Origin of the sequence: Xanthomonas euvesicatoria pv. euvesicatoria (assembly GCF_020880415.1) — a bacterium.
Lineage (GTDB): Bacteria > Pseudomonadota > Gammaproteobacteria > Xanthomonadales > Xanthomonadaceae > Xanthomonas > Xanthomonas euvesicatoria.
In genome coordinates this window covers 1-111,748 of the sequence record NZ_JAJIUJ010000053.1, presented here as the reverse complement: position 1 = coordinate 111,748, position 111,748 = coordinate 1, and the positions used below count along the sequence as shown (strand labels likewise).

Here is a 111,748-nt window from a genome sequence, read left to right as displayed (position 1 = left end):
GTGTTATCTGCAGGGCCATCTTCGGAAGCAGCATTGCTGCAGTCGTGGCAGGCTTTGCCTGCAACAGCACACCGGTGATGCAAACGCGTTGGCAAAGTAGAGCCTTGCAACGATCACTGCAGTATCCCGGCAACGCCGCTGGGGTCCGATATTGCCTGGAACCAAGGCCCTATACTCCGGCGATTGTCCATGTCCGGCGTGTTTGATTCTCGGCCCTGAGTTTGGTCAGTCCGGACTAGCGCCCCGACAAAGGCGGTGTCCGGGGCGGGTTTATGCGTCACAGCTGCTACCCGGCTAGCTCCGGATCAGAGTAGCGCGCTTGCAGGAGCGGAGGTGAGCCGCTAGAATACGCGGCTCGGTGTCCCTGGGTAGGGCGCTGAGTTACAGCGAAAAGAACGGCAGGATGCCGCTCGTGTTCGCCAGACCGGGAAGGTCGCGTTGCATGGAGCACTCAACAACTCTCACGTTGTTGACCGTGCTCTTGTTGCGCATTATACTTTTCCGTCTGGGCAGGCCGGGTTACCGGGCTGCCTCAGTTTTTGGGCGGAGGAAATGCCCTCGCCAGCAGGATGCGCGGCGATTTCATCAACGTCAGGAATATCGGGGCAGGTATCCCAGAGGCCTTGCCCGTCGCTCTTTTAACGAAGGAACTCACCGTCATGGCGGAGCAAAAGACCGGTCAGAAGGCGGATCAGAAGATCCGTATCCGGCTGAAGGCGTTCGATCATCGCTTGATTGACCGTTCGGCCAGCGAGATCGTCGAAACGGCTAAGCGGACTGGCGCGCAAGTGCGTGGCCCGATCCCGTTGCCGACCAAGATCGAACGTTACACTATCCTCGTATCCCCGCATGCTGACAAAGATGCGCGTGACCAATACGAAACCCGCACGCACAAGCGTGTGCTCGATATCATCGACCCGAACGACAAGACCGTGGACGCGCTGATGAAGCTCGAGCTCGCGGCTGGCGTCGACGTCCAGATCAAGTTGACCTGAGGACTACGACCATGACGAAGAAATATTCGTTGGGCTTCGTGGGCCGCAAGGCTGGTATGAGCCGCGTCTTCACTGAAGACGGCCGCTCGGTACCGGTCACGCTGATCGAAGCAACTCCGAACCGCATCGCGCAGATCAAGACCGTCGAAGTTGACGGCTACAGCGCCGTGCAGGTCACCGTTGGCGCCCGTCGTGCCGCGCTGGTCAACAAGCCGGCTGCAGGCCACTTCGCCAAGGCGAAGGTGGAAGCGGGTCGCGGCCTGTGGGAATTCCGTGTTGAAGATGCCCAGCTCGGCGATTTCGCCGTCGGTGGCGAAATCAAGGCGGACATCTTCGAGGTCGGCCAGAAGGTCGACGTCCAGGGCGTCACCAAGGGTAAGGGTTTCCAGGGCACCATCAAGCGCTACAACTTCCGTATGGGCGATGCAACCCACGGTAACTCGCTGTCGCATCGCGCGCCGGGTTCGCTGGGTCAGCGCCAGACCCCGGGTCGCGTTTTCCCGGGCAAGAAGATGTCGGGCCACATGGGCGCAGTGCAGCAAAGCACGCAGAACCTGGAAGTGGTCAAGGTCGACGTCGAGCGTGGTCTGATTGCTATCCGCGGCGCCGTGCCTGGCGCAGCTGGTGGCGATGTGATCGTCCGTCCGGCGAGCAAGGCATAAGGAGAGATGACGATGGAACTCGTTATCACGGGTAGCAACAACAAGGTCTCGGTCTCCGATGCCGTGTTCGGTCGCGAATTCAGCGAAGATCTGGTTCACCAGGTCGTTGTCGCTTATCGCAATGCCGGTCGCGCCGGTACCAAGGCACAGAAGACGCGTTCGGAAGTTGCGGGCACGACCAAGAAGTCGAAAAAGCAGAAGGGCGGCGGTGCGCGTCATGGCGCGCTGACGGCTCCGATCTTCGTCGGCGGTGGCGTGACCTTCGCGGCCAAGCCGCGCAGCTTCGAGCAGAAGGTCAACCGCAAGATGTACCGTGCGGCCATCTGCGCGATCTTCTCCGAGCTGAACCGTCAGGGTCGTCTGATGATCGTCGACGCGTTCGACCTCGAAGCGACCAAGACCAAGGGCTTGATCGAAAAGCTCAAGGGGCTGGAAGTGGGCAAGCGCCCGCTGATCGTTACCGAAGAGGCTTCCGAGCACCTGTATCTGTCCGCTCGCAATCTGCCGTATGTGCAGGTGCGTGACGTGCAGGGTCTGGATCCGGTCGCTCTGGTCGGGGCCGATACGGTCGTGATCACCGCCGATGCGGTCAAGAAGGTCGAGGAGTGGCTGGCATGAGCAGCAACGAAAAAATCTTCAGCGTGCTGCGTGCTCCGCGAGTCTCCGAAAAGACCGCGCGCCTGCAGGAAATCTCCAACCAGTATGTCTTCGAAGTTTCGAACGAAGCCACCAAGGCCGATGTAAAGGCCGCGGTTGAGCAGCTGTTCGACGTCAAGGTCAAGGCAGTCAACGTGGTCAACGTCAAGGGCAAGAGCAAGTCCTTCCGTAACCGTGCTGGCAACCGTGGCAATTGGCGGAAGGCGTACGTCCGCCTGGTTGATGGTCAGTCCATCGACGTAACGGCCAAGGCCTGAGGTCCATCCCATGCCATTGATGAAGTTCAAACCCACCTCTCCCGGCCGTCGTTCCGCCGTGCGCGTGGTTACTCCCGATCTGCACAAGGGCGCACCGCACGCGGCGCTGCTCGACTCGCAGAGCAAGTCCGGTGGTCGTAACCACCACGGCCGCATCACCGTGCGTCACGTCGGTGGTGGCCACAAGCAGCACTACCGCATCATCGACTTCAAGCGCAACAAGGAAGGCATTCCGGCGCGTGTGGAGCGGATCGAATACGATCCGAACCGTACCGCTCATATCGCCCTGCTGTGCTACGTCGACGGCGAGCGCCGCTACATCATCGCCCCCAAGGGCCTGAAGGCCGGCGACCAGGTCATTGCCGGTGCCAACGCACCGATCAAGACCGGCAATACGCTGCCGCTGCGCAACATCCCGGTCGGTACGACGGTTCACGGTATCGAGCTGAAGCCGGGTAAGGGCGCTCAGATCGCACGTGCCGCCGGTGCAGCCGTCCAGCTGGTCGCTCGCGAAGGCATCTATGCCACGCTGCGTCTGCGCTCGGGCGAAATGCGCAAGGTGCCGGTCGAGTGCCGCGCCACTATCGGCGAAGTCGGCAACGACGAGCACAACCTTGAGAAGCTGGGCAAGGCCGGCGCCAAGCGTTGGCGCGGTGTTCGTCCGACCGTTCGCGGTGCGGCCATGAACCCGGTCGATCACCCGCACGGTGGTGGTGAAGCGAAGGCTGGTCAGGGTAATCCGCATCCGGTCACCCCGTGGGGTGTTCCGACCAAGGGTTACAAGACGCGCAAGAACAAGCGCACCCAGCAGTTCATCGTCCGCGATCGTAGGGGCTAATCGACCATGGCACGTTCACTTAAGAAGGGCCCGTTCGTCGATCACCACCTTGCAAAGAAGGTGGAGTCCGCTGCGGGTAGCAAGAAGCCGATCAAGACCTGGTCGCGCCGTTCGATGATCCTGCCTGAAATGGTAGGCATCACCATCGCCGTGCATAACGGCAAGAACCACATTCCGGTGCTCGTCAACGAGAATATGGTCGGCCACAAGCTCGGCGAATTTGCCGTCACCCGGACCTTCAAGGGTCACGGTGGCGACAAGAAGTCGGGCAGGTAAGGAGAGATGACGATGGAAGCGAAAGCAATCCTGCGCACCGCGCGCATCTCCCCGCAGAAGGCCCGCCTGGTCGCTGACCAGGTGCGTGGTTTGTCCGCCGAACGTGCGGTCAATCTGCTGAAGTTCTCGGACAAGAAGGCTGCACACCTGATCAAAAAGGTGGTGGAGTCGGCGATCGCCAATGCCGAGAACAATCAGGGCGCGGATGTCGACGAGCTGAAGGTCAAGACCATCATGGTTGATGAAGGTCCCTCCCTGAAGCGTTTCATGGCGCGGGCGAAAGGCCGCGGTACCCGCATCCTCAAGCGCACCAGCCACATCACTGTGGTTGTGGGCGCCGCCAAGTAAGCGGAAAGGAAAAGACCATGGGTCATAAAGTTCATCCGACTGGAATCCGCCTGGGCATCGCCAAGGACTGGAATTCCAAGTGGTACGCAAACAAGGCCGAGTTCGCCTCCTATCTGGCAGCCGACCTGAAAGTGCGTGAAATGCTGCGCAAGAAGCTCGCGCAGGCAGGTGTCAGCAAGATCTTGATCGAGCGCCCTGCCAAAACCGCCCGCGTGACCATTCACACCGCCCGTCCGGGTGTGGTGATCGGCAAGCGTGGCGAGGACATCGAAAAGCTGCGCAAGGAAGTGAGCCAGCTGATGGGCGTTCCGGCGCACATCAACGTCACCGAAGTGCGCAAGCCGGAGCTGGATGCGCAGCTGGTCGCCGAGTCGATCGCGCAGCAGCTTGAGCGTCGCATCATGTTCCGCCGTGCAATGAAGCGCTCGGTCGGTAACGCGATGCGCCTGGGTGCCTTGGGCATCAAGGTCAATGTGGCTGGCCGCCTCAACGGTGCAGAAATTGCCCGTTCGGAGTGGTACCGCGAAGGCCGCGTGCCGCTGCACACGCTACGTGCCGACATTGATTACGGTTTTGCCGAGGCGTCCACGACGTACGGCATCATCGGCATCAAGGTCTGGATCTATAAGGGCGAAGTCTTCGACTTCTCTCAGGTTGGCCAGGAAAAGCAGGACGACAGCCCGCGCAACGATCGTAACGATCGCGGCGACCGTGGTGACCGCCCGTCGCGCCCGGCTCGTGAAGCGAGGTAACGGCAATGTTGCAACCCAAGCGAACCAAATATCGCAAGATGCACAAGGGCCGTAACGACGGCCTGGCATGGAGCGGAAACGCCGTCAGCTTCGGCGAGTACGGCCTCAAGGCCACGGCGCACGGTCAGCTGACCGCACGCCAGATCGAAGCAGCACGCCGCACGATCAGCCGCCACGTCAAGAAGGGCGGCAAGATGTGGATCCGTGTGTTCCCCGACAAGCCGATCACCAAGAAGCCGATCGAAGTCCGCATGGGCTCCGGTAAGGGCAACGTGGAGTACTGGGTCGCGCAGATTCAGCCGGGCCGCATGATCTATGAAATCGAGGGAATCCCCGAAGAGACCGCACGTGAGGCGTTTCGCCTTGCCGCTGCCAAGCTCTCGGTGACCACCACTTTCGTGACCCGGACGGTGCGCTGATGGATATCAAACAACTCCGCGAGAAGTCGGCTGACGAATTGAAGGCCCACCTGACCGATCTGCGTAAGGAGCAGTTCTCGCTCCGTATGCAGCAGGTCACCGGCCAGCTGCCGAAGACCCACGAAACCCGCCGGGTGCGCCGCGAGATTGCTCGCGTCAAGCACCTGCTCGGCAGCACCAAGTAAGGACGGCCGCGATGAGCGACAATAACGAAAAGCAAACGCTGCGCACGGTCGAAGGCCGTGTCGTCAGCAACAAGATGGACAAGACGGTCACCGTGTTGGTGGAGCGCCAGGTCAAGCATGCGCTGTACGGCAAGTACATCAAGCGCTCGACCAAGCTGCACGCACACGACGCCGACAATGCCTGCAACGAAGGCGACGTCGTGCGTGTGACCGAGATTGCTCCGATGTCCAAGACCAAGAACTGGCGGGTGGTGGAAATCGTCACCCGTTCGGCCGAATAAGGGAGATCTGAATCATGATCCAGATGCAGAGCTACCTCGATGTCGCCGACAATTCGGGTGCCAAGGAAGTGATGTGCATCAAGGTGCTGGGCGGCTCCAAGCGCCGTTACGCACACATTGGCGACATCATCAAGGTGACCGTCAAGGACGCCATTCCGCGTGGCAAGGTCAAGAAGGGCGAAGTCTACGACGCCGTCGTGGTGCGTACCCGCAAGGGTGTGCGCCGTCCCGACGGTTCGCTGATCCGCTTCGATGGCAACGCCGCTGTGCTGTTGAACAATAAGCAGGAGCCGATCGGGACCCGCATCTTCGGGCCGGTGACGCGCGAGCTGCGTTCCGAGAAGTTCATGAAGATCGTCTCGCTCGCTCCCGAAGTGCTGTGAGCGGAGGACATATACATGGCTAACCGTATCAAGAAGGGCGACCAGGTCGTCATTAACACCGGCAAGGACAAGGGTAAGCAGGGTGAAGTGGTGCGTGTGGAGGGCGATCGCGTGATCGTCTCCAACGCCAACGTCATCAAGCGCCACACCAAGCCGAACCCGCAGGCAGGCGTTGCCGGCGGCGTGGTCGAGCGTGAAGCGTCGATCCATATCTCCAACGTCAATATCGTCAACCCGGCAACGGGCAAGGGCGAGCGCGTTGGCTTCAAGGTGCTGGAGGATGGACGCAAACTGCGTGTGTTCCGCTCCAGCGGTGAGGCGCTCGACGCCTGAGGAATGAGATCATGAACACTCGTCTCGAAAAGTTTTACAAGGAAAACGTGGTGCCGGCCCTGATGAAGGAATTCGGCTACACCAATCCGATGGAAGTGCCGAAGCTGGTCAAGGTCACGCTCAACATGGGCGTGGGCGAAGCCGCTACCAACAAGAAGATCCTGGAAAATGCGGTCGCCGACATGGCCAAGATCTCCGGTCAAAAGCCGGTGGTCACCAAGTCGCGCGTTTCGGTCGCATCCTTCAAGATCCGTGACGGTTGGCCGATCGGCTGCAAGACCACCTTGCGTCGCGCCAAGATGTACGAGTTCCTGGATCGCCTGATCAACATCTCGTTGCCGCGCGTGCGCGACTTCCGTGGTGTGTCCGGTCGCTCCTTCGACGGTCGTGGCAACTTCAACATGGGTGTGAAGGAACAGATCATCTTCCCGGAAATCGACTTCGACGCCGTCGACGCGATTCGCGGTATGGATATCGCCATCACCACCACCGCCAAGACGGATGCGGAAGCGAAGGCGCTGCTGGCAGCGTTCAAGTTCCCGTTCCGTAACTGACCGTCGAGGACATCCGAAATGGCAAAGACCTCCATGATCCACCGCGACATCAAGCGTGCAAAGCTGGCGAAGAAATTCGCCGGCAAGCGTGATGCGCTGAAGAAGATCCTCTCCAGTCAGGATGCGTCCTACGAAGAGAAGATCGAAGCGTCGACCAAGTTGCAGAAGCTGCCGCGCGATTCGTCGCCGAGCCGCTATCGCAACCGTTGCGAGCTGTCCGGTCGTCCGCGCGGTGTCTACCGCAAGTTCGGTCTGGGTCGCAACATGCTGCGCAAGGCCACGATGAACGGCGACGTTCCGGGCCTGCGTAAGGCGAGCTGGTAACAGCATTCCGGCCGTTCGCGGCCGGATTTGAACAGGATGGTTCTGTTCAACAAGAGAGTCCGACGCAAGTCGGGCTCTTTTGTCGTATACTTCCGCTTCTGTCTTGCCCGTTCGGGCTTGGCATGGCGTCAAGGGTCCTGGCCCGTCCCCAGGAAAACACAAGATTTTCGCGAAAGCGGATATCGGTGCACTCAAAGGTACTCACATGAGCATGACTGATCCCATCGCCGACCTGCTGGTTCGCATCAAGAATGCGGCCGCGGTTGGTAAGCAGACGGTGAAATTGCCGTCGTCCAAGATTAAGGTTGCGATCGCCCAGGTCCTGAAGGACGAGGGTTACATCACCGACCTGCGCGTGACCCAGACCGAAAACAACAAGGCGGAACTGGAAATCGTGCTGAAGTATTTCGAAGGCCGCCCGGTCATCGAGACCCTGAAGCGTTTTTCGCGCTCGGGTCTGCGACAGTACCGCGGCAAGACCGAGCTGCCCAAGGTCCTCGGTGGCCTGGGTATCGCCATCATCTCCACGTCGAAGGGCATCATGACCGATGCGCAGGCTCGCGAAGCCGGCGTTGGTGGTGAAGTTCTGTGCTTCGTGGCCTAAGGGAAGGAATCGAACATGTCCCGTGTAGCCAAGAAGCCTGTCTCCCTCCCGAAGGGTGTTGAACTCAAGGTCCAGCCTGAGCTGGTCAGCGTCAAGGGCCCGAAGGGCACGTTGACCCTGCCCAAGCCGGCTGGTGTCGAAATCGCCATCGATGGCGACGTTGCCACGCTGTCGGCTAACGATCCGTCGCAGATCGCCCTCACCGGCACCGTGCGCGCCATCCTGGCCAACATGGTCAAGGGCGTCTCCGAGGGCTTCGAGCGCAAGCTCGAGCTGGTCGGCGTCGGTTACCGTGCTGCCATGCAGGGCAAGGACCTGAGCCTGGCGCTCGGTTTCTCGCACCCGCTGGTGTTCGTGGCGCCGGAAGGCATCACGCTGTCGACTCCTACCCAGACCGAAATTGTGGTCCAGGGCGCCGACAAGCAGCGCGTCGGCGAAGTTGCCGCCAAGATTCGCGGCTTCCGTCCGCCGGAGCCCTACAAGGGCAAGGGTGTGAAGTACGCCGATGAAGTCATCATTCGCAAGGAAGCCAAGAAGGCGTAAGGCAGGTCCCTCTGCGAGGAGCCCGGCCATCAATGGCCGGACTTTTCAATGTACAAGCCTGTTTTCCTTCAGCTTTCGTAGGATAAATATCATGAGCATCAACAAGAACATCGCCCGTCTGCGTCGCGCCAAGTCCACCCGTGCGCACATCCGTGAGCTCGGCGTTGCCCGTCTGTCGGTGCTGCGCACCGGTCAACATCTGTATGCGCAGGTCTTCACTGCCGACGGCTCCAAGGTGATCGCTGCTGCGAATACCCTGCAGGCCGACGTCAAGGATGGCTTGAAGAACGGCAAGAACAGCGATGCGGCCGCTAAGGTCGGCAAGCTGATCGCCGAGCGCGCCAAGGCTGCAGGCATCGAGAAGGTCGCATTCGACCGCTCGGGCTACCGCTACCACGGCCGCATCAAGGCGCTTGCCGACGCTGCGCGCGAAGGCGGCCTGCAGTTCTAAAGCACTGCTGCGGAGGTGGTCATCGACCACCTTCGCGATACCGCCGGCAGGGAGATGCCGGACCGTCCCGTTCTTTTGCAACGGTGCCGGGAACACCGCTTCACTTCACAACCATAAGCGGCTTCGAGCCGTACATACTCAATCAATCAAGGAATCAAGATGGCAGAAGAACGTGCACCGCGGGGTCGTGATCGCGACCGTAACCGCGAAGAGAAAGTCGACGATGGCATGATCGAAAAGCTGGTCGCGGTCAATCGCGTCAGCAAGACGGTCAAGGGCGGTCGCCAGTTCACCTTCACCGCGCTGACCGTGGTCGGCGATGGTCTGGGTAAGGTCGGTTTCGGTTACGGCAAGGCGCGCGAAGTGCCGGTTGCCATCCAGAAGTCGATGGAACAGGCGCGCAAGAATCTGGCCACTGTCGATCTGAACAACGGCACCTTGTGGCATGCCGTCAAGTCCGGCCATGGCGCAGCACGCGTCTACATGCAGCCGGCTTCGGAAGGTACGGGCGTCATCGCAGGCGGCGCCATGCGCGCTGTGCTGGAAGCGGTTGGCGTCAAGAACGTGCTGGCCAAGGCTGTCGGTTCGCGTAATCCGATCAACCTGGTCCGTGCGACCCTGAAGGGTCTGTCGGAAGTGCAGTCGCCGGCACGCGTTGCGGCCAAGCGCGGCAAGAAGGTGGAGGAGCTCAACCATGGCTAAGGACACCAACAAGACCGTGAAGGTGCGCCTGGTGCGTGGCCTGCGTGGAACCCAGTCGCGTCACCGCCTGTCGGTGCGTGCGTTGGGCCTGAATAAGCTGAACGATGTGCGTGAACTGAAGGACAGCCCGCAGGTGCGTGGCCTGATCAATACGGTTCATTACCTCGTCAAGGTTGAGGAGTAATCCCATGACTCTGCGTCTTAATGACCTCAAGCCGGCCGACGGCGCCCGTACCGAGCGCACCCGCGTCGGTCGTGGTATCGGTTCGGGCCTCGGCAAGACCGCTGGTCGCGGTCACAAGGGTTCGTTCGCTCGTAAGGGTGGCGGCAAGATCAAGGCCGGCTTCGAAGGCGGCCAGACCCCGATGCAGCGCCGTCTGCCGAAGATCGGTTTCCGCTCCAAGATGGCGCGCGATACCGCAGAAGTGTTGTCCTACCAGCTGGACAAGCTGGATGCCGGCGATGTCGACTTCGCAGCGCTGCGTGCGGCCAATCTGGTCCCGAGCCGCGCCAAGAAGGCGAAGGTCGTGCTGAAGGGCGAGCTGAGCAAGAAGTTCGTGCTGAAGGGCGTTGCGGCAACCGCAGGCGCCAAGGCGGCAATCGAAGCTGCCGGCGGCAGCGTAGAGGAGTAATCGGCAGATGGCGCAGGCTGGCATTGGTAACCTCGGTGGCGGGCTCGGCAAGTTCACGGAACTTCGCCAGCGGCTACTGTTCGTCCTCGGGGCATTGATCGTCTATCGCATCGGCTGCTATGTGCCGGTGCCGGGCGTGAATCCCGATGCCATGCTTTCGTTGATGCAGGCGCAGGGCGGCGGCATCGTGGACATGTTCAACATGTTCTCGGGCGGCGCCCTGCACCGTTTCAGTATTTTTGCGTTGAACGTGATGCCGTACATCTCGGCGTCGATCGTGATCCAGTTGGCCACGCATATCTTTCCCGCCCTCAAGGCGATGCAGAAGGAAGGCGAGTCGGGTCGACGCAAGATCACCCAATATTCGCGCATCGGTGCGGTGTTGCTGGCTGTGGTGCAGGGCGGCAGTATCGCGCTGGCACTGCAGAACCAGACCGCGCCCGGTGGCGCTCCGGTGGTGTATGCGCCGGGCATGGGCTTCGTGCTCACCGCGGTGATCGCATTAACCGCTGGCACCATCTTCCTGATGTGGGTAGGCGAGCAGGTCACCGAGCGCGGCATCGGTAACGGCGTATCGCTGATCATCTTTGCCGGCATCGTGGCTGGCCTGCCGTCGGCGGCCATCCAGACGGTCGAAGCCTTCCGCGAAGGCAATCTGAGCTTCATTTCGCTGCTGTTGATCGTCATCACGATCCTGGCGTTCACGCTGTTCGTCGTATTTGTCGAACGTGGGCAGCGCCGGATCACGGTCAACTACGCGCGCCGCCAGGGCGGTCGCAATGCGTACATGAACCAGACCTCGTTCCTGCCGCTCAAGCTCAACATGGCCGGCGTGATTCCGCCGATCTTTGCGTCCAGCATCCTCGCTTTCCCGGCGACGCTGTCGATGTGGTCGGGCCAGGCGGCGTCGGGTGGGGTGGGGTCTTGGCTGCAGAAGATCGCCAACGCGCTTGGGCCCGGTGAGCCGGTGCACATGCTGGTCTTCGCTGCGCTGATCATCGGTTTTGCGTTCTTCTACACTGCGCTGGTGTTCAACTCGCAGGAAACCGCCGACAACCTCAAGAAGTCGGGCGCGCTGATTCCGGGCATCCGTCCTGGCAAGGCCACCGCCGACTACGTCGATGGCGTGCTGACGCGCCTGACCGCGGCCGGTTCGCTGTACCTGGTGATCGTGTGCCTGTTGCCGGAAATCATGCGCACGCAGCTCGGCACCTCGTTCCACTTCGGCGGCACCTCGCTGTTGATCGCAGTGGTCGTAGTGATGGACTTCATTGCGCAGATTCAGGCGCATCTGATGTCGCACCAGTATGAGAGCTTGCTGAAGAAGGCCAACCTCAAGGGCGGCTCGCGCGGCGGTCTTGCGCGCGGTTAAGTGGTACACTAGATCTTCATTGCGTGAAGACGGCCTGGTTCCCGGGCCACGATCTTCCGATCAGAAGGGCGGCTCGCGCGACGTCTCGCGCGCGGGTGTGACGGGGTGGTCCTGTGCGGGAGTAGCACAGGCGATTCGGAGTAGTTTTCTGGATCAACACCGTCCGGCGCCGGAGCGAGGGCACACTCCCCACGCCGGGTCCATGGAACCTCTGGTTCCACGGGCTTCAAAGCAATCCGAGGCCTTGCTATAATTCCGAGTTCACTTTTGATCCATCCTGCCGGATGGCGCCTGGGCGCTGTCGGGCCATCACTCAGTTGGAGAATCGCGTCATGGCGCGTATTGCAGGCGTCAACCTGCCAGCCCAGAAGCACGTCTGGGTCGGGTTGCAAAGCATCTACGGCATCGGCCGTACCCGTTCGAAGAAGCTCTGCGAATCCGCAGGCGTTACCTCGACCACGAAGATTCGTGATCTGTCCGAACCCGAAATCGAGCGCCTGCGCGCCGAAGTCGGCAAGTATGTCGTCGAAGGCGACCTGCGCCGCGAAATCGGTATCGCGATCAAGCGACTGATGGACCTGGGCTGCTATCGCGGTCTGCGTCATCGCCGTGGTCTCCCGCTGCGTGGTCAGCGCACCCGTACCAACGCCCGCACCCGTAAGGGTCCGCGCAAGGCGATCAGGAAGTAAGGGATAGATCATGGCCAAGCCAGCAGAAAAGAAAACGAAGAAGAAGATCAAGCGCGTCATCACTGACGGCGTCGCTCACGTCCACGCTTCGTTCAACAACACCATCGTCACCATCACCGATCGCCAGGGCAACGCGCTGTCGTGGGCTACGTCCGGCGGCGCCGGTTTCCGTGGTTCGCGCAAGTCGACCCCGTTCGCTGCCCAGGTTGCCGCCGAGAAGGCTGGCCGCGCTGCGCTCGATTACGGCGTGAAGTCGCTGGAAGTGCGTATCAAGGGTCCGGGTCCGGGCCGTGAGTCGGCCGTGCGTTCGTTGAACAACGTGGGCTACAAGATCACCAACATCATCGACGTGACGCCAATCCCGCACAACGGGTGCCGTCCGCCGAAGAAGCGTCGCGTCTAAAGGGAGCGATAAGAAATGGCTCGTTATATCGGTCCTACCTGTAAGCTCGCGCGTCGCGAAGGCGCCGACCTTTCCCTCAAGAGCCCGGCGCGTGCGCTGGACTCCAAGTGCAAGCTTGAGCAGAAGCCCGGCCAGCACGGTGCGGCTCGCAAGGGCAAGCTCTCCGACTACGCCACCCAGCTGCGCGAAAAGCAGAAGGTCAAGCGTATCTACGGTCTGCTGGAACGTCAGTTCCGCAACTACTACAAGAAGGCCTCGACCAAGAAGGGCAACACCGGCGAGAACCTGCTGCAGTTGCTGGAAACCCGTCTGGACAACGTCTGCTACCGCATGGGCTTTGCCGTCACCCGTCCGGCCGCGCGCCAGCTGGTGTCGCACCGTGGCGTGCTGGTCAACGGCAAGTCGGTGAATCTGGCCTCGTACCAGATCAAGGCTGGCGATGCGATCACGCTGTCGGAAAAGGCACAGAAGCAGCTTCGCGTGCAGGAAGCCCTGACCGTGGCTGAGCAGCACGACATGACGCCGTCGTGGGTTGAAGTCGATTCGAAGAAGTTCAGCGGCGTGTTCAAGGCCGTTCCGGATCGCGCTGACCTGCCTTCGGATATCAACGAAGCGCTGATCGTCGAGTTGTATTCGAAGTAATTCACATTGGAGAACCTCCGGTACTGCCGGAGGTTCGCAGGAGACCCCGCAACATGACGGTTACCGCCAACCAGGTTCTGCGCCCCCGTGGTCCGCAGATCGAACGTCTTACCGACAACCGCGCCAAGGTCGTGATCGAACCCTTGGAGCGCGGTTACGGGCACACGCTGGGCAATGCCCTGCGTCGTGTGTTGTTGTCGTCGATCCCCGGTTTTGCGATCACCGAGGTCGAGATCGACGGCGTGCTGCATGAGTACACCACGGTGGAAGGTTTGCAGGAAGACGTGCTTGACGTCCTGCTGAACCTGAAAGACGTGGCGATTCGTATGCACAGTGGCGACAGCGCCACGCTGTCGTTGTCCAAGCAGGGTCCGGGTACGGTCACTGCGGCAGACATCAGGACCGATCACAACGTTGAGATCATCAACGGCGACCACGTGATCTGCCACCTGACCAAAGACACCGCATTGAACATGCGCCTGAAGATCGAGCGTGGCTTTGGCTACCAGCCGGCTGCTGCGCGTCGTCGCCCGGATGAAGAGACCCGCACCATCGGTCGTCTGATGCTGGATGCGTCGTTCTCGCCGGTGCGTCGCGTTGCCTACGCCGTGGAAGCTGCGCGCGTCGAACAGCGTACCGACCTCGACAAGCTGGTCATCGATATCGAAACCAACGGCACGATCGATGCCGAGGAAGCCGTGCGCACCGCCGCCGACATCCTCAGCGATCAGCTGTCGGTGTTCGGCGATTTCACCCACCGCGATCGCGGTGCGGCCAAGCCGGCTGCCAGCGGCGTGGATCCGGTGCTGCTGCGCCCGATCGACGACCTTGAGCTGACCGTGCGTTCGGCCAACTGCCTCAAGGCCGAGAGCATCTACTACATCGGCGATCTGATCCAGAAGACCGAAGTCGAGCTGCTCAAGACCCCGAATCTGGGCAAGAAGTCGCTGACAGAAATCAAGGAAGTGCTGGCACAGCGCGGCCTTGCGCTGGGCATGAAGCTGGAGAACTGGCCGCCGGCCGGTGTCGCCCAGCACGGCATGCTTGGTTAATGCATCAAGGCATGGGCGTCTTCGGGCGCCCATGTTTGTTTTCTACATCGACGGGTTAAAGCCTGCGATGACATCCGGTTCAAGGACGGCCGGCTCGGACCAACCGCAGTCCATTCAACAGCGCCAGGATGGCGACAACGTTTCTCAAGCAGTCTCAACATTCCCTAGGAAACCATACTCATGCGTCACCAGAAATCCGGCCGTAAGTTCAACCGCACCAGCGCGCATCGCGAAGCCATGTTCCGCAATATGGCCGCCTCGCTGTTCAAGCACGAGCTGATCAAGACCACCTTGCCGAAGGCCAAGGAACTGCGTCGCGTCGCCGAGCCGCTGATCACCATCGGCAAGGTCGATGGCGTTGCCAACCGCCGTCTGGCGTTCGCCCGCCTGCGCGACAAGGAAGCCGTGGGCAAGCTGTTCGTCGAACTGGGCCCGCGTTACGCGACCCGTCCCGGCGGCTACCTGCGCATCCTGAAGGCCGGCTTCCGTGCCGGCGACAATGCGCCGATGGCGTATGTCGAGCTGGTCGGCCGTCCGGTCGTCGCCGAAGAAGTGGCCGAGTAATCGGATCGCTGCTGCACAGATTCTCGAAGAAGCCCGGCTGACGCCGGGCTTTTTTGTTGGCTGCTCGAAACTGCGTGTCTGCCGACGGCTGTCGACTGCACGGGCACGCGTGCGTGCGCGTGGATGTGTGCGTTACGCAGCAAGCAGGGCGACGTCGCCAAAGCCTATGTGCCAGTGCAGCTGCTGCCGCTTGCTCGGCCAATTGCAATCTCCTTCCGCTTGGTCGACGACGGCTTGCGGGCTTTGGATTGCCGCTCGCGGGTGGGCGTGCGGTGGGCCCTGGTCTTTCGGACATCGCATGCGTGTCACCCCGTGTCGCGGCGGCGCCGCAGCGCACAAGCAGCAGACGCCGCGCGATTAGACCGCTCGCTCAGTCATGCGTGGTCACGGCCGTGGCGATGGCTGATAATCGACGACTTGACCCAAGGCAAGCAGTGACGATGAATCCATTTCGCTGGAGTTTCCGGGCGCAGTTTCTGCTGGGCTTTCTTGCATGCGCAGGATTGCTGGCTTACGCGATCTATGTGCAGTTGCATCTGGGTCTGGAGCCTTGCCCGCTGTGCATCTTCCAACGGATCGCCTTCGCGGCGCTGGCCATGTTTTTTCTGCTCGGCGCGCTGCATGGGCCGCGTGCCGCCGCCGGGCGCAAGGTCTATGGGGTCTTGAGTTTCATCGCCGCGGGCGTGGGCATGGGCATCGCTGCGCGGCATGTGTGGGTGCAGATCCGGCCCAAGGACATGATGTCTTCGTGCGGGCCGCCGTTGAGCTTTCTGAGCGAGACCATGGGGCCCTTCGAGGTGTTCCGCACCGTGCTGACCGGCACCGGCGATTGCGGCAATATCGATTGGCGCTTCCTCGGGTTGAGCATGCCCATGTGGAGCATGGTGTGGTTCGTGGGGTTGGCGTTGTGGGCGCTGTACGCGGGCTTCAAGGCGCGGCGTAGCTCGGTCCATCACTGACGCATGGCAGGTCTAGCGCCTCGCAAAGCCCTGCGGCAGCCTTGTAGGCGTGCAGTGGGATCGTGACGGGCAACGGCCGCTGTGCGTTGCTTAGGCGAGGCTGCTGCGCGGTTGGCGGTTGAAGGGCCGCCTGATCCGCTGCAGGCCGGGCGGCTTGATTCGTCGCAAGGCGCCCGCCCTGCGCTGCGCTTGCTCGACGCGTCTGCCTCCTGGCCTTGATACTGGACGCCGTTGCTGCCGCTTGCATGCGTCTGCGGCGTGTCGACCGCGAGCGCCAAGAACGACATCGAAGACGTGACTGATTCCTGGCTCTTTCCGCTGGCTAGCGCTGGTGGATCGCGGCATTGCTTCAATCGATAAGCCGATATTTACGTGTCTGCCAAACGATGCGCATCAGCCATGCAGGCGGTCCGCAGCGTGGCCAGCCGTGCTGCAGGCTTGGTCATCGGACTTCGGCAACGAATGGGCCGGTATTGTTCCGGTCCATTCGCTGCCTTGCACCGCGTCAGAAGTCCTGCTGCAGGCTCACATAGACGCCGCGGCGCGGCGCCCACTGCGGCGCGAAGACGCCGATACCGCCGCCATCGCGCAACTGGTAGCTGCGGTTGAGGACATTGACCGCGGCCAGTTGCACATGCAGCGGATGCGTATCGACGTCGAAGTCGTGGCCGACGCTGGCATTCAACTGGAAGTACGACGGAAGCGAGGCGCCGTTGGGCACGGTGTCGGTATCGGTGCGCAAGCCGCTGCCGAACAGATAGTTGAGGCCGACCTTGCTGCCTTCGCTGAAGGCGTAGTTGATGCCGCCGGACGAGGTCAGCTTCTGGTCGTGATCCAGGTGGATCCAGTTGTCGTAGGTGTAGGCCAGCGCATCCGGATCGAAGTTGTACAGGCTGGTCATGACCCGCTTGCCCATGGCTTTGCTGTAGGCGAGGTTGAAATATGCCGTCACTGGCCCGTTGGTGTAGTCGGCGCTGAATTCGGCGCCGCGGATGCGGCCATAGCGGTAATTGAAGGTGGAATAGATATAGGCGGCACCGAACTGGCCTTCGTCCTGCAGCCGGTCGGCCTTGCGGTAATAGGTGTCCAGGCCAAGCGTCAGATGGTCGGTGACCACTTGCGAGATGCCCAGGTCGTAGTAGTCGCTACGTTCGCTCAGTGGCGTGGTCGGACCGTCACCGGCCGACTGCTGGTTGGTGGTGCCGTCGTAGAGCGCGATGTCGCTGGTGGAGATCAGCTCGCTGGCCGGTGGGGTGAAATAACGCGCGTATCCGGCATGCACGGTGGTGCTGTCGGTGGCGCGCCAGATGACGCCCAGGCGCGGGCTGAGCTGACCTTCGGTCGTGCCGAAGGCCTTGTACTTGTCGCCGCGCAACCCGTAATTGACGGTCCAATCTTCGCCGATCTTCCACTCGTCCTGCAGGTAGAGCGCGTAGGTGCTGGCATGGAAACGGCTGCCGTCGGGAATGAACAGCGGCACGTTGCTGCTCTGGCTGCCGTCGTCGTTGGCGGGGAAGACCGACGAATTGTTGCTGGCGATGGCGTGTTCGAAATTGCCGTACACGCCGTAGCGCAGCGTATGCGAGCCGCCCCATGGCGTTGCGAAGTCCGCCTGCACGGTATTGGCGCGGTTGCTGCGGTCCACCCGCGAGGCGATGCCGTTGAAGATCAGGTCGCCGGCGACGTCGGGGGAGAAGGCGACGCTGCTGTAACGCTGGCCGGCGGAGAGCTGATAGTTGGTGTCGCCGAGCGTGCCTTGCAGGGCCAGGGTGCCGAAACGGGTGTTTTCGCGCTGGTTCTCGTCCAGGCGCGAGGAGTCGAAATCGGTGGTGCCCAGGTAATCGAAGGCCGGCGTCTGCCCCGGATTGTTGGGGATCTGGAAGCGGTTGTTCGCGTAGCCGACCAGCAGGCTGAGACGGGTGTTCTCGTTGACCAGGTAGGTCAGATCGGCGAAACCCTTGCCCTGATGGGTTTTGTCGTGGATGGGGTTGAGGCTGTCGACCGGGTTTTCAAGGCCATTCTTGTTCTGGTCGTAATCGCCGCTGACGAACCAGCTCCAACGCCCGCTGCTGCCCCACAGCGAGGCGTTGGGGTTGATGGTGCCGAATGAGCCGGCGGTGATGCCGACGCTGCCGCGATTGCCGAGTTCGGCACCGCTCTTGGTGGTGATGTCGACCACGGCTGCGGTGCGGTCGCCGAACTGCGCGGGCAACGCACCATCGAGCAGCTTGAGGTTCTTGATGATGCGCGGCTCCAGACTCTGGCCGAAACCGGAGATGGATTCGGGAATCATCACCCCGTTGATGCGGTACTGCAGGTTGGCGTGGTCGCCGCGGACGTGAATGCCGCCATAGGAATCCTGTACCACGCCCGGCGCCTGCAGCAGGACCTGATTGAGTGGAGTCGCCGCGCCGAGCGGCAGGCGATCGATATCGTCAGCGGTGATGGCAAATTGGCTGCTGCCGATGTCCGGCGACAGGGCATTGCGCGCCGCCTCGAGCTTGGCGATCACGTTGACCGTGTCCAGATCGGTCGTGCGTTCGGAGTCGGCATCGGCGGCAAACGCCGCACCGATGGGGGCGGCCAGCAGGGCGGCGGTGATGGCAGCAGACAGAAGACGAGGAGTCATGGCAGTTTCGCGAGGCGAGTGAGGGGGAGGGTGTTGTTATTTTGTAACGTTGAGCGCTTTGGCGAGCGCTAGCGTAGGTCGAAAGTCATGGCTCGACGGGCGATGTTGTTTGCTGTTCAGGTCGAAAGGGCCGGCGCGCGACCGCGCGTCGGACGGACGCGGCGGCAATTCGGTGCCATTGGCCTCCAGGCGCTTTGCGTAGCGTTCCGGCTCTGCGAACATCGCAGGCTGCCTAGGAGTCCTTTCATGAATCTTTCCGCTGCCACTTCCGCTACCGATTCGGCCGCCGCAGTGTGGGCGCCGGACAGCTGGCGCGGCAAACCTGCATTGCAGCTGCCGGTGTACCCGGATGAGAACGCGCTGCAGGCGGCCATGCACGAGCTGGGGCGGCTGCCGCCGCTGGTGACCTCGTGGGAAATCTTTGCGCTCAAGCGCCAGCTGGCCGAAGCGCAGGAAGGCAAGCGCTTCCTGCTGCAGGGTGGCGATTGCGCTGAAAATTTCAGCGATTGCGAATCGGGCACCATCTCCAACCGTTTGAAGGTGCTGCTGCAAATGAGCCTGGTGCTGGTGCACGGCCTGCATTTGCCAGTGGTGCGGGTGGGTCGCTTTGCCGGGCAATACGCCAAGCCGCGCTCGGCCGACACCGAAACGCGCGATGGCGTGACCTTGCCGAGCTATCGCGGCGATGTGATCAATGCGCCGGCCTTCACCGAGGCCGCGCGCGTGCCCGATCCGCGCCGCATGATCACCGCACATTCGCGCTCGGCAATGACGATGAACTTCGTGCGCGCGTTGATCGACGGCGGCTTCGCCGACCTGCATCACCCCGAATACTGGAATCTGGACTGGGTGGGCTATTCGCCGCTGGCGGCGGACTACCAGAAGATGGTTGCCTCGATCGGCGACGCCGTGCGCTTCATGGAAACGCTGTCCGGGGCAGAGGTGTACAACCTCAATCGCATCGATTTCTACACCTCGCACGAGGCGTTGTTGCTGCCGTACGAAGAAGGCCTGACCCGTCAGGTGCCGCGTCAGTGGGGCTGGTTCAATCTCAGCACGCACTACCCGTGGATCGGGATGCGGACGGCCGCGCTGGATGGCGCGCACGTGGAATACCTGCGTGGCGTGCGTAACCCGATCGCGATCAAGGTGGGGCCGTCGGTGCAGCCGGACCAGCTGCTGCGCCTGATCGATGTGCTCAATCCCGAGGACGAGCCCGGGCGTTTGAGCTTCATCCATCGCATGGGCGCGGCGCAGATCGCCGACAAGTTGCCGCCGTTGCTGGATGCGGTCAAGCGCGACGGGCGGCGGGTGCTGTGGGTGTGCGATGCGATGCATGGCAATACCGAAAGCACCGGAAATGGCTATAAGACGCGGCGTTTCGACAATATCCGCAACGAAGTGGAGACCTCCTTCGACCTGCACGCGGCCGCCGGCACGCGGCTGGGCGGCGTGCATCTGGAACTTACCGGCGAAGATGTCACCGAATGCACCGGCGGTGCGCGCGAGCTCACCGAGCGCGATCTGGAACGGGCGTATCGCTCCAGCGTGGATCCGCGGCTGAACTACGAACAGTCGCTGGAAATTGCGATGGCGATCGTGCGCAAGCAACAACAGGTGGCTTCGCAGCCGCTGGGCGGATGATCAACGTGTGCGCATGACGTGATGCTCATGCCGCGTGCGGCATGCTCTGGCAGCCATCCCTCTTTCCCCCCACAGGAGGAACGGTTTGACTGCCGATTGGAACGTCATCCGCGAATATGCAATTCCGCTCGGTGCCTCGCTGCTGGCGGGCATCGTCACCTGGTCGTTGATGCTGTGGCTGTTTCGCCGCATGCAGGGTCGCGACTACCGCCGTGCGCGCATCATTCGCGTGATCACGCTACCGGCGGCGTTTATCTTGCCGCTGTTGTTTCTGGGGGTTGCCACCGAAGCGACCCCGTTGGCCGGCAAGGCGCTGGCAGCGGTGCAGCATCTGCTGCACCTGGGAATCGTCGGCTGCGTCACCTGGTTGCTGGTACGCGCGGTGGCCGCCGGCGAGGCGGCGATCTTGCGCAGCAATCCGATCGAGGTGTCGGACAACCTCACCGCGCGGCGCATCCAGACCCAGACGCGGGTGCTGAGCCGCGTGCTGATGGGCACGGTGATCTTGCTCGGCATTTCGGTGGTGCTGCTGACCTTCCCGCAGGTACGCCAGATCGGCAAGACCTTGCTGGCGTCGGCCGGCATCATCGGGCTGGTGGCCGGTATCGCGGCCAAGCCGGTGTTCGGCAACCTGATCGCCGGTTTGCAGATTGCACTGACCCAGCCGATTCGCCTGGATGACGTAGTGATCGTGGAAGGCGAGTGGGGCCGCATCGAAGAGATCGGCAGCTCGTACGTGGTGGTGCGGATCTGGGACGAGCGCCGCATGGTGGTGCCGCTGACCTGGTGGATTGAAAACCCATTTCAGAACTGGACGCGCAGCAGTGCCGATCTGCTCGGCACCGCGTTCCTGTGGCTGGATTACCGCACGCCGATTGCAGCGGTACGTGCGGAACTGGAGCGTATCTGCCACAGCGAACCGCTATGGGACGGCCGCGTGTGCGTGACCCAGATTACCGACACCAGCGACAACACCATCCAGGTGCGACTGCTGGTGAGCGCGCGCAATTCCGGCGATGCCTTTGATCTGCGCTGCCTGGTGCGCGAACGCATGATCGATTTCCTGACCCGCGAGCATGCGTATGCCTTGCCGAGGCTGCGCGCCGAAATCGCAACGCAGGAAAGAACGCCATCACGCCCTGCCGAGCCGATTGCACAGGAGAGCGTGCGCTCGCCGGGCGCCGAAGACGGCGAGCCTGCGGCCAGCATCTAGCGCGCCAAGAAAACGACTGCATCGCTGCCAGGCGCGTGCGGCCGGTGCCCGGAACCGGCATGTATTCCGCGGGCAGGCGGTTCTTGCGCGCCGCCCACGCCCGCCTGGCGACGCTCGTTGCGTTTGTGGGACTGCTTTTATCGGGTGGTATTGCGCAACTGCCGGCATCGAATGTGTTCGGCAGGCAGTTGCACAAGCACCCGCCGGGGCATCCTTCTTGGGCGCCAGGTATAACGGCGGTCAATCATGCTGGTGCGAACCGGGCGCAGGCGCGACGGGTATCGTGCCTGACGTGGCCCCACCTGGCGCAGCCGGCGCACTCGGCGCATAGCCAGGCGTAAAGCGCGCATGGCTGCGTTGCTCGTATGCATACGCCAGCTCGATCAGGCGCGGCTCGCTCCAGGCGGTGCCCATGAACAACAGGCCCAGTGGCAAGCCCTGGGTCTGTCCCATCGGCACGCTCAGGCTTGGATAGCCGGCCACCGCCGCGGCACCATAGCCGGCGCCGGGGAAGGTATCGCCCTTGCCGAGTGTGGTGATCCACGCCGCGCCCGTCGTGGGCACGATCAAGGCATCCAGGCGATCTGCCTTCAAGGCTGCGTCGATGCCTTCCGGCCCCGCCAATCGCTTGGCGTTGGCGCGCGCGCTCAGATACCCCGCATCGTCGAGACCGGGCGCTGCCTGCGCCTGTTCGAACAATTCCTGCCCGAAGTACGGCATTTCGCGCTGCGCGTGCTTGCGATTGAACGCAATCAACTGCTCCAGGTTCGCCACAGGCGCGTGGTGGTTCTGCAGATACGCGTTCAAGCCGGCCTTGAATTCGACCAATAAGACCATCTGCTCTGCAGCATCCCACTTGCCATCGGTGACCAGGGCGGTCTCGACCACGGTGGCGCCAGCGTCACGCAGGGTGCGCACGGCGCGGTCGAGCGCCGCGGCGATTGCCGGATCCTCGCGCAGCGGGTTGCGCAACAGGCCCAGGCGCGCGCCACGCAGGCTGTCGGGTTTCAGGTAGGCGAGATAATCGACGCTGGTCGCCGGTGCCTTGGCGGTGGCGGGGTCCTGCGGGTCGGGTGCGGCGATGGCCTGCAGCACTGCAGCCGCATCGGCGACGCTGCGGGTCATCGGGCCGGCGGTGTCCTGACTGGCGGAAATTGGGATGATGCCGTCGCGACTGACCAGGCCAACGGTCGGCTTGAGCCCGACCAGGCCGTTGACCGATGCCGGACAGGTGATGCTGCCATCGGTTTCGGTCCCGATGCCGACGGTGGCCAGGCTGGCCGCGATGGCCGCACCGGTGCCGGCACTGGAGCCGCAGGGATTACGATCCAGCGCATATGGATTGCGCGTGAGCCCTCCGCGTCCGCTCCAGCCGGAACTGGATTGGGTGGAGCGGAAATTGGCCCATTCGCTGAGGTTGGTCTTGCCCAGGATCACCGCGCCGGCGGTGCGCAGGCGCTGCACCACAAACGCATCGCGAGCGGGGTGGAACTCGGCCAGGGCGAGGGAGCCGGCGCTGTTGACCATCGGCAGCGCGTCGATATTGTCCTTGAGCAGCACCGGGATGCCGTGCAGCGGCCCACGCACGTGGCCGGCTTTGCGTTCGGCATCCAGGGCGCGCGCGTCGGCTTCGGCCTGTGGATTGAGTTCGATCACCGCGTTGAGCCTGGGGCCGGCGCGATCGATGCCGGCAATACGCTGCAGATACGCGCGCGTCAGTTGCAGGCTGCTGCTCTGGCCGCTGGCCATGCGCGCCTGCAGGCCTGCCACGTCGGCCTCGCTCAGATCGAGAGGGTGGGCGGTGGACGCGTCGGCAGCGCTGGCCGCAGAACGCGACGGATCATCGGCATGCGCACAGCCGCAGAGCGCGGCAAGCAGCGCGAAGGACAAAAGGGTGGATCGCATGGATGGTCGTCCCCGGGGAGAAGTCGCAGGCTAACGGCGCTGCGTCGGGGTGACAACGTAAGGACGTGCTCGCCAACGGGCAGGCAGGCTCAGCGACGGCGGCGTCGCACCAGGTCGCGTGCCAGCACGCCGACCACCAGCAGGTTGATCGCCAGCACGCCCCAGGCGGTCCAGCCGGGATGACGCACGATGGCGTAGATATCGAAAGGCAGATAGATGGCCGCCGACAGGCAGCCCAGCACCGAGGCCCAGGCCTTGGCACGCCACAGACCCCAGGCTTCCACCACATGCAGCAGGCCATAGGCCAGCATGGCGGCAGCGGCCAGATGCACCGCGTCGGGGCTGATGGTCTTGAGCAACGACGGCAGTGCGCCGTGGTCGGGGTCCAGGTTGAAGCGGCGGATCAGGGTGATGACCGCGTTTTGCAGCGGGAGCGGGCCCAGAATTTCCAGGCCCGTCGCCGCCAACAGCGCAAGCGTCCCCTTGACCGCCTCAAGCAAGGCGATCACATGCAGTCCCGGATGCGCGCGCGGATCCGGGCTATAGGGTTTGTTACTCACGCGTCAGCTCAACAACTCAGCCCGAACGGCCAGCGCGCTTGCGGTCGCTTTCGGTCAGGAATTTCTTGCGCAGGCGGATTTCCTTGGGGGTGACTTCCACCAGCTCGTCGTCCTCGATGAAGTCCAGCGCCTGTTCCAGCGTGTACTTGATCGCCGGGGTCAGCTTGATCGCATCGTCCTTGCCCGAGGCGCGCATGTTGGTCAGCGGCTTGGTCTTGATCGCGTTGACGGTCAGGTCGTTGTCCTTGGAGTGGATACCCACCAGCTGGCCTTCGTACACGTTGTCGCCTTCGGCGGCGAACAGGCGGCCACGCTCTTCCAGCGGCCCCAAGGCATATGCCGGGGTCGCACCCGGTGCATTGGCAATCATCACGCCGTTCTGGCGCTTGGCGATGGCGCCCTGTTCCTTCGGACCGTAGTGGTCGAATACGTGGAACAGCAGGCCGGAGCCCTGGGTCAGGGTGCGGAATTCGTTCTGGAAGCCGATCAGGCCACGCGCCGGGATCATGTAATCCAGGCGCACGCGGCCCTTGCCGTCGGGCTCCATGTTCTTCAGCTGGCCCTTGCGGGTGCCCAGCTTTTCCATCACGCCGCCCTGGTGCTGTTCTTCGATGTCCACCACCAGCTGCTCGATCGGCTCCATCAACTTGCCGTCGATTTCCTTGATGATCACTTCCGGGCGCGATACGGCCAGCTCGTAGCCTTCACGACGCATGTTTTCGATCAGCACCGACAGGTGCAGCTCGCCACGGCCGGAGACCAGGAACTTGTCGGCGTCCGAGCCTTCCTCGACCTTCAGCGCCACGTTGTGCACCTTCTCGCGGTCCAGACGGTCGCGCAGCTGGCGGCTGGTCAGGAACTTGCCGCCGGACAGGTCCTTGTTGCCGGCGAACGGCGAGTTGTTGACCTGGAAGGTCATCGAGATGGTCGGTTCGTCCACGGTCAGCGCCGGCAGCGCTTCGGGATGATCGAGCGCGCACACGGTGTCGGAGATGGTCAGTTCCTGGATGCCGGAGATCGCCACGATGTCGCCGGCCTCGGCGGTGTCCTGCTCGATACGCTCCAGGCCCAGGAAGCCCAGCACCTGCAGCACCTTGCCCTGGCGCTTCTTGCCTTCGCGGTCGATCACGCTGACCGGCATGTTCTTCTTCAACGTGCCGCGCTGGATGCGGCCGATGCCGATCACGCCGACGAAGTTGTTGTAGTCCAGCTGGCTGATGCGCATCTGGAACGGGCCGTCCGGGTCCACGTCCGGGGCCGAGACGTGCTGCATGATCGCTTCGTACAGCGGGGTCATGTCGCCTTCGCGCACGTCCGAATCCAGGCTGGCGTAGCCGTTCAGTGCGGAGGTGTAGACGATCGGGAAATCCAGCTGCTCGTCGGTGGCGCCGAGCTTGTCGAACAGGTCGAACACCTGGTCGATCACCCAGTCCGGGCGCGCGCCGGGACGGTCGATCTTGTTGACCACCACGATCGGCTTGAAGCCCATCGCAAAGGCCTTCTGGGTCACGAAGCGGGTCTGCGGCATCGGGCCGTCCATCGCGTCGACCAGGATCAGCACCGAGTCCACCATCGACAGCACGCGCTCGACTTCGCCACCGAAGTCGGCGTGTCCGGGGGTGTCGACGATGTTGATGCGGTTGCCCTGCCAGGTGATGGCGGTGTTCTTGGCCAGGATCGTGATGCCACGTTCCTTTTCCTGGTCGTTACTGTCCATCACGCGTTCAGCCAACACGGTGCGTTCGGACAGGGTGCCGGACTGCTTCAGCAGGCAGTCGACGAGGGTGGTCTTGCCATGGTCGACGTGCGCGACGATGGCGATATTGCGGAGTTTTTCGATAGACATGCGGAAAGGGCCCCTGTCTGGCGCCAGTCTTGAGATGAGGTAAGCCCGACATTATAGCGGTTTCGTTGCGCTGCCGTTGCCGATTGCCCGGAGTCGATTCAGATCGCCCATTCAGCCAGCGTGACGGGCCGCGCGCCGGGCGGGCGGGAGCGTTGAACGATGGTCGTACCCATGCGGCCGGCCACGCACCCGGGTGTATCCTAGCGGGCTATTGATCACCCCAGAACCTGCAAGGATTTCTATGTCCCTGATCGCCACTTTCGACACCTCCCGCGGCCCGATCGTCGTCGAGCTGTACCCGGACAAGGCCCCGCTGACGGTTGCCAACTTCGTGAACCTGGCCAAGCGCGGCTTCTACAACGGCCTGAGCTTCCATCGCGTCATCGCCGACTTCATGATCCAGGGCGGTTGTCCGGAAGGTTCCGGCCGCGGCGGCCCGGGCTACCGTTTCGAAGACGAGACCAACAATGGCCTCGGCCACGAGCGCGGCGTGCTGTCCATGGCCAATGCCGGCCCGAACACCAACGGCAGCCAGTTCTTCATCACCCACACCGCCACCCCGTGGCTGGACGGCAAGCACACCGTGTTCGGCAAGGTCACCCAGGGCCTGGACGTGGTCGATAGCGTTGCCCAGGGCGACACCATCAATACGCTCACCATCGAAGGCGACACCGACGCCGTGCTGGCCGCCAAGGCCGACCGCGTTGCGGAGTGGAACAAGATCCTCGCCGCCTGATCGCATCCCGTCGAACGGCCGCCATGTGCGGCCGTTCGCTTGTCAACGCGCGCCGCCAGGCCCTGCGCCCCGCCAGCGTGCGACCCCACCAACGTTTTTTAGCAGAGGAAACACCCCATGAAAGCACCTGTTCGTGTTGCTGTGACCGGCGCTGCCGGCCAGATCGGCTATGCCCTGCTGTTCCGCATCGCTTCCGGCGAAATGCTGGGCAAGGACCAGCCGGTCATTCTGCAGTTGCTTGAACTGCCGATTGAGAAGGCCCAGGCCGCCCTCAAGGGCGTGATGATGGAACTGGAAGACTGCGCGTTTCCGCTGCTGGCCGGCATGGTCGGTACCGACGACGCCGAAGTGGCCTTCAAGGACGTTGATATCGCCCTGCTGGTCGGTTCGCGTCCGCGCGGCCCGGGCATGGAGCGCAAGGACCTGCTGCTGGCCAATGCGGAGATCTTCACCGCACAGGGCGCGGCCCTGAACAAGGTCGCCAAGCGCGACGTGAAGGTGCTGGTGGTCGGCAACCCGGCCAACACCAACGCCTACATCGCCATGAAGTCGGCGCCGGACCTGGACCCGAAGAATTTCACCGCCATGCTGCGCCTGGACCACAACCGCGCGCTGAGCCAGCTCTCGGCCAAGCTCGGCAAGCCGGTGGCCGGCATCGAGAAGCTGGCGGTGTGGGGTAACCACAGCCCGACCATGTACCCGGATTATCGTTTCGCCACCGCCGATGGCGCCTCCGTCGGTGATGCGATCAACGACCAGGAGTGGAACGCTTCCACCTTCATCCCGACCGTGGGCAAGCGCGGCGCAGCGATCATCGAAGCGCGTGGCCTGTCCTCGGCCGCCTCCGCCGCCAATGCCGCCATCGACCACATCCGTGACTGGGTGCTGGGCACCAACGGCAAGTGGGTGACGATGGGCGTGCCGTCGGACGGCTCCTACGGCATTCCGGAAGGCGTGATGTTCGGCTTCCCGGTCACCACCGAAAATGGCAAGTACACCATCGTCAAGGATCTGCCGATCGACGACTTCAGCCAGAAGTACATCGACAAGACCCTGGCCGAGCTGGAAGAAGAGCGCAGCGGCGTGGCGCATCTGCTGGGCTGAGTTATTCGGTCACTGCTGTTATGAAAACGCCGGGCATTGCCCGGCGTTTTTTTTATTGCGCCTCGCGTGGCAGAGACTGCGCGGTCAGGCCAGGCCTTCGGCCTTGAGTGCAGCCTGCACATCGGCATCGGCCAGCATGCGTTGCACGAACGCCTGCAGCGCATTCAATCCATCCAGATTCACCGCAACTTTCTGCGCCCACAGCAAGGTGACGAACAAATACGCATCGGCACCGGTGTGGCTGTCGCTGGCGAGCCAGGTGCGACCTTGCAGATGCGCATCGACGCGCTCGTACAGCGTGCGCAATTTGCTGCGCGCATCGTCCTGGCTGCGCGCAATCAGCGCCGGGTCCTGCAGATACGCGGTGCTGCCGAAGATCGGCTTGAAGGTGGGGTGCACGTCGGCATTGACGAAGGCGATCCACCGATTGATCTCGGCACGGCTGCGCGCGGTGCCATCGCCGGATAGGCCGGTGAGTGGTGCGATGTCGGCGATGTAATTGAGAATGGCTGCATTCTGGGTCAGTGCCCAATCGTCGACCATCAGCAATGGCACCGAGCCTGCTGGATTCAGACGCAGATACTCGGGAGATTTCATCGTTGCCGCATCGACCACACTCAGGTCGAACGGCAGCCCCGACCAACGCAACACGATGTGATCTGCCAGCGAACAAGCGCCGGGCTTGGTATACAGCTTCATGGACGATCTACGCGGGAATGAAGACCCAAGCTTAGCGGGCAGACGATGCCGTGTGAAGCGCGCAGCGGGAATTGGGCTTCAGCAGGGCGCCGCTCATTGGCCCATGGCTCGCTCGCGCTGGTGTCGCGCCGATATGAACGGCATCACCGAACTGGCAGCGCGCACGTGGCGGCTCCGGCCTGGTCAGGCTCTTCTTTGCAACCTGTCCGGGCGCAGGAAGCGAGTCGGTGCCTGATAAGGCTTGCTGCCGCGCCGGTCGATCGCCATGCGTGCAGCGTGTCCGTTGTATGCGACGCATGAGCGTCTTGAGATAGGCGCTTGAAACACGTCAAACGCAGCGGCACTGCATCTCGATGATCAACGATCCCAGCGACGTATGACGCTCAGAGATACCGCGACAGTCCGCGCTCAGGACGCGTTGCGCGGGCGCAGCGATTGCACGCGATAGAACGTGTGGTCGCCGATGGTGGCCACCTGATAGGCATTACGCCAGCTGGGGCTCGCAATTGCGCTTGCGGCAAAGTGGCTGGCGCCCGGCACGATCTCCTTGCGTTGGCCAACCGGCAATGCCCAGTTGCGCTGCGCCGCCAGTGCCACGCCCAATGCCTTGTTCCAGGCATCGTCGTTCTTCAGCTGCGTGCCTGGCGCGACGATCGTCGGCGCGAACTGCTTGCGTGCAGTGACCACCTGACACATCGAATCGCCCCACAAACCACTATCCAGGCGACGCAACGCAACTTCTGCAACGGCCTGTTGGCCACGCAAGGTCTGGTCGCGCGCTTCCAGATAGACGGTCGTGCTCAAACACAGCGAATCTGCGGCTGGCTGCGGCAACACATGCGACAGCCAGAGTATCCAAACAAGTTTCATAGAACTCCTTGCTCCGTATGGGCCGGTCCGCAGAGCATCCAATGTGGATGCACCAGTGCAGAGGGCTTGGCGTCATGGGGAGGCGACCTGCCACCGGTCGCCAAATGCTTCGGCGAAAGACCATCTGCCGAAGGCGCCCACCAAATGCGGTGGGTCAAAAAGTTGGCGCAAGGTAGGCGTCGATCACACAATCGCGGCTGAATGAGAGGGGTTGACGACTGCAACCGCCCGCAACGCATGGCGCTGCACACAAGCCTCGCGTGCATCGCAACATCGAATCTGCGTCGCATCGTTGCAGCGACTGTTGTGTTGCCTGAATTTTTTGCCACATCGCGCACGCTGCGGCATTGCGCGTTGGTTTGGGAAGATCGCCTGGCGGCCAAAAAAGCACCCTCCGCATAAGCGAATTTTTCTTACACGCGCTCGTCACGCGTTGTTGTGTTGTCCAGTTGAGTTACGCAATTGGTTTCGTACATCGACCACGGATGCGCGAGAAAAACGAGCGTTGCGGTGACGCCAGCGATGGCGGAAGTGCTACGTGTCCGAGATACATCGTCGTGCTGCAGTCTTGGCGATTTAGACATCATCTTGGATGCGTACAGATGCGCGGTCTCGACGCATCTTGCTGATAACGCCATCGGAAGCAGCACAGACGCCATCCGCTGCAGCGAAAGCTATCTGCCATTACGACGCGATTTCCGTCACTGCATGACGTTCGGAGGATGCGTGACCATGTTTCGACAGCTCGTCGATCATTCGATGCGCCAGGGATGCGCCCTAGTGCGTTGCGATGGGTTCCGAGGTCGCCTGCTTATGCGCGCAAGAGCACGAAGAAGCTCAAGTGCAGAAGTGCCAGGCACATAAGTTTCAAAACGAATGGACGCCAAGGCGAAGGAGGCGATGAGGCGCCAGGTGCTGCAGTCAGTGCAGCACGCACTGTCGGCAGCGCGCGCATGCAGCTTTCGAAATTCCTTGTCCAAGTGACAAAGCGTGCGGTGTATTCGCATCCCATAACCGCGTTGATGCTCTCGCGGTAACTGCGAATCGACAACGCAAGAAACAAGCATCGACCCGAGCGCGTTTCAGGTGCGCGAAGTGCCCGGCCGTCTACCAGGCAGGCGCGTGTCGAAATGTGCTGTCGTGCAGGCACGCAATATGGCAGGCGGCAGTGCGCGCGGTGACGATGCATCGGGCACATATCGCCGAGCCGCACGACAAGAAAAAGAACGGGCGTTGCAGACCGCCACATCCGCGTGCATGTCGGCGTCGGTCGCGCCGCATGCACGTCAGCGGTGCAGCCAGGACGCGAACACAACGACGGCGTCGTGGTGACGCCGTCTTCGAAAACCCGTTACAGGGTCGCGGCCAGCCGACTTGCCTGGTTGATCGCGCGCTTGGCATCCAGTTCGGCCGCCACGTCCGCGCCACCGATCAAATGCGGCTGCTGGCCATTGGCCTGCAGCGCAGCCAGCAACTCGCGACGCGGCTCCTGCCCGGCGCACACCACCACCGTACCGACATCCAGCAGCTGTTCGCTGCCTTCCACGCGAATGCGCAGGCCGGCATCGTCCACGCCCAGATATTCCACGCCGCCGAGCATCTTGACGCCCTTGGCCTTGAGCGTCGCGCGGTGGATCCAGCCGGTGGTCTTGCCCAGGCGTGCACCAGGCTTACCGGAGCTGCGCTGCAACAACCAGACCTGGCGGGCGGCGCGCTCGGGTTGCGGTTTGGTCAACGCACCGCGCGCTTCGAAGTTCGGGTCTACGCCCCATTCGGCCATCCAGCGCTGCGGATCCAGCGCAGGCGATTGGCCGGTGTGCACCAGAAACTCACCGACATCAAAGCCAATGCCGCCGGCACCGATGATCGCCACCTTGTCGGCGGCCACGTGGCGGCCCAGCACCACGTCGAGGTAGCTCACCACCATCGGATGATCGGCACCGGGGAAATCCACCTTGCGCGGCTCGATGCCGGTTGCCAGCACGACTTCGTCAAAGTCTTTCAGATCGGCCGCCTGTACCGGGGTGTTCAGACGCAGCTGCACGCCGGTCGCTTCGATGCGATGGCCGAAGTAACGCAACGTCTCGTTGAATTCTTCCTTGCCCGGAATGCGCCTGGCGACATTGAATTGCCCCCCGATCGCATCGCTAGCCTCGAACAAGGTCACCCGGTGCCCGCGTTCTGCCGCCACTGTCGCGCAGGCCAGACCGGCCGGGCCGGCCCCGACCACGGCGATGCGCTTGGGCGTGGCAGTCGGGGTGTAGTTGAGTTCGGTCTCGTGTGCGGCACGTGGGTTGACCAGGCAGCTGGCCAGCTTGTTGTCGAAAACATGATCCAGGCAGGCCTGATTACAGGCGATACACGTATTGATGGTGTGCGACTGCCCGGCGCGCGCTTTATTGGTCCACTGCGGGTCGGCCAGCAGCGGCCGCGCCAGCGACACCATATCTGCGGCACCGTCGGCCAGGATGCGCTCGGCCACCTCCGGCATGTTGATGCGGTTGGTGGCCACCACCGGAATGCGCAGATGCGGTTTGAGCTTGGCGGTGACCCCGACAAACGCGGCGCGCGGCACCGAGGTGGCGATGGTGGGAATGCGCGCTTCGTGCCAGCCGATACCGGAATTGATGATGGTCGCGCCGGCCGCTTCGATCGCCTGTGCCTGCGCCAGGATTTCCTGCCATTGGTTGCCGTCTTCGACCAGATCCACCAGCGACAGCCGATAGATGATGATGAAGTCCGGCCCGCAGGCCTCGCGGATGCGTCGCACGATCTCCACCGCAAAGCGCATGCGCTTGCTGGCATCGCCGCCCCACGCGTCGCTGCGCCGATTGGTGCGCGCGGCGGTGAATTCATTGATCAGATAGCCTTCCGAGCCCATGACCTCGACGCCGTCGTAGCCTGCCTCGCGCGCCAGCCGCGCGGCACGCGCATACGCGGCGATCTGCCGGTCGACCGCGCCGGCCGACAACGCACGCGGAGTGAACGGGTTGATCGGTGCCTTGAGCCTGGACGGCGCAACCGACAGCGGGTGGTACGCACAGCGCCCAGCGTGCAGCAGCTGCAGGCAGATCTTGGCGCCGTGTTCGTGGACTGCGCGGGTGACCTGGCGATGCGGGCGTACTTCCCACGGCCACGATAACTTGCCGCCGAATGGCTTGAGCCAGCCCACCACATTGGGCGAAAACCCACCGGTCACGATCAGGCCCACGCCACCGGCGGCGCGCTCGGCGAAATACGCCGCCAACCTGGGGAAGTCGCGCGCACGGTCTTCCAGGCCCGTGTGCATCGAGCCCATCAGGACCCGATTACGCAATTGCGTGAAGCCCAGATCGAGCGGAGTGAACAGGTGCGGGAAGGACAAGGCGGAGGGGCCGGTGGCGGGCGACATGATGTGGATACGCTTGCGTACGGATTGCGCACGATGCCGGCAAACCGGTCTGGCGGCAAGTCCTGGTGCATGCAGCGGCGCGCCGATGCTGCAGACGCCCGTTCGGCACCACGCCTGTGCTGCCGCCCGCACAGGCGCGCTTCGATGCGCAGGCGCCTTTCGCACCAGGGCATCGGGGCAGCGACCTTGGCCCGCCGGCCGCCTTACCAGCCGGCCAGCACCAGCTTGCCGATCGTGCTGCCGCTTTCCAGCCGACGATGCGCCTCGCGCAGCTGCTGCGCATTGATCGGCGACAGCGTCTCGGTATGCGTGGTGCGCAGTTCGCCGGCATCGATCAGGCTGGCTGCCCGGTTGAGGATACGGTGCTGCTCGACCATGTCCTCGGTCGCGTAGCGCGCGCGCGTGAACATCAGCTCCCAATGGATGCCGATGCACTTGGATTTGTAGGGGTCGCCGATCGGCAACGGTCCGCGCGGCTCCACGATCAGGCCCACATGGCCCTGCGGCGCCAGCACTTCGCCCAGTGGCTGCCAGTAGCGGTCGGTGTCGGCCAGATTGAGCGCCGCGTCCACCGTGTCCAGCCCCAGCGCCTACAGTTGCGGCTGCAGCGGTTGGTGATGATCGATCACGTGATGCGCACCCATTTGGCGAACCCACTCGATGCTCTCAGGACGCGATGCGGTGGCAATCACCGTGAATCCGGCATGCCGCGCCAGTTGGATCGCGATGGAGCCCACGCCACCAGCGCCGCCGATGATCAGCAGATGCCTGCCGCGATTGCGTGCACCGTCGAACGAAAAGGGCATGCGCTGGAACAGCAGCTCCCATGCCGTCAGAGTGGTCAGCGGCAACGCGGCCGCCTGCGCGAAGCTGAGCGAGGTCGGTTTGCATCCGGCAATGCGGGCGTCCACCAGCTGGTACTGCGCATTGCTGCCCGGCCGCCCGATATCGCCGGCGTAGTAGACCTCGTCGCCGACCGCAAAGGCGGTGACCTCCGGGCCAACCGCCTCGATCACCCCGGCGGCGTCGTAACCCAGGATCTTCGGCGCGTGCAGCGGTTGCGGCGTGGGCGCGCGCACCTTCGTATCGACCGGGTTCACCGAGATCGCTTCCACCCGCACCAATAAGTCATACCCCGACGGCGCCGCAGGTGTCGGAAGTTCCATATCAAGCAGCGATTCGGGATCGTCGATCGGAAGATGGCGGGTGAGGGCGACAGCTTTCATTGGAGCGCTCCAGAGCGGGAGGTTCAGGGTGCGTTGTGGAGCAAGTCGCCCGCAATCACCGACCCCACAATTCAGCTCGGACGGGGCCTGGCGTTCACCAATGTAGTTTTCGAGGCCGCCTGGAACGCTAAAAACCAGTCAGCCTGAAAGCGTATTCAAGTGACTTAATTGGGCTGCGGTTCATGCAGGTGCGTTATCCGATTTGGGCGCGCGGTCCTTTCCTTCATGAAGCTGTATACGTAGTATTGCTTGGCGTTGCGGGACCCGGTGATTGCTTTCACATGTTATATGACCGTTAACGCGATCTTCACCGAGGCCGGCTTAATCTGCGCCCCGATGGCTCTGGATGTGACGAGCATCTTTACCAAGCACAACGCCTCTATCGGTTTTATCTCCCAAAGAAGGAGCTGTATAAATGAACAAGAAAATTCTCACTGCCGCGTTGCTCGGCGGTCTGGCAGTTGCCCAGGCTGCTTCCGCGCAGGAGTTCGACGACCGTTGGTACCTGACCGGTAGCGCTGGCTTCAACTTCCAGGACAGCGATCGCCTGACCAATGATGCCCCGTTCGTCACCCTGGGTCTGGGCAAGTTCGTCAGCCCGAACTGGTCGATCGACGGTGAGCTGAACTATCAGAACCCGAACTTCGATGCCAACCAGGATCTGAACTGGAGCCAGTACGGCATCTCGTTCGACCTGCGTCGCCACTTCATCCAGGAAGGCCGCGGCTGGAACCCCTACCTGCTGTTCGGCCTGGGCTACCAGCGTTCGGAAGAAGAATTCGACGCGACCCCGAACCCGGTTTCGCCGGGCCAGCAGAAGGACGGCAACTTTGCCGCCAAGGCTGGTGTCGGTCTGCAGACCACCTTCGACAAGCGCGTCGCCGTGCGTGCCGAGTTGGCCTACCGCGCTGACTTCAACGACCAGAGCGTTGCCGCTCCGCGCGAAGACTGGTTCGGTGACGTGCTGGCTTCGGTCGGCGTCGTGATCCCGTTGGGACCGGCTCCGTCGACCGCTCCGCCGCCGGCTCCGGCTCCGGTTGCTCCGAGCTGCGCCGATCTGGATGACGACGGTGACGGCGTCAACAACTGCGACGACAAGTGCCCGAACTCGCAGCCTGGCCAGACCATCGGTCCGGACGGTTGCCCGGTTCCTGTCTCGATCGACCTGAAGGGCGTGAACTTCGACTTCAACAAGTCGACCCTGCGTCCGGATGCCGTCTCGATCCTGAGCGAAGCGACCGAAATCCTGAAGCGTTACCCCGACCTGAAGGTCGAGGTTGCCGGTCACACCGACTCGAAGGGTACCGACGCGTACAACCAGAAGCTGTCCGAGCGTCGTGCGACCACCGTGTACGACTACCTGACCAAGAACGGCGTCGATGCGTCGCGTCTGGTCGGCCCGATCGGCTACGGCGAGAGCCGTCCGATTGCTCCGAACACCAACCCGGATGGTTCGGACAATCCGGAAGGTCGTGCGAAGAACCGTCGTACCGAGCTGAACGTCCAGAACTAATTGGACCGCTAGCTTTGCTGCATACAAAACCCGGCCTTGCGCCGGGTTTTGTCTATGCAGGCCCTAGAAAAGCGCGCTCAGGCGCTGCCGATCCTGTCTGTGTTGCCATCCAGGCACGGTTCCTGTTGAAACAGCGTTCATCGCTGCCTACACTCGCCGCGTCAATACCACACTCATACTTGGAAGAACCCGATGCTGCGTACCGCTACGGCAGGACTGCTCTGTCTCGCTCTGATCCCCGCCGCCTACGCCGCTCCGAACTGCGCCGGCAGCATGGTGTCCCAGCCACTGCCGCTGCCCGCCACCGTGGTTGCACCGGCGGCTGCCGAGTTCTACACCCGCAGCGTGCAGCTGGGCATGCCCACTGGCGTGCTGGCACAGCCCTATAGCAGCGACCAGTCGGTGGATCGCGTGCTGCTGCGCCTGCGCGTGGAAGGCTGCCAGGATCTGGCCAAGGTCATTCCGCCTGGCGGCACCGTCAACCCGAACGACCCGGCGGCCTACAAGGCGACCACCGCGTTCGACAACACCCCGTGGCGCTTCGACATGAGCCAGAACGGCAAGCGCATGACGGCAGAAGAATTCGATGCCTGGATGAAGGCCCGCGGTGTGCGCGTGGTCAAGGCACGCCCGGCCGCTGGCGCGGCACCTGCCGCGGCAGCGCCCGCAGCACCTGCAGCCGACGCCAAGTCGGTCGAAAACAAGTAAGCCCTGCGGTCGGGACGGCATGCCCCGGCGACCTGCGCCGGCAACGTCCCGGCAGCGTCAGCGTGGTCCGGGAGCGGCCGGTGCAGTGCGCACGTCCGCTGCCGCATCCGCCAATGCCGCGCCACGCCATGGGCTGGCGCGTGTGCTGTCCAAGCTTGGTGTGTGTTCGCGCACCGAGGCAGCGCGCTGGATTGCCGATGGCCGCGTCAGCGTGTCGGCGCGTGTGGTGCGCGACCCCGAATTTCCGATCCGCGGCGATCAGCAATCGTCCATCACTGTCGATGGGCAGCCGCTCGCGGGGCCGGCGCGTTGCTATCTGATGCTCAACAAGCCGCGTGGCGTGGTCACCACCGTGCGCGACGAGCAGGGCAGGGACACTGTCTACCGTTGCTTCGATGGCGCCGGCCTACCGTGGATCGCGCCGGTGGGGCGCCTGGACAAGGCCAGCGAAGGCCTGCTGCTTTTCAGCAACGACCCCCAATGGGCGGCGACGGTGACCGACCCGGCGAGAGGGCCGGACAAGACGTACCACGTGCAGATCGATTGCCGCCCCAGTGCCGCGCAACTGACGCAGCTGCAGGCCGGTGTGGCAGATACCGATCCTGAGGGGGAGGGCGTGCTGTTGCGTGCCAAACAGGTCAGCGTGCTGCGCGAAGGCGAGCGCAATGCCTGGCTGGAAATCGTGCTGGACGAAGGCCGTAATCGGCAGATCCGCCGGCTGTTGGCCGCAGTCGATATCGGCGTACTGCGGCTGGTGCGGGTGGCGATCGGCCCGCTGGCGATGGGGGAGCTCGGCAAAGGCGCGTGGCGGATGCTGAGCGCCGAGGAAGTCAGGACGTTGGTGCCGGCGGCGCGCGCCAGCGCGCCAGACGCGCGCTGAGCAGGGCGCTCACCACTTCGTAAGCGCGTGCGTCGCCGGCGCCGTTGGCATCGTGGCGGCGACCCTTGGCGTGATTGCAGCCGGCACAGGCCAGCGCCAGATTGCGCGCATCGTTGGCATCGCCGCCCACCAGCGCGCACAGCGCCGCCGCCGCGCGACGACCGAACCAGGCCTGCGGCACCACGTGTTCCAGCGTGGTGTGGCCAAGCGGTTCGCCGTCGGCGCGCACTTGCAGATGCCGACGGCAATGCAGGCAGCGTGTCTCCCAATGGCCGTCGCGCAGCTGCGCCTGCGCATCGGTCTGCGCCGCCAGCAGCAGCCGTTGGCGCAGCACCGTGCGCATGCTCAGGCGTCGATGACCTTGAGTTCGCGCCCGATCTTGATGAACGCTTCGATCGCATGATCCAGGTGCTCGCGCGTATGCGCTGCGCTGATCTGGGTGCGAATGCGCGCCTGGCCTTTCGGAACCACCGGAAAGAAAAAGCCGATGGCGTAGATGCCTTCTTCCAGCAAGCGCTCGGCGAATTTTTGCGCCAGCGGTGCGTCGTACAGCATCACCGGGCTGATCGGATGCACGCCCGGCTTGACGTCGAAACCGGCGGCGGTCATGCGGGCGCGGAAATAGGTGGTGTTTTCGACCAGCTGCGTGCGCAGCTCGCCCGCGGCATCCAGCATGTCGAAGGCCTTGATGCCGGCAGCCACCACGTGCGGCGGCAATGAATTGGAGAACAGGTAGGGGCGCGAACGCTGGCGCAGCAACTCGATCACTTCGCGCTTTGCGGTGGTGAAGCCGCCGAGTGCGCCGCCCATGGCCTTGCCCAGGGTGCCGGTGAAAATATCGATCTGGTCCAGTACGCCCTTGACTTCGGCCGAGCCGCGGCCGGTGGCGCCGAGGAAGCCGGTGGCGTGGCATTCGTCGATATGCACCAGCGCGTTGTACTTGCGGGCCAGGGCAGTGATTTCGTCGAGCGGGGCGATGAAGCCGTCCATCGAGAACACGCCGTCGCTGGTGATCAGCTTGGTCTTGCAACCGGCGGCGTCGGCGGCCTGCAGCTGCGCCTCCAGATCGGCCATGTCGCAGTTGGCGTAGCGGAAGCGCTTGGCCTTGCACAGGCGCACACCATCGATGATGGAGGCATGGTTGAGCGCGTCGGAAATGATGGCGTCGTGCTCGCCCAGCAGCGGTTCGAACAGGCCGCCATTGGCATCGAAACAGGCCGCGTAGAGGATGGTGTCTTCGGTGCCGAAGAACTCGGCGATGCTGCGTTCCAGTTGCTTGTGCAGGTCCTGGGTGCCGCAGATGAAGCGTACCGAGGCCATGCCGAAGCCGTGGCTGTCCAGCGCGTCCTTGGCGGCCTGGATGATGTCCGGGTGGTCGGCCAGGCCCAGATAGTTGTTGGCACAGAAGTTCAGCACGCGGCGGCCATCGGCCAGGGTGATCTCGGCCGACTGCGGACCGGTGATGATGCGCTCGGACTTGAACAGGCCTTGGGCCTGGATGGCATCCAGTTCGGCGGCGTAATGGGCAGTCAGCGCGGCGGGAGCGGTGGTCATGGCGGTCGCAGTGGCAGAAAGAAGCGCAATTTTAACGATCACGGTGGCATACCACTACGTCATGCAAAATCGGCATAAGAGGCGGCGCTGATGTCATTTCACCGCCTGCGTGCCGCTGCGCAGCATGGCATGCTTGCTGTTCAGCTGTGCTCAACCGGCCAGGAGATCGTCGTGACATACCCCCGTTTCCGTTTTGCCTCCCTTCTTTGCGCCTTGCTGGTCCTGGCCGGGCCGGCTGGCGCGCGCGAGATCGGGCTGCTCAACGTGAGCTACGACCCCACCCGCGAGTTCTACCGTGACTACAACGCCGCCTTCGCCGCGCAGTGGAAACAGCAGCACCCGCAGGACACGGTGACCGTGGAAACCTCGCACGGCGGCTCTGGCAAGCAGGCGCGCGCGGTGATCGATGGCATCGAGGCCGACGTGGTGACCCTGGCGCTGGCCTACGACGTGGATGCCATCGCGCAGAAGGCCAAGCTGATCGATGCCGATTGGGAAAAGCGCCTGCCCGACAACAGTGCGCCCTATACCTCGACCATCGTGTTCCTGGTGCGCAAGGGCAACCCGAAGAACATCCACGACTGGCCGGACCTGCTGCGGTCTGGCGTAGCGGTGGTGACGCCGAACCCGAAGACCTCCGGAGGCGCGCGCTGGAACTATCTGGCCGCCTGGGCGTATGCCGACCACATCTTCAAGGGCGACCGCCAGCGCATCCTGCGCTACATGCAGGCGCTGTTCCGCAACGTGCCGGTGCTGGATACCGGCGCACGCGGTGCCACCACGACGTTCGTGCAGCGCGGCATCGGCGATGTGCTGCTGGCCTGGGAAAACGAAGCGCTGCTGGCGCGCGAGGAACTGGGCAAGGACAAGTTCGAGATCGTGGTGCCGAAGTTGTCGATCCTGGCCGAGCCGTCGGTGGCGCTGGTGGACAAGAACGTCGACAAGCATGGCACCCGCGAGGTGGCCGAAGCCTACCTGCGCGATCTGTATGCGCCTGAAGGGCAGAAGCTGGCAGCCAAGCATTTCTATCGCCCGCGGCATCCCGAATTTGCCGACCCGGCCGACATGGCGCGGTTTCCGGACATCAAGCTGGTGACCATCCAGCAGGCGTTCGGCTCATGGGAGAAGGCGCAGCAGGAGCACTTTGCCGACGGTGGCGTGTTCGACCAGATCCAGGCCAACAAGTAGGCGATGTCGATGTCGGTTGCACCCCACCCAGCGCCGTCATCGCGCCGACGCGTGATGCCGGGGCTGGGCCTGAGTCTGGGCATCACCCTGACCTGGCTTGGCCTGATCGTGCTGATCCCGCTGCTGGGCATCTTCATCAAGACCAGCGGTCTGGGCTGGGAGGGCCTGTGGCGGGTATGGAGCGAGCCGCGCGTGCTGTCGGCGCTGCGGGTGAGCTTCGGCACCGCGTTTGCGGCCGGTGCCTTCAACGCGGTGATGGGCACCTGGGTGGCCTGGGTCTTCGTGCGTTACAGGTTCCCGGGCAAGCGCTTTTTCGATGCGGTGATCGATCTGCCGTTCGCGTTGCCCACCGCGGTGGCCGGCATTGCGCTGACCGCGCTGTACGGCGGCAACGGGTGGGTGGGGCGCTGGCTGGAGGCGATCGGGATCAAGGTGGCTTACACGCAGCTGGGCATCGTGCTGGCGTTGGTCTTTGTGGGCCTGCCTTTCGTGGTGCGGGTGGTGCAGCCGGTACTGGCAGAGAGCGATCGTGAAATGGAGGCTGCCGCCGCCACGCTGGGTGCCTCGCGCTGGCAGACGGTATGGCGGGTGGTGCTGCCGGGGCTGTGGCCAGCGGTCCTGACCGGGTTTGCGCTGGCGTTTGCGCGCGGCGTGGGGGAGTACGGCTCGGTGATCTTCATTGCCGGCAACCTGCCCAATTCCACCGAGATCGCCCCGCTACTGATCACCATCCGGCTGGAAGAATTCGACTACGCCGGCGCCACTGCCATTGCCGCGGCCATGTTGTTGCTGTCGTTCGTGATCCTGCTGGTGGTCAATACGCTGCAGGCACGGCTGCTGCGCTATCAACGGAGGCCCGTATGAACGATGCCGTTTCATCGCTGCCTTCCATGTTGCCTACCCACGCCATGACCAAGCAGGCGCGCCGCATCAGCGATTCGGCCACCAATGAGCCGCGCTGGGTGCAATGGCTGATGATCCTGGGGGCCGTGCTCTTTCTGCTGGCGTTCTTGCTGCTGCCGCTGGTGCTGGTGTTCGCCGAGGCATTGCGTGGCGGTTGGGAAACCTTCCTGCGTGCGGTGGTCGACCCGGACGCGTTGTCGGCGATCAAGCTGACCTTGCTGGTGACGGCGATCGTGCTGCCGTTGAATCTGGTATTCGGCGTGGCCGCGGCGTGGGCCATCAGCAAGCATCAGTTCTGGGGCAAACGTCTGCTGGTCAGCCTGATCGACCTGCCGTTTTCGGTGTCGCCGGTGGTGGCAGGCTTGATCTTCGTACTGATCTTCGGCCGCAGCGGCTGGGCCTGGCCGCTGATCGACGAAGGCTGGCATGTGCAGCTGCCGGTGCTGGGCGAATTGGTGATTCAGCTGCCGCGGATCGTGTTCGCGTTGCCGGGCATCGTGCTGGCGACCACGTTCGTGACATTCCCCTTCATCGCGCGCGAACTGATGCCGCTGATGGAGCAGCAGGGCAGCGACGAGGAACTGGCGGCACTGAGCCTGGGCGCGAACGGCTGGCAGATGTTCTGGCGGGTGACGTTGCCCAATATCCGTTGGGGCCTGCTGTACGGCGTGCTGCTGTGCGCGGCGCGCGCGATGGGCGAATTCGGTGCGGTGTCGGTGGTGTCCGGGCATATCCGTGGACGCACCAATACGCTGCCGCTGCATGTGGAAATTCTCTACAACGAATATGCCTACAGCGCCGCATTTGCCTGCGCGTCGCTGCTGGCATTGACCGCGCTGCTGACGTTGGCGCTGAAGACGTATCTGGAATGGCGACACGGCGATTCGCTGGCCGCCAACCACCGCCATTGAGGTGACCATGGGCATCCGCATTCATCGCCTGCGCAAGCAGTTCGAGACCTTTACCGCGCTGGACGACATCAATCTGGAAGTGCGCCAGGGCGAGTTGCTGGCCTTGCTTGGGCCCTCCGGCTCGGGCAAGACCACGCTGCTGCGGATCATGGCCGGGCTGGAGCATGCCGATGGCGGCCAGGTGCTGTTCGGCGATGAAGATGCCACCCGCATGAGCGTGCAATCGCGCCGGGTCGGCTTCGTGTTCCAGCACTACGCATTGTTCAAGCATATGGACGTGTTCGAGAACATCGCGTTCGGCTTGCGCGTGCGCCGCGGCAACGCGCGTTGGGCCGAAGCACGCATCCGTGCGCGCGTGGAGGAACTGCTGGCGCTGGTGCAGCTGCAGGGCCTGGAACAGCGTTATCCCACACAGCTCTCCGGCGGCCAGCGGCAGCGCGTGGCGCTGGCGCGCGCGCTGGCGATCGAGCCGCGCGTGCTGTTGCTGGACGAGCCATTCGGGGCGCTGGATGCGCAGGTGCGCCGCGACCTGCGCCGTTGGCTGCGCGAGTTGCACGAACGTACCGGCCTGACCACGGTCTTCGTCACCCATGACCAGGAAGAAGCCCTGGAACTGGCCGACCGCGTGGCCATCCTCAACCGCGGCCGCATCGAGCAACTCGACACGCCGGCCATGATCTACGACAAGCCGGCCTCGCCATTCGTGTATTCGTTCGTGGGTGCGGTGAACCGTATCCCCGGGGTGCTGGCGCAGGGGCAGATCCAGGTGGCTGGGCACGCACTTCCCCTGCCCAATGCCTCGCTGGCTGCAGGGCCGGTGGAGGTGTATGTGCGGCCGGAAGATCTGGTGCCCGACGAGGCGGGCTGGCCGGCGACGGTAGCGTGGTCGCAGCGCAGCGGGCCGCGCCTGCGGCTGCGCGCAACGCTGGAACCGGCGGGCAACGAAGTGGAGGTGGAACTGCCGGCCTCTGCCGGTAGCTTTCAGCCAGGGCAGCAAGTGCGCTTGGCAGCACGGCAGTACGGGATATTTCCCGCGTAAGCGGGCGCCGGCTGAGATCGCAGGGCGCGGGAATGGATGTGCGAGGCGCGTTTCGCCTTTGCTGTGACCAATTCCGCTGCCCGATTTCAACCCGAACATCAAGATTCGGCGCAAGCGGTCGATGACATCGACACCTGATTCGCGCATGGGCTCTTGAGTGTGTGCGCTGGATCAAGCGAACGCGACTTTCATGTTGCGCTGCAATGACAGTTGGACTAATAAGTCCTTGCAGCCTCGCTTCGCGCCATCCCACCGTTCATCGCTCCAGGAGATGCCCATGAAGTCGTCCCCGCTCGCTTGTTGTCTTTCGTTACTCCTGTTGGGCGTTGCACCGCTTGCGCAGGCGCAGGACGAAGATGCGTCTACATCGCCGTTCAGCGGCACCTTCGCGGTGACCAGCGATTACCTGTTCCGCGGTATTTCGCAGACAAATGAAGAGCCTGCGTTTCAGGCCGGTTTGACCTACAAGACGCCATTCGGGTTGTACCTGGGGACCTGGTCGTCCAACGTCGATTTCGGCGCCGGCGACCCGGATTGGGAAGTGGATGGTTTCGTCGGCTACAACACCGACCTGGGCACCCACTGGAACTTCGACGTCATGATCAACCGTTACCAGTATCTGGGAGCGGGCGCATCCAACTACGCCGAGTTGATCACCAAGACCACGTTCCTGAAGACCTATAGCGTGACGGTCGCCTACACCGACGATCTGTACGGCAGCAAGACCGATGGCTATTACTACGCCTTCGATGCCAACTGGACGTTGCCGTACGACTTTACGCTCGGCGCGCACGCAGGGCACAGCGTCTACACCTCGTCGCTGAGTCAGGTGGACCACGACTACAACGATTTCGGCGTCAACGTCGGCAAGACGTTCGGCCCGCTGGGTTTGAGCGTGGGTTATTACGACACCAGCAAAGCCGCCGAATTCGGCTTCGGTCGTCAGAATTCGCAGAACCATCTGGTGGCAACGGCGACCGTCACCTGGCCGTGATGGCGACTGATTGAAGCGACTCTGACAACGTGCAGAGTCGTCGTCATGCGGGAAGCGTCGACGCACTGGGTTGTCTGCCTCTGCGTCCAAACCAGGTCAAGACTCGAGGCTTGGCTGGTTCGATTCTTGAATGACTGCAGCTTGTGGATCGATCACTTGCGGAGCTGCCGATCGGCGGCCGCCTGCAGGGTCCTTGCCGCCCACCATCGCGCAGCACGCGGCACGTGCGTCCGTGCAAGCTCCGTGGCGTTGTCCATGCCGCCAAGGGTCCCGCGACGGTGAGCGGGCAAGGACCAGTTGAGCTGGTCGGTGCGTCGAGTTCCAACGAGTCGGTCAGTAGACGGTCTGCCGCGGTGTGTTCGTTCTTCAATGAATCCACCAGCAAACTATCCGGTGCGGTGTCCTTGCCGATTGCGGGACCGTTGGCGGCATGGATGCCGCCATCGAGCCTACATGGACGTACTTGCGGCGTGTCCCGCGAGCGGCGAGGGCACCGCGCAATCGGCCCACTAGGCTTTTATCCAGACCCTAGCCGCCCCCGCGTTGCTTGAGACGCTTCGCCAGCTCCTGAAAATCGCTCGCAGCATTCGTCAGCAAGCGCATGTCTTAAAAACGCAAAAGGCGCCTCGCGGCGCCTTTCGCAGATCTGCAGTGTCAGCCGATCAATTCCAGCTCAGCACGACCTTGCCGGCCTTGCCTTCTTCCATCAGGTCGAAGCCTTTCTGGAAATCGTCGATCGGCAGCTGATGGGTCAGCACCTTGTGCAGCGGAAAACCCGACAGCACCAGCTGCGTCATCTTGTACCAGGTCTCGTACATCTTGCGGCCGTAGATGCCCTGCACGGTGAGGCCCTTGAAGATGATCTTGTCCCAGTCGCAACCGGCGCCACGCGGCATGATGCCGAGCATGGCGATCTTGCCGCCGTGGTACATGCAATCGAGCATGTCGTTGAACGCACGTGGGTTGCCGCTCATTTCCAGGCCCACGTCGAAGCCTTCCATGTGCAGGTCGGCCATGACGTCCTTGAGCGAGGTCTTGGAGACGTTGACCACGCGCGTGGCCCCCATGTCGGCAGCCAGCTTGAGGCGGAAATCGTTGACGTCGGTGACCACCACATTGCGCGCACCGATGTGCTTGCAGATGCCGGCGGCAATGATGCCGATCGGGCCGGCGCCGGTGATCAGCACGTCCTCGCCGATGACGTCGAATTCCAGCGCGCAGTGCGCGGCGTTGCCGTAGGGGTCGAAGAACGCGGCAAGCTCGGACGGAATCTGGTCCGGGATCAGCCACAGGTTGCTGGCCGGCATCACCATGTATTCGGCGAAAGCGCCGTTGACGTTGACACCGATCCCGACCGTGTTGGGGCACAGGTGCGGACGGCCGCCACGGCAGTTGCGGCAATGGCCGCACACGATGTGGCCTTCGGCCGACACCCGCTGGCCGACCTGATAGCCGGTCACGGCCGAACCGAGCTCGGCCACGCGGCCGACGAATTCATGACCGATGGTCAGGCCCGGCCTGATCGTGCGCTGGCTCCACTCGTCCCACAGGTAGATGTGCAGGTCGGTGCCGCAAATGGCGGTCTTTTCCAGCTTGATCAGCACCTCGTTGGGGCCGGGCGTCGGCACTGGCACCTGTTCCAGCCAGATGCCCTTGTTCGCTTCGCGCTTGACCAGCGCCTTCATCGTCTGCGCCATCTGGCGGAACCTGCTGAGTGAAAGTAAGCCGGCGATTATAGGCGTCGCGGCCTGTATGCCATGCGGCGGTGCGGGAATGGACGTGATGCCGCCCTGGATCCACGGTGGGGTGGGGCAGGGCCGGTCCGGCCCGTGCCCGTTGCGAAGAAGCTGGCACCTAGGCGCAGGATGAGAGCCACGCTCCAGACCTGCCGCCGCCTGCCAGGGCTAGCGCCTTGGCCAAACGGCAGGCGTGCGTCATCGGCGCCAGCACCGCTCCAATGCTTGTCAGCCGCGCCTAGAACTTCACATCCAGGCTCATGAAGTACTGCCGCGGTGCGCCGACCACCATGGTCTGGTTGTAGCCATCCGGATCGGAGGCGACATAGCCGTTGGTGCCGGTGCTGGCGAAGTAGCGCTTGTCGGTGAGATTGCTGATGTTGAGCGCCAGCGCCACATCGGCCACCCCGCCGACACGGCCGAAGTCGTAACGTGCCCCGGCATTGAACAGCCAGTAGGACGGCACCTGCGAATCGTTGAGGAAGGTGATGTAGCGCTTGTCCACGTACTTGCCGTCCAGATCCAGGCGCAGGTTGCCGATCTGGTAGCTGGCGCTGGAAGAGAACATCAACGCCGGGATGCCCACCACGTCCTTGCCGGAGGTGGCGACCACGCCGTTGTTGAGGTAATCGTCCTGGTAACGCGAGCGATTCCACGACAACGAGTTCAACCAGCTCACTCCTTCGGTCGGGCGCCACATCAGTGCCAGATCCGCGCCGGCGCTGTGCACCGCACCGACGTTGCTCAGGATCGAGGCGCAGGTCTGCACCGCGGTGCACGGCGAGGTGGTCAGCAGGCGGTTGGAGAACTTGGTGAAATAGGCGTCGGCCGAGAGCTGGAACTGCGCATCCTGCACGCGGTAACCCACCTGCACGGTCTGCGATTGTTCCGGTTCCAGCGTGGAGCGGCTGCGGTCGAACGCCGCCTGCGAGGTGGCGAACGGGGTGAAGCCGAACGCCGCGATGTTCTTGCTGTAGGACGCGTACAGGTCCTGGCGTTCGTCGAGCTTGTAGTTGATGCCCACCTGCGGCAGGAAATTATCTTCGGCGCGAATGCGGCCTTGCGCCAGTGCGGTGGTCGGCACCAGCGATTGTGCGCGCGTGGTGGTGCTGAGCGCCTTTGCGCCGTAGTTGAGGGTCAGACGGTCGTCGAGCAAGCGCACGGTGTCCTGTAGATACAGCATGCGGGTCTGGGTGGTGTAGCGCTGCAGGAAGTCGCGACGGAACGGGGTCTGTGCCTCGTATACGTTGTACAGCGAGGTGTAACCTTCGTTACCAAGCGCGAAGTAATTGCGGCCCTGCGTGGTGCGCGCGTTTTCTGCCCATGCGCCCACTTCCAGATCGTGGTTGCCCCATGACCACTTCAATGCGCTGGTACCGCCGAAGCGATCCAGGCCGTAGTCGGTGGTGCGCATCGACAGCGGCATCTGCGCGGAGGTGGGCACATACGGTGTCACCCATTGGCCTTCGCCACGAATGCCGTTGTAATAGCCGCTGGCATCGAGCGTGGCGCCGCCGAACACGAACGTGCCCGACAGGCCTGCCAGGTTGTCGCGACGCAGTTCGCCGCCAGCGTAATAGCTGGCGTCGAGCCAGCTGTAGTCGCTGGGCAGACCGGCCAGCGATTGCGGGTAGCCGTTGGCCACGCCGCTGGTGGCCCCGGTGTTCTGGTAGGCGCGCGCCATCTGCACGGCGGTGGCCCAATCCGGTTGCAGGTAATCGTAGTCCCAGCCGAGCGCGCGCTGGCTGGTCAACGACAGATCCATGTAGTCGTATTCCTTGCGCCGCGAGGTATCGACGAACAGGCTCAGGCGGTTGCCGTCGCCCCACTGGTACACCTTCTTGAGATTGGCCTGTTCGGATGTCTGATCGCCATAGCCCTTCCATTTGTCGGTGCTGGCATTGGCATACGACAGATACGCCGACAACCCATCGCGATCGCCGGTGTCGGCGCGCACAAAGGTGCGGCGCGTTGCATCGCTGCCCACCGTCTGCACCAACCGTGCGCCAGGCGTGGTCTGCGGGTCGGCCGAGTAGAACTGCATGGTGCCGCCGAGATTGGTGTTGGACGCAGTGCCTAGTGCACCGGCGCCTTGCGCAATTTCCACCGAACCGAGGTTTTCCGAAATGATGGCGCGCGTAATGTGCAGGCCATTGGTCACGCCATAGCTCATGTTGCCCAGTGGAATGCCGTCGAGCGTGTAACCCAGGCGGCTTTGGTCGAAGCCATGCAGGGTCACCTGCGTGGACCATTCGTAGGTGCCGAATGGATCGGCGGACTGGAACTGCACGCCAGGCAGTTTTTCCACTGCCTTGAATGCGCTGCTGCCGGGCGTCAGCTGCTCGATGTCCTGCTGGCTGATGCGTTGCACCTGGCGCGTGCTGCCTTGCGACACCACATTGATTGCATCCAGTTGCGTTGCATTGGCGGCGTCGGCCACAGGTGTCGCTGCCTCCGCTGCCGGAGCAACGGCAACCGGCTCAGCCGGCGACGCGGCCTGCGAAACGACGGGAAGCAGCGTTGCCAGGGCAAGCGCCAGCGGTGTGGCATGAAAGCGACGAGCGGAAGTCATGGGGGAGTCCTGTTCGGCCACGGCTGAGGGCGGACGCACGGTGCAAAGCCGGCGTTTCGCGACGCAGGGTGTCAACGGCTCATGAAACATTGATGACGATCGCTGTCGCAAAACTGTCGCGCTCGCCCGCTATACGTGTCGTGTCCAACCGCGCTGCGCGGTGAAAAAAGCACCATTTTTTGCAGGTTCTGCCGCCATGACCTCTTCCTCTTCCTCTTCGCGTCGCGATTTCCTCAAGCGCGTCGCTGCGCTCACTGCTGCCGGCGCCTTGCCGCCTTCGATCGGCCGTGCGCTCGCGCTGCCGGCCAACGCGCGGACCGGCACGTTGCGCGATCTCGAACATGTGGTGATCCTGATGCAGGAAAACCGCTCGTTCGATCATTATTTCGGCGCGCTACGTGGCGTGCGTGGCTTTGGCGATCCGCGCGCGCTGCAACTGCGCGATGGCCATCCGGTATGGAGTCAACCCACGTCCGATGGACGACGCTTGCTGCCGTTCGCGTTCGATTCGCAACATACCTGCGCGCCCTTGATCAAGAGCCTGGATCATTCCTGGAAGGCCGGTCACGGGCAGGAGCCGGCACGCTGGGCCGAATACGATGCGTGGGTGCCGTACAAGGGGGAATTGACGATGGGATACTTCCAGCGTCACGACATCCCGTACTACCACGCGCTGGCCGACGCGTTCACCATCTGCGACGGCTATTACTGCTCGCTGCACGGGCCGACCAATCCCAACCGCATGTATCTGTTCACCGGTACCAGCGGCCCAAGCGTGGGCAACGTCGGCGCGCAGGCGGTGACCAATGCCGACGATGGCAACTGGACCGCCGACATGGCGCGCGACAAGCCCGGCTACGCAGCACTGCAGTGGACCACGTACGCGCAGCGTTTGCAGGCTGCCGGCGTGGACTGGCGCGTGTATCAGGAATACGACAACTTCGGCTGCAACTCGCTGGCGTACTTCTCGCACTACCGCGATCTACGCACCGACGACGAACGGTACCGGCGTGCACGTGCGTGCGTGCCCGGGTCAACCGCGGACAATGCCGCCACCACCCAGGCCGAGCATCTGGTCGCCGCGATCGCTGCCGATGTGCAGGCCAATCGCCTGCCGCAGGTGTCGTGGGTCATCCCGCCCACCGCGTACTGCGAACATCCCGAAGCGCCGCCTGCCTATGGCGAGTCGCTGGTGGCGCGTCTGATCGATGCGCTCACCGCCAATCCCGAGGTGTGGGCCAAGACGGCACTGATCATCAATTACGACGAGAACGACGGCTTCTTCGATCACGTGCCCGCGCCGTTGCCGGCAGTGGACGCACGCATGGGGCGCAGCAATGTCGACACGCGTGGCGAGGTCTACGATGGCGTGCCGATCGGCCTGGGCATTCGCGTGCCGATGCTGGTGATCTCGCCGTGGACACGTGGTGGCTGGGTCAACTCGCAGGTGTTCGATCACACCTCGGTCCTGCGTCTGCTGGAACGCCGCTTCGGCGTGGCCGAGCCGAACATCAGCCCATGGCGGCGTGCGGTCAGCGGCGATCTCACCAGCGTGTTCGACTTCCGCAAACCGGACGATTCGGCGTTGAGCGCATTGCCGTCGGTTGACGACTATCGCGCACGTACCGCTGCCGTACGCGATAAACCGCTACCGTCTGTGCCTGCCGCCGCAGCGATGCCGCGGCAGGAACCGGGGCAACGGCCGGCGCGCGCATTGCCGTATGCCTTGCAGGTGCATGCACGCGTGCAAGAGGGCGCCCCCGTGCAGTTGCAGTTCGTCAACAGCGGCGCGGCGGCCGCGGCGTTCAACGTCTACAGCAGCGCGGCCAGTGGCGGCCCCTGGTATTACACGGTGCTGCCCGGCACGCAGCTGGAGGATGCGCCGGTCGGGGCCACGCACGCGGGTGCATACGCCTTGCGCGTGCACGCGCCGAATGGCTTCTTGCGCGAGTTCGCCGGGCAGGTGCCAAGTGCCTCTGCGCCATCGGCCGCGCCATGGGTGGAGGCGCGGCAGGAGGGCGACGCCTTGGTGCTGGAAATCGGCAATGCCGGGCAGCGCGCCTGCACCGTGCAGCTGCGTGCGCTGGACTACGCAGACCCAGATGCGCGCACCTTGCCGCTGGCCGCAGGTCAGCGCGAGACCATTCGCCTGGCGCTTGCCGCCAGCGATCACTGGTACGACCTGGTGGTGGAACAGCCGGGCAGCGCTTTCCGCCGCCGGCTGGCCGGGCATCTGGAAACCGGCAGGCCCAGCCGCAGCGACCCCGCGTTCGGCCGATGTGCGCAGACCTCGTGAAAGACGACGGGTTCGCTTTCTTGGTCTGATGCTACTCTGGGGAGGGCGCATGAGATGCATGTTTGGTCGAACTTATCAATCAGTGTCGAATCGACAATCGTCCCCGATCGCAAGCGCTGGTTTAGGCTCCGAAGTCATTCGGAATGGTGGAAAATTTTTCCTCCGCCGCCCATTGAGTTTATTGGATCGGGTGCATCATTTGGATGCTGGATCAATCAATGGAGAAGTTCATGATCAACACTTCCGTCAAGGCGATTAATAGCCATCATACCCACTCATCTTCCTCTGAGGAGCCGAAACGTCAGTCACGGCAAGCGGATGCAGGCGCCGATCCCACACGTATCCATCCCGCATTAGAAGGTCTGCCATCGATTCGGCAGGGTATGCAAGCAACACGGCGAGATGCAACCAAGACTTCATCTCTCGAGCATTCACGGCGTACGGAAGCTTTCAAAGCACAGCGTCAGGCCATTTCCATGCAGCCTGGTCCGTCTAATAATCCTCATCTTACTGCACTAGATAAACTTCAGGAGCGCGACTTCGAGCCGGCACTAGGAGGTGTAAAAATTCCGCTCACTCTTAATTCGCTTCCCGGTGGAGGCAAGCGAGTTCAAGTGGCTGGCACTTCATCGCGAGACGTCCACGTTGTTCCTGCGGGAATTCGATCTGAGCTGCAGGAAGCGATAACGGATAAGCAACTTCTTATTCAAACTCTAAGGCAGGATTTGCAAGAAGCCCGAAACCAGGGCAATCCAGCCTTGATCGCCCAGAATGAGCGGCTCTTGGAACAAGCGAATGCTGATTTGCGTTCTTTGCTGGGGCAAGTCGCGGTGTATGGAGAAGAAAGTCGTCGGATAAACAGGTGATTTAGAATTGACCGCGAGGATAGGCGCGGTGAGGGGAATACAGGCAGTGCCAGCGTGTTGCACTTGGGTCTTGAGTCGGCCGCTTGGTCGCCAAGGAGACCGGCGCCGATCCGTTCGATTCGCCCAAGGCCTTGCTGGATGCGGTCAAGGCCAAGCGCTACGCCGGGCTGGAGGACAAACGCCTGGGCTCGGTGCCGGTCAATTTCCTGTCGGACCTGGACATCACCGGCGGTAACTCCGGTTCGCCGGTGATGGACGCGCAAGGCAAGCTGGTCGGCCTGGCATTCGACGGAAATTGGGAGTCGGTGAGCAGCAACTGGATCTTCGATCCGGCAATGACCCGCATGATTGCCGTGGACAGCCGCTATCTGCGCTGGATCATGACCGAGGTCGCTCCGGCGCCACAGCTGTTGAAGGAGCTAGGCGTGCGCTGACGCGGCGCCGGTGCGGGGGCGGCAGGGGTTATCATGCGGTCCCGTTTTCGCTGCGGCGAGCGGGCCCCTCCCCCAAGGAACTCCCAGCGCATGCGCATCCTGCTTGCTCGTCACGGCGAGACGCCGTGGAACGCCGAAGGCCGTTACCAGGGCCAGATCGATATTCCGCTTTCGCCGGTTGGCGAAGGCCAGGCGCGCGCATTGGGCGAACGGCTGCACACGCTGCAGATCGACCGCGCGGTGGCATCGCCGTTGTCGCGTGCGCAGGCCACTGCCAAGGCCGCGCTGGGCGCGTCGCGTCAAGCGCTGCTGCAGACCGATGCCGACCTGCAGGAAATTGCGCACGGCGAGTGGGAGGGCCTGCTGGCCAGCGAGATCAACGACAAGGATCCCGCACGTCTGCGCGCCTGGCGCGAAGAGCCCGATACCGTGTTGATGCCGGGTGGCGAATCGCTGCGTCAGGTGCTCGATCGCAGTTGGCGCGGCCTGGTGCGTGCCACCGATGGGCTGGGCGCGCACGACACCTTGCTGGTGGTTGCGCACGATGCGGTCAATCGCGTGATCCTGTGCAAGATCCTGGGCCTGCCGTTGTCCAAGCTATGGAGCTTCCGCCAGGCCCCGACCACGCTGAACCTGCTCGAAGGCGATGACGTGGAGCATCTCGAAGTGGTGCGCCTCAACGACTGTGCGCATCACACACCGTTCTTTGGTGAGGCAAAGCATCGGGCGTTGTAAGGCGAGGCAAGGACGCTGGATCACCAATGACACGCCATGTCGTTGCAGGTGCCAAAATGCCGAACGTCGTTGATACACGCTTGCAGGTTTGGGTGAGTTGGTGGAACAGGCCTCGGTGCGGTTGCGTAGTCAACGCTCCGTGTCGGGGCTGCGTCTTGGGGTGATCGCTAAACGTCCTGGGATGCGCTGGTGACGGCGTTCGCCACCATGCGCGATCAACCGAGCTGCGTCGTACTAACCAAGCACGCGCGATACATCCAACACCGACGTGGCGTGCGTTGCGCAAGCGCAAATGGCGATAATGTGCCCCTCTCTGCGCAGCCCTCCCCATGAACGCAACCGACTCCCTCTCCGCCTGGCTCGCCTATATCGAGCAGCAGCATCCCAGTGCCATTGCGATGGGCCTGGAGCGCGTGCGCGCGGTTGCGGCGCGGTTGCAGCTTGCCGCGCCGGCCACGCATGTCATCGTCGTGGGCGGCACCAATGGCAAGGGCTCGACGGTGGCCTTCATCGAGGCGATCGGGCGTGCTGCCGGCTGGAAGGTGGGGGCCTACACCTCGCCGCATCTGCTGCGCTACAACGAGCGCGTGCGCATCGATGGCGAAGAGGCCAGCGACGCGCAGCTGGTCGACGCGTTTGCAGCGGTCGAAGCAGCACGCGGCGACACCGCGTTGACCTATTTCGAGTTCGGTACGCTGGCGGCGCTGTGGTTGTTTCAGCAGTCGGCGCTGGAGTTGGCGGTGCTGGAAATCGGCCTTGGCGGGCGCCTGGATGCGGTCAACATCGTCGATTCGGATGTGGCAGTGATCACCACGGTCGATCTCGACCACACCGACTGGCTGGGCGAGGACCGCGAGGCCATCGGCGCCGAGAAGGCCGGCATCATCCGCGCATGGAAGCCGGTGGTGCTGGGCGAGATCGACCCGCCGTCCAGTGTGCTGCGTCGCGCCTACCAGCTGGGTGCCAATGCCATCCGTGCCGGCAGCGATTATTTCTTCGAGCCGATCGACACACGGCACGCCGAGAGCCCGCAATCCGACGCGCCGCGCTGGCGCTGGCGCGATGTGGCAGTGACGTTGGAACTGCCGATGCCGGCACTGCGTGCGCCAGTGCAGCTGGCCAACGCCGCTGCCGCGATCGCCGCGTTGCAGGCATTGCCGGTGGAAGTGCCCGACGCGGCCTGGGCGCAGGGCATCGGCAACGCGCAAGTGGCTGGCCGACTGCAGCGGCTTGAGGTCAATGGCGTACAGGTACTGCTGGATGTCGGACACAACCCGCAGGCCGCACGCGCGCTGGCCGCCGCGCTCGGTACGCAGGCGCATGCCGGCCGCACCTATGCGATCTACGCCGCATTGGCCGACAAGGATGTGCTGGGCGTGGTGGAGGCAGTGGCTGGGCAGATCGACCACTGGGCGCTGGCGGGGCTGGAAGGCGCGCGCGGCCAATCGGCGCAAGCATTGCATGCCCGTCTGCAAGGCAGTGCCGCCGCGCACGCGCCGTGTCATCGCGATGTTGCCAGTGCAGTGCGCGCGGTCCTGGACAGGGCCAGCCCCGGCGACCGCGTGCTGGTGTTCGGCTCGTTTCACACCGTGGCCGACGCGCTCGACGCACTTCATTCAGCCCGCTGAGGTCGTCGGGGTGGCGCCGGCCTTATAATCGCCGCGGCACCCCGCCACGCCGCCTCTCGTCTCTTCCGTGGATACTGCTCTGAAACAGCGACTGATTGGCGCCATCGTTCTGGTGGCGCTTGCCGTGATCTTCCTGCCGATGCTGGTCAAGGGCCCCGCGCCGTCGAGCGGTGTGGCCGATGTACCGCTCGAGGCGCCCGCAGCGCCCGCCAATGGCGAGTTCGAAACCCGCGAATTGCCGCTGGTCACTCCGGGCAATGCGCCGGCCGGTGGGGCGCTAGGCATGGCCGGTGCGCCGGCGCCGGTGCAGAACAACCCCGATGCCGCCGATCTGGCCGCTCCGTCCAGCACGCCCTCGGCTCCGGAAGTGGCTGCCGGCAACTACGCAGTGAATTTTGGTGCATACGCCACCAGCGCCGACGCCGACGCGGTGATTGCGCGGCTCAAGCAGGCGCAATTGCCCGGCTTCAGCGAAAAGACCCAGATCAACGGCCGCCCCGCCTGGCGCGTGCGCGTGGGGCCGTATGCCGACCAGGCGCAGGCCGAATCGGCCCGGCTGCAGGCAGTGAAGGTACGCAGCGACGTCAACGCCCAGGTGGTGACGTTGGACGCCAACGCCGCCGCGCCGGCGCCTGTCGCCAGCGCACCGGCGCCTGCGCCTGCCGTCAAACCCGGTAGCAGCGTCGCCGCCGCCAGCACCACCGCACCGACAAAGACCGAAAGCCTGCCGCCGGAGCCCGCCAAACCGGTGGTCGCCGCGCCCAAGCCGGCCGAGGTGGCCAAGCCCGTGCCGGCCAAGCCTGAGGTCACCAAGCCCGCCCCCGCCAAGCCCGAGCTTGCCGCCAAGCCTGAGCCCGCCAAGCCGGTGGCCACCGCGCCGGCAGCGCCTGCGGCCAGTGCGGTCGGGTTTGCAGTGCAGCTGGGCGCGTTCGGTCGTGCCGAAGATGCCGATGCCTTGCGCGACCGCGTGCGCGCCGCCGGCTTCAGTGCCTTCGTCGAACAGGTGCGGACCGACAAGGGCGCGTTGAACCGCGTGCGCGTCGGCCCGGTCGCCAATCGCAGCGATGCCGAACAGTTGCGTGCCCAGGTGGCAGCCAAGGTCGGTATCTCCGGCATGGTGCGTCCGCATCCGTAACCGCCATGCCGGCCGCAAGCAAACGCGGCCGCCGCGCAGGTGGCAGCCGCTCGTACACTGCACTGCCGGCGGACCGTCACGTGTCTGCCAACTGCCTGCACTGCGCGCCTGCAGCTGCTGGATTTTCCAACGCCTCGCACCCATGGAGGGGAGGGCAATGACGACCGAGCCCCATTGCATTCACGGCGCGCGCGCCACGCGGAGAGGTTGCCCATGATCGACATGGTGCTGGGCGTCATCATTCTGGTGTCAGCCCTGTTGGGCTTGTTGCGCGGCTTTGTGGCCATCGTGGTGGGTACGTTGTCATGGTTGCTGGCCGGCTGGGCCACCTTCATGTTCGGCGGCGCGGCCGCGCGCTGGCTGGCCGATGGCAAGCATCCGTCTGCGACCGAATCGTTCGGCGGCTACGCCATGGTGTTCGTCGGTGTGCTGATCAGCGTGGCGGTGATTGGCATGGTGATCCGCGCGGGCGTGGATGCGATCAAGCTCGGCGGCACCGACCGCATGCTCGGGTTCGGCCTGGGCGTGGTGCGCGGTGCGTTTCTGGCCAGCGTGCTGGTGCTGCTGATGGGCTTCACCCCGCTGCCGCGCGAGCCGGCATGGCGCCAGTCGGTGCTGCTGCCCATGCTGCAGCCGGGCGCGGGCTGGATGCGGGCACAACTGCCGGCCTGGCGAATGCCATCGATGGAGATGCCATCAATGGAACTCGGCAACTTGCCCACGGAGTTGGGGAAGTTGCCTTCGGCAGGCGATAATACGGACCTGGGCAAGGCACTTGGCGGTTCCGGGCTGAGCGACACCATCACCCGTGCGCTTGGCAACCCCGGCAAGACGGCTGGCGACGGACGCGATCCGACGCAGGCGATGCCGGCCAACATCGATCCGGCGCAGGTTCGCGGCGGAGAAAGCGACCCGGCTCGGGTCGAATCCCAAGGCCAGGCACGGCCACCTTCACAGTAACGGCGCAAGCCGAAGCGGAGAACGCGCACCATGTGTGGCATCGTCGGTATTGTCGGCAACCAGAACGTCGCCGGGCAGCTATATGACGGCCTGACCGTCCTGCAGCATCGTGGGCAGGACGCCGCGGGCATCGCGACCGCAGATGGCACGCGCCTGCGCGTGCAGAAGGCCAACGGCCTGGTGCGCGACGTCTTCGACGAAAAGAAGATGGCGGTGCTGGAAGGGCGCGTCGGCATCGCCCATTGCCGCTACCCGACCGCAGGCTCGGAAGGCATGGACGAGGCGCAGCCGTTCTACGTCAACTCGCCCTACGGCATCGCGCTGGCGCACAACGGCAACCTGATCAACACCGAGGCCTTGCGCCAGCAGGTGTTCGAAGCCGACCGCCGCAACATCAATACCGATTCGGACAGCGAAGTGCTGTTGAACGTGTTCGCCTACGAGCTGGACGCGCAGCGCATGCTCACCCCCGAAGCGGCGATCCGCGCGGTGGCCGGCGTGCACCGCCGTTGCAAGGGCGGTTATGCGGTGGTCAGCGTGGTGCTGGGCCTGGGCCTGGTGGCGTTCCGCGACCCGCACGGCATCCGCCCGCTGGTGCTGGGCAAGCGCGAACACGCCGAAGGCACCGAATACATCGTGTCCTCCGAGTCGGCAGCGCTGGATATCCTCGGCTACCAGCGGATGCGCGATGTGCGCCCGGGCGAAGCGCTGGTGATCACCGCGCGCGGCGAGCTGTTCTCGGAAGTCTGCGCCGCGCCGACCAACAACGCGCCGTGCATTTTCGAGTACGTGTATTTCGCGCGCCCCGATTCGATGATCGACAACATCTCGGTGCACAAGGCGCGCATGCGCATGGGCCTGAAGCTGGGCGAAAAGATCCTGCGCCTGCGACCGGACCATGACATCGACACCATCATTCCGATCCCGGACACTTCGCGCGATGTGGCGCTGGAGATGTCCAATGTGCTCGGCGTGAAGTACCGCGAGGGCTTCGTCAAGAATCGCTACGTGGGCCGCACCTTCATCATGCCGGGGCAGGGCGAACGGCAGAAATCGGTGCGCCGCAAGCTCAATCCGATCCACCTGGAATTCCGTAACCGTGTGGTGCTGCTGGTGGACGATTCCATCGTGCGCGGCACCACCAGCCGGCAGATCGTGCAGATGGCGCGCGATGCCGGTGCGCGCAAGGTGTACCTGGCCTCGGCCGCGCCGCCGGTGCGTTACCCCAACATCTACGGCATCGACATGCCGGCGGCCGAAGAGCTCATCGCACATGGCCGCAGCGAGCTGGAAATCCAGGAGTTTCTGGGCTGCGACTGGCTGATCTACCAGGATCTGGAAGACCTGGAAGTGGCAGTGCGCGAGGGCAACCCGGACATCAAGCAGTTCGATTCCTCGTGCTTCAACGGCGAATACATCACCGGCATCGAGCCGGGGTATTTCGAACGTATCCAGCAGCTGCGTTCGGACGATGCCAAGAAGCGTCGCCGCGCCTGAGTCACCGAACCAGGGCGGCGGATTGGCCGCGCTGGTTGGCGTGTGGAGAGTGTCGGCGAGGGGCGGCAAACAAAACACCGCAGCTATCGACACGCTCGATGAAGCGCGCCTGCGCAACGGGCAGCTACCTGCGGCCGAACGTGTGCAAGCGCAGTGGGTTTCTGCAGCGCGCCAGTGCCCCGTGCGGCCAACGGCGTGAGCAGCGATCCGTTCGCAAGCGCGGATCTGTTCGACGCTGCGCGCCTGTGCCTGGACCAGGCCGACCCGCGACAGAAAGTCGCGCTGACCCAGCACTACGCGGCCGGCTTTCGCGAAGGCGTCTTGACGCTCGATCCGGCAGCGCCTGCGCCTGCGCCGATCCGTATGCCAGGCCGTCCGGCCACGCCAATGCTGGTGCATCCGCGCCACTTGCCGCGCCGTGGACTGGGCACGCCGGGAGGGCGCGCTGCGTTTATCCATGCCATTGCGCACATCGAACTCAACGCCATCGATCTGGCCTGGGATGCGGTGTATCGCTTTCGCGGGCTTCCCGCGGCGTTCTATGCCGATTGGGTCGCGGTCGCCGACGATGAATCGCGCCACTTCATGCTGCTGCGCGCACGATTGCAGGCGCACGACCACGACTACGGCGATTTCGCCGCGCACAACGGGCTGTGGGAAATGTGCGAGAAGACTGCACACGACGGCCTGGCGCGCATGGCCCTGGTGCCGCGCGTGCTCGAAGCGCGCGGCCTGGACGTGACACCGGCGATGATCGTCAAACTTCGTTCGCTCGGCGACGCTGCCACTGCCGAGGTGCTCGAAACCATCCTGCGCGAAGAGGTGGCGCACGTGGCCGCCGGCTCGCGTTGGTACCGGTGGTATTGCGAGCAGGCCGGTGTCGAGCCGCGCGCACGCTTCAAGGCGCTGCTGCGCGAATACGCTGGCGGGTATCTGCATGGGCCGTTCAATCTGCAGGCGCGCCTGCTTGCCGGTTTCGACGAGGACGAGCTGGCCGACCTGGTGGAGCAGGCTGGCTGAGCGTGCCTGCACGGGAGCCGCGAATCTGCGTTCGTGACCTGTACTGTGAATCTACCTGACGCATGCATGCGCGAACTCCAATGACGCCACACACGCCGCGTCACGCGCCACAGCTTGGAGCGCACCTTCACGTCATGGCCAATGAGGCGCGCATCGATGCACGTGATGCCATGCATGAGGATATGGCGGCATTCGCCATCTGCACCGACGCCGACGCGGCGCGGTGTCCACGACACAGGCGAGGATCGACGCAGCCAATCGCGTGGCGGACGCAATCAAGCCCATGTGCATCGATCCGTAGGGCGACGCAGGATCGCCGTATTGTCCGTGAAGACGGCTTGTGCTCGTTTGACACGCGGCTTCAGCACGCGCTCTTTCAGTACGACTGTGCGTTGGTTCCCATTCGAGAGCTGCTGGAATCGCATCCAGGGATTGGTAAACATCACAGAAACATAATTTTCCGTTGCAACAACTTGCATTCTGTGCAGTGCCACGCGCCCTAATGGCGTCCCGGGGACAGGGGGCCGGTGTTTCACATCCGTAACTTTCATGTCTTAGGAGAGAAAGACGATGAAGTCGAAGTCGATGTGCACCACGGTCGGTCTGATTGCCATGTGCCTGGCCGGCTCGGCCGCCGCTGCCGGCAAGCCGTTGTATCAAACCGGCCCTGCGCTGAGCCGCAGTGCCACCGCCACCGCTGCAGCCGAACCTTCGCTGCAACGCCTGTTGAGCGCCCCGTCCACTGCCAACGCGCAGGTGGTTCAGCTCGATGCCGGCGCGGTGACCGCCTCGGAAAAATTGCTGGAGCTACAGCTGGATGGCCAGACCATCACCGCCACCCAGGCCAAGGTCGATGCCCTGGAGGGTGGCGACAGCGTCTGGTACGGCAACCTCGGGCCGCGTGCCGGCACCCGCGCACGCACGCTCTCGGGCGTGGACCCGCTGAACTCGGCCATCTTGGTGCGCAGCGGCGACACCGTGACCGGCACGATTCGCTACGCCGGCAAGCTCTATCGCCTGCGTCCGCTGGCCGATGGCCGCCACGTGCTGGTGCAGGTGGATGAGCAGCGCATGCCGCAGGAGCATCCGGCCGAATACAGCCTGCTGCCGAAGTTCGACATGCCCGGCGACGGACGCGTGACTGCCGCTGCTGCCTCATCAGGTAGCCCGGCCACCATTCGCGTGCTCGTGGTGGCCACCAACAAGGCCGTGACCGCTTACGGCGGCAACATGCAGTCGCTGGTGCAACTTGCGGTGGCCGAAGCCAACCAGGGCTACATCAACAGCAACGTGGGTATCACCTTGCAGCTGGCGCGCTACGAGACCACCAGCTACACCGAGACCGGCAACTTCACGACCGACCTGCAGCGTTTCCGCGTGACCAACGACGGCTACATGGACAGCATCCACACCAGCCGCAACACCTACACGGCCGATGTGGGAGTCATCGTGCTGGACAACAGCAGCTACTGCGGCCTAGCGTCGGGTATTGGCTCTAACGCCGCGAGCGCATTTGCGTCGGTGTACTGGGATTGCGCCACCGGCTACTACAGCTTCGCTCATGAAATCGGGCATCTGCAAAGCGCACGCCACGACGCCACCAACGACCCGAGCACCTCGCCGTATGCGTATGGCCACGGCTACCGCTACGGCAACAGCTGGCGCACCATCATGGCCTACGACTGCACCAGCGGTTGCCCACGCCTGAACTACTGGTCCAACCCCAACATCAGCTACAACGGCGTGCCCATGGGCAATGCCAGCACCGCCGACAACCAACGCGTGCTGGTCAATACCAAGGCCACGATTGCGGCCTTCCGTTGAGCGGTTGTTGACCGATCCAAGCCCGGCCCGGCACCGCAAGTGCCGGGCGTTTTGGCTACACCCGCGCGCATGGATCGCGCAGACTAGGCGCACCGCCGGTGACTGCCGGCCTTGTCCTGTCGAGCGGAGCCCTCATGTCCACGTTCCTGCGTCATGCGCTTGTGTTCCTGGCCGCGCTGACGGTTGCCGGATGCAAGCAGCAACCGGCCGACCCTGTCGCCACGCAACCCAAACCTGCCGTGAGCGCACCGGCGCCACCCCCCGGCGACGACGCGCAGGCCCGCGCACTGCAGGCGCTCGAAAGCCGCTTGCAGGGCGACAAGGTGTACCCGGATAACTGCATCAGCATCATGGCCGAGGACGGCGATGCGCCTGCGCCGGACACGTTCGATTTTGCGGTGCGCGAACGCCATGGCGACGGCTGCCCCGGCGACCCGCAGACCAGCCCGGTACGCGACCGTTTCCGCGTACAGGCCGATGGCACGCTGCTGTGGTACGACGTGGTGAATGCCGATTTCGTCGACTACGCCGAGCGTGCGCGAAGCCTGCAGTGATGCGGTGCGGTCGTTGATTGGCACGCCCGACGATGCTGCGTGCCTCGATCGGCAAGCGCTGCCGATCCATCGTTGCCTCGCCGCGTGTCTGTGGCGTCAGGCGCGCTTTCGATCGTGCTGCGCGCCTTGAATGCAGCACCGCGTCGCTGCGCCTGCCATGGCCGGCGCGTGGATCTGCCGCGCTATAACGCCAACTGCTCCAGCGACACGCCATCGGCATCCACGCGCAGGACCGATCCTTGCTCGTACCAGTCGCCCAGCACGATGCGCGTGCAGGTGTTGCCGCCGGCTTGCAAGGTGTGGATGGCAGGGCGATGGGTGTGGCCGTGGATCAGCCGATCCAGCCCGTAACGCACGAAGGTGGCTTCCACTTCGGCCGGCGAGACATCGGTGACGGTTTCGAAGCGCGACTGGTCGCCCTGCTTGAGTTCTGCATGCCGCGCCTGGCTGGCAGCGCGCGCCTGCTGCGCGAACGCGACGCGTGCGGCCAGCGGCTGGGCCAGGAACTGCGCCTGGAACACCGGGTCGCGCGTCTGCGCGCGGAAGGCCTGGTAGGCCGTGTCGTCGGTGCACAGCAAATCGCCGTGCATCAGCAGCGTGGTGTGCCCGTACAGATCGATGACGGTGGGGTCGGGCAGGATCCGGAAGCCCGCGCGCTGCGCATAGGTTTCGCCTACCAGGAAGTCGCGGTTGCCTGCCATGAAGAACACCGGCACCCCGGAATCTGCCACTGCATGCAGGGCCACCGCCACTGCATCGGCGGCGGTGGATGGGGTGTCGTCGCCGATCCAGGCTTCGAACAGATCGCCCAGGATGTAGAGCGCGTCGCTGCCGGGAACCTGCGTGCGCAGGAACTCCAGAAACAACTCGGTGATTGCCGGCCGGGCCGGATCCAGATGCAGGTCGGAAATGAACAGGGTCGTCATTGCGCCATTGTACGGCGGTAGAGCGGGGCGGGAATCGGGAATCGGGAATCGGGAACCGCAGAAGCATTGCAGCTTCGCAGCGATTGGTGTGCCAACTTGCAACGACGCCGCAGGCTGGCGATCGCCATTCAGACATCCTGCGGGTCGCACGCGCCGTGCGACATGCGCGTGGGTGGGCAACCTGCCGTCAGTTCACCGCGTACCGTCAGCGCAAGATTCCCTCTCCCTGCGGGAGAGGGGTGGGGGGTGAGGGTACGGGGCGAAGCCACGCGCTGGAGTCGCAATTGCTGCGCTGGGGCTCTTTTCGGCGTTTGCGAAAACACCCATCGACGGCGAGTGCATGAGGCTTCGCACGTACCCTCATCGGCCGTTCTCCCTCATAAAGGAGGACAATGTCCCGAAGGGAGAAAGATGAGGCGAAGAGGCCTTGTTGCTGACTGGGCAGCGTCTTGGTACCTGTCCGTTTGCCGTTACGCTTACCTGTCAGCGAGCCGCCATCACGCAACCCCTAGCGCTTATCTCAACACCACCGGCAAGCCCCACAGCGACAGGCTGGCCAGCAGCACGCCGATCAGCGTGGCGGCCAGCACGTCGCTGGGATAATGCAGCCCCAACACCACCCGCGAGAGCGCCACGCCGGCCGAAAACGGCACCAGCAAGGGAGCCAGCCAGGGGTAATAGGCCAGCGCCACGATGCTGAAGGACACCGCGTGCAAGGTATGGCCGGAGGGAAAGCTGAACTCGTCCAGCGGTGCCACCCACGCGCGAATACGCACGTCCGCCGCATATGGCCGCGGACGCCGGGTCCAGCGTTTGAGCGCCTTGTATAGCGTCAATGCAAGCACGCCGGTGGCAGCCATGTGCGCCGATGCACGTACACCGTCCATGCCGTCGAGCACCACCAGCAACCCCATCAAGGCGTACCAGAACACGCCGTCGCCCAGGCGGCTGATAGTGGCGAAGACGCGCCGTACCGGGTGGCGTCGGCACCACAGATTGGCGCGTCGGCACCAGCGCGCTTCGTGACCGCGCAAGACCTCAAGCCGCGTTGACGACATAACGCCGCCGTGCAGCGCTGATTCCCAGCAACAAGGCTTCGAAGTCGCAGACCACATTGTCCGGATGCAATTTCTTCATCGCCTGCGCCGCCGCCGTGCCCATGCGCTGGCGCAGGGCGTCGTCTTCGGTGAGCGCGACGGCGGCCTGGATAAAGGCCTCGTCGGTGTCCACCGCCGCGCCGGTATGGCCGTTGCGCAGATATTCGCGGGCCGCGCCGTAATCGAAAGCGACCGTCGCCACGCCGCTGGCCATCGCTTCCAGCGTCACGTTGCCGAAGGTTTCGCTGCGGCTGGGAAACAGGAACAGATCGCCGCTGGCGAAGTGACGGGCCAATGCATCGCCACGCTGGACGCCGCAGAAGATGAAGTCCGGATTGTCGTGCGCAAGCTTCTCGCGCGCCGGGCCATCGCCCACCCAGACGAAGCGTGCCTTCGGGCGGATCTGCTGCAGTTTGCGAAAGGCGCGTACGGCCAACGGCAGATTCTTTTCGCTGGCGATGCGCCCCACATAGATGGCGGCAAAGCCTTCGCCTTCCATGCCCCAATCGGCGCGCAATGCGCAATCGCGACGGCTCGGATCGAATTGCTGGCTATCCACTGCCCGCGCCAGCAATTGCACACGCTCAAAGCCATCGTTGCGCAGGAACTGCTGCAGCTCGCGCGTGGGCACCGGGGTGGCATCGGCCTGGTTGTGGAAGCGCCGCATCCAGCGCAACGCGGTGCCCTGCAGCCAGGCAGCGCCGTAGTCGGGCAGGTATTCGTCGAAGCGGGTGTGGAAGCCGGTGGCGACCGGAATGCCGAGCCGGCGTGCTGCGCGCATTGCCGACCAGCCCAGGGGGCCTTCCGTGGCCACATAGATCGCGTCCGGCTGCGTGCTGCGCCAATGACGGACGAGGCGTTGCGTCGCCGGCAGGCCGAATTTCAATCCCGGGTAGGGCGGCAACGAGGCGCCACGCACCAGCAGCGCATCGGTCGGGGCGGTATCGGCGCTCTGGCGTGGCCGCACCACGTCCACCTGGTGTCCGCGCGTGCGCAGACCGGTTTCCAGACCATGCACGGTCAACGCAACACCGTTGACCTCGGGGGGATAGGTTTCGGTAACGATCGCGTAGCGCATGCCTGTTCTCCCGTTTTGACTAGCTTCCGGGAGTGCGATGGCATTGATGTTGCGCTAGTAAGACGTGGCGGTGACAGCTGTGACGGGAATGGAGAATCGGGAATCGGGAATCGCAAAGGCAGCGTGCTGCACCGGTTCGGCGCCATCAACACCAGTCAGAAACTTCTAAGAGCCCCGTGGTGGTCTATTCCCGATTCCCGATTCCCGCCTGAGGCCGCAGGCCTCAGGTCACAAACGGTTTGAACGCAATTCCCAGCCCGGCCATGCTGTCGACTTCGCCGATCAGGTCGGCGCGCAGCAGCGGGCGCGAGTCGATCCAGCTTTGCGACAGGATCAACGACAGCCGGGTGTCGTCGGCGGTGAGTTCCAGGGTCGGAATCGGGTCGGACTCATGCGCGCGGTGCAGCAACACCGCCAGTCGCAGCAGCGCAGCCTTGCGTCGGGTTGGCAGCAGCAGGCGGTCGGGCAGCGCATCGAAGGCGGTCTTGGGCACATTGCGCCGGTGCGTGCGTACCAGCGCCGCCAGCACCTGCTGTTCCTGTCGCGAAAAACCCGCGATATCCGAATGTTCCAGGATGTAGCTGCCGTGCACGTGGTACTGGCTGTGCGCGATGATCAGCCCCAGCTCGTGCAGGCGCGCGGCGCGGCGCAGCACCTGCGCATCGTCGCCATCCAGTTGCCAGGATTCGCAGACCTGGTCGAACAGGCGGCAGGCGGTCGCTTCCACGCGCTGCGCCTGTACTTCGTCGATGCCGTAGCGCTGCATCAGTGAGGTCACCGAACTGTCGCGCGGGTCGTTCTCGCCGCCGCGGCCAAGCATGTCGTACAGGATGCCTTCGCGCATCGCCGCCTTGCTGACCATCAGTTTCTCCAGCCCCAGCGCCTGGAACGCAGCCTCCAGCACCAGGATGCCACCGGCGATGATCGGCCGCCGTTCGGCCGCTAGGCCGGGCAGCTGGATGTCTTCGATGCGCTTGGCCTTGAGCAACTCATCGCGCAGCGCCGGCAATGCCTGCGCCGTGATCGCGCCCTTGGTCAGCTTCATCGCCGCGCACATCTCGCCGATGGCCTTGTGCGTGCCGGACGAGCCAATCGCCTCGTGCCAGCCCAGTGCCTTGTACTGGCCGGCAAATTGCTGGAACTCGGCGCCGATCTCGGTCAGCGCGTCCTTCCATTTCTTCTTGGATAATTTGCCGCCGGGGAAAAACCGTCGCGTGCTGGCAATGCATCCGGCCTGCAGACTTTCGCGTTCCAGCGTCTGAAACCCGCGGCCGATGATGAACTCGGTCGAGCCGCCGCCGATGTCGATCACCAGCCGGCGTTGGTCGGGCTTGGGCGGTTGCGCATGCGCAACGCCCAGATAGATCAGGCGCGCTTCCTCGCGCCCGCTGACCACTTCGATCGCATGGCCCAGCGCGGTTTCGGCCGGCATCAAAAACGCCTGTGGCGAACGCAGCTGACGCACCGTGTTGGTCGCCAGCGCCCGCACGCGCAGCGAAGGCACGTCGCGAATGCGCTGGCCGAACCGCGCCAGGCATTCCAGTGCGCGCTGTCGTGCTTCATTGGAGAGCCCACCTTTGCCATCCAGGCCATCGGCCATGCGCACGGTCTCGCGCAGGCGATCGACGACGCGCAGCTGACCCATCAGGTAGCGCGCAATGACCATGTGGAAACTGTTGGAGCCTAGGTCGATGGCGGCAAGAAAATCGCCATCGCGCAGGGGCGGAATCGTGGGGGAGGGCATTGGCATGGCCGCATGGTAGCCGATGGGCTGTTGGCCACGTGAGAGGCCATGCGTGCGCCCAGCGGCAGGCGCACCAGATCTGCATTCGCAAGCGCGGGAAGCGGGCGGTCAATCGCCGTGATGGGCATGCCGCATGCCTGCGCAAGCGGCTTGCCACCTGGCGTGCGGCAGTGCGCGCTCAGATCCGCTCGAGCAATGTCATCTGCGCCGAATGCGCCGGCTCGCCCGGGGCGGGCGTGCGCTTGTGGTACACGCCCTCGGCGTCCAGCTCCCAGGCGCTGACGTTGTCGTCCAGATAGTTCTGCAGCACTTCGCGATAGATGCGCTTGGCCAGGTCCGGTTCCAGGATCGGAAAGCAGGTCTCCACCCGCCGCAGCAGATTGCGTTCCAGCCAGTCGGCACTGGCGCAGTACAACTCGGCGGCCCCGTCGTTGCCGAACCAGTACACGCGGCTATGTTCCAGAAAGCGGCCCACGATCGAACGCACGCGGATGTTGTCGGACACGCCTGGCACCCCGGGGCGCAGCGTGCAGGCCCCGCGCACGATCAGATCGATCTGCACCCCTGCCTGCGAGGCCATGTACAACGCACGCACCACTTGTGGTTCGTTGAGGGCGTTCATCTTGGCGATGATGCGGCCCGGGCGACCCTTGCGGGCCAGCCGTGTCTCGCGATCGATCCGCTTCAACACGCCCGCATGCAGCGTAAACGGCGACTGCAGCAACTGGTCCAGCTTCATGCGCGGCGCAAGTCCGGACAACTGCTGGAACAGCATGTGCACGTCGTTGCCGATCTCGGCATCGGCGGTGATCAGGCTGATGTCGGTATACAGGCGCGCGGTGCCGCTGTGGTAATTGCCGGTGCCCAGGTGCACGTAGCGTTTGAGCTTGCGGCCCTCGCGGCGCACGATCAGCAGCATCTTGGCGTGGGTCTTGAAGCCGACCACGCCGTAGACCACCTGCACGCCGGCTTCCTGCAGCTTGTCGGCCAGGCCCAGGTTGGCTTCTTCATCGAAGCGCGCACGCAACTCCACCACCACCGTGACGTCCTTGCCGTTGCGCGCGGCCAGAATCAGCGCATCGACAATCAACGAATCCTTGCCGGTGCGGTACAGCGTCTGCTTGATCGCCAGCACGTTCGGGTCGACCGCGGCCTGGCGGATGACATCCAGCACCGCGGTAAACGCATCGAAGGGGTGATGCAGCAACACATCGCCTTTTTTGACGATCTCGAAGATGCCCTCGCTGTCGCGCAAGGTGCGCGGATTGAACGAGGGATACTTGAGTTCGGGGCGCTGCACCAGGTCATAGACCTGGGTGACGCGGCTCAGGTTGACCGGCCCGGTGATGCGGTACACCGCGTTCTCGTTCAGGCCGAAATTCTGCAACAAGGTGCGCAGGATCGGCGCCGGGCAATCGTGCGCGATCTCCAGCCGCACCGCCGGACGGTAGCCGCGCGTGACCAGTTCATCGCGCAGCGCCAGTGCCAGGTTTTCGACTTCTTCCTCGTCCACCACCAGTTCGGAATTGCGGGTGACGCGGAACTGGTATGAGCCCATTACCTGCATGCCCGGGAACAGCTCGTCGACGAATGCGGACAACACCGACGACAGGAACACGAAGCTCTGCGTGCCCTCCGGCGACAGGCTGGCCGGCAGCTGGATGATGCGCGGCAGCGAACGTGGTGCGCGCACGATGGCCAGATGCCCGGCGCGACCGAACGCGTCCTGGCCTTCCAGCACCACCACGATGTTCAAGGTCTTGTTGAGGATCTTCGGGAACGGGTGCGCCGGGTCCAGGCCCAGCGGCGACAGCACCGGCATGATCTCGTTGCGGAAATACGCACGCAGCCAGCGTTTCTGCCGCGCCGTCCATGCCGAGCGGCTGAGTACGGCAACGCCTGCGTCTTCCATCGCCGGCCGCAGCACCTCGTTCCACGCGTGGTATTGCTGCTCGACCAATTTGGCGGCGCGATCGTGCACGGCGTTGAGGATGGCGGTCGGGCTCAGCCCGTCCGGTGCTGGCGGCAGCCCGAACTCCTGTGCGTGCCGCACCGTGGCCGCGCGGATTTCGAAGAACTCGTCCAGGTTGGTGCACGAGATGCACAGGAAGCGCAGCCGTTCCAGCAATGGCACCTGCTCGTCGAGCGCCTGCGCCAGCACCCGGAAATTGAAGTCCAGTTGCGACAGCTCGCGGTTGATGTACAGCGCCGGATCACGCAACGGATCGGTGGCGATGTCGTCGCCGGGTGTGATGTCGTGCAGTTCTTTGGCGTGGCCCATGGAATCGATCGTCAAGACGGGTTGTGTAATTGCCTGGGGCGCGCAACGCAGGCAATGCGGCGCGTGGCAGACGCGTCCATCGCAGCGCGCTGCGGCGCGCACTGACTACATATCACGCCGAGCGTGACAGTGGCACCGATTGCTCGCGCTGCACGACGCGCGCAGGCACGAAATGACACGAGAATTCGCTGCCGCGTCCCACTTCGCTTTCGATGTCCAGGCGCGCCTGATGCAGCCCCAGGATGTGCTTGACGATCGACAGCCCCAGCCCGGTGCCGCCGCTCTCGCGCGAGCGGCTGCTGGACACACGGTAGAAGCGTTCGGTGATGCGCGGCAGGTGCGAGGCGGGAATGCCATAGCCGGTGTCGCGCACGGCCAGCGCCGCACCATCGCCTTCGCGCACGAAACGGATCGTCACCGTGCCGCCGCCGGGCGTGTAGCGCACCGCATTGGTCACCAGGTTGGAAAACGCACTGTGCAGCTCCTTGTTGGAGCCGAGCAGATCCACGCCGGCCTCGTCGATCACCTCCACGGTGTGGCGGCCCTGGCTGTGCGCCTCGGCCTCGCGGCGCAAGGTCGACAGCATCGGCGCCATCGCCACGTGTTCTTCGCCGAGTTCTTCCTGCGATTCCAGCCGCGACAGCGTCAGCAGGTCTTCGACCAGCTGCGCCATGCGCTGGGATTGCTTGCGCATTTCCGCCAGCATCGGACCCGAATCGGGGAAGTCTTCCGGGTCGAGCATGTCCAGATAACCGTGCACCACCGTCAGCGGGGTACGCAGTTCATGCGAGACGTTGGCCACGAAATCGCGGCGCACCTGTTCCAGCCGCAGCAGCTTGCTGACATCGCGCGCCACCAGCAGCCAGTAGTCGTCGGAGTAGGGGATCAGGCGCAGATTCAGGCGAAGATCCGGGTCTGCCGGCGAGGCGGCATCCAGCATCGGCTCGGCGTTGCGCCCGGCCGCCAGCCAATGCGCCAGCGGCAACGGCTGCAGCCGCTCCACGATCGACACGCCCATGTCGCCGGGATGGTGCAGGCCGAGCAAACCGCCGGCCGCCTTGTTGAACCACTGCACGCGCTGGCTGTTGCGATCCACGACCACCACTGCATCCGGCAGCGCCTGCGCCGCGGCGCGGTAGGTGCGCAACATTTCGATCAGGCGCCGCTTGCGCGCGCGCATTTCGTCCTGGCTGCGATACAGCAGCCGGTCCAGTTCGTTCCAGGCCCCGATCCCGGCCGCAGGCTCGGCACGCTGGCGTGCAGTCAGCCGCCGCAGCACCTGGCGCAGCCGCCAGTAATGCCAGGCCAGCACGCCCAGAGCGGTGAGCGTCAGCGCCATCCACACATGCCCGATCAGCACGCCGACGACGACGGCAGCGCCCAACAACAGCGCGAGAGTGCCGAGCGTCTTGAGCCAGGCGGAACGGATGTGTTGAGGCATGGAAGGCGTTACCACGAAGCGTCAGGTAGGCAGCCACCCGGCCGGACTGCGGCCGGGGCGGCTTTGCGGCACGTCAGGTCGCCGAGGAAAAACGATAGCCCGAGCCGCGCACGGTCTGCACCATGTTTTCCAGCCCGAACGGTTCCAGCGTCTTGCGCAGGCGGCGGATATGCACGTCGATGGTGCGCTCTTCCACATACACGCTGCCACCCCAGACATGGTCCAGCAGCTGGGTGCGTGTATACACGCGCTCGGGGTGTGTCATGAAAAAGTGCAGCAGACGATATTCGGTCGGGCCGATCGGCACCGGCGCATCGCCGGCGAACACCCGGTGCGCGGCGCCGTCGATGCGCAGCTTGCCGACCGCCACGCTACCGTCTTCGTCGTCTTCGCGGGTGCGCCGCATCACCGCGCGGATGCGCGCCAGCAGCTCGCGTGCCGAGAACGGCTTGACCACGTAATCGTCGACGCCGGCTTCCAGGCCGCCCACGCGGTCGTTTTCTTCGCCGCGCGCGGTGAGCATGATGATCGGAATCTCGCGGGTCAGCTGCTCCTTGCGCCAGCGCCTTGCCAGGTCCAGCCCGCTGGTGCCCGGCAACATCCAGTCCAGCAGGATCAGGTCCGGCACGCGGTCGGCGATGGCGGTCTGCGCCTCGCGGGCATCGCCGGCATGGATGGGCTCGAACTCGCCTTTGCGCAGCGCGAACGCCACCATATCGCGGATCGCGGGTTCGTCATCGACGATCAGAATGCGTTTCTGCACGCGGGGCTTACCGTCTGGCTTTGGTTGATCGCCAGTAGACTACGGTTTTGTGACTCTAATGTGACATCCGCGGCGGCGCCTGCGTGGCGAAACAGGGGCGTGAAGCGGACTGGGCAGTTCCGTTACCGGGAGGCGGCCGCGCGATGCCCTGTCGTCGTGAACAGCCGGCAATGCATCGGCGATCAGCGCGTGGACAAATCCGGGTCGCGGATCCCCTGGCGACGCAACTCCAGCACGGTTGGGGTGATCGCGGCGATGCGCGCATCCACGCGCGCCCGTGTCACATAGTCGAGATCTTTCTTCTTCAGTGCTTCCAGCTGGATCAGGGCCTGTTCGGCGCGGCCGTTCAAGAACGCCGCCTCCGCATACGCTTCGCTGGCGCGCAATGGGTCGCCGGACAGCTCGCAGGCCCGCGCGTAGCTCTGTTGCAGCAATGGGTCGTCGCTGCTCCGGTGCAACAACGGTTCCAGCACCTGGCGCGCGCGCTGGCCGGATTCCTTGCTGGCCTGCTCGTTGAGCGCAGTGGCATAGGTCAGCGCAACCGCGCGGTTGTTCGGCAATTGCTTGAGCAGCGCATCGAAGCGGGCATTGGCCGCCTCGCGCGGACCCACGCGCGCCTGCGCCTCGCTCAGGCCCAGCGCCAGCCACACATTGTCCGGATGCGCCTCGAGCAGGCTGGTCAGCTCGGCCATCGGCTCGCCCGGCCGCCCGCCGCTGTTGCGCAGCCGCGCCAGCGCCAGGCCATAGCGCTGCGGATCGCTCAAGCCTTGTTTGGCGCTGCGGCGCAGGTTTTCGTACTCGCGAATGGCCGCATCCGGCGTGGCTGCGCTGAGCACACGCAGGCGTTCCTTGGCCCAATCGAAACCCTGCTGGTCGCCGCCGCGGCTGAGCGCATCCACCGGCAACCGCAGCGCGTAAGGGAGCAGCGCGTTGCCATTGCGACTGAGCGGCTCCGACAGCGACGGGTCGGCCGGGTCTACGCGCTCCTGGCGCGTCCCGCCCGGCACCGAGGTGGTCAGCACCACGGTGTTCTTCTTCATCTGTTCGGCGCGCGACTTGGCCTCGCTGATGCGGGTGACGGTCACCGGATGGGTCTGCAGGAAATCCGGCGCGCTGTAGCCGCCCTCGTTGGCGCGCATCGCCACCGACATGCGCTCGAAGAAGCCGGCCATCGCATCCACGTCGTAGCCGCTGCGCGCCAACGTGCGGATGCCCAGCCGGTCGGCTTCGGATTCGTTGGAGCGGGTGTAGTCGATCTGGCGCTGCTGCATCAGCCCCATTGCGCTGGTGATGGTGGCCATGGTGGCGTCGCCCTTGGAATTGCCACCGGCCTGCTGCGCTGCCACCACCGCCGCCAGCATGCCGAGCAGGATCGGAATCTGGTCGCGCTGCGCTCGCTCCACTCCACGTAGCACGTGCTGCTGGGTGACGTGGGCGATTTCGTGCGACAGCACCGCCGCCACTTCGTCCTCGCGCTCGGCGGTCAACACCAGCCCGGCATTGACGGCGATGTAGCCGCCCAGCGTGGCGAATGCATTGATCTGGCGGTCGCGCAGCATGAAAAACGTAAACGGCTGCTGCGGTTGGTCGCTGTTGGCGCCCAGCCGGGTGCCCATGGTCTGCAGCCAGTCGGTGATCAGCGGGTCGTCCAGCACGTAGTCGTAGTTGCGCAACTCGGCCAGCGTCATCCTGCCGTATTCGGCCTGGCGGGCCGGGGTCAGCAACTCGCCGGCCGACGAACCGATATCGGGCAGGCGGCTTTCCTGCGCAGGTGCCACGCCCATGGCGACGGCCAGCGTAAGGGCAGTGGCGAGCGGTAGCAGGCGCAAGTGGAACTCCCAGGTGGTGCGCGGAGCATGCAGGCAGCCCGGCGCAGAGGCGTGAATCATCGGTTAACCCACAGTGTTGCGGTGACGACATGGAAATTCCAGTCGCCCGGTACCATGTGTCAGACCTCACACCAACCACGGAGTTTCCCGTGAGCCAAGACCATACCGATCAGGATGCGGCCTCCGGCCCGCAGATCACCCTGTATTCCTCTGCCATTTGCCCGTATTGCGTGGCGGCCAAGAACTTCCTCAAGAGCAAGGGCAAGACCTGGACCGAGGTGCGGATCGACCTGGACCCGGCCGAACGCGACAGGATGATCGCCCTGGCCAAGCGCACCAGCGTGCCGCAGATCTTCGTCGGCGACGTTCACGTGGGCGGCTACGACGACATGATGGCCATGCATCGTGCCGGCAAGCTCGAGCCGCTGCTGGCCGGCAGCGCGGGCGGCCAGGCATGAGTGGTCCCGACGACGGCAGCGCCGACCGCCTGCGCGAGTTCACGCAATTCCGCCAGCGCATGAACCAGCGCATCCTGGCCGAGCCGAACCAGGTGGTGCGGCGGTTCTTCGCGCTGGACACCCAGACCTACCAGGCCGGCGCGCTGGACGTGAAGACCAAGGAACTGCTCGGCCTGGTCGCCTCGATGGTGCTGCGCTGCGACGACTGCATCAGCTATCACGTGGCCCAGTGCAAGGAAGCCGGCGTGACCCGGGAAGAGTTCTTCGAAACCTTCTCGGTCGGCCTGGTGGTCGGCGGCTCCATTGTCATCCCGCATCTTCGCCGCGCGGTGGATTTCCTGGACCAGCTCGAAGGCGGTGCGCAGGCGCCGGCCCAGCACGCACACGACTGAACGGGTCACTGCGGCGCGCAAGCGTCGGTCGGGGTTCGTCAAAGCGAGTAACGCACGCGCCGCCCACCGAGGCGGCGCGTTGCGTTCGGGCGCCTGCACCCTTAGACCAAGGTCGGTTTGGGCGCCTTCACCGGCATCGGGCATAATTGCCCGTGAAACCTCCTTGCGCCGCTCTGCCGGTTATCGCGGCTGGCGCTCCCCCCTTCAAGTTCGGAAACCCAACGTTATGACGCAGACAATCACGGTCATCCGCGGCGACGGCATCGGCCCGGAGATCATGGATGCCACGCTGTTCGTGCTCGACGCGCTGCAGGCTGGCCTGACCTACGAGTACGCCGACGCCGGCCTGGTCGCCCTGGAAAAGCATGGCGATCTGCTGCCCGAGTCCACTCTGGCGTCGATCAGCAAGAACAAGGTGGCGTTGAAAAGCCCGCTGACCACGCCGGTCGGCGAGGGTTTCAGCTCGATCAACGTCGCCATGCGTCGCAAGTTCGACCTGTACGCCAACGTGCGTCCGGCCAAGTCGTTCCCGAACACCAAGTCGCGTTTCGCCGACGGCGTGGACCTGATCACCGTCCGCGAAAACACCGAAGGCGCGTACCTGAGCGAAGGCCAGACCGTGTCCGAGGATGGCGAGACCGCGTTCTCCGGCACCCGGATCACCCGCAAGGGCTCCGAGCGCATCGTGCGCTACGCCTTCGAGCTGGCCAAGAGCACCGGCCGCAAGAAGGTCACCGCCGTGCACAAGGCCAACATCATCAAGTCGACCTCGGGCCTGTTCCTGAAGGTGGCTCGCGATGTCGCCGCGCAGTATCCGGACATCGAATTCCAGGAAATGATCGTCGACAACACCTGCATGCAGCTGGTGATGCGTCCGGAGCAGTTCGACATCATCGTGACTACCAACCTGTTCGGCGACATCATCTCCGACCTGTGCGCCGGTCTGGTCGGCGGCCTGGGCCTGGCCCCGGGTGCCAACATCGGTCTGGACGCGGCGATCTTCGAAGCCGTGCACGGCTCGGCGCCGGATATCGCAGGGCAGGGCAAGGCCAACCCGTGCGCGCTGCTGCTGGGCGCAGCGCAGATGCTGGACCACATCGGTCAGCCGCAGAACGCCGAGCGCCTGCGCGAAGCCATCGTCGCTACCCTGGAAGCCAAGGATTCGTTGACCCCCGACCTGGGCGGCACCGGTAACACCATGGGCTTTGCCAAGGCCATCGCCAGCCGCCTCTGAGCGCACTGGCAAATTGCACAAAAAGAAAGGGCGCCTAGGCGCCCTTTCTGTTTGCTCGGGATTCCTCCTGAGCCGTCCTCGGTCATCGAGCGCAGGGGAAACGCTGTTGCGATTCCCCAATCCGATTCCCCGCTCAATTGCGCGACTGCAGCTTCGACAGCAGGCGCAGGAACTCGATGTACAGCCACACCAGCGTCACCATCAGGCCGAATGCGCCGTACCACTCCATGTGCTTGGGCGCACCGTGCTCGACGCCGCTCTCGATGAAGTCGAAGTCCAGCACCAGGTTCAGTGCTGCCACCACCACCACGAACAGGCTGAAGCCGATGCCGATCAGGCCCGAGTCGTGGATGAAAGGGATGCGCACACCGAACAAGCCCAGCACGATGGTCGCCAGATACACCAGTGCAATGCCGCCGGTGGCTGCGACCACGCCCAGCTTGAAGTTCTCGGTGGCCTTGATCATGCCGCTGCGATACGCGAACAGCAGCGCGAACAGGGTGCCAAAGGTGAGCAGGACGGCCTGGAACACGATGCCGTTGAAGCGCGCTTCGTACACCGCAGAGATCGAGCCGAGGAAGAAGCCTTCGATCAATGCATACAGCGGCGCCGTGATCGGTGCCCAGGTCGGCTTGAAGCTGGTGGCCAGCGCGAATACCAGGCCGCCAATCGCGCCGGCGATCATGTAGATGCGCGCGACGGGCAGCGGCATGCCATCGGCCCCGATCGATTGCGACCAGGCGAAGGCGGCCGTGATCACCGCCATCAGCAACAACGCGCCGGTCTTGTTGACCGTGCCGTTGAGGGTCATCGCCTGACCGTCGCGGGTGACGATCGAGCCGGAGCCGGAGTCGAGGAATGTGGATTCCCGAAGGGCAGGGTTACCGCTACGCATGCATGTTCTCCATGAAAATAGTGCTCACCCTACTGGCGAACGTTGGTGTGAGGATAGCTGATCGTTCAAGTTACACAGGGTGATTGACAGCGAGGCCAATCATTCCCAAAATAGCCGACATTTCGAGCCTTCGGGATTGAAAGGTCCCGCCGGGGTATAGCGCAGTCTGGTAGCGCGCCTGCTTTGGGAGCAGGATGTCGGGGGTTCGAATCCCTCTACCCCGACCATTCCGAGCTTTCGACGGCGTGGGAATGCGAAGTTCGGTCCGGGCGCCCGTAGCTCAACCGGATAGAGCACCGGCCTTCTAAGCCGGCGGTTACAGGTTCGAGTCCTGTCGGGCGCGCCATCGGCGGTACGGTAGGAAGCAGGTTTTCAGTGGTGGCTGTAGCTCAGCTGGTTAGAGTACTGGATTGTGATTCCAGATGTCGGGGGTTCGAGTCCCCTCAGCCACCCCACTGATGACAAGCGATTGCAGGAATGTTTGACCCGATGTGTCACGGGGTGTTGCAACGAAGCAAAAATGCACATACAATGTGCGACCAGTTTCAGGGCCGTTAGCTCAGTTGGTAGAGCAGTTGACTCTTAATCAATAGGTCCAAGGTTCGAATCCTTGACGGCCCACCAAACAAAAGCACTTAGGCGTCTGCCTAGGTGCTTTTCTTTTTCCCGGACTGAAAACAGAGGCGCGCTCGTTGGCCTGCTGTGAACGCATCGAGGCCGCGATAGGGTTGGCGTCGCCCGCGCAAGATCCGGCTGGATACCGATGGCTTTACAACGCCCTTGGGCAACGCTCGCTATCGAATGCCTTGGCTGGAGCGCGCTTGCCGCAGCCGCGGTCAGCGATCGAACCCCGGTGAGATCGTCGGCGATGCCAGAAGTAGCGCCGTGCGCCACTCCTGCACCACATCGTTGCCTGTGCTGAGCGCGTGCGCGAACTGCTCTGCGCGATCTGCAAGCAGTTGCAGGAAGCAGCCATGTCACTCACCAGCGCGTCCGTGCAACACCTGCAACAGGCCTCTAGCTTCGCTGCACGCGCGGAAATGCCAGCACGAAGCGCGCACCCTGGCCCGGCGCCGAGAAGACGTCTATAAAACCGCCGGCCTGGCGCACGGCGCTGTAGACCTGCGCCAATCCCAGGCCAGCGCCCTTATTGGCGTGCTTGGTGGTGAAGTACGCCTCGAATAACCGCGCCTGCACCACGCTGTCCATGCCGTGCCCGGTATCGGCAACCGCGATGGTCATGTAGTGCCCGGCCGGTTTGGCCAGTCGCGCCTGCTCCTCGGTGACGAAGGTTTCGCCAGTTTCCACACTGATGCAGTCGCCGCTGGTGCAGGCATCGCGCGCATTGATCACCAGGTTCAAGATGGCGCGCTCCACGGTGTGGCGGTCGACCATCGCGCAGCATCCGCCCTCTGCGGTGCGCAGCTGCAACCGCAGGTCTGCGCCGACCACCTGTTCCAGTAACGGGCTGAGCTGTTCTGCCAGTTCGGCCAGGTCCACCGCTTCGGGGCTGTAGGGGTACTGACGCGAGAAGCCGACCAGGCGCTGCGCCATCACCGAGCCATGTTGAAGCGCCGCGTCGGCCACGCTTAGCAACTTGGCGTCGTGCGCGTCGATCTGCGCGCGCTGCACGACCAGGTCGATCGCCGATGTGGCAGCCTGCAGCACGTTGTTCAAGTCGTGGACCACGCCGGCCAGCAGTTGTCCTACCGCTTCGCCTTTCTGCGCCTGCTCGGAGATCTTCTCGGCGGCGTTCTGCGCGGCGCGCGCGATGTCCAGGTCGCCTTCGATGCGCTCGTGCAAGTCGCGCAGGCTGTGCAGCTCGGTCGACAGCGAGGTTTCGCGCGCGCGCGCCAGCACCAGGGCACTGGTGGAAAACGCGCGTTCTGCCGACAGGGTGCTGTCCAGGGTGTGAAAGGCTGCCTCCAGCGCGCGGCGGTCGGAGACATTCCTGCTCACCGCCAGGATGGCCTCGACCTTGCCCAGCTCGTCGAACAATGGGCTGGTAACGACCTGCCAGGTCTGGCGTACGCCGGCCAGGTTCACGCAGCTGGCCTCGAATTCCCGGGTTGCGCCTTTGGCCGCCTCGGCCATGGCCGCATCCACCATGGCCGCCGCCTCGGGTGGCCACAGCTCGCGCCAGGGGCGGGCAACAACCTGATCCGCAGAACTGGCCCCAAGTCCGACCAGTCCGTTGCGGTTGACCGACGTGATTCGCCCATCCAGGTCGATCTCTTTGATGCAATCGCGCGACAGTGCCACGATCTGGCGATATCGGTCTGTCATTGCAATTGCTGCCCCCGGAATGGAATTAACGGAATTTTCACAAATCCGGTTGCTGCAATGTGCCGGTAGCGAACACGGGCTTTGTCTGGATTCAGGCGGGGCTAGCCGCTGCCGCCCCCTGCATTGCGTGAAGCCTCAAGTCATCGCGCCAAGCAGCCCATGCCCATTGCAGTCATCACGCGCCCAGGCCTCGCAGCGCTTTTTCTTTACCGGCATCCCTGCAACAATAGCCGGGCATCTACGGCATTGCGAAAGTGGCGGAATTGGTAGACGCACCAGATTTAGGTTCTGACGCCGCAAGGCGTGGGGGTTCGAGTCCCCCCTTTCGCACCAACGCCGCGCGGCCGTGTGGGTTCCGGCCGCTGCATTTCCTGCAAACCGGTCGCTTCTGTCCGTGAGGCAGCTGCACGCATGCCGCTGGCAGCGGCCGCCGTTATCGGCGAAACTACAAGGCTCGGCGGCATTCTCGCCATCCGTCAACCCGCATCTTCCATCTCGTGCCGACGCTGTGCGCTGTCGGTGGCAGGAGTCAACATGCAAGCATCGATCGAATCCACCGGCAATCTGGAACGCCGCCTGACCTTCACCCTGCCGCAGGAGCGCCTGGAGACGCACGTCGGTGGCCGCCTGCGCGAGCTTGCGCGGACCACGCGCATCAAGGGCTTCCGTCCCGGCAAGGTGCCGACCAAGGTGATCGAGCAGCGCTTCGGTCAGCAGGTGCGTGCCGAGGCGATGGAAGGCCTGCTGCGCGAGACCTTCGATTCGGCCGTGCGCGAGCATTCGCTGCGCCTGGCCGGCAATCCGCGTATCGATCAGGGCGAGACCGATTTCGACTTCGTCGCCACCTTCGAAGTGGTGCCGGATTTCGGCGACATCGACGTGACCAAGCTGTCGGTGGTGCGCGCGACCGCTGAAGTGACCGATGCCGACATCGACCAGATGATCGAAAACCTGCGCCTGCAGCGCCGCACCTGGAATCCGGTTGAGCGCGGTGCGCAGGTCGGCGACCTGGTGGCGCTGGAGACCTGGTCGCAGGCCGGCGACGAGCGTCTGCCCGCCGAAGGCGTGGAGACCGGCAGCAGCGTGCTGGGTTCGGGCGTGATGTTCGACCAGATCGAAAAGGGTCTGGAAGGCCTCACCAAGGGTGAAGAAAAGACCCTGACCGTCGATTTCCCCGCCGAATGGCGCGTGCCGCAGCTGGCCGGCAAGACCGTGCAGGTGCACGTCAAGGCGGTCGAAGTCTCCGAGCCGGTGTTGCCGGCAGTGGACAAGGAGTTCATCAAGAGCTTTGGCGTGAAGAGTGGCGATGCCGAGCAGTTCCGCGCCGATATCCGTACCAACCTGGAGCGCGAGCTCAAGGGTGCGCTGATGAACCGCCTGCGCCGCGAAGTGGGCGAACAGCTGATTGCCGCCTACGCGCATGTCGAAATGCCGCCGCGCCTGGTCGAGAACGAAGCGCGTTCGATGCTGGCCCAGCAGGTCGAGCAGGTCCGCCGCAGCGGTCGCGATCCGGGTCAGGTGCCGGCCGACGCGCACCAAGGATTCATGGATGCCGCCGCCAAGCGCGTGCTGGTCGGCCTGCTCGTGGGCGAGGTGGCGCGCCGCAACGAATTGCGCCTGGAGTCCAAGCGCGTCAGCGAAACGCTGCGTCTGATCGCTTCGACCTACGAAGAGCCGGAACAGGTCATTGAGATGTACCGCAACGACCCCCAACTGATGAACGGGCTGCAGAGCCGCGTGATGGAAGAGCAGGTGATCGACTGGATCGCCGAGCGCGCCCAGCACACCGAGCAGTCGCTGTCGTTCCAGGACGCCATCCGCGTCTGATCCGGCAGTAAGAGAAGAACCGCGCCCGCAGTCTGGGGTGCGGATGTCGAACACGGGCAGCGGCACGGGCCGCTGCCACAACGGGAAGACTGATGAGCATTGTGACCAAAGCCCTGAACCTGGTGCCCATGGTGGTCGAGCAGACCAGCCGTGGCGAGCGTGCGTACGACATCTACTCGCGTCTGCTGAAGGAGCGTCTGATCTTCCTGGTCGGTCCGATCGACGACCATATGGCCAACGTGATCGTGGCCCAGCTGCTGTTCCTGGAAGCGGACAACCCGGAAAAGGACATCAGCATCTACATCAATTCGCCCGGTGGCGTGGTCACCGCCGGCATGGCCATCTACGACACCATGCAGTACATCAAGCCGGACGTCAGCACCATCTGCGTCGGCCAGGCCGCCTCGATGGGCGCGTTGCTGCTGGCGTCGGGTGCGGCGGGCAAGCGTTATGCGCTGCCGAATTCGCGCGTGATGATCCATCAGCCGCTGGGTGGCTTCCAGGGCCAGGCGACCGATATCGACATCCACGCGCGCGAGATCCTGACCCTGCGTTCGCGCTTGAACGAGATCCTGGCCAAGCACACCGGCCAATCGCTGGAGACCATCGCGCGCGACACCGAACGCGACAACTTCAAGAGCGCGGTCGATGCGCAGGCCTACGGCTTGGTGGATCAGGTGCTCGAGCGTCGTCCGGAAGAGTCGATCCAGCCGTCTTGATCGTCAAGTCACTGAAATTGTAGGAAAAACCGGCAGGGTCGGGCGGGGCGAATGTCCTCCCGACCCTGTGCTATTCTCGAAATCGAACCCCCGTGCATCGGGTGGGGTAACTGGGTAACAGAAGCATGAGCGAAGACCGCCAAGGTCGTTCCGGCGACAGCAACAAGATTCTCTACTGCTCGTTCTGCGGTAAGAGTCAGCATGAAGTCCGTAAGCTGATTGCTGGTCCCAGCGTATTCATCTGCGATGAGTGCGTTGAGCTGTGCAACGACATCATCCGCGAGGAACTCGAGGAGAAGGCGCAGTCGGCACGTTCCAGCCTGCCCAAGCCGCGCGAGATTCTCGAGGTGCTGGATCAATACGTGATCGGGCAGCTGCGTGCCAAGCGCACGCTCGCTGTAGCGGTGTACAACCACTACAAGCGTATCGAGAGCCGCAGCAAGAACGATGACGTCGAGCTGGCGAAATCCAACATCCTGCTGGTCGGCCCGACCGGTTCGGGCAAGACGCTGCTGGCCGAAACGCTGGCGCGCCTGCTCAATGTGCCGTTCACGATCGCCGATGCCACCACGCTCACCGAAGCCGGTTATGTCGGCGAGGACGTGGAAAACATCATCCAGAAGCTGTTGCAGAAGTGCGATTACGACGTCGAAAAGGCGCAGCAGGGTATCGTCTACATCGACGAAATCGACAAGATCTCGCGCAAGAGCGAGAACCCGTCGATCACCCGTGATGTGTCCGGCGAAGGCGTGCAGCAGGCGCTGTTGAAGCTGATCGAGGGCACGGTTGCCTCGGTGCCGCCGCAGGGTGGCCGCAAGCATCCGCAGCAGGAATTCCTGCAGGTGGACACCAAGAACATCCTGTTCATCTGCGGCGGCGCGTTCGCTGGGCTGGACAAGGTGATTCAGCAGCGTTCCAACGATGCCGGCGGCATTGGCTTCGGCGCCAAGGTCAAGAGCAGCGAGCGCAAGCAGGAAGTGGGCAAGATCCTGGCCGAAGTCGAGCCGGAAGATCTGATCAAGTTCGGCCTGATTCCCGAGTTCGTCGGCCGTCTGCCGGTGGTCGCCACGCTGGAAGAGCTGGACGAGCCGGCGCTGATCAAGATCCTGACCGAGCCCAAGAACGCCATCACCAAGCAGTTCAAGAAGCTGTTCGACATGGAAGGCGTGGAGCTGGAGTTCCGCCCCGATGCCCTGTCTGCGATCGCCAAGAAGGCGCTCAAGCGCAAGACCGGCGCCCGCGGCCTGCGCACCATCGTCGAATCGGTGCTGCTGGACACGATGTACGAGCTGCCGTCGCAGGAAAATGTCAGCAAGGTCGTGGTGGACGAGTCGGTGATCGAGCATAAATCCGAGCCGTATCTGATCTACCAGGCGCAACCGGCGCCCGCCAAGGCTGCGTCCGGAGACTGAGTCCGTTGGCCGCCTCGCCAGGCCTCGGCCTCGCTGGCGGATAACCGCTTTCCGAACGCTACTTGCAACACCTCGCCGATGGCCCCATAACGGGGCCATCGGCTTTTTACTGCCCCAAAAACCCCCATTCCTGCGGAGTGCCCCATGGCCCAGTCCCAACCAGAAATTCTCGATCTGCCAGTGTTGCCGCTGCGCGACGTGGTGGTGTTTCCGCACATGGTGATCCCGCTGTTCGTCGGCCGCGACAAGTCGATGCGTGCGCTGGAAAAAGCGATGGAGGCGGACAAGCGCATCCTGCTCGTTGCGCAAAAGTCGGCCGAGACCGACGACCCGGCTGCCGGCGATCTGTATACCGTCGGCACCCTGGCGCAGGTGCTGCAACTGCTCAAGCTCCCCGATGGCACCATCAAGGTGCTGGTCGAGGGTCTGTCGCGGGTCACCGTGGACAAGGTGGTCGAGCAGGACGGCGCGTTGCAGGGGCAGGGCACCGAAATCGAAGCCAGCGATGCGCGTGAGCCGCGCGAGGTGGAAGCGATTGCGCGGTCGCTGATGTCGCTGTTCGAACAGTACGTCAAGACCAATCGCAAGCTGCCGCCGGAGCTGCTGCAGACCTTGGCCGGCATCGATGAGCCGGGCCGCCTGGCAGACACCATCGCCGCCCACATCGGTGTGCGTCTGGCCGACAAGCAGCGCCTGCTGGAGATCACCGACATCGGCGAGCGGCTGGAATTGCTGGTCGGCCTGGTCGATGGCGAAATCGACGTGCAGCAGCTGGAAAAGCGCATCCGCGGCCGCGTGAAGTCGCAGATGGAAAAGAGCCAGCGCGAGTACTACCTCAACGAGCAGATGAAGGCGATCCAGAAGGAACTGGGCGACCTGGACGATGCGCCCGGCGAGCTGGAAGAGCTGGCGCGCAAGATCGCCGAGGCGGGCATGCCCAAGCCGGTCGAAACCAAGGCCAAGGCCGAGCTCAACAAGCTCAAGCAGATGTCGCCGATGTCCGCCGAGGCGGCCGTGGTGCGCAACTACCTGGACTGGCTGCTGGGCGTGCCGTGGAAAAAGCGCACCAAAGTGCGCAAGGACCTCAAGGTTGCCGAAGACACGCTGGACGCCGATCACTACGGCCTGGACAAGGTCAAGGAACGCATCCTTGAGTACCTGGCCGTGCAGTCGCGCGTGAAGCAGATGAAGGGGCCGATCCTGTGCCTGGTCGGGCCGCCGGGCGTGGGCAAGACCTCGCTCGGGCAGTCGATCGCCAAGGCGACCAACCGCAAGTTCGTGCGCATGAGCCTGGGCGGCATTCGCGACGAGGCCGAAATTCGGGGCCACCGCCGGACCTATGTCGGTTCGATGCCGGGCCGCCTGGTGCAGAACCTCAACAAGGTCGGCAGCAAGAACCCGCTGTTCCTGCTGGACGAGATCGACAAGATGTCGATGGACTTCCGTGGCGACCCGTCGTCGGCATTGCTGGAGGTGCTCGATCCGGAGCAGAACAACTCGTTCAACGACCACTACCTGGAAGTCGACCTGGACCTGTCGGAGGTGATGTTCGTCGCCACCTCCAACTCGCTCAATATTCCCGGTCCGTTGCTGGACCGCATGGAAGTGATCCGCATCCCCGGCTACACCGAGGACGAGAAGCTCAACATCGCCACGCGCTACCTGGTGCCCAAGCAGATCAAGGCCAACGGCCTGAAGCCGGAAGAGATCGAAATCGCCAGCGATGCGATCCAGGACATCGTGCGCTACTACACGCGTGAGTCGGGTGTGCGTAATCTCGAACGCGAGGTAGCCAAGATCTGCCGCAAGGTGGTCAAGGAGATCGCGCTCGCAGGTCCGCAGCCGGTGGCAAAAAAGGCGGTTGCCAAGAAGGGCAAGCCGAAGGCACTGGTCACCGTCAACGCGAAGAATCTCGACAAGTATCTGGGCGTGCGTCGCTTCGACTTCGGCCGTGCCGAAGAAGAAAACGAGATCGGTCTGGTCACGGGTCTGGCATGGACCGAAGTCGGCGGCGAACTGCTGCAGGTCGAGTCCACCTTGGTGCCGGGCAAGGGCAACCTGATCCTCACCGGCCAGCTCGGCAATGTCATGAAGGAATCGGCATCGGCTGCATTGTCGGTGGTGCGTTCGCGCGCCGAGCGGCTTGGCATCGATGTGGATTTCCTGCAGAAGCAGGACGTGCATGTGCATGTGCCTGACGGCGCCACGCCCAAAGACGGTCCAAGCGCAGGTATCGCGATGGTGACCTCGCTGGTATCGATACTGACCCGGGTGCCGATCCGCGCCGATGTGGCGATGACCGGCGAGATCACCCTGCGCGGACGGGTATCGGCGATCGGTGGCTTGAAGGAGAAGTTGCTGGCGGCCCTGCGCGGCGGCATCCGCACCGTGCTGATCCCCGACGAGAACCGCAAGGATCTGGACGACATCCCGCCGAACGTGACCCGCGATCTGAAGATCGTGCCGGTGAAGTGGATCGACGAGGTGCTCGATCTGGCGTTGGAACGTCCGCTCGCGCCGAAGAAGGCCGGCAAGGAAAAGGCACGCAAGGCGGCCTCGCGCGTGACCGTGCGCGGCAAGTCGCGTAGCACGCCGGGTACCCGCGTCAAGCACTAACGAGGGCTGTCTGAGCCTCGCCAAAACAAGCCAAAACCCGCGTCGTTATTGGGTTTTGGCTTGCGTGCTGTTGGGGGCGCTGGTATAAATGCACGACTCGTGGGCGCGGCAAATGTGATGCGTCATGCGATACCACTTGTGTCGGGTTCTTCGCTTACGGCAAGAGCGCCGATTGTCGATTCCGCGGCATCTGCCGCAAAGGGAGTTTCAAGAATGAATAAAACCGAATTGATCGATGGCGTTGCCGCTGCCGCTGACATCTCCAAGGCTGAAGCTAGCCGTGCTGTTGACGCGGTTGTGAGCGAAATCACCAAGGCACTGAAGAAGGGCGACGCCGTCACCCTCGTTGGCTTCGGTACCTTCCAGGTCCGCGAGCGCGCCGAGCGCACCGGCCGCAATCCGAAGACCGGCGACAGCATCAAGATCGCTGCTTCGAAGAATCCTGCATTCAAGGCTGGTAAAGCCCTGAAGGATGCAGTAAACTAATCGACTCGCTAGGGTGCTTAGCTCAGCGGTAGAGCGTCTCCCTTACACGGAGAGGGTCGGGGGTTCGAAACCCTCAGCACCCACCATTAAGCACCAGGCAAATGTTTCAAGCGCGGAGCGGTAGTTCAGCTGGTTAGAATGCTGGCCTGTCACGCCGGAGGTCGCGGGTTCGAGTCCCGTCCGCTCCGCCAGTTACACGCGAAGCCCCTGAGCAATTGGGGGCTTCGTTTTCTCCACGAAATTCGTCATGCGAATGGAGTGGGGGCAGATGTCCAAGTTTAAAGCGGAGCGGTAGTTCAGCTGGTTAGAATGCTGGCCTGTCACGCCGGAGGTCGCGGGTTCGAGTCCCGTCCGCTCCGCCAGTTATACGAAGCCCTCGGCCCTGTGCCGGGGGCTTTTTTTTTGGATGTCGGTTGATGGATGTGGGTCCATGCAGGCATGGCGGTGCGGCTTATTGCAGCGCATCCGGCAGCGGCGCGTTCTGCTGCGTCTAAAGGTGCTCGGGTATTTGGCCCGAGCTGGCGCCGTCCACCCTGGACAGATGAACGCGCCACGACGCCATCGTCACGGGCATTGGGCTGGGTGCCTGGCGTCAAGCGCGTTACACTGCGCGGCTCGCCCACAGGCCGTGATTTGCCAATGCTGCAGAAACTTCGCGACAAGACGTCAGGCTGGATCGCTACCGCCATCCTGGGGTTGCTGATGATTCCGTTCCTGTTCGTCATCGACAACAGCTACCTCGGCGGCATTGGCGCCAACAACGTAGCCAAGGTGCAGGCGCCGCCGACCTGGTGGAAATCGGCACCGTCGTGGTGGCCGGTCTCTTTGCTGTGGCAGCACCATGAAATCAGCACGCAGGATTTCCGCGCGCGCTTTGAGCAGGCGCGCATGCAGGAGCGTCAGCGTCAGGGCGAGAAATTCGATCCGCGCACCTTCGAGTCCCGCGAAAACAAGCTGCAGGTGCTCGACCAACTGGTCGACGAACAGGTGGTGCGACTGGGGGCGGAAGACGCTGGAATCGTCATCGGTGATGCGACCGTGCGCGATTACATCGCCAACATTCCCGCATTCCAGGTCGATGGCAAGTTCAGTCCCGACCAGTACCGCGCCGCACTCGCGCAGGGCACGCCGCCGCGCACGCCAGCGCAGTTCGATGCGCTGGTGCGCGATAGCCTGCAGCAGTCGGTCATCCCGCAGGCGGTGGCGGAGTCCGGCTTTGCCACCAAGTCCGAGTTCGAGCGCCTGCTCAAGCTGATGGGCGAAACGCGCGATGTGGAGCTGGCGATGCTGCCGCCACCGGCCGCAGATACCGCGCCGGTGAGCGATGCGCAGATCAAGCAGTGGTACGACGGGCACGCGCAGGATTTCCGTCAGCCGGAAACCGTGACGATCGAATACGTGGAGCTCAACGCCGCCACGATGCCGCCAGCCACTGCGGCCGACGAGGCCACGCTGCGCAAGCGCTATGAAGACGAGAAGGCACGTTTCGTCGAGCCGGAGCAGCGTCTTGCGTCGCACATCCTGATCAGCGCCGGCGCCGATGCAGCCGCGCAAAAGGCTGCCGAGGCAAAGGCCGCCAAGCTCGCTGCCGAGGCCAAGCAGCCGGGTGCCGACTTTGCTGCGCTGGCCAAAGCCAATTCGCAGGACCCCGGCTCCAAGGATGCCGGCGGCGACCTGGGCTGGGTCGAGAAGGGCGCGATGGTCAAGCCGTTCGAGGACGCGCTGTTCTCGATGAAGGCTGGCGAGGTGGTCGGCCCGATCAAGAGCGAATTCGGCTACCACGTGATCCAGCTGCGTGAGGTCAAGGGCGGCCAGGGCAAGTCGTTCGAGCAGGTGCGCGACCAACTGGCTGCCGAGCAGCTCAAGGCTGACGCAGACAAGGCCTTTGCCGATGTCAGTGGCAAGTTGGTGGACCAGGTTTACAAGAACCCCACCGCACTGGAGCCGGCGGCCAAGCAGGTCGGCTTGCCGGTGCAGACCTTGGGACCGTTCTCGCGCAGTGATGCCAGCGGTGTTGCTGCCAACCCGGCTGTGCTGCGCGCGGCGTTCTCAGAAACGCTGGTGCAGGACGGTACGGTGAGCGATCCCATCACCATCGCGCCGAACCATAGCGTGGTGTTGCGTGTCACCAACCACACCGCCGAACAGGCCTTGCCGTTGGACAAGGTGCGCGACAAGGTGACCGCGGCAATCCGTGCGGACCGTGCCGAGAAGGCCGCCGCGGCTGCTGCCGATGCCTTGCTGGCACGCTTGCAGAAGGGTGAGACGCTGCAGGCGCTGGCCGACAGCGAGAAGCTGCAGGTGCAGCCGATCCCGGGGCTACCGCGGACGGCGCCGATCCCGACCCCGGCTGCGAACCGTGCGATCTTCAGCGCGCCGCGACCGACCGAAGGCAAGCCGTCGGTTGGCAAGGTGGAGCTGGATGGCGGGCGCTTTGCTGTCTTTGTCATCAGCAAGGCGACGCCGGGCGATCTGAAGCAGATGCCGGCCGAGCAGCAGACGATGCTGCGCGAGCAGTTGAGCCAGATCGACGGGAACAACGCGGCGCAGGCTTACGTCAAGGAAATGCGCAAGCGCTACAAGATCCAGATCGAAGAAGCCCAGCTGTAAGGCTGGATAATCGATTGGTGAGAAAAGCCCGGGCAACCGGGCTTTTTCTTTGGGCGTTTGGCGTGGAGAACACCGGCCGGCTGGCGCGCAGTCGCCGTCGATCTTCCGCGGCGCATATCGATTTGCCGGCGGTGTCTGCGCGCTGCATGGCTGCCGGGAGCTGCGATTCCTGGGCGCCAATCGCCGGTTGTCGGCTAGTCGCCTGACGATCTGGCAGTCGTCGCTGACGCTCGATTGGGCGACGGCGCGCGCCGGGAGCGCTCCTGACAGACATGCCAGGTGTCCCGCTGATGATCTCCGGTGGCCGGGTCAGCTGAATGGCTCGGCGTATTGACTCGCCGGGGAGCACGGCTAACGTCGTGGCGCGCATTGCAGGGAGGCCTGCAAGCTTCGAGTTTTGCCGGAGTTCGGCTCGCACGTACAGCGCCAAGTCGGTTCCCCGGCGCGACGCGCAGCAGGCGCTAACTGTGCCTTTGCACCCCGGCAACGCTCAAGATCCATCTTTCGCGACCGAAGCGGCCTGACGAGAAGGCTGGGTTGGTGAGCGAAATTCAGGATCGGCGCGATCATGCCGCCTACCGCCTACCGCCTACCGCCTACCGCCTACCGCCTGCCTGTGCCCACGACAACGTCCAAGGTGCGTCGCACCTTGGCGCGTCACTTTAGGGCGAGTCGTCGAACGACAGCACCATGCCAGGCTTCAGAATGGCGCTTTTGTCCAGGCCGTTGGTGGCGAGCAGCGTCGTCACGGTGATGCCATAGCGGCGCGCGATCGCCCAGGCCGATTCGCCATTGCGCACGGTGTGGGTACGTGCTGGCGAGGTCGACGCTTTGCTGGCTGCAGAGGCAACGGCGGTCGGTGCGGGGGTGCTGCTGGCGGCGCCAGTTCCCACCTCGGCAGAGGCGACCATGGCGCTATTTGCACCGGGCTGCGGCGGCGCAAGCGGCGCAAGCACGTGCACGCCGCGCGGCGCAGCGCGTGCGCCAGCGAGGGCGGGATTCAGGCGCGCGAGCAGTTGCGGCTCGATCGCGCGCTGTCCGGCCCAGGCGTTGAGGCTGGTGCCTGCCGGCAACGCATGTTCGGTGAGGACGGGCACCTGGCGATCCAGCGACGTCAGCAGGTTGCCCTGCTGTTGCGCGTGATCCAGCACGCAGGCAAGTGCGTGCAGTTTCTCCACATAGTCGTAGGTGACCTTGGACATGCCCGGCAATTCGGAGGGGCGTGCGTTTTGCGCGTTCATCCCGGCGCTGCGCATTGCCTGCAGCACGCGGTACTCGCCGGCGTTGTAGGCCATCAGGGCCAGGCGCCAGTCTCCGCCGAACATGCCGTAAAGGGTTTTGAGATAGCGCACCGCCGCAGTGGTGGAGTCCACTGCCGACAGGCGTCCGTCATATTGCGCACCGACCGGCACCTGGTGGTTGCGCGCGGTGGTCGCGATGAACTGCCACAGGCCGGCAGGGCCGCTGCCGTTGCGGGCCCCGGGGCGATAGCCGCTTTCAACGAACGGGATCAGCGCAAATTCGGTCGGCATGTCGGCCTTGCGCAACTCGTCGACGACATAACCGAATAACGGCAGGACATCCTGCGCATCGTCTGCCAGACGTGCCGGGGCGCGCGAAAAATGCTGTTCCCAGCGGGCATCGCTATGGGCGCTGTCGCAGCCCGGGTCGGCACGACCGTCGAGGAAGGCCGAAAAAATCTCGCGCCCGTTGCGGAGGCTTGGCGCGCTGGCTTGCGCGACCTGGCTACTGGCGGGGGCGGAGCTTGCGTCGTTGGGCGATGCGGATGCCGGTGCGATGGCCGAACAGGCGGCCAGCACTGTCAAAACCAGGCGCCTCATGAGCGAAATTCGTCTTTCCAGCGCCGAAGTTCGGCGAAAACATCGACTTCAGAGGAAAGCTCGCCGGCTGCGCGCGGTGCCACTGCAGCGCGGATCTCGGGGCGGCCGGTGCGTAAGAACGGATTGGTGGCCAGTTCACTCTTGAGCGAAATCGGCAGGGTAGGACGGGCTGCATGACGCATGGCCTGGGCTTCCTGTTGACGGCGCTGCAAGGCAGCGTTGGTGGGATCGACGTGCAGCGCGAAGGCCGCATTGGCCAAGGTGTATTCGTGGCCGCAACACACAAGCGTTTCGCCAGGCAGGGAGGCCAGGCGCTGCAACGAGTCGAACATCTGGGGAGCGGTACCTTCGAACATCCGCCCACAGCCTAGGCTGAACAGGGTATCACCGCTGAACAGGTAGCCGTCAGCGACGAAAGCGATGTGGCTGCGGGTGTGGCCGGGCACCTGGAGCACCTGGAACTCGACATCGAGCAGGCGCAAGCGCTCGCCGTGGCCTACCTGATGCGCGTCCGCCGGGATGCGTTCGTCGGCCGGGCCGAACAACTCCAGGTCCGGCCAGCGCTGCTGGAGCTCGGCAACGCCGCCGATATGGTCGCCGTGATGGTGGGTGAGCAGGACGGCGCTCGGCACCAGGCCCTGGTGCTGCGCGGCAGCCAGGACCGGCTCGGCCTGACCGGGGTCGACAATGATGGCGCGGCCATCTGCAGCGATCAGCGCCCAGATGTAGTTGTCGTCGAATGCGGGCAGGGCGATCAGTCGCATAGAATTGGGACCATGCCTGCCCCGCCATTCTCACGTCAAGCTGGCGTCTCATCCTGGTTTGAAACCGGCGCGGGGCGCGGCCTGCTTCAACTGGAGCGTCGTCTGGCGTTGGAAGCGCTACAGACACGGCCGTCGCAGCCGTGGTTGTGGCTGACGCCGACCGCCGACATGCCTGCGCGCGAGTTGCTGCAAGGGCGCGGTTTGCGCCTGCATCGCAGTGCCGGCCGCTTTGCCGGCGACGCACGCTGCGCGCTACCGTTTCCGCTGCCGACCGAGAGCCTGCAGGCGATCGTGACGCAACATGCGGTGGTTGGCGGGGCAGCGGACTTTCTGGCCGAATGCGAGCGTCTGCTGATGCCCGGCGGCCGTCTGTGGCTGTTCACGCTCAATCCGATGAGCCCCTACCGCTTCCGCTGGGCGCGGCGCGGGCCGGTCGCGTTGCGCCCGGATCGCTGGCGCCTCCTGGCCCAGCGTGCCGGTCTGCACAGCGTGCAGGCCGAGCGCTACCTGGGGCCGATCTGGCGCCCCAGCGGCGAGTCCACCGACCCCGGCCGGGCACCCTGGCGCGCGGTGTATCTGCTGGAAGTGGAAAAGCGTGCTGCCGCGGCGATCGGGCCGACGCCGATCGCCCTGCCTGCCCGCTGGCCACAGCCGGTGGCCACGATCTGACCTGTTTACGTTCAACTCTGGAACCTGATGAAATTCATTGAAGTGCATACCGATGGCTCCTGCCTCGGCAACCCCGGCCCGGGCGGCTGGGCGGCCTTGCTGCGTTACAACGGCCGCGAAAAGGAGCTGGCCGGCGGCGAGGCGGTATCGACGAACAACCGCATGGAATTGATGGCGGCGATCATGGCGCTGGAAACGCTGACCGAGCCGTGCCAGATCGTGTTGCATACCGATTCGCAGTACGTACGCCAGGGCATCACCGAATGGATGCCGGGGTGGGTGCGACGCAACTGGAAGACCGCCGGTGGCGATCCGGTCAAAAATCGCGAGTTGTGGGAGCGGTTGCACGCGGCCACGCAGCGCCATCGCATCGATTGGCGTTGGGTGAAAGGCCACAATGGCGACCCGGACAACGAGCGCGTCGACGTGCTCGCCCGCAATCAGGCCATCGCCCAGCGCGATGGTCTTGCGACATCGTAAGAGGACACATGCGTCAGATCATTCTCGATACCGAAACCACCGGCCTGGAATGGCGCAAGGGCAACCGCGTCGTCGAAATCGGCGCGGTGGAGCTGCTGGAGCGGCGCCCAAGCGGCAACAATTTCCATCGTTACCTGAAGCCGGACTGCGACTTCGAGCCGGGCGCGCAGGAGGTGACCGGGCTGACCCTGGAATTTCTGGCCGATAAACCGCTGTTCGGCGAGGTGGTGGATGAGTTTCTCGCCTATATCGACGGCGCGGAACTGATCATCCACAACGCTGCGTTCGACCTGGGGTTTCTGGACAACGAACTGGCGCTGCTGGGCGATCACTACGGGCGCATCGTCGAGCGCGCCACGGTGGTCGATACCTTGATGATGGCGCGCGAGCGCTATCCGGGGCAGCGCAATTCCCTGGATGCCTTGTGCAAGCGTCTGGGCGTGGACAACTCGCATCGCCAACTGCACGGCGCGTTGCTCGATGCCCAGATCCTGGCCGATGTGTATATCGCGCTGACCTCCGGCCAGGAGGAAATCGGGTTTGCCAGTGCCGACGCCGGTCAGCAGACCGATGCGGCGAGCGGCGTGATTGCGTTCGACCCGGCGCTGCTGTTGCCGCGTCCGCGCATTGCGGTGACCGCTTCCGAATTGCAGGCCCACGAGGCACGCTTGGCGCAGCTGCGCAAGAAGGCAGGGCGTGCGTTGTGGGATCCGCCGGTCGAGGAGATTGCGGTCGCCGGGTGAGGCGTCTTGCCTGAGGTATTTTGCTCGCGCGCGGCGCTACATCAGTAACTGCGCACCAGGATCGCGGTGATGTTGTCCGAACCGCCGCCATCCAGTGCGGCGGCGACCAGGCATTCCACGCATTCCTGCGCGCTGCAATCGGCCTGCGACAACGTGGCCGCGATGGCGGCATCGTCCACCTCTTCGGTCAGGCCGTCGCTGCACAGCAACAGCTGCATGCCGGATTTGAGTTCGCCTTGCATGATGGCGACATTCAGATGTGCCGGGTCGGTCACGCCGAGTGCCTGGGTCACCACGTTGCGATGCGGGTGCGCGCGTGCCTGCTCGCTGGTCAGCGTGCCCTGGGCGATGAGCTCCTGCACATAGCTGTGGTCCTGGCTCAGCTGCGCCAGCCGGCCATCGCGCCACAGGTAGGCGCGGCTGTCGCCAACCCAGGCCACTTCGAAACGCTGGCCGAGTACGCGCGCGGCGACCACGGTGGTGCCCATCGGCAAGGTGTCGTTGCAGCGGCGCGAGGTCTTGATGATCTCTTCGTCGGCGATGCGTACCGCCTGCGCCAGCGGGGTACCGGCGCGGATCTCCCGCACGATGGTCTCGCGGGCCAGTGCGCTGGCCACTTCCCCGCAGGCATGCCCCCCCATGCCGTCGGCGACCAGCCACAATCCCAGCTCACTGTCGCCGTAGTAGGTGTCCTCGTTGAGGTCACGGCGCAGGCCGACATGGGTGAGGTGTCCGAATTCGAGCATGGGGCCGGGTCGCCAAGGAGAAGATGCGCCACCATCATCGCGGCCCGGCCGGTTAGCGGCAACACGCCACGCACGGGTGCCGCAGCACCGGTTCACGCCTGGACGCGCGCCTGGCCCTGCCTGCGCCGGCCCGGGCCGCTTGTGGCGCGGGCCATGTGCCCGTATGATGCACGGCCCCAGGACACTGGGGACCATCTGGAGAGGTGGCAGAGCGGTTGAATGTACCTGACTCGAAATCAGGCAGGCGTTTATAGCGCCTCGGGGGTTCGAATCCCCCCCTCTCCGCCACTTTCAGATAAGTTGTTGTAGAACAGCAACTTACACGCAACAAGGAACGAGCGCCGAGGACACTCAACGGGACAACGTTGGGACACTTGTGCGCTTACCGACCTACCTTGTTCGCCGTTCTGGCGGCTTTTCCTTTCGTATTATTGTTCCCTTGCGCCTGCGCAATACTCTGCGCCGTAAGGTCATCAAGCATGCTTTGCACACAACCGATCCACGTCTTGCACAAGTCAAGGCGCTGTATCTGGCTGTACGCTATCAACAAGCGTTCATGCAGATTGATGGGGGTGGTGTGACCAAATCATTAGAAGACCTTCTCAAAAGCGCGCAGACAGCGTTTGGAGAGGATCAGACACGTGATTACACCTTGGAGGTCAGTTCCAACGGTGGGCTGCGTGTTGAAACGGACGGAACGCAAGCGGACGCCGACAATTTGGCTGCGGCACTCCCAATGCTGTTGCAGCTAAATGAACAGGCACGGACACAATCGGCTCCATCGACGCTTGCGCCTGCTACGTTGCCTCCTGTCTCGGCTGTACTTGGCGCACCCCCGGGAGTGAAGGCGATTACCATCGCCATCGCTAGAGAAAAATATATTGAAGTCGCACGCAAGCGGCTAGGTAAAGCAAAGACGTTCGGTCGTGTGGTCAAGACCATCGATGAGTTTACGGCTTACATCAGACCCCGCTCGTTTGTGTACGCAATTCAACGCCATCAAATTGCGACATTCCTCGAACAGGAACTAACAAAGGGATTGCAACGCAGTACGGTCAATAGCACGCAAATTTGGCTCGCGGGATTTTTCAAATGGGCGATGGCATCAGGGTACTTCGAAGATGGAAGAAACCCTGCTCACGGTCACATTACGATCACTAAAAAGGAAAAGCGAAAAGCGGCAGCGCTTGGATCGGAGCCATTCAATATTGAGCAGTTGAAGAATATTTTCGATTTCAACCATTTCCACGACTTGGGCAATGAGCGCGACCGCTGGGTAGCCTTAATTTGTGTGTACACAGGTGCTCGCAGCAACGAAATTGCGAAAATGGAAGTGGCTGATATCGTGCAGGAAGAAGGAGTGTGGGTGTTCGACTTCAATCTGTTGGGAGAGTACAAAAGCACGAAAAGCGAAGCCAGCGAACGCAAAGTTCCAATCCACCCGGATTTGATTGAACTAGGGATTCTAGAGCGTGTGGAGCGACTAAAAATTGCAAAGGAACAGTATTTTTTTCCAGATCTGACGCAGGCCGCGAACAACGGGCCAGCCGGTGCCCCACAACGTGCTTTTATTCGCTATATTGCGCGGCGAGGCATCAAGCCGAGGATGGGGCAAATGGGACTGCATTCATTTCGCGACACTGTGATCACGCAGATGACACGACATGGCGTTTCTCAGGGCTGGCGCGAACGGTACGTAGGACACGAACAAAGCGAAAAGCCCAGTACCTTGGATACGGCGCACAGTTTAAATTATAGTCAAAACGCCTATGAACAGTTGTCGAAACAGTGTCACCCGGCATTGTGCTGGGAGCAGCAAGGTGTATTAAATATTAAAAAATTAAAAAGGCACTTGTGAAGTTGGCGAGCCTATTCAACCGACGGGCCTTTTGTAGCCCGGCGGATTTAGAACTGGAAATCTTGCCCAACGGCTGCGCGCAACTTTGAGTGTATCGCGCTGCGGCTCCATGATGGGCGGTGGCGGTGCAATGGGTAAAGTGATTTGTTCCTCATGTTCGCTGGGAAGCATGGCAATGGCCTGACGGGCTGTGGTGGCCCGTGCCAACTGTCTTTGCATTTTGATGCGTTCGCGTCCCAACTTCTGCAAGGCTGGCAAGTCGGCATTGGTCTTAGCCAACTTATAATCTATGTCTGCCGTTCGTAGTGGCTTCGTACGTTCTTCCAATGCGGAAACCCAATGCTTGTGTTTTGGGAAAAATTTCCACGGCTCGGGATTGGTTTGCTTCCACTCTTGCAGCCGTGCCCATTCCGTATCTCTCACACGTTTGCGCCTCTCACGCTCAGCGAACCGTTGCTGCTCCTCGTGTTCGTACGTGGAGAGCCAAGCACGCGCCTCCGCGATTCGGCGGCTCTGGTCGCGCCAATGCATTGCCTCCAAAGCAGTCAACGACTCCAATAATGCTTTAACTTCCGCATCCCGTTGTCGCCCTTGCCGTGCCGCATCGGCTTCCATGTCCAAGCGTTCTTGATCCGACTGCATCATCCTGCGGTCGTACTCACTTCCAGTGACAGAAATCCGAGCATTGCCGCCCCCTCCGCTAGGTGCGGAACTGAAGATTTTTAGCGCCCCCTTTGGGGCCACCGTTCCACGCGCTACGCGCGCGGGCTGCGATGGATCGAAAGCGGGTTTGGCTACCGCCCCTAACGCTCGAACAGTAGATATTTTAGTCAGTGAACTGCCTCGGATGACTGTGGAAGATGTGAAGTGCAGCGTGCCACCGTCACCTGAATGTCCCTCGAAAGTGCTGCGCAGTGAATGACGGCCGCGTTCTGGACTCCATCGGGACTGGACAACTGCAACACGGTGGCTTGGCGACACTGAAAGCACAGGCTTTCGGCCAGATCCGTCAACTCGCAATCGATCAGTATTGACCGAATCACTGGTGAGAGGTGCCGGACCTTTTCGGCTTCTTCGTGCTCGGGATCGGGCAACGGTTCTTGCTCCATCTTCATTATTATTTTCTCCTGGTTTTCGATCATGGTGCGCGGGCATCAGCCGCGCTTCGTTGTTCGCCTGTATTTCCATTTGGTCCCACTCCCGCTGCCTAACTTCATTCTCTTCGCGGATTTTTGCGTTGCGAATGCGTGCATGTCGGCGTCGTGCTGGGGCGCAGCCTTCCTTCACTGTAGGCAAGCGGTCCAGTTCGCGCGCCTGCTTCACATCGCCACGCTTGGCAGCATCCATTGCCTGCGCTTCAAGAGTGCGGTGGTCAACACGTACATCATGACCTGCGTTCTTAAGGTGCTCATTGGTTATGCTGGCGACCTGCTCACGCCAATACAGCACCTCTTTAGGCCCTTGCTTGAAGTCGTCAAACACTTTAGCCGCGTAATCGTTAAGGCCGGCGGCACCCACTTGCCGTGATGTAAACAAAATATGAGCGTGGTGGTTACGCTGGTCACCGTGTTTGTCCGGTGTATGGATCGCAATCTGTACGGCTGCGTTATATCGATCAACCAGTTGCCGCCCAATATCACGCGCCAGTTCTTCACGTTGCAGTTCGGTCAACTCACACGGCAAAGCAATTTCCATCTCCCGTGCAACTCTTGCATTGCTACGGGTTTCAGCGGCTTCGGCCGCGTTCCACAATCGCGACGGATCAAAGATCCAAGCGGGAGACCCAGATGGGGCAAGGATTTCAAAGGAGGCGACACCACTTCGTTTTGTGTAGTCCTGGATTACTCCCAAACGGTCGTCCTCTATGCGAATACCGGCACGATAAGCGGCAGCGGCGGTGGCACTGTGGCCCTTCGCTCGGCTTATGCTATTTATCTCACAATGGTATATCGCCACGCCCACAACTCCGCAAAATATAAAACACAGAAAAACCATCCCCAACCACACAGAAAAGCCAATCGGCATTTTGGGGTGTCGGGGGCGTAGCCCCTGACCGCGCGTTTTCACCCGAAGGGTGAAAACATAAGTGCGCTATTACTACACCCTTCGGGCGTCGCAACAGAACCAATCAGGCGGGTTTCGCTACGCTCTACCCTCACCCTAATATATTGAAGCAGAAAAATTAGATTCGACAAGTGCCAATTTTCTGCTTGAATGAAATGACCAAATTGGGAGATTTCTATGAGCAAGAAAAAACCACTTAGCGAGCGTATAAAAGAAACTGAAAAGCACTTGTTGCAACTTAAAGCTCAAGAAAAGCTAAAGATCCAAAAAGAAAAGAGCCGAGCCGCTGCCGTAGAGAAACGCCAACAATTCGCTGAGGCGTGGAAATTGACACGGGAAAAAGATGCCCACCGCAAGATTCAACTGGGCGGTATAGTGATCGCTGTAGGCGCAGATAAACTGGATCCTGCAGAATTGTGCGGCTTATTATTAACCGCATTGCGGAACTTGCCCGCCGACAGGCTGCCCGCGCTGAAGGAAATAGGAATTTCTTATTTTGAGGCACGTAAAACGGCGAGGCAAACACAATGAATTATTGTGATCCTCGGCTCTGCGCGGGCATAGAGGTTTCCACGGATTTTTCGGCTGAAGAGGGCTTAATATTAAGCCCTCTCTTACAGACTGCTAACCCGGAGAAAGGCTTACTTAGCTAAATTTCCCGGGCTATTCAAGCCTGAGAGTTTTTTCTGCCATGTCCCAACTTCTTTGGTGAAGATCCCTTTTACCCAATTAGGAATCTCCGAGCGATCAGGGATTTGTATGTCTTTCAACGTCCTATTGGCCTGGCGGCCATAGTTAAATCGGTAGCGGTTGGCTCGAATCACCATGCAGTAATACAACTTTTCCTGCAAAGACATGTCTTTAGGAGGGACTAAATAGTAAAGATCTCGCCCACTATAAAACTGTTCGGGTTGAACAAATGTTTCAAGAACACTTCCGCCGCCTGCTACCGTCATCAATCCTGCCGAAAGTGGCTTTACATCAGCAACGCGAGCAACTTTTGCCGATACACCGTTGTTTCGAGCGGAGCGAGAAACAAAGTTAATGCCGCTCGGATCTTTTTTAAGCGCGTTGAGCTCCATGTTCACTCCATAGTGAACAGAGAATATGCTGCCAAGTGAAACAAGTTTTGGTGCCTCACTCATTTTCATCTTCTGCATCCTCGCCCGCGACAACCCTTGCTTTTTCTTCTGCTTCATTGACGAGTTGGAACATCAAATACTTTCTCACTACATGTTGAAAATCTATTTCCGTCAAAGTTAAATAGTCGGTCTCCATGTAGGCCTCAGCACACCATTCATCTTGTTGCTTGTCGTCGTATCTGACTGCCTTCAAGACGCTTTCGCCTGGCCTAACACGGCGGTTGCGGTACATGTCAATCCAATGATCCCTCAGAATGTGCCACTCACCTTCGGGATCTATGCGACCTTTGTGCTTGGTCTTGATGAAGCCATCTTGCTTCCAATAGCCAAACCAAGTATCCCGCTTAGATTGTGCGTGTGGTTTATGTGCAGTCCATACCATTATGCAACACACAGCCCCCACGGGATAAAAGAGCTCTGTTGGCATAGACATCACGGCTTCCAACGTGTGTTCGGCCATTAACTCTTGCCGTAATAGGTTTGGCGCGATTGCACAGCCCATTGGAACAATAGCGACTCCGGTGCCCCCTTCCTCCAAGGCGTAGAGCATCTGTTGGATAAAACGAAGCTCGTGAAGATCTGCCGTGCCTTGGGCGAACGGTGGATTTAGCAAGCCGACATCGGCCTTGTGTTTTTTTACCGCTTTGGCAATGGCATCGTCAAAGCAACTACCTTGGTAGAGATTGGCCTTTCCATCCCCCCTCAAGATCATATTGCTGGCCGCCAAAGCGAACATGTTGGGCTGCTGCTCAATACCGATGAGGCCCTTACTTTTGATGCGATTACGCTCTTGTTCGGTAGTGGCTTCTCCCATCATCTGCGACATGGCTGCCACGAGAAAGCCACCGGTTCCAGCGCAAATATCAAGCACTGTAGACTTTTTATTGACATTTGCAATGAGCGCGAATAGTTCGGTGATGTGCCGTGGCGTCAAAACAATACCCAGCGCCTTCTTATCGCCGCCCGTGTATTTCAAGAACTCGCCATAGAAGTGACCAAGGATATCCGTTCCTTCTTCAGCGGTCATGAGAGGGGCGGCCTTCTCGTGAATGCGTTTAATCAGTTCATAAAGAATTCCTTTTGGATAGTTATTTCTCTTTTTATCTAATTCCGGATGAACGGAAATGGACGCGTAGGGCTGCGCCATATTATCTTTTTTTGCCTGTGGTATTTCTGCGCGATCAATCTCATGTTTGATAGTCTCTATCCACCTTTTAGGTAGCTCCTTTGTTTCATGCAACCCATAGGAGGCCGAAAAGGCTTTATTTTGGAGCGCGATGAGCGTGCCACTAACAAGTAGTGGCTTCTCACTTTCCGTGAGTTTGGCGTAGTCGCGCATGAACGTATGCAGTTCACGTGCAAAAGTCATCAGGTCTTCAAGTCGTGCTTTTCGAACAGCAGGATCGAAAACCGCGTGGCTCAAGAAATCTTTCCAAGATAGAATCTCGTTGATGGGGTTGCCGTTGCTTTTGCTGAGCAGCGGACGCGCCGCTCTGGCACCCTTAGAGTGAAGATAGACAGATTTTCGGGCAGTAGTTTTTTTCTCACCGCTTACCGCTACTGCTATTACATTGTAGCTGCGGGAAATGAGTTTGGCGTAATGAAGTGCGCCATCTACCGCATATCGCTTTATGCGTTTGGCCGCGACTTCTTCGCTCTCAACTAGATCAATATCTCTAAGGATAGACTGCACATGTTTGCTTTCGTGGTCGGAAAGTGAAGCCTTGCATTCATATACAATCAAGAAGTCGGGAGTGTCGGCGTTGCTTATTAGGAATTCTGGGTACCCACGACCACCTTTGGCGCTTTTGCTTCCGCTCTTCAGTAGTCGTTTTACCTCATCAATGACGCTCTTCTGTTCTTCAACACTTATACTATTGCCTTCATCGTAATAATCTAGGTCGCGCAATGCATCACGCACCAAGTTTTCGGTATTACGCTCGTTATTGTCCTTGTCCTTCTTGCTCACTTCGGCTGCCTAGTCACAATTTCCATCCTTCTATCATAATGCGGCGGATGCCATTTGCACAGGTATCAGCCTTAGCGCGACTGCCAGTGCTTCCTGAAGACAACGATCATAGTGGGCGTAACCTCGCGCTGGTCCAGGTAATTGGAATTTTTGGTATCAATTCCTGGAAGTACTCTTTTGTTAAATTTCTCATTAAGGCGACAGTTGTTATATCTAAAAAGTGTGGGGCGACATCAACTTGCCAAGCCCATGAGATGATGTCATGTATGATACTTTGATGTCCAATGCATGGGCTTATTCCATTTGGCTAATGCTCATTAGTAAAATTTCGGTCCGCCCCGATTTGGTTTTACTTAGAGAATATTTTAACCCGAAGGGGTTGTACCCCTTCCCACCCCGCTACGCGTTTATAATATTGCTTTGCTATAAAAAATTTAGCTTAGCTTTACTATGAAATTCTGTAGCTTTTCTAAGGTATAAGGTCGTTAGACTTAGGGTGGATATATATCCACTCTTGCGAGGGTGTTTACAGATGTTATTCGTTTTCCCATGGGAAAACCTCCCCAGGCGGGCAACGAACCTGTCCGTGAACGCCCAGAATGTGATTTCAAACCCACCCTGCCGTAGTCCACAAACAACACATGGTTTATCAGTGTTGTCAGCCCCGTGCGCGGAATAAACTCCGCCTTGAACCTGGTCAGGGCCAGTACGTTGGGGGGAAATCGTCCAACCCTTCGTACCTAGTTATGCAGTGCGCCGTGTTCAATAATCCCCGCCTTGCGCGACAGTCACGAATATTTGCGGCGTGGTTACTTGCCCCGTTTCTTCAATATCCGATGGCTATTCAAACAGGTTGGTGACGAATAAGGGGCTTGATTTTTTCGCGTGCGTTGCTAACTTAGATGAAAGGAGCAACTGCTTGGGTAGCGCAAACTCTCTTTTTGCCTTACTCGCCACATAGTCGCCTAAACTGTGTGGCCATATATCTAAAATAATAAACCCCGCCAATTTGTCAAGCGGGGTTTATTATTTTACAACTTGATCTTTCTAGACACGTGCGGCGCCTTGCCTCAAAAGATTATTGCTTCCGCTGTTAATTGCCAATTCTCTGATCGCCGCAATGATGAAGAATACCCCGATTACAAATGGTAGTCCGATAATTCCGATCCCTAAAATAAAGAATGAGCCAATCGGGTTCTTTTTCCAACAATATGTTTTACCGTCCGGAAGTGTTACGCCATAAATAAAATTTCCTTCGACGTACAGCGATGTTGGGCCATTCATGCGGACGGCGCGCTGTAAGTAAGTGTTGATACCTGCGGGAGCACGGTGTTTTGAGTAGACTTTTCCGCCGATTTCGATCACCGAATATTGGCGAACTCCGTTGGCGCTGAACTGTGCGTCGCCCAATAACGTTAGCTCGCCCGTAATTTTATATCCCATACTTCGTGCCTTTAGCTTTGGTCGCGGTTGCCTGTGGTTTCAAAGCCGGCGATCCACATCCTATAGTCATAAAAAATGGACGCGTGGGACAGATCATTGCCCTGACCGTAGAAACCAGAGACCCAAGCCGAGTTGATGACGATATCGCGCAGTTTGTCGCGCATAGTCTTATCCACATCGACTTGAAACAGCAGTCGCGGTGGGTTTGGGCCGCGCGTTCGAGTGTCGCCCGTGGTGGGCACGGCTCCAAAACGCGGTTGGGCGTTGAGCAGTCCAACAAATCCGATGGAGCGGCCAAAGGTACTGACTTCTCCCAAATCGTTCGTTTTGGTCAATTTGGCGGTCGTGCACGTTCTAAATGTTTCGTCATGCGAGGACGTAGGACTGGTCCAAATGGTCGCTTTGACTGTCCAGCACGGTAGATTTCGGCCGTACTCGACAAAGGTCAGGGCCGCGCGAGGCCACTGCAAGCGTCCTTGAATGGCTTGGTCGTGGTCCTCGTTGCGAAACAACGTACGGAAGGTTTGTCCACCGCTAAGGGGGGCGTAGAGAACACCGCCAGCGCCACCCTGCGCCGGCCGTTCAATCCGCAGCCCCAATTTGTTTTTCACGTCAGAAAATAGATCGCCAATCTTTTGACCTGCGCTTTGTGGTCTGTCTTGCGTGTTGCCGACGAAAGGCACAAGAAGGCCGAAGGTTAGGGCTAGTGCCGTGGTGTGAGGTCGTGGTGCGGTCTTTCTAAGTGTGGGCATCATCGCCATGTCCTGTGCTGAGCAGCGGGCCGGCTGTATGCCGGCGAAACGAGCTTATGCCATAATTTGCGACAAACGCAAATGATTGAATTGGCCGGACTTGTCACAATGGAGAGGTGTTTTCGGTACACCCCCCAATGCCTCCCATCAAGCCGCCTGCATCACTGTTCGGACGACGATTGCGCACGGCCCGGCTGTCCTTGGGCCTGCGTCAAGCAGACTTGGGAAGGATGTTGGGAATGGAAGAGCAAAACACCGGTGCACCTCGCATCTCCCGCTACGAGACGGGGCAACACGATCCGGATCCTGAAACCGCAGCAGAACTGGCTCAGGCGTTGGGTTTGCCGTTGGCGTACTTTTACGCAACACCCGACATGCTCGCCGAGGCCATTTTGTTGATCGCGAAGTTGCCCGAGGATCGTCAGCAGGAGGCGATAGCCGCCTTGAGAGCCATTGCCGAGAAGAAGGGTTGACGATGGGCGGCAATTTGGGACATTCTTTGTACTCGTAGGGGACACTTCCCACTGAGGGTTTCCCGGCGTAAGTTCCTGAACAATTTGCGGAAATTGGTGTGGGTCGTATTGTCCCCCCCTCTCCGCCAGATTGAGGCGAGTAGGTGCGCCAGTGCCGCGTGGGTTTCGCCGGCGGCATTGGGGGGTGAGAATCCCCGGGTTCGACAGGCAGCGCAGCTGTCTGCACGGCGAAGCCGCCCGTAGGGCGAAGGCACGAAGTGCCGAGTGAATCCCCACTCTCCGCCAGATTCGCATCAGCCCCCGCAAGGGGGCTTTTGTTTATGTGTGGCAGTCGCCGGCCGCGGCGATGACTACAATCCGCCCGATCCCCGTTGGAGGCCTGTCATGTCCGAGATCCTGGTGCCCGTGTCTTTTGGTGAACTGCTCGACAAGATCGCGATCCTGCAGATCAAGTCCGAGCGCATGCGCGATGCGGCCAAGTTGACCAATGTGCGCAACGAGCTGTCTGCGCTGGAAACCAGCTGGATGGCGCATCCGGCCGCCGGCCACGACATCGTGCGCCTGCGCGCCGAGCTTAAGGCCGTTAATGAGCGGCTGTGGGTGATCGAGGACGACATCCGCCTCAAGGAGCAGGCGCAGAGCTTCGACGATGCCTTCGTGCAGCTGGCGCGCAGCGTGTATATCGAGAACGACGAGCGCGCGCGCATCAAGAAGGAGATCAACCTGGCGCTGGGTTCTTCGTATGTGGAAGAAAAGTCCTATCAGGACTATCGCGCTACCGACGCCTGAGCGTGTTGACGGTTTGATTGCGCGGGTGGTCTGACAGCGCGGGTTGTTGCAGGAAGCGTCTTCGCTCGATCTCACGCCCATTGGTGCGGGCGCCTCTGCAACTTGCCCGGCGCCTAATCGCCGAGCAGCTTCAGAGCCGGTGCTGAAGTGCTGGCTGCGTCGCCTTTTGCGCCAACCGTGTGGCGGTCCGGCGGCGATTGATCGCCGATCGTCAGCGCGGGTGGTCGGCGCGATAACGCTCGAAGGCGGCGATCGCATCGTCCACGGTGATCAGCGACATCACCTCGTCGAATTCGATCTTCGTTCCCCAGCGCAGCTGGTCGGCTGGCTTGTGCAGGAATTTGCGCGCGGCGGCGTCGTAGCGGTCCACACAATAGCGCACGTCCGAGTACGGTCCGCTTCGTCGCGGGTTGCTGGCCGCATGCAGGCCGAGCACCTTGGTGCCCATGGCGTTGGCGATATGCATCGGCCCGGAATCCGGCGTGACCACCAGGTCCGCGCGCGCGAGCAGTGCGGGCAGTTGCTTGAGGGTGTCCTTGCCAACCAGATCCAGCACCGGCGTGCGTGCGGCCGCAACGATGGCATCGGCAGTGCTGCGTTCCAGGTCGCTGCGGCCGCCGCACAGCACGATCCGCCAGCCCTGCGCGGCGGCATGATCGGCCAGCGCGGCGAGGCGATCGGGATACCAGTTGCGACGCGGGTGGCTGGAGCAGGGCGAGATCATCAGTACCGGGCGGCCATCGTCGTCCCATTGCGCGCGTGCCCAGGCATGCGCCTGGTCGGGCACCGGCAGGTCCCAGCGCACCTGGGTCTGGCGCAGGCCCAGCGGCTCGGCAAAGCTGCCGATGGCGTCGAGCACGTGGATGCCGGGGCGATCGGCGATGCGCTCGTTGACGAACAGGCCGTGCAGGTCCTTGGAGCGGCTGCGGTCGTAGCCGATGCGTCGCCGCGCCGGCACGAAGGCCGACAGCACATTGGCCCGAAAGGCCACCTGCATCTGCAGCAAGGCATCGAAGCGGCCCAGCGGTGCCAGCGACCGGCGTAGTGCGCGCATGCCGGCCACCCCGCTGTGTTTGTCGTAGACGTGGAATTGCACGCCGGGCAGGCCCTCGAGCAATTTCAGCCCGGCCTTGTCGATGACCCAATGCAGTTGGGTTTCAGGAAACCCGGCCTGCAACGTGCGTACCAGCGGCACCACGTGCGTGACATCGCCCAGGGCGGACAAGCGCAGCAAACACAGCGATGCGGGCGTTACAGCCATGGTGTTGTTAGACTCGATAGATGGTTTCTTTCGATGCCACCGAAGCGCTGGCGCCGTACCGCGAAGGTCGCGGGTATGGCGCCATTCTGTTCGACCGCGAACGGCTGCGGCAAGCCGATGCCAGCCTGTTTTCGCCGCAATCGTGGGGCGACAGGGCGCGGCCGGTGGACGCAGGCGGGCGTGGCGGCGCGTGGTTCGTGGATGCGCCATTCGGGCATAGCGTGTTGCGGCAGTACTTGCGCGGCGGCATGGCCGCACGCGTGAGCCGCGATCGCTACCTGTGGAAAGGGGCAGGGCGCACGCGCAGTTTTGCCGAGTTCCGGCTGATGCGCGAACTGATCAAACGCAAGTTGCCGGTGCCGCGCCCGTTGGCCGCCTGCTATCTGCGCGAAGGCGTGGGCTATCGCGCTGCGCTGTTGATGGAGCGGCTGGAAAACGTGCGCTCATTGGCCGACCACGCCCAGGTGGCCGGTCGCGGTGCGCCGTGGGAGGCGACCGGCCAGCTGATTGCACGCTTCCATCGCGCTGGCCTGGATCACGCCGATCTCAACGCGCACAACATCCTGTTCGATGCCGGCGGGCATGGCTGGCTGATCGATTTCGACCGCGGCGTGCTGCGCATTCCTGCCACGCGCTGGCGCGAGCGCAACCTCAAGCGGCTGCATCGCTCGCTGTTGAAGCTGCGCGGCAACCGCAGCCGCGAGGATGTCGACAAGGACTATGCGCGCCTGCATCGCGCCTACGAACTGGCCTGGGGCCGGGGCTACTGATGGACTGGGGCTTGCGGGTGCAGGGAGTCGGCAATGCGTCGGCGGTGGCCCTTGGCTCGCCGATGGCCACGCTCGAGCGCGCCGGTGCGCCCTGGCTGACCATCGATTGCGGCAGCGAGGGGCTGACCGCCTATCAGGCCCACTATGGCCAGCTGCCACAGGCAATCTTCATCACCCACGTGCATCTGGACCATGTCGGTGGCCTGGAACGGGTGTTCGTCGACAGTTATTTTTCCGAGCGCCGCGGGCGCACGCGCCTGTACGTGCCGGCGCCGGTCGTGCCGCTGCTGCAGCGGCGCATCGCCGATTACCCGAATGTGCTGGCCGAGGGCGGGGCGAACTTCTGGGACGCATTCCAGCTGGTGCCGGTCGGCGATGCGTTCTGGCACGACGGCATGCGGCTGGAAGTGTTCCCGGTCCGCCACCACTGGCCCGAGACGGCTTACGGGTTGCGTTTGCAGGGGGCGCTGGTCTGGACTGGCGATACCCGGCCGATCCCCGAAATGCTGAAGCGTTATGCGGACGATGGCGAGCTCATCGCGCATGACTGCGGCGTTCACGGCAACCCGTCGCATACTGGCGTGGACGATTTGGAGCGGGAATACCCGCAGGACCTGTTGAACCGCATGCTGCTGTACCACTACGCCAGCGACGCCGACGGCGATGTGCTGCGTGCACGTGGCCACCGCGTTGCCGTGCCCGGGCAGTATCTCGCGCTGGCGAACCCGACCGCTGCGACGGTGCCCTGATGGGCGCCTTGCTGCGGCCGGATCTCGTGACGGCGCCGATGCAGGACCGCTACGGCCGTCCGCTGCGCGATCTGCGTCTATCGGTGATCGAGGCCTGCAATTTCCGCTGCGGGTATTGCATGCCGGCCGATCGCGTGCCAGACGATTACGGCTTCGACTCGCAGCAGCGGTTGAGTTTCGATCAGCTGGAAACCCTGGTGCGTGCCTTCGTTTCGGTCGGGGTGACCAAGGTGCGCCTGACCGGCGGCGAGCCGCTGCTACGGCGCGACTTACCGAGCCTGATCGCACGGCTGACCGCGATCGAGGGCATCGAAGATCTGGCGCTGACCACCAACGGCACCTTGCTTGGGCGCCAGGCCGTCGCGTTGCGACAGGCCGGGCTGCGCCGCATCACCGTCAGCATGGATGCGCTGGAACCGGCGTTGTTCAGGCGCATGAGCGGCGACCGCGGCGAAATTGCGCAGGTGCTGGCTGGCATTGCCGCCGCCGAGCAGGCCGGTTTCCAGCGGCTGAAGATCAACTGCGTGGTGCAGCGTGGCGTCAACGAAGATCAGGTGCTGCCGTTGGTGGAGCACTTCCGTGGCACCGGGCACGTGCTGCGCTTCATCGAATTCATGGATGTGGGCAGTTGCAATGGCTGGACGCCGGATGCGGTGGTGACCTCGGCGCAATTGCACGAACGCATCCACGCGCGCTGGCCGTTGGTGGCGCTGGACGCCAATTACACCGGTGAAGTGGCGCAGCGCCACGCGTTTGCGGATGGCGCTGGCGAAGTGGGCTTCGTCAGTTCGGTCAGCGTGCCGTTCTGCGGCGATTGCCAGCGTGCGCGCGTCTCGGCCGACGGGCATCTGTATACCTGCCTGTTCGCCAGTCAGGGCCACGACCTCAAGCCGGCCCTGGCCAACGGCGAGCCTGCGCTGGCGATGCATCTGCGCCAGCGCTGGAGCGTGCGTGGCGACCGCTACAGCGAAGTGCGCGCCTCGGTGCCGCGGCGCGGCAAGCCGGTCGAGATGTTCTTGATCGGCGGATGAGCGAGGACGCGCTGCTGGTGCAACTGCGCACGCTGGAGCTGCGTCTGCTCGATCCGCAGCAGCGTGCCGATGTGCAGGTGTTGGAAGCGCTGCTCGATCCGGCCTTTGTCGAGTTCGGTACGTCGGGCCGCCGGTACACGCGGAGCGAGGTGATCGCGGCCCTGCGCGCCTCCGGTGTCGCTGCCGAGTACTGCGCAGAAGACTTCGAATGCGCGCGGCTGGCACCGGATCTTGCGCAGGTGCGCTATCGGTCGGTGGAACGCCGTCAGGGTGTTGAACGGCAGGCCTTGCGCAGCTCGTTGTGGCGCAGCAATGCTGCCGGATGGCAGCTGCTGTTCCATCAAGGCACCTTGTTCACCGAGAATGCCGCATCCTGAGTGCCTGTCTTCGCGTCGCTTCCCATGCCTGCAAATTCCCGCTCCGCCCGCCTGACCCATCTGGACGATGCCGGGCTCCCCACCATGGTGGATGTCTCGGACAAGGCGGTTACCGCCCGTAGCGCCACTGCGGAAAGCCGCGTGCGCTTTCCGGCGGCCGTGGCCGCACAGTTGCGCGCCAACGGCTTGCGTAGTGCCAAGGGCGGCATCGTGGAGACGGCGGTGATTGCCGGCACCATGGCGGTCAAGCGCACGCACGAATTGATTCCGTTCTGCCATCCATTGCCGATCGATGCCTGCCGTTTCGAGATCGACTGGGCGGGCGAGCAGCTGCTGAATATCCGTTGCACGGTGCGCTGCGTGCATCGTACCGGCGTGGAAATGGAGGCGCTTACCGGTGCCAGCGTGGCGGCGCTGACGGTGTATGACATGTGCAAGGCGTTGTCGCACAGCATGAGCATTGGTCCGACCAAATTGGTGTCCAAGCGCGGCGGCAAGCGCGACATCGGAGCGGCACAATGACCGCCACGGTGACGGTGCTGTATTTCGCCAGCCTGCGCGAGGCCGCAGGAATTGCCGACGAGCGCGTGCAGAGCGGCGCACAGGATCTGCGCAGCCTGTACGCGGAACTCGATGCGCGGCATGGCCTGCGCTGGACGCCTGCGCAGTTGCGTGTGGCCGTGGATGGCGCATTCGCGCGCTGGGAGGATGCGCTGCGCGATGGCAGCGAAGTGGTGTTCATTCCGCCAGTGTCGGGAGGTTGAGCGTGAGCGAACAGGTTGCAGCGATCTTTGCGCTTTCCGAGGTGCCGTTGCCGATCGATCGGCTGCGTGCGGGGGCGGAACATCCGCATGCCGGCGCGTTCGCCAGCTTCGAAGGCTGGGTGCGCAATCACAACGAAGGCCGCGGCGTGGCCGGCTTGCGCTACGAAGCCTATGCCGCGCTCGCACAGGCCGAAGGGCAGCGTGTGCTGGACGAAGCAATGCAGCGATACGCCATCGTGCACGCGCATTGCGTGCACCGCGTGGGCGAGCTGCGCATCGGCGACATGGCGGTGTGGGTCGGCGTCAGTGCGGCGCACCGTGGCGCCGCATTCGATGCGTGCCGCTACATCATCGATGAGGTCAAGGCGCGCGTGCCGATCTGGAAGCACGAGCATTACCTGGAAGGCGACGCGGGTTGGTTGCATCCCCAATCGCAACCGTAGCAGGCGGATGCGGATCCGGATCCTGCCCGCACCCGCGCGTGAGCCGGCACCGGCCTTGCATAGCAGCGCGGCGCAGCACGAGCTGACTGCTGCTTTTTGCTGGATCGATCGTGCGCAAGTCGCTGCTCCGGGAAGCTCGCCTGGAGTCTTGCGAAGTTGGGGTGGTGTCCCCGCCGGTTGACCTCCGCGCCCGCATCGCGCCGTGGGAAGCGCTCACGTTGCGGGGATGGGGGCGCCGTCGCCACGGCGGATACGAATGACTGGTCGGCTTTTCGCCTCGGCTTTGCGCATGCGCGCAGCGCTGCACGTGATGATCGCAGTTGTTCGATCAATCGCGCCCAAGGCAGAGGTTCCAGCTAGTTCGCCTGGCATTGCCGAAAGTTGGGGTGGTGTCCCCGCCGGTTGACCTCGGCGCCCGCATCAATCGATACCGTTGCTGCCTTCCGGCCCTGGCGGGATTTTCGATCTAGCGTCGCGAGGGACCGACGGGGCCACCATAAGACGTGGGCCATTGGCATGGCCCTGCGATTTGCGACATGGGTGTCATTGCGCAAATCATGAAACTGGCGGAGAGAGGGGGAGGTACTGATCCCGATCCAGCTTCCTGACTCTCCTACAGCCACGCAAACCAGGGGTGTGGCCTGACTTGTGGTCCGCCATTGTAGCGGGTTGTCCATGCCTGTTGCTAGCTTCGGTGAGCAACTCCTCATTGGCCATTGGAGGGGTTCTATCACGCTCAAGTGTTCAAGTAAGCCGTCGCTCATCGACGTGGGATCAATAGCGCAGTCTGAAGAGTGCCGGACTAGAGTCGTCCCCGGCCGCTGTGACTTCGAGCCAAGAGCGACTAACAGGCGGTAGTGGGCAGTCGTCAAGTGGGCGTGAAAGACGCAGTAACCGGAGTTTGCGGTCGGAGCATAGGGATTCCGAGCACCGGCCGCGTCCGTCTGACGATGCGCAGTTTGGTCACCTACGCTAAGCCCAGCGGGAAGGGGGCTACCTGCGTTTCCTTCCGTTTTATCTAATTAGGATGACTGGGTCATGGTTTGGAGCTTGATTGGCAAGTGGCTAGACGATGCTGCGAGCTCGTCGTCGGTGGTGTCGGACTTTCCGCAAACGCCGATGGGGGCGGTCTCTTGGGGCCTTCATGTTCGGAGGCGAGTAAAGTGATGACTAAAATCAGGTGTCCGCTGCTTCAAATAGTCGCCTGTTTTGCTTGTGCAGACCATTCGAAAATTGGTACGGTTGAGACCAACTCCCCGTAAAGAACGATGCAATGGACAAGTCAGCATTGGAAGCTCTTCGCCCCGTTTTGGATGTGCTTAACGAAAGATAGTTGAGCCTCATCGCAGATGTCGCTAAGCAGTTCACCCTGCCAAAGACGTTCGTGTGTAACTCATACAAATTAAAGAATGGTGTAGAGTTACTTACGCAGGATATTGCAGATGATCTCGGTGACATTATTCGAATCCATCACGCTTTTTCCCGCGAGGCGTTCTCGAAGGATAAATTCGAATATGCTCTGGAGCGCGTTCAGAAGATTCATAACCGACCTGCTCAGATGGCTTCTCGGGGGAATAAAGGTTATGATATCGAAATTGAGGGGGAGCGTTTTTCTCTCAAGACTGAGGCCTCGCGAAATATTAAACCCAATAGCATCCATATTTCAAAGTTTATGGAGTTGGGTGGTGGTCAGTGGGGTACTGATCCTGATGATCTTAAAGGGCTTCGGCAGCAATTTTTGAATCACCTCAATGGCTAAGATCGAATCCTGACACTTCGCAGACTTCCCACTTCAGCATCAAATTTACACTCTTACGAGCTTGTTGCGATTCCTAAGGACTTGATGGAAACTGCTGCTCAGGGAGAGCTTGAGATGAAGCTCTCCAGTAAACAGACCCCTCGTCCAGGCTACTGCTACGTTGGAAATAACGGCTGGGCATACCTATCTGAAGAGAAGATCTACCCGAAACACTTACAGTTCGCGCTCTACTTCGATGGTGGCGGGGAGCGGAAACTTCAGATTAAGCATCTAAAGAAGAACCTGTGTTCGGTTGTGGCCACTTGGCAATTCGAAAGTTCAACGTTGTAACTTTCGGGAGTTGCTTTTCGAAGCCAGTCTCTTTCTTGCTAGCTCTGCGTAATCTGGTGATAGTTCAATGCCTACAAATTTCCGGCCATTATCACGAGCGACTTGACCGACGGTTCCGGATCCAAAGAAAGGGTCAAGCACTACCTCCTCTTTTTTGGATCCAGCTTCCATGCATAGACGCACAAGCTCCGTGGGAAACACCGCAAAGTGGTTGCCCCCGTAGGGTTCTGTATTGATAGCCCAGACCGATCGACGATTTTTTGTATGCTTTCCATCGGCTGTAAGCTCTTTCACAGCATCGCTGTTGTAATAATAGCGTTCCGATTTGGTAAGTAGAAAAACATACTCGTGCGATCGGGTTGGCCTATCTTTCACAGATTCCGGCTGGCAGTTAGGCTTCTGCCAAATGATATCGGCGCGTAAATACCAGCCATCTGCCTGAAGCGCGATGGCCAGCCGCCAGGGAACGCCGATCAAATCTTTTGGCTTGAGTCCATCAGGAGTCGGCGCTCGATACTCCATTGCGCGACCTTTGTTCTTTTTGTCTGGTGCTCGCCAAGTGCGACCGCCACTTGTGAAGCCGTCCCCAATGTTAAGCCACAGCGTTCCATCGTCACGTAAGGTGCGACGCACTTCTCGAAATAGAGCAACCAAGTCTTCTATGTATGCTTCCAACGTCGGTTCTGCGCCGATCTGACCGTCTACTCCATAGTCCCGCAGTCCCCAATACGGGGGAGAGGTGATGCAGCATTGGAAGCTCTTGTCAGCCATGCCTGCCAAGACCTTACGGGCATCGCCGACGACAAGGCGTCCTCTCGCAGGCTCTTGGATTGGCTCATCCGTATGTGTGGATGTGTCCGGTTCGTTTTCGTTAACAATCAGAAGCATAGATGTTCGTCGGAAGACCGCAGTGCAAAGGTTCCCGTGCATTTGCCTTTACGTCAAGCAGGGTGCCAAGAGGAACGACCAAGGCTGGATGGGCCAGATGGACGAAGAGGCTAATAGCTTGCCAGTCAGTAGTTGACCAACCTCTTGCCAATGCACTCCACTTCCGGTGCCTGTGAGGCAGAGCCCGGATGCTCGGCCATGCCATATTGGAATCAACTGGTCAGCTGCAACCAAAGCACTAGCAACACCATAGGTAGCCCGCTCAGCATCGAGGTGACCCAGAAAGCCCCCATGACCGTTAGTGGGGTCATGACCCACCACTGCCACCAGCTGAAGCCACGATCGCGCTGGCGGGCCATGTGAGCCTCGAAAGCGTAGAGGCGCTCTGCTTTTCGCAAACCTCGCCGAGCCATGAGCGGCCCAACGATAAAGCCGAATGGGCCCAGGAAGAGCAGACTGAGCGAGAACCACCAGAAGAATCGGTTGTGCGGGGTGGTCACTTTTTTAGGGGCAGCGCGCATTGCGCCGTCCCCATCGAGGCCACCCAGGGTGGCGGTGGACGTTCCCACCATCGAATTGGGTTGGGTCTTCATTTGGCGTAGGCCCTCCAGGTGCCGTCGCTCTTGGCGTAGCGCAGGTTCTTGCTCACGGGGATGGGCACTTGGCGGCCGCCGATGTCGATCGCCACCTTGCCAATCGTGTCGCAGCGGTAGCCCTCGGCTCCTTCGGCTTCAACGCAGCCGGTCAGTTCGAAGCTTTGGACGTCGGTCACCTGGCCGGCGCCGCTGTCTTTCAACAGCTGGACAAAGGCTTCCTTGGCGTTGTCAGACGAGGGTTTGCCGCTGCAGGCGGTCAGGCCCAGGGCCATGGTCAGAGCGACCAGACCGATCCATGCGTTTTTC

General features: G+C 62.7%; 106 protein-coding genes, 9 tRNA genes, 1 other RNA gene and 4 pseudogenes. 84 read left to right on the top strand and 36 right to left on the bottom strand.

The window, feature by feature from the left end; genetic code table 11:
* Positions 1–659 precede the first annotated feature (659 nt).
* The 28 genes from rpsJ (at position 660) to LN450_RS09950 (ending at position 15,877) form a co-directional block, all read left to right on the top strand.
* Entirely contained in the window at positions 660–995 is a 336-nt protein-coding gene (gene rpsJ / locus LN450_RS10085) for a 30S ribosomal protein S10 (RefSeq protein WP_008571672.1), read from the top strand.
* Between the two features lie 11 nt (positions 996–1,006).
* Positions 1,007–1,657 (top strand): 50S ribosomal protein L3, encoded by a 651-nt coding sequence (gene rplC, locus LN450_RS10080; protein WP_005917121.1) that lies wholly within the window; start codon positions 1,007–1,009, stop codon positions 1,655–1,657.
* Positions 1,658–1,669: 12 nt separating this feature from the next.
* Positions 1,670–2,275 (top strand): 50S ribosomal protein L4, encoded by a 606-nt coding sequence (gene rplD / locus LN450_RS10075; protein ID WP_005917124.1) that lies wholly within the window; start codon positions 1,670–1,672, stop codon positions 2,273–2,275.
* Complete coding sequence (rplW, locus tag LN450_RS10070; protein WP_003486717.1) at positions 2,272–2,571, top strand: 50S ribosomal protein L23; 300 nt, start codon at positions 2,272–2,274, stop codon at positions 2,569–2,571. The genes rplD and rplW overlap by 4 nt, the downstream gene beginning before the upstream one ends.
* A gap of 10 nt (positions 2,572–2,581) precedes the next feature.
* Positions 2,582–3,409 carry a 50S ribosomal protein L2 gene (gene rplB / locus LN450_RS10065; RefSeq protein ID WP_003486715.1) on the top strand — a complete coding sequence of 276 codons (828 nt, stop codon included), beginning with the start codon at positions 2,582–2,584 and terminating at the stop codon, positions 3,407–3,409.
* A 6-nt stretch (positions 3,410–3,415) separates the two neighbouring features.
* Entirely contained in the window at positions 3,416–3,685 is a 270-nt protein-coding gene (gene rpsS / locus LN450_RS10060) for a 30S ribosomal protein S19 (RefSeq protein WP_005917128.1), read from the top strand.
* A 12-nt stretch (positions 3,686–3,697) separates the two neighbouring features.
* On the top strand, positions 3,698–4,033 hold the full coding sequence (rplV, locus tag LN450_RS10055; RefSeq protein ID WP_003486710.1) for a 50S ribosomal protein L22: 336 nt from the start codon (positions 3,698–3,700) through the stop codon (positions 4,031–4,033).
* 17 nt (positions 4,034–4,050) lie between these two features.
* Positions 4,051–4,785: a 30S ribosomal protein S3 gene (gene rpsC / locus LN450_RS10050; protein ID WP_008571670.1), complete on the top strand. Its 735-nt coding sequence runs from the start codon at positions 4,051–4,053 to the stop codon at positions 4,783–4,785.
* Positions 4,786–4,790: 5 nt separating this feature from the next.
* Positions 4,791–5,204: a 50S ribosomal protein L16 gene (gene rplP / locus LN450_RS10045; protein WP_003486706.1), complete on the top strand. Its 414-nt coding sequence runs from the start codon at positions 4,791–4,793 to the stop codon at positions 5,202–5,204.
* Positions 5,204–5,389 carry a 50S ribosomal protein L29 gene (rpmC, locus tag LN450_RS10040; protein WP_003486703.1) on the top strand — a complete coding sequence of 62 codons (186 nt, stop codon included), beginning with the start codon at positions 5,204–5,206 and terminating at the stop codon, positions 5,387–5,389. Before rplP ends, rpmC begins: the two co-directional genes overlap by 1 nt.
* Positions 5,390–5,400: 11 nt before the next feature.
* A complete protein-coding gene (gene rpsQ, locus LN450_RS10035) occupies positions 5,401–5,670 on the top strand; it encodes a 30S ribosomal protein S17 (RefSeq protein ID WP_003486701.1) in 270 nt (89 codons plus the stop codon).
* Between the two features lie 14 nt (positions 5,671–5,684).
* On the top strand, positions 5,685–6,053 hold the full coding sequence (rplN, locus tag LN450_RS10030) for a 50S ribosomal protein L14 (protein ID WP_003486699.1): 369 nt from the start codon (positions 5,685–5,687) through the stop codon (positions 6,051–6,053).
* 15 nt (positions 6,054–6,068) lie between these two features.
* Complete coding sequence (rplX, locus tag LN450_RS10025) at positions 6,069–6,386, top strand: 50S ribosomal protein L24 (RefSeq protein ID WP_008571669.1); 318 nt, start codon at positions 6,069–6,071, stop codon at positions 6,384–6,386.
* Between the two features lie 11 nt (positions 6,387–6,397).
* Positions 6,398–6,940, top strand: a complete 543-nt coding sequence (gene rplE, locus LN450_RS10020; protein ID WP_008571668.1) for a 50S ribosomal protein L5 — start codon at positions 6,398–6,400, stop codon at positions 6,938–6,940.
* 18 nt (positions 6,941–6,958) lie between these two features.
* A complete protein-coding gene (gene rpsN / locus LN450_RS10015) occupies positions 6,959–7,264 on the top strand; it encodes a 30S ribosomal protein S14 (protein WP_008571667.1) in 306 nt (101 codons plus the stop codon).
* Between the two features lie 205 nt (positions 7,265–7,469).
* Positions 7,470–7,868: a 30S ribosomal protein S8 gene (gene rpsH, locus LN450_RS10010; RefSeq protein WP_003486688.1), complete on the top strand. Its 399-nt coding sequence runs from the start codon at positions 7,470–7,472 to the stop codon at positions 7,866–7,868.
* Between the two features lie 15 nt (positions 7,869–7,883).
* Positions 7,884–8,411 (top strand): 50S ribosomal protein L6, encoded by a 528-nt coding sequence (gene rplF / locus LN450_RS10005; protein ID WP_011346541.1) that lies wholly within the window; start codon positions 7,884–7,886, stop codon positions 8,409–8,411.
* A gap of 91 nt (positions 8,412–8,502) precedes the next feature.
* Positions 8,503–8,862, top strand: a complete 360-nt coding sequence (rplR, locus tag LN450_RS10000; RefSeq protein ID WP_003486684.1) for a 50S ribosomal protein L18 — start codon at positions 8,503–8,505, stop codon at positions 8,860–8,862.
* A 159-nt stretch (positions 8,863–9,021) separates the two neighbouring features.
* Positions 9,022–9,564, top strand: a complete 543-nt coding sequence (gene rpsE / locus LN450_RS09995) for a 30S ribosomal protein S5 (RefSeq protein ID WP_003486682.1) — start codon at positions 9,022–9,024, stop codon at positions 9,562–9,564.
* The gene (gene rpmD / locus LN450_RS09990) at positions 9,557–9,748 is read left to right on the top strand and encodes a 50S ribosomal protein L30 (protein ID WP_003486678.1); all 192 of its coding nucleotides are present in this window, start codon (positions 9,557–9,559) and stop codon (positions 9,746–9,748) included. The genes rpsE and rpmD overlap by 8 nt, the downstream gene beginning before the upstream one ends.
* A 4-nt stretch (positions 9,749–9,752) precedes the next feature.
* On the top strand, positions 9,753–10,196 hold the full coding sequence (rplO, locus tag LN450_RS09985; RefSeq protein ID WP_011346542.1) for a 50S ribosomal protein L15: 444 nt from the start codon (positions 9,753–9,755) through the stop codon (positions 10,194–10,196).
* 7 nt (positions 10,197–10,203) lie between these two features.
* Positions 10,204–11,568: a preprotein translocase subunit SecY gene (gene secY, locus LN450_RS09980; RefSeq protein WP_008571664.1), complete on the top strand. Its 1,365-nt coding sequence runs from the start codon at positions 10,204–10,206 to the stop codon at positions 11,566–11,568.
* Between the two features lie 332 nt (positions 11,569–11,900).
* A complete protein-coding gene (gene rpsM, locus LN450_RS09975) occupies positions 11,901–12,257 on the top strand; it encodes a 30S ribosomal protein S13 (RefSeq protein WP_003486672.1) in 357 nt (118 codons plus the stop codon).
* A 10-nt stretch (positions 12,258–12,267) separates the two neighbouring features.
* Positions 12,268–12,660: a 30S ribosomal protein S11 gene (rpsK, locus tag LN450_RS09970; RefSeq protein ID WP_003486671.1), complete on the top strand. Its 393-nt coding sequence runs from the start codon at positions 12,268–12,270 to the stop codon at positions 12,658–12,660.
* A 15-nt stretch (positions 12,661–12,675) separates the two neighbouring features.
* Positions 12,676–13,302, top strand: a complete 627-nt coding sequence (rpsD, locus tag LN450_RS09965; protein ID WP_002811641.1) for a 30S ribosomal protein S4 — start codon at positions 12,676–12,678, stop codon at positions 13,300–13,302.
* 53 nt (positions 13,303–13,355) lie between these two features.
* The gene (locus tag LN450_RS09960) at positions 13,356–14,354 is read left to right on the top strand and encodes a DNA-directed RNA polymerase subunit alpha (protein WP_002811635.1); all 999 of its coding nucleotides are present in this window, start codon (positions 13,356–13,358) and stop codon (positions 14,352–14,354) included.
* A gap of 180 nt (positions 14,355–14,534) precedes the next feature.
* Positions 14,535–14,918: a 50S ribosomal protein L17 gene (gene rplQ, locus LN450_RS09955; protein ID WP_011346543.1), complete on the top strand. Its 384-nt coding sequence runs from the start codon at positions 14,535–14,537 to the stop codon at positions 14,916–14,918.
* A gap of 440 nt (positions 14,919–15,358) precedes the next feature.
* Positions 15,359–15,877 carry a disulfide bond formation protein B gene (locus tag LN450_RS09950; protein ID WP_011346545.1) on the top strand — a complete coding sequence of 173 codons (519 nt, stop codon included), beginning with the start codon at positions 15,359–15,361 and terminating at the stop codon, positions 15,875–15,877.
* Between the two features lie 148 nt (positions 15,878–16,025).
* Here the strand turns inward: LN450_RS09950 and LN450_RS09945 are convergent.
* Together LN450_RS09945 and LN450_RS09940 are read right to left on the bottom strand one after the other, a co-directional pair.
* Positions 16,026–16,323 (bottom strand): annotated as a pseudogene (locus tag LN450_RS09945) (hypothetical protein); the annotation flags it as partial.
* A gap of 59 nt (positions 16,324–16,382) precedes the next feature.
* Positions 16,383–18,506, bottom strand: a complete 2,124-nt coding sequence (locus tag LN450_RS09940; protein WP_011346546.1) for a TonB-dependent receptor — start codon at positions 18,504–18,506, stop codon at positions 16,383–16,385.
* Between the two features lie 246 nt (positions 18,507–18,752).
* On the opposite strand from LN450_RS09940, the gene LN450_RS09935 reads away from it, so the two are divergent.
* Complete coding sequence (locus tag LN450_RS09935; RefSeq protein ID WP_008571660.1) at positions 18,753–20,150, top strand: class II 3-deoxy-7-phosphoheptulonate synthase; 1,398 nt, start codon at positions 18,753–18,755, stop codon at positions 20,148–20,150.
* Between the two features lie 85 nt (positions 20,151–20,235).
* On the top strand, positions 20,236–21,363 hold the full coding sequence (locus LN450_RS09930; protein ID WP_008571659.1) for a mechanosensitive ion channel family protein: 1,128 nt from the start codon (positions 20,236–20,238) through the stop codon (positions 21,361–21,363).
* A 240-nt stretch (positions 21,364–21,603) separates the two neighbouring features.
* Here the strand turns inward: LN450_RS09930 and LN450_RS09925 are convergent, their stop codons facing one another.
* From LN450_RS09925 to typA, 3 genes are all read right to left on the bottom strand, one after another.
* Positions 21,604–23,253, bottom strand: coding sequence for an amidase (locus LN450_RS09925; RefSeq protein ID WP_170808585.1), 1,650 nt, complete (start codon positions 23,251–23,253; stop codon positions 21,604–21,606).
* A 104-nt stretch (positions 23,254–23,357) separates the two neighbouring features.
* Positions 23,358–23,777: a DUF2127 domain-containing protein gene (locus LN450_RS09920; protein ID WP_008571656.1), complete on the bottom strand. Its 420-nt coding sequence runs from the start codon at positions 23,775–23,777 to the stop codon at positions 23,358–23,360.
* Between the two features lie 67 nt (positions 23,778–23,844).
* Positions 23,845–25,674, bottom strand: a complete 1,830-nt coding sequence (gene typA / locus LN450_RS09915; RefSeq protein WP_003486646.1) for a translational GTPase TypA — start codon at positions 25,672–25,674, stop codon at positions 23,845–23,847.
* A 241-nt stretch (positions 25,675–25,915) separates the two neighbouring features.
* On the opposite strand from typA, the gene LN450_RS09910 reads away from it, so the two are divergent.
* On the top strand, positions 25,916–26,410 hold the full coding sequence (locus LN450_RS09910) for a peptidylprolyl isomerase (protein WP_011346549.1): 495 nt from the start codon (positions 25,916–25,918) through the stop codon (positions 26,408–26,410).
* A gap of 117 nt (positions 26,411–26,527) precedes the next feature.
* Positions 26,528–27,514 (top strand): malate dehydrogenase, encoded by a 987-nt coding sequence (locus LN450_RS09905; protein WP_008571655.1) that lies wholly within the window; start codon positions 26,528–26,530, stop codon positions 27,512–27,514.
* Between the two features lie 84 nt (positions 27,515–27,598).
* Here the strand turns inward: LN450_RS09905 and LN450_RS09900 are convergent, their stop codons facing one another.
* The 4 genes and pseudogenes from LN450_RS09900 to LN450_RS09885 all read right to left on the bottom strand — a co-directional run bounded on the left by LN450_RS09900 (position 27,599) and on the right by LN450_RS09885 (position 33,700).
* Complete coding sequence (locus LN450_RS09900) at positions 27,599–28,213, bottom strand: glutathione binding-like protein (RefSeq protein ID WP_008571654.1); 615 nt, start codon at positions 28,211–28,213, stop codon at positions 27,599–27,601.
* A gap of 408 nt (positions 28,214–28,621) precedes the next feature.
* The gene (locus tag LN450_RS09895; RefSeq protein ID WP_005915848.1) at positions 28,622–29,083 is read right to left on the bottom strand and encodes a cell wall hydrolase; all 462 of its coding nucleotides are present in this window, start codon (positions 29,081–29,083) and stop codon (positions 28,622–28,624) included.
* Between the two features lie 1,351 nt (positions 29,084–30,434).
* Positions 30,435–32,474 carry an NADPH-dependent 2,4-dienoyl-CoA reductase gene (locus LN450_RS09890; RefSeq protein ID WP_011346552.1) on the bottom strand — a complete coding sequence of 680 codons (2,040 nt, stop codon included), beginning with the start codon at positions 32,472–32,474 and terminating at the stop codon, positions 30,435–30,437.
* 203 nt (positions 32,475–32,677) lie between these two features.
* Positions 32,678–33,700 (bottom strand): annotated as a pseudogene (locus LN450_RS09885) (zinc-binding alcohol dehydrogenase family protein).
* A 415-nt stretch (positions 33,701–34,115) separates the two neighbouring features.
* On the opposite strand from LN450_RS09885, the gene LN450_RS09880 reads away from it, so the two are divergent.
* The 3 genes from LN450_RS09880 to LN450_RS09870 all read left to right on the top strand — a co-directional run bounded on the left by LN450_RS09880 (position 34,116) and on the right by LN450_RS09870 (position 36,801).
* A complete protein-coding gene (locus LN450_RS09880) occupies positions 34,116–35,213 on the top strand; it encodes an OmpA family protein (protein WP_008571649.1) in 1,098 nt (365 codons plus the stop codon).
* A 192-nt stretch (positions 35,214–35,405) separates the two neighbouring features.
* Positions 35,406–35,921: a hypothetical protein gene (locus LN450_RS09875; RefSeq protein WP_007968908.1), complete on the top strand. Its 516-nt coding sequence runs from the start codon at positions 35,406–35,408 to the stop codon at positions 35,919–35,921.
* A gap of 19 nt (positions 35,922–35,940) precedes the next feature.
* Positions 35,941–36,801, top strand: coding sequence for a pseudouridine synthase (locus LN450_RS09870; protein WP_011346555.1), 861 nt, complete (start codon positions 35,941–35,943; stop codon positions 36,799–36,801).
* On the opposite strand, the gene LN450_RS09865 is transcribed toward LN450_RS09870, so the two are convergent.
* Together LN450_RS09865 and kbl are read right to left on the bottom strand one after the other, a co-directional pair.
* Positions 36,752–37,144 carry an HNH endonuclease gene (locus LN450_RS09865; protein ID WP_011346556.1) on the bottom strand — a complete coding sequence of 131 codons (393 nt, stop codon included), beginning with the start codon at positions 37,142–37,144 and terminating at the stop codon, positions 36,752–36,754. The genes LN450_RS09870 and LN450_RS09865 overlap by 50 nt on opposite strands.
* A gap of 2 nt (positions 37,145–37,146) precedes the next feature.
* The gene (gene kbl / locus LN450_RS09860; RefSeq protein WP_011346557.1) at positions 37,147–38,355 is read right to left on the bottom strand and encodes a glycine C-acetyltransferase; all 1,209 of its coding nucleotides are present in this window, start codon (positions 38,353–38,355) and stop codon (positions 37,147–37,149) included.
* 90 nt (positions 38,356–38,445) lie between these two features.
* Here kbl and LN450_RS09855 point away from each other — a divergent pair, with 90 nt between their 5' ends.
* The 5 genes from LN450_RS09855 to LN450_RS09835 all read left to right on the top strand — a co-directional run bounded on the left by LN450_RS09855 (position 38,446) and on the right by LN450_RS09835 (position 43,390).
* Positions 38,446–39,543 (top strand): sulfate ABC transporter substrate-binding protein, encoded by a 1,098-nt coding sequence (locus LN450_RS09855; RefSeq protein ID WP_014089499.1) that lies wholly within the window; start codon positions 38,446–38,448, stop codon positions 39,541–39,543.
* Positions 39,544–39,546: 3 nt separating this feature from the next.
* Positions 39,547–40,407, top strand: coding sequence for a sulfate ABC transporter permease subunit CysT (gene cysT, locus LN450_RS09850; protein WP_011346559.1), 861 nt, complete (start codon positions 39,547–39,549; stop codon positions 40,405–40,407).
* Positions 40,404–41,357, top strand: coding sequence for a sulfate ABC transporter permease subunit CysW (gene cysW, locus LN450_RS09845; RefSeq protein WP_011346560.1), 954 nt, complete (start codon positions 40,404–40,406; stop codon positions 41,355–41,357). Before cysT ends, cysW begins: the two co-directional genes overlap by 4 nt.
* A 7-nt stretch (positions 41,358–41,364) precedes the next feature.
* Positions 41,365–42,396: a sulfate/molybdate ABC transporter ATP-binding protein gene (locus LN450_RS09840; RefSeq protein WP_011346561.1), complete on the top strand. Its 1,032-nt coding sequence runs from the start codon at positions 41,365–41,367 to the stop codon at positions 42,394–42,396.
* Between the two features lie 277 nt (positions 42,397–42,673).
* On the top strand, positions 42,674–43,390 hold the full coding sequence (locus LN450_RS09835) for a TorF family putative porin (protein ID WP_011346562.1): 717 nt from the start codon (positions 42,674–42,676) through the stop codon (positions 43,388–43,390).
* 662 nt (positions 43,391–44,052) lie between these two features.
* Here LN450_RS09835 and tdh read toward each other — a convergent pair.
* Positions 44,053–45,087 (bottom strand): L-threonine 3-dehydrogenase, encoded by a 1,035-nt coding sequence (gene tdh / locus LN450_RS09830; protein WP_170808560.1) that lies wholly within the window; start codon positions 45,085–45,087, stop codon positions 44,053–44,055.
* 277 nt (positions 45,088–45,364) lie between these two features.
* Positions 45,365–47,788 (bottom strand): TonB-dependent receptor, encoded by a 2,424-nt coding sequence (locus tag LN450_RS09825; RefSeq protein ID WP_011346564.1) that lies wholly within the window; start codon positions 47,786–47,788, stop codon positions 45,365–45,367.
* A 106-nt stretch (positions 47,789–47,894) separates the two neighbouring features.
* Here LN450_RS09825 and LN450_RS09820 point away from each other — a divergent pair, with 106 nt between their 5' ends.
* From LN450_RS09820 to LN450_RS09770, 11 genes and pseudogenes are all read left to right on the top strand, one after another.
* Positions 47,895–49,994, top strand: coding sequence for a phosphocholine-specific phospholipase C (locus tag LN450_RS09820; RefSeq protein ID WP_011346565.1), 2,100 nt, complete (start codon positions 47,895–47,897; stop codon positions 49,992–49,994).
* 230 nt (positions 49,995–50,224) lie between these two features.
* On the top strand, positions 50,225–50,860 hold the full coding sequence (gene xopO / locus LN450_RS09815) for a XopO/AvrRps4 family type III secretion system effector (protein ID WP_011346566.1): 636 nt from the start codon (positions 50,225–50,227) through the stop codon (positions 50,858–50,860).
* Between the two features lie 83 nt (positions 50,861–50,943).
* Positions 50,944–51,294 (top strand): annotated as a pseudogene (locus tag LN450_RS09810) (S46 family peptidase); the annotation flags it as partial.
* Positions 51,295–51,384: 90 nt separating this feature from the next.
* Positions 51,385–52,029: a histidine phosphatase family protein gene (locus tag LN450_RS09805; protein ID WP_008571633.1), complete on the top strand. Its 645-nt coding sequence runs from the start codon at positions 51,385–51,387 to the stop codon at positions 52,027–52,029.
* A gap of 329 nt (positions 52,030–52,358) precedes the next feature.
* Positions 52,359–53,657, top strand: coding sequence for a bifunctional tetrahydrofolate synthase/dihydrofolate synthase (gene folC, locus LN450_RS09800; RefSeq protein WP_011346569.1), 1,299 nt, complete (start codon positions 52,359–52,361; stop codon positions 53,655–53,657).
* Between the two features lie 67 nt (positions 53,658–53,724).
* Complete coding sequence (locus tag LN450_RS09795; RefSeq protein ID WP_011346570.1) at positions 53,725–54,792, top strand: SPOR domain-containing protein; 1,068 nt, start codon at positions 53,725–53,727, stop codon at positions 54,790–54,792.
* 213 nt (positions 54,793–55,005) lie between these two features.
* Positions 55,006–55,752: a CvpA family protein gene (locus tag LN450_RS09790; protein WP_008571630.1), complete on the top strand. Its 747-nt coding sequence runs from the start codon at positions 55,006–55,008 to the stop codon at positions 55,750–55,752.
* A gap of 30 nt (positions 55,753–55,782) precedes the next feature.
* Positions 55,783–57,249, top strand: a complete 1,467-nt coding sequence (gene purF / locus LN450_RS09785) for an amidophosphoribosyltransferase (RefSeq protein ID WP_008571628.1) — start codon at positions 55,783–55,785, stop codon at positions 57,247–57,249.
* A gap of 174 nt (positions 57,250–57,423) precedes the next feature.
* Positions 57,424–58,269, top strand: a complete 846-nt coding sequence (locus LN450_RS09780; protein ID WP_039416388.1) for a ferritin-like domain-containing protein — start codon at positions 57,424–57,426, stop codon at positions 58,267–58,269.
* 570 nt (positions 58,270–58,839) lie between these two features.
* Positions 58,840–60,093 (top strand): zinc-dependent metalloprotease, encoded by a 1,254-nt coding sequence (locus LN450_RS09775; protein ID WP_011346573.1) that lies wholly within the window; start codon positions 58,840–58,842, stop codon positions 60,091–60,093.
* 134 nt (positions 60,094–60,227) lie between these two features.
* Complete coding sequence (locus tag LN450_RS09770) at positions 60,228–60,647, top strand: hypothetical protein (RefSeq protein ID WP_011346574.1); 420 nt, start codon at positions 60,228–60,230, stop codon at positions 60,645–60,647.
* A 182-nt stretch (positions 60,648–60,829) separates the two neighbouring features.
* Here the strand turns inward: LN450_RS09770 and lpxH are convergent, their stop codons facing one another.
* From lpxH to LN450_RS09730, 8 genes are all read right to left on the bottom strand, one after another.
* Positions 60,830–61,573 carry a UDP-2,3-diacylglucosamine diphosphatase gene (gene lpxH, locus LN450_RS09765; protein WP_008571623.1) on the bottom strand — a complete coding sequence of 248 codons (744 nt, stop codon included), beginning with the start codon at positions 61,571–61,573 and terminating at the stop codon, positions 60,830–60,832.
* A gap of 515 nt (positions 61,574–62,088) precedes the next feature.
* Positions 62,089–62,631 carry a phosphatase PAP2 family protein gene (locus LN450_RS09760; RefSeq protein ID WP_011346576.1) on the bottom strand — a complete coding sequence of 181 codons (543 nt, stop codon included), beginning with the start codon at positions 62,629–62,631 and terminating at the stop codon, positions 62,089–62,091.
* Complete coding sequence (locus LN450_RS09755; RefSeq protein ID WP_011346577.1) at positions 62,612–63,748, bottom strand: glycosyltransferase family 4 protein; 1,137 nt, start codon at positions 63,746–63,748, stop codon at positions 62,612–62,614. The genes LN450_RS09760 and LN450_RS09755 overlap by 20 nt, the downstream gene beginning before the upstream one ends.
* A gap of 223 nt (positions 63,749–63,971) precedes the next feature.
* Positions 63,972–65,492, bottom strand: coding sequence for an exopolyphosphatase (gene ppx, locus LN450_RS09750; protein ID WP_008571425.1), 1,521 nt, complete (start codon positions 65,490–65,492; stop codon positions 63,972–63,974).
* 178 nt (positions 65,493–65,670) lie between these two features.
* Positions 65,671–67,773, bottom strand: a complete 2,103-nt coding sequence (gene ppk1, locus LN450_RS09745) for a polyphosphate kinase 1 (RefSeq protein WP_011346579.1) — start codon at positions 67,771–67,773, stop codon at positions 65,671–65,673.
* Positions 67,774–67,885: 112 nt separating this feature from the next.
* Positions 67,886–69,214 (bottom strand): phosphate regulon sensor histidine kinase PhoR, encoded by a 1,329-nt coding sequence (gene phoR / locus LN450_RS09740; RefSeq protein ID WP_011346580.1) that lies wholly within the window; start codon positions 69,212–69,214, stop codon positions 67,886–67,888.
* A 73-nt stretch (positions 69,215–69,287) separates the two neighbouring features.
* The gene (gene phoB, locus LN450_RS09735; RefSeq protein WP_003483753.1) at positions 69,288–69,977 is read right to left on the bottom strand and encodes a phosphate regulon transcriptional regulator PhoB; all 690 of its coding nucleotides are present in this window, start codon (positions 69,975–69,977) and stop codon (positions 69,288–69,290) included.
* Between the two features lie 182 nt (positions 69,978–70,159).
* Positions 70,160–71,806: a M48 family metalloprotease gene (locus tag LN450_RS09730; protein ID WP_039416586.1), complete on the bottom strand. Its 1,647-nt coding sequence runs from the start codon at positions 71,804–71,806 to the stop codon at positions 70,160–70,162.
* A gap of 149 nt (positions 71,807–71,955) precedes the next feature.
* Between LN450_RS09730 and grxC the strand changes: the two genes are divergently transcribed.
* The 3 genes from grxC to LN450_RS09715 all read left to right on the top strand — a co-directional run bounded on the left by grxC (position 71,956) and on the right by LN450_RS09715 (position 73,890).
* Positions 71,956–72,264 carry a glutaredoxin 3 gene (grxC, locus tag LN450_RS09725; RefSeq protein WP_017158114.1) on the top strand — a complete coding sequence of 103 codons (309 nt, stop codon included), beginning with the start codon at positions 71,956–71,958 and terminating at the stop codon, positions 72,262–72,264.
* A complete protein-coding gene (locus LN450_RS09720; protein ID WP_008575003.1) occupies positions 72,261–72,656 on the top strand; it encodes a carboxymuconolactone decarboxylase family protein in 396 nt (131 codons plus the stop codon). The genes grxC and LN450_RS09720 overlap by 4 nt, the downstream gene beginning before the upstream one ends.
* A gap of 226 nt (positions 72,657–72,882) precedes the next feature.
* Positions 72,883–73,890 carry an isocitrate dehydrogenase gene (locus LN450_RS09715; protein ID WP_008575004.1) on the top strand — a complete coding sequence of 336 codons (1,008 nt, stop codon included), beginning with the start codon at positions 72,883–72,885 and terminating at the stop codon, positions 73,888–73,890.
* 133 nt (positions 73,891–74,023) lie between these two features.
* On the opposite strand, the gene LN450_RS09710 is transcribed toward LN450_RS09715, so the two are convergent.
* A complete protein-coding gene (locus tag LN450_RS09710) occupies positions 74,024–74,785 on the bottom strand; it encodes a Bax inhibitor-1/YccA family protein (RefSeq protein WP_008575005.1) in 762 nt (253 codons plus the stop codon).
* A 150-nt stretch (positions 74,786–74,935) separates the two neighbouring features.
* Between LN450_RS09710 and LN450_RS09705 the strand changes: the two genes are divergently transcribed.
* From LN450_RS09705 to LN450_RS09690, 4 genes are all read left to right on the top strand, one after another.
* Positions 74,936–75,012, top strand: a tRNA-Pro gene (locus LN450_RS09705).
* A gap of 42 nt (positions 75,013–75,054) precedes the next feature.
* Positions 75,055–75,131, top strand: a tRNA-Arg gene (locus LN450_RS09700).
* 32 nt (positions 75,132–75,163) lie between these two features.
* Positions 75,164–75,240: transfer RNA gene (locus tag LN450_RS09695), tRNA-His, on the top strand.
* A 93-nt stretch (positions 75,241–75,333) separates the two neighbouring features.
* Positions 75,334–75,409, top strand: a tRNA-Lys gene (locus LN450_RS09690).
* 393 nt (positions 75,410–75,802) lie between these two features.
* Here LN450_RS09690 and LN450_RS09685 read toward each other — a convergent pair.
* Positions 75,803–77,071, bottom strand: a complete 1,269-nt coding sequence (locus tag LN450_RS09685) for a PAS domain-containing sensor histidine kinase (protein WP_011346584.1) — start codon at positions 77,069–77,071, stop codon at positions 75,803–75,805.
* Between the two features lie 248 nt (positions 77,072–77,319).
* On the opposite strand from LN450_RS09685, the gene LN450_RS09680 reads away from it, so the two are divergent.
* From LN450_RS09680 to LN450_RS09635, 10 genes are all read left to right on the top strand, one after another.
* A tRNA-Leu gene (locus tag LN450_RS09680) sits at positions 77,320–77,404 on the top strand.
* Positions 77,405–77,605: 201 nt separating this feature from the next.
* Complete coding sequence (tig, locus tag LN450_RS09675) at positions 77,606–78,898, top strand: trigger factor (protein WP_005913863.1); 1,293 nt, start codon at positions 77,606–77,608, stop codon at positions 78,896–78,898.
* Positions 78,899–78,990: 92 nt separating this feature from the next.
* Positions 78,991–79,617, top strand: coding sequence for an ATP-dependent Clp endopeptidase proteolytic subunit ClpP (clpP, locus tag LN450_RS09670; protein ID WP_002806026.1), 627 nt, complete (start codon positions 78,991–78,993; stop codon positions 79,615–79,617).
* Positions 79,618–79,742: 125 nt separating this feature from the next.
* On the top strand, positions 79,743–81,029 hold the full coding sequence (clpX, locus tag LN450_RS09665) for an ATP-dependent Clp protease ATP-binding subunit ClpX (RefSeq protein WP_003483788.1): 1,287 nt from the start codon (positions 79,743–79,745) through the stop codon (positions 81,027–81,029).
* 144 nt (positions 81,030–81,173) lie between these two features.
* Positions 81,174–83,645, top strand: coding sequence for an endopeptidase La (lon, locus tag LN450_RS09660; RefSeq protein ID WP_011346585.1), 2,472 nt, complete (start codon positions 81,174–81,176; stop codon positions 83,643–83,645).
* Positions 83,646–83,858: 213 nt separating this feature from the next.
* The gene (locus tag LN450_RS09655) at positions 83,859–84,131 is read left to right on the top strand and encodes an HU family DNA-binding protein (RefSeq protein WP_011346586.1); all 273 of its coding nucleotides are present in this window, start codon (positions 83,859–83,861) and stop codon (positions 84,129–84,131) included.
* Positions 84,132–84,142: 11 nt separating this feature from the next.
* Positions 84,143–84,217 (top strand) — tRNA-Val (locus LN450_RS09650).
* Positions 84,218–84,245: 28 nt separating this feature from the next.
* Positions 84,246–84,322 (top strand) — tRNA-Asp (locus LN450_RS09645).
* 94 nt (positions 84,323–84,416) lie between these two features.
* Positions 84,417–84,493, top strand: a tRNA-Asp gene (locus LN450_RS09640).
* A 277-nt stretch (positions 84,494–84,770) separates the two neighbouring features.
* On the top strand, positions 84,771–86,741 hold the full coding sequence (locus LN450_RS09635) for a peptidyl-prolyl cis-trans isomerase (protein WP_011346587.1): 1,971 nt from the start codon (positions 84,771–84,773) through the stop codon (positions 86,739–86,741).
* Between the two features lie 662 nt (positions 86,742–87,403).
* Here LN450_RS09635 and LN450_RS09630 read toward each other — a convergent pair.
* Together LN450_RS09630 and gloB are read right to left on the bottom strand one after the other, a co-directional pair.
* Positions 87,404–88,582 carry a lytic transglycosylase domain-containing protein gene (locus LN450_RS09630; protein WP_011346588.1) on the bottom strand — a complete coding sequence of 393 codons (1,179 nt, stop codon included), beginning with the start codon at positions 88,580–88,582 and terminating at the stop codon, positions 87,404–87,406.
* The gene (gene gloB, locus LN450_RS09625; RefSeq protein ID WP_011346589.1) at positions 88,579–89,346 is read right to left on the bottom strand and encodes a hydroxyacylglutathione hydrolase; all 768 of its coding nucleotides are present in this window, start codon (positions 89,344–89,346) and stop codon (positions 88,579–88,581) included. The genes LN450_RS09630 and gloB overlap by 4 nt, the downstream gene beginning before the upstream one ends.
* A gap of 12 nt (positions 89,347–89,358) precedes the next feature.
* Here gloB and LN450_RS09620 point away from each other — a divergent pair, with 12 nt between their 5' ends.
* Genes LN450_RS09620 through dnaQ form a run of 3 tightly spaced genes read left to right on the top strand, consistent with a single transcriptional unit; the run spans position 89,359 to position 91,238 of the window.
* Complete coding sequence (locus LN450_RS09620) at positions 89,359–90,015, top strand: class I SAM-dependent methyltransferase (RefSeq protein ID WP_011346590.1); 657 nt, start codon at positions 89,359–89,361, stop codon at positions 90,013–90,015.
* A gap of 27 nt (positions 90,016–90,042) precedes the next feature.
* A complete protein-coding gene (gene rnhA / locus LN450_RS09615) occupies positions 90,043–90,495 on the top strand; it encodes a ribonuclease HI (RefSeq protein WP_011346591.1) in 453 nt (150 codons plus the stop codon).
* Between the two features lie 8 nt (positions 90,496–90,503).
* A complete protein-coding gene (dnaQ, locus tag LN450_RS09610) occupies positions 90,504–91,238 on the top strand; it encodes a DNA polymerase III subunit epsilon (protein ID WP_008571573.1) in 735 nt (244 codons plus the stop codon).
* A gap of 41 nt (positions 91,239–91,279) precedes the next feature.
* On the opposite strand, the gene LN450_RS09605 is transcribed toward dnaQ, so the two are convergent.
* Positions 91,280–91,984, bottom strand: a complete 705-nt coding sequence (locus tag LN450_RS09605) for a PP2C family protein-serine/threonine phosphatase (protein ID WP_011346592.1) — start codon at positions 91,982–91,984, stop codon at positions 91,280–91,282.
* Between the two features lie 197 nt (positions 91,985–92,181).
* Between LN450_RS09605 and LN450_RS09600 the strand changes: the two genes are divergently transcribed.
* Both LN450_RS09600 and LN450_RS09595 read left to right on the top strand, forming a co-directional pair.
* Positions 92,182–92,272 (top strand) — tRNA-Ser (locus LN450_RS09600).
* An 88-nt stretch (positions 92,273–92,360) separates the two neighbouring features.
* Positions 92,361–93,842, top strand: coding sequence for a site-specific integrase (locus tag LN450_RS09595; RefSeq protein ID WP_011346593.1), 1,482 nt, complete (start codon positions 92,361–92,363; stop codon positions 93,840–93,842).
* Positions 93,843–93,857: 15 nt separating this feature from the next.
* On the opposite strand, the gene mobQ is transcribed toward LN450_RS09595, so the two are convergent.
* On the bottom strand, positions 93,858–95,837 hold the full coding sequence (gene mobQ, locus LN450_RS09590; protein WP_109298543.1) for a MobQ family relaxase: 1,980 nt from the start codon (positions 95,835–95,837) through the stop codon (positions 93,858–93,860).
* Between the two features lie 246 nt (positions 95,838–96,083).
* On the opposite strand from mobQ, the gene LN450_RS09585 reads away from it, so the two are divergent.
* On the top strand, positions 96,084–96,437 hold the full coding sequence (locus LN450_RS09585) for a conjugal transfer protein TraD (protein WP_011346595.1): 354 nt from the start codon (positions 96,084–96,086) through the stop codon (positions 96,435–96,437).
* Positions 96,438–96,547: 110 nt separating this feature from the next.
* Here the strand turns inward: LN450_RS09585 and LN450_RS09580 are convergent, their stop codons facing one another.
* From LN450_RS09580 to LN450_RS09565, 4 genes are all read right to left on the bottom strand, one after another.
* Complete coding sequence (locus LN450_RS09580) at positions 96,548–97,057, bottom strand: hypothetical protein (protein ID WP_126958835.1); 510 nt, start codon at positions 97,055–97,057, stop codon at positions 96,548–96,550.
* Positions 97,044–99,017 (bottom strand): HsdM family class I SAM-dependent methyltransferase, encoded by a 1,974-nt coding sequence (locus LN450_RS09575; protein ID WP_228884884.1) that lies wholly within the window; start codon positions 99,015–99,017, stop codon positions 97,044–97,046. The genes LN450_RS09580 and LN450_RS09575 overlap by 14 nt, the downstream gene beginning before the upstream one ends.
* A gap of 1,047 nt (positions 99,018–100,064) precedes the next feature.
* On the bottom strand, positions 100,065–100,460 hold the full coding sequence (locus tag LN450_RS09570) for a hypothetical protein (protein WP_074038611.1): 396 nt from the start codon (positions 100,458–100,460) through the stop codon (positions 100,065–100,067).
* A gap of 11 nt (positions 100,461–100,471) precedes the next feature.
* Complete coding sequence (locus LN450_RS09565; protein ID WP_228884876.1) at positions 100,472–101,215, bottom strand: hypothetical protein; 744 nt, start codon at positions 101,213–101,215, stop codon at positions 100,472–100,474.
* Positions 101,216–101,349: 134 nt separating this feature from the next.
* Here LN450_RS09565 and LN450_RS09560 point away from each other — a divergent pair, with 134 nt between their 5' ends.
* Both LN450_RS09560 and LN450_RS09555 read left to right on the top strand, forming a co-directional pair.
* Positions 101,350–101,685 (top strand): helix-turn-helix domain-containing protein, encoded by a 336-nt coding sequence (locus LN450_RS09560; protein ID WP_074038610.1) that lies wholly within the window; start codon positions 101,350–101,352, stop codon positions 101,683–101,685.
* Positions 101,686–102,069: 384 nt separating this feature from the next.
* Positions 102,070–102,474: a DUF6165 family protein gene (locus LN450_RS09555; protein ID WP_011346600.1), complete on the top strand. Its 405-nt coding sequence runs from the start codon at positions 102,070–102,072 to the stop codon at positions 102,472–102,474.
* 211 nt (positions 102,475–102,685) lie between these two features.
* Here the strand turns inward: LN450_RS09555 and LN450_RS09550 are convergent, their stop codons facing one another.
* On the bottom strand, positions 102,686–103,735 hold the full coding sequence (locus LN450_RS09550; RefSeq protein ID WP_039416578.1) for a glycosyltransferase family 9 protein: 1,050 nt from the start codon (positions 103,733–103,735) through the stop codon (positions 102,686–102,688).
* 20 nt (positions 103,736–103,755) lie between these two features.
* Here LN450_RS09550 and LN450_RS09545 point away from each other — a divergent pair, with 20 nt between their 5' ends.
* The 7 genes from LN450_RS09545 to LN450_RS09515 are packed head-to-tail and all read left to right on the top strand — an operon-like array spanning position 103,756 to position 107,869.
* Positions 103,756–104,505, top strand: coding sequence for a 3-deoxy-D-manno-octulosonic acid kinase (locus tag LN450_RS09545; protein WP_011346602.1), 750 nt, complete (start codon positions 103,756–103,758; stop codon positions 104,503–104,505).
* Complete coding sequence (locus tag LN450_RS09540) at positions 104,505–105,254, top strand: MBL fold metallo-hydrolase (protein ID WP_011346603.1); 750 nt, start codon at positions 104,505–104,507, stop codon at positions 105,252–105,254. The genes LN450_RS09545 and LN450_RS09540 overlap by 1 nt, the downstream gene beginning before the upstream one ends.
* Entirely contained in the window at positions 105,254–106,285 is a 1,032-nt protein-coding gene (gene moaA / locus LN450_RS09535; RefSeq protein ID WP_011346604.1) for a GTP 3',8-cyclase MoaA, read from the top strand. The genes LN450_RS09540 and moaA overlap by 1 nt, the downstream gene beginning before the upstream one ends.
* Positions 106,282–106,662 (top strand): nuclear transport factor 2 family protein, encoded by a 381-nt coding sequence (locus LN450_RS09530; protein WP_011346605.1) that lies wholly within the window; start codon positions 106,282–106,284, stop codon positions 106,660–106,662. Before moaA ends, LN450_RS09530 begins: the two co-directional genes overlap by 4 nt.
* A gap of 24 nt (positions 106,663–106,686) precedes the next feature.
* Positions 106,687–107,184 (top strand): cyclic pyranopterin monophosphate synthase MoaC, encoded by a 498-nt coding sequence (gene moaC / locus LN450_RS09525; protein ID WP_011346606.1) that lies wholly within the window; start codon positions 106,687–106,689, stop codon positions 107,182–107,184.
* Positions 107,181–107,426 (top strand): molybdopterin converting factor subunit 1, encoded by a 246-nt coding sequence (moaD, locus tag LN450_RS09520; protein WP_008571288.1) that lies wholly within the window; start codon positions 107,181–107,183, stop codon positions 107,424–107,426. Before moaC ends, moaD begins: the two co-directional genes overlap by 4 nt.
* The gene (locus LN450_RS09515) at positions 107,423–107,869 is read left to right on the top strand and encodes a molybdenum cofactor biosynthesis protein MoaE (RefSeq protein ID WP_039416583.1); all 447 of its coding nucleotides are present in this window, start codon (positions 107,423–107,425) and stop codon (positions 107,867–107,869) included. The genes moaD and LN450_RS09515 overlap by 4 nt, the downstream gene beginning before the upstream one ends.
* A 392-nt stretch (positions 107,870–108,261) precedes the next feature.
* Here LN450_RS09515 and ffs read toward each other — a convergent pair.
* Positions 108,262–108,358, bottom strand: an RNA gene (gene ffs / locus LN450_RS09510) — signal recognition particle sRNA small type.
* An 844-nt stretch (positions 108,359–109,202) separates the two neighbouring features.
* Between ffs and LN450_RS09505 the strand changes: the two are divergent.
* Positions 109,203–109,958 (top strand): annotated as a pseudogene (locus tag LN450_RS09505) (hypothetical protein).
* On the opposite strand, the gene LN450_RS09500 reads toward LN450_RS09505, so the two are convergent.
* From LN450_RS09500 to LN450_RS09490, 3 genes are all read right to left on the bottom strand, one after another.
* Entirely contained in the window at positions 109,947–110,729 is a 783-nt protein-coding gene (locus LN450_RS09500; RefSeq protein ID WP_196770066.1) for a DNA-methyltransferase, read from the bottom strand. The pseudogene LN450_RS09505 and the gene LN450_RS09500 sit on opposite strands and share 12 nt — an antisense overlap.
* A 329-nt stretch (positions 110,730–111,058) precedes the next feature.
* On the bottom strand, positions 111,059–111,439 hold the full coding sequence (locus LN450_RS09495) for a hypothetical protein (RefSeq protein ID WP_039416585.1): 381 nt from the start codon (positions 111,437–111,439) through the stop codon (positions 111,059–111,061).
* A partial coding sequence (locus LN450_RS09490) for a hypothetical protein (RefSeq protein ID WP_228892360.1) occupies positions 111,436–111,748 on the bottom strand: 313 nt, incomplete at its 5' end. The genes LN450_RS09490 and LN450_RS09495, both read right to left, overlap by 4 nt.

What these genes read in the sequence shown, in the direction of transcription:
- rpsJ (WP_008571672.1), top strand. Translation starts at nt 660, where the DNA reads ATGGCGGAGCAAAAGACCGGTCAGAAGGCGGATCAGAAGATCCGTATC.
- rplC (WP_005917121.1), top strand. Translation starts at nt 1,007, where the DNA reads ATGACGAAGAAATATTCGTTGGGCTTCGTGGGCCGCAAGGCTGGTATG.
- rplD (WP_005917124.1), top strand. Translation starts at nt 1,670, where the DNA reads ATGGAACTCGTTATCACGGGTAGCAACAACAAGGTCTCGGTCTCCGAT.
- rplW (WP_003486717.1), top strand. Translation starts at nt 2,272, where the DNA reads ATGAGCAGCAACGAAAAAATCTTCAGCGTGCTGCGTGCTCCGCGAGTC.
- rplB (WP_003486715.1), top strand. Translation starts at nt 2,582, where the DNA reads ATGCCATTGATGAAGTTCAAACCCACCTCTCCCGGCCGTCGTTCCGCC.
- rpsS (WP_005917128.1), top strand. Translation starts at nt 3,416, where the DNA reads ATGGCACGTTCACTTAAGAAGGGCCCGTTCGTCGATCACCACCTTGCA.
- rplV (WP_003486710.1), top strand. Translation starts at nt 3,698, where the DNA reads ATGGAAGCGAAAGCAATCCTGCGCACCGCGCGCATCTCCCCGCAGAAG.
- rpsC (WP_008571670.1), top strand. Translation starts at nt 4,051, where the DNA reads ATGGGTCATAAAGTTCATCCGACTGGAATCCGCCTGGGCATCGCCAAG.
- rplP (WP_003486706.1), top strand. Translation starts at nt 4,791, where the DNA reads ATGTTGCAACCCAAGCGAACCAAATATCGCAAGATGCACAAGGGCCGT.
- rpmC (WP_003486703.1), top strand. Translation starts at nt 5,204, where the DNA reads ATGGATATCAAACAACTCCGCGAGAAGTCGGCTGACGAATTGAAGGCC.
- rpsQ (WP_003486701.1), top strand. Translation starts at nt 5,401, where the DNA reads ATGAGCGACAATAACGAAAAGCAAACGCTGCGCACGGTCGAAGGCCGT.
- rplN (WP_003486699.1), top strand. Translation starts at nt 5,685, where the DNA reads ATGATCCAGATGCAGAGCTACCTCGATGTCGCCGACAATTCGGGTGCC.
- rplX (WP_008571669.1), top strand. Translation starts at nt 6,069, where the DNA reads ATGGCTAACCGTATCAAGAAGGGCGACCAGGTCGTCATTAACACCGGC.
- rplE (WP_008571668.1), top strand. Translation starts at nt 6,398, where the DNA reads ATGAACACTCGTCTCGAAAAGTTTTACAAGGAAAACGTGGTGCCGGCC.
- rpsN (WP_008571667.1), top strand. Translation starts at nt 6,959, where the DNA reads ATGGCAAAGACCTCCATGATCCACCGCGACATCAAGCGTGCAAAGCTG.
- rpsH (WP_003486688.1), top strand. Translation starts at nt 7,470, where the DNA reads ATGAGCATGACTGATCCCATCGCCGACCTGCTGGTTCGCATCAAGAAT.
- rplF (WP_011346541.1), top strand. Translation starts at nt 7,884, where the DNA reads ATGTCCCGTGTAGCCAAGAAGCCTGTCTCCCTCCCGAAGGGTGTTGAA.
- rplR (WP_003486684.1), top strand. Translation starts at nt 8,503, where the DNA reads ATGAGCATCAACAAGAACATCGCCCGTCTGCGTCGCGCCAAGTCCACC.
- rpsE (WP_003486682.1), top strand. Translation starts at nt 9,022, where the DNA reads ATGGCAGAAGAACGTGCACCGCGGGGTCGTGATCGCGACCGTAACCGC.
- rpmD (WP_003486678.1), top strand. Translation starts at nt 9,557, where the DNA reads ATGGCTAAGGACACCAACAAGACCGTGAAGGTGCGCCTGGTGCGTGGC.
- rplO (WP_011346542.1), top strand. Translation starts at nt 9,753, where the DNA reads ATGACTCTGCGTCTTAATGACCTCAAGCCGGCCGACGGCGCCCGTACC.
- secY (WP_008571664.1), top strand. Translation starts at nt 10,204, where the DNA reads ATGGCGCAGGCTGGCATTGGTAACCTCGGTGGCGGGCTCGGCAAGTTC.
- rpsM (WP_003486672.1), top strand. Translation starts at nt 11,901, where the DNA reads ATGGCGCGTATTGCAGGCGTCAACCTGCCAGCCCAGAAGCACGTCTGG.
- rpsK (WP_003486671.1), top strand. Translation starts at nt 12,268, where the DNA reads ATGGCCAAGCCAGCAGAAAAGAAAACGAAGAAGAAGATCAAGCGCGTC.
- rpsD (WP_002811641.1), top strand. Translation starts at nt 12,676, where the DNA reads ATGGCTCGTTATATCGGTCCTACCTGTAAGCTCGCGCGTCGCGAAGGC.
- LN450_RS09960 (WP_002811635.1), top strand. Translation starts at nt 13,356, where the DNA reads ATGACGGTTACCGCCAACCAGGTTCTGCGCCCCCGTGGTCCGCAGATC.
- rplQ (WP_011346543.1), top strand. Translation starts at nt 14,535, where the DNA reads ATGCGTCACCAGAAATCCGGCCGTAAGTTCAACCGCACCAGCGCGCAT.
- LN450_RS09950 (WP_011346545.1), top strand. Translation starts at nt 15,359, where the DNA reads ATGAATCCATTTCGCTGGAGTTTCCGGGCGCAGTTTCTGCTGGGCTTT.
- LN450_RS09940 (WP_011346546.1), bottom strand. Translation starts at nt 18,506, where the DNA reads ATGACTCCTCGTCTTCTGTCTGCTGCCATCACCGCCGCCCTGCTGGCC.
- LN450_RS09935 (WP_008571660.1), top strand. Translation starts at nt 18,753, where the DNA reads ATGAATCTTTCCGCTGCCACTTCCGCTACCGATTCGGCCGCCGCAGTG.
- typA (WP_003486646.1), bottom strand. Translation starts at nt 25,674, where the DNA reads ATGTCTATCGAAAAACTCCGCAATATCGCCATCGTCGCGCACGTCGAC.
- LN450_RS09910 (WP_011346549.1), top strand. Translation starts at nt 25,916, where the DNA reads ATGTCCCTGATCGCCACTTTCGACACCTCCCGCGGCCCGATCGTCGTC.
- LN450_RS09905 (WP_008571655.1), top strand. Translation starts at nt 26,528, where the DNA reads ATGAAAGCACCTGTTCGTGTTGCTGTGACCGGCGCTGCCGGCCAGATC.
- LN450_RS09900 (WP_008571654.1), bottom strand. Translation starts at nt 28,213, where the DNA reads ATGAAGCTGTATACCAAGCCCGGCGCTTGTTCGCTGGCAGATCACATC.
- LN450_RS09895 (WP_005915848.1), bottom strand. Translation starts at nt 29,083, where the DNA reads ATGAAACTTGTTTGGATACTCTGGCTGTCGCATGTGTTGCCGCAGCCA.
- LN450_RS09890 (WP_011346552.1), bottom strand. Translation starts at nt 32,474, where the DNA reads ATGTCGCCCGCCACCGGCCCCTCCGCCTTGTCCTTCCCGCACCTGTTC.
- LN450_RS09880 (WP_008571649.1), top strand. Translation starts at nt 34,116, where the DNA reads ATGAACAAGAAAATTCTCACTGCCGCGTTGCTCGGCGGTCTGGCAGTT.
- LN450_RS09875 (WP_007968908.1), top strand. Translation starts at nt 35,406, where the DNA reads ATGCTGCGTACCGCTACGGCAGGACTGCTCTGTCTCGCTCTGATCCCC.
- LN450_RS09870 (WP_011346555.1), top strand. Translation starts at nt 35,941, where the DNA reads ATGCCCCGGCGACCTGCGCCGGCAACGTCCCGGCAGCGTCAGCGTGGT.
- LN450_RS09865 (WP_011346556.1), bottom strand. Translation starts at nt 37,144, where the DNA reads ATGCGCACGGTGCTGCGCCAACGGCTGCTGCTGGCGGCGCAGACCGAT.
- kbl (WP_011346557.1), bottom strand. Translation starts at nt 38,355, where the DNA reads ATGACCACCGCTCCCGCCGCGCTGACTGCCCATTACGCCGCCGAACTG.
- LN450_RS09855 (WP_014089499.1), top strand. Translation starts at nt 38,446, where the DNA reads ATGTCATTTCACCGCCTGCGTGCCGCTGCGCAGCATGGCATGCTTGCT.
- cysT (WP_011346559.1), top strand. Translation starts at nt 39,547, where the DNA reads ATGTCGATGTCGGTTGCACCCCACCCAGCGCCGTCATCGCGCCGACGC.
- cysW (WP_011346560.1), top strand. Translation starts at nt 40,404, where the DNA reads ATGAACGATGCCGTTTCATCGCTGCCTTCCATGTTGCCTACCCACGCC.
- LN450_RS09840 (WP_011346561.1), top strand. Translation starts at nt 41,365, where the DNA reads ATGGGCATCCGCATTCATCGCCTGCGCAAGCAGTTCGAGACCTTTACC.
- LN450_RS09835 (WP_011346562.1), top strand. Translation starts at nt 42,674, where the DNA reads ATGAAGTCGTCCCCGCTCGCTTGTTGTCTTTCGTTACTCCTGTTGGGC.
- tdh (WP_170808560.1), bottom strand. Translation starts at nt 45,087, where the DNA reads ATGGCGCAGACGATGAAGGCGCTGGTCAAGCGCGAAGCGAACAAGGGC.
- LN450_RS09825 (WP_011346564.1), bottom strand. Translation starts at nt 47,788, where the DNA reads ATGTTTCATGAGCCGTTGACACCCTGCGTCGCGAAACGCCGGCTTTGC.
- LN450_RS09820 (WP_011346565.1), top strand. Translation starts at nt 47,895, where the DNA reads ATGACCTCTTCCTCTTCCTCTTCGCGTCGCGATTTCCTCAAGCGCGTC.
- xopO (WP_011346566.1), top strand. Translation starts at nt 50,225, where the DNA reads ATGATCAACACTTCCGTCAAGGCGATTAATAGCCATCATACCCACTCA.
- LN450_RS09805 (WP_008571633.1), top strand. Translation starts at nt 51,385, where the DNA reads ATGCGCATCCTGCTTGCTCGTCACGGCGAGACGCCGTGGAACGCCGAA.
- folC (WP_011346569.1), top strand. Translation starts at nt 52,359, where the DNA reads ATGAACGCAACCGACTCCCTCTCCGCCTGGCTCGCCTATATCGAGCAG.
- LN450_RS09790 (WP_008571630.1), top strand. Translation starts at nt 55,006, where the DNA reads ATGATCGACATGGTGCTGGGCGTCATCATTCTGGTGTCAGCCCTGTTG.
- purF (WP_008571628.1), top strand. Translation starts at nt 55,783, where the DNA reads ATGTGTGGCATCGTCGGTATTGTCGGCAACCAGAACGTCGCCGGGCAG.
- LN450_RS09775 (WP_011346573.1), top strand. Translation starts at nt 58,840, where the DNA reads ATGAAGTCGAAGTCGATGTGCACCACGGTCGGTCTGATTGCCATGTGC.
- LN450_RS09770 (WP_011346574.1), top strand. Translation starts at nt 60,228, where the DNA reads ATGTCCACGTTCCTGCGTCATGCGCTTGTGTTCCTGGCCGCGCTGACG.
- lpxH (WP_008571623.1), bottom strand. Translation starts at nt 61,573, where the DNA reads ATGACGACCCTGTTCATTTCCGACCTGCATCTGGATCCGGCCCGGCCG.
- LN450_RS09760 (WP_011346576.1), bottom strand. Translation starts at nt 62,631, where the DNA reads ATGTCGTCAACGCGGCTTGAGGTCTTGCGCGGTCACGAAGCGCGCTGG.
- LN450_RS09755 (WP_011346577.1), bottom strand. Translation starts at nt 63,748, where the DNA reads ATGCGCTACGCGATCGTTACCGAAACCTATCCCCCCGAGGTCAACGGT.
- ppx (WP_008571425.1), bottom strand. Translation starts at nt 65,492, where the DNA reads ATGCCCTCCCCCACGATTCCGCCCCTGCGCGATGGCGATTTTCTTGCC.
- ppk1 (WP_011346579.1), bottom strand. Translation starts at nt 67,773, where the DNA reads ATGGGCCACGCCAAAGAACTGCACGACATCACACCCGGCGACGACATC.
- phoR (WP_011346580.1), bottom strand. Translation starts at nt 69,214, where the DNA reads ATGCCTCAACACATCCGTTCCGCCTGGCTCAAGACGCTCGGCACTCTC.
- LN450_RS09720 (WP_008575003.1), top strand. Translation starts at nt 72,261, where the DNA reads ATGAGTGGTCCCGACGACGGCAGCGCCGACCGCCTGCGCGAGTTCACG.
- LN450_RS09715 (WP_008575004.1), top strand. Translation starts at nt 72,883, where the DNA reads ATGACGCAGACAATCACGGTCATCCGCGGCGACGGCATCGGCCCGGAG.
- LN450_RS09710 (WP_008575005.1), bottom strand. Translation starts at nt 74,785, where the DNA reads ATGCGTAGCGGTAACCCTGCCCTTCGGGAATCCACATTCCTCGACTCC.
- LN450_RS09685 (WP_011346584.1), bottom strand. Translation starts at nt 77,071, where the DNA reads ATGACAGACCGATATCGCCAGATCGTGGCACTGTCGCGCGATTGCATC.
- tig (WP_005913863.1), top strand. Translation starts at nt 77,606, where the DNA reads ATGCAAGCATCGATCGAATCCACCGGCAATCTGGAACGCCGCCTGACC.
- clpP (WP_002806026.1), top strand. Translation starts at nt 78,991, where the DNA reads ATGAGCATTGTGACCAAAGCCCTGAACCTGGTGCCCATGGTGGTCGAG.
- clpX (WP_003483788.1), top strand. Translation starts at nt 79,743, where the DNA reads ATGAGCGAAGACCGCCAAGGTCGTTCCGGCGACAGCAACAAGATTCTC.
- lon (WP_011346585.1), top strand. Translation starts at nt 81,174, where the DNA reads ATGGCCCAGTCCCAACCAGAAATTCTCGATCTGCCAGTGTTGCCGCTG.
- LN450_RS09655 (WP_011346586.1), top strand. Translation starts at nt 83,859, where the DNA reads ATGAATAAAACCGAATTGATCGATGGCGTTGCCGCTGCCGCTGACATC.
- LN450_RS09635 (WP_011346587.1), top strand. Translation starts at nt 84,771, where the DNA reads ATGCTGCAGAAACTTCGCGACAAGACGTCAGGCTGGATCGCTACCGCC.
- LN450_RS09630 (WP_011346588.1), bottom strand. Translation starts at nt 88,582, where the DNA reads ATGAGGCGCCTGGTTTTGACAGTGCTGGCCGCCTGTTCGGCCATCGCA.
- gloB (WP_011346589.1), bottom strand. Translation starts at nt 89,346, where the DNA reads ATGCGACTGATCGCCCTGCCCGCATTCGACGACAACTACATCTGGGCG.
- LN450_RS09620 (WP_011346590.1), top strand. Translation starts at nt 89,359, where the DNA reads ATGCCTGCCCCGCCATTCTCACGTCAAGCTGGCGTCTCATCCTGGTTT.
- rnhA (WP_011346591.1), top strand. Translation starts at nt 90,043, where the DNA reads ATGAAATTCATTGAAGTGCATACCGATGGCTCCTGCCTCGGCAACCCC.
- dnaQ (WP_008571573.1), top strand. Translation starts at nt 90,504, where the DNA reads ATGCGTCAGATCATTCTCGATACCGAAACCACCGGCCTGGAATGGCGC.
- LN450_RS09605 (WP_011346592.1), bottom strand. Translation starts at nt 91,984, where the DNA reads ATGCTCGAATTCGGACACCTCACCCATGTCGGCCTGCGCCGTGACCTC.
- mobQ (WP_109298543.1), bottom strand. Translation starts at nt 95,837, where the DNA reads ATGGTTTTTCTGTGTTTTATATTTTGCGGAGTTGTGGGCGTGGCGATA.
- LN450_RS09585 (WP_011346595.1), top strand. Translation starts at nt 96,084, where the DNA reads ATGAGCAAGAAAAAACCACTTAGCGAGCGTATAAAAGAAACTGAAAAG.
- LN450_RS09580 (WP_126958835.1), bottom strand. Translation starts at nt 97,057, where the DNA reads ATGAAAATGAGTGAGGCACCAAAACTTGTTTCACTTGGCAGCATATTC.
- LN450_RS09570 (WP_074038611.1), bottom strand. Translation starts at nt 100,460, where the DNA reads ATGGGATATAAAATTACGGGCGAGCTAACGTTATTGGGCGACGCACAG.
- LN450_RS09565 (WP_228884876.1), bottom strand. Translation starts at nt 101,215, where the DNA reads ATGATGCCCACACTTAGAAAGACCGCACCACGACCTCACACCACGGCA.
- LN450_RS09560 (WP_074038610.1), top strand. Translation starts at nt 101,350, where the DNA reads ATGCCTCCCATCAAGCCGCCTGCATCACTGTTCGGACGACGATTGCGC.
- LN450_RS09555 (WP_011346600.1), top strand. Translation starts at nt 102,070, where the DNA reads ATGTCCGAGATCCTGGTGCCCGTGTCTTTTGGTGAACTGCTCGACAAG.
- LN450_RS09550 (WP_039416578.1), bottom strand. Translation starts at nt 103,735, where the DNA reads ATGGCTGTAACGCCCGCATCGCTGTGTTTGCTGCGCTTGTCCGCCCTG.
- LN450_RS09545 (WP_011346602.1), top strand. Translation starts at nt 103,756, where the DNA reads ATGGTTTCTTTCGATGCCACCGAAGCGCTGGCGCCGTACCGCGAAGGT.
- LN450_RS09540 (WP_011346603.1), top strand. Translation starts at nt 104,505, where the DNA reads ATGGACTGGGGCTTGCGGGTGCAGGGAGTCGGCAATGCGTCGGCGGTG.
- moaA (WP_011346604.1), top strand. Translation starts at nt 105,254, where the DNA reads ATGGGCGCCTTGCTGCGGCCGGATCTCGTGACGGCGCCGATGCAGGAC.
- LN450_RS09530 (WP_011346605.1), top strand. Translation starts at nt 106,282, where the DNA reads ATGAGCGAGGACGCGCTGCTGGTGCAACTGCGCACGCTGGAGCTGCGT.
- moaC (WP_011346606.1), top strand. Translation starts at nt 106,687, where the DNA reads ATGCCTGCAAATTCCCGCTCCGCCCGCCTGACCCATCTGGACGATGCC.
- moaD (WP_008571288.1), top strand. Translation starts at nt 107,181, where the DNA reads ATGACCGCCACGGTGACGGTGCTGTATTTCGCCAGCCTGCGCGAGGCC.
- LN450_RS09500 (WP_196770066.1), bottom strand. Translation starts at nt 110,729, where the DNA reads ATGGCTGACAAGAGCTTCCAATGCTGCATCACCTCTCCCCCGTATTGG.
- LN450_RS09495 (WP_039416585.1), bottom strand. Translation starts at nt 111,439, where the DNA reads ATGAAGACCCAACCCAATTCGATGGTGGGAACGTCCACCGCCACCCTG.